Consider the following 111,854-nt stretch of genomic DNA (forward strand, 5'->3'; position numbering starts at 1 on the left):
AGGTTGACGATGCCAGAGCGCCCCACCATCGACGCGATGCCCGACACCAGCCAGGGCGCGGCGAAGGTCGGGAAGTCGTCGAGGATCACGGCCTTGAAGCGGTTCATGGTCGACTTCGACGAGGTCGACGACGCGTTGATCGCCTTCAGCCGCTGCACCGGGTCGGTGATGTCGGTGGCCAGGCTCACGAGGATCATGCTGGCCTGGTTGTTGGCTGTCTGGTCGCCCGCTTCGCGCAGGCTCACCGGTACGCCCGCCACCAGCGGCTTGGCCGGCAGCTCGTTGTTATCGGCCAGGTAGTGGCGCAGCGCGCCGGCCACCGTGGCCATGACCACGTCGTTGAGCGACACGCCGAAGTGCTTGGCGATGTACTTGGTCTCGGCCAGCGAGATGGTGCGGCCGGCGAAGGTGCGCTGGTTGGTGATCGACACATTGAGCGAGGTACGCGGCGCGAAGAGGTTGAACTTCTTCGGCGCGGCGGCCGTGTCCTTCTCGGCCGCCTTCTCGTCGGGCTTGGCCAGGCCGCCGATGGCGCGCGCGATGGCGGGCGCCATCTTGAAGAGCTTCACGTACTGCTGCGCGGTGTTGCGCAGCGCAGCGGTGGCGAGTTCGGCCATGCCCAGCTGGTAGCCGCTGCTGCGCGGACGCGAACGCGGCGGCTTCACCACGCGGCCGGTGGCCTCGAGATCGAAGATGGCCTTGCCCACTTCCACGCCGGCCTGTCCGTCGATGCCCGCATGGTGCACCTTGGTGTAGAGCGCCGCCTGGCCGCTCTTGAGGCCGTCGATGATGTAGAACTCCCACATCGGCCGGCTGCGGTCGATCAGCGAGGAATGCAGCCGGGCCACGTATTGCTGCAACTGCCGGTTGGTTCCGGGCTTGGGCAGCGTGATGTGGCGCACGTGATAGTCGAGGTCGATGTCGTCGTCCTCGACCCACACCGGGTTGGTCATGTCGAAGGGCATCAGCGCGAGCTTGCGCGTGAACACGTCGGCCAGGTGGATGCGGCTGGCCATGAAGTTCTTGGCGTCTTCGTAGAAGTCGCCCTTGTAGCCCTTGGGCAGGTCGAGCACGTTCAGGGAGCCCACGTGCATCGGCATTTCCGGCGTTTCCAGGTGCAGGAAGGTGGCATCAAGACCGCTCAGGTGTTTCATGTGTTGTGTCTCCTTGGTGGGGCATGCGCCGCTAGGCAGGATAGCGCGGGCATCGCGTTCGTGGGCCTCTGGTTCTTCAGTGTTTCCACCGGGGGAAGGCACCAGCGCGACAGGGGTTTGCCCGAAGTAGCGAAAAAGTGCCAGGTGCCCGGCGGGCAGGGCAACAACTGCTCACATCGCCCGTTTCACACAGGCTCCGTACACTGCGGCCATGACATCCAGCCCCTCCCCGCAGCAGCATCAGGACGACAACCTCTGGCTCGAAGACATCGACGGCGAGAAGCAGCTCGACTGGGCGCGCGCGCAGAACGCGCTCACCGTGCAGGCCTATGCGCAGTCGCCCGCGTTCGAGGCGCTCCAGCAGGGCATCCTCGAGGTGCTCGACTCGGACGACCGCATTCCGATGGTCCGCAAGATCGGCCCGCGCTTCTATTACAACTTCTGGCGCGACAAGGATCACACCAAGGGCCTGTGGCGCCGCACCACGCTCGATGAATACCGCAAGCCGCAGCCCGTGTGGGAGACGGTGATCGATCTCGACGCGCTGGCCGCGGCCGACAAGGAGAACTGGGTCTGGCACGGCGCCGACTGCCTGGAGCCCGACTACAGGCGCTGCCTGATCTCGCTGTCGCGCGGCGGCGCCGATGCCGACGTGGTGCGCGAGTTCGACCTCGAAACCAAGCAGTTCGTCGAAGGCGGCTTCTCGCTGCCCGAGGCCAAGAACCACGTGGGCTGGAAAGACATCGACCACCTCTACGTGGCCACCGACTTCGGCCCCGGCTCGATGACCAGCTCCAGCTACCCGCGCATCGTGAAGGAATGGAAGCGCGGCACGCCGCTGGCCAGCGCGGTGACGGTGTACGAAGGCGCGCACGAGGACATGTCCGTCAGCGCCTACCGCGACAACACGCCGGGCTTTGAGCGCGACTTCGTCTCGCGCCAGATCGACTTCTACGAAAGCGAAACCTGGCTGCGCGGCGCCGACGGCAAGCTCGCCAAGATCGACGTGCCCGACGATTCGCTGGCCGAGATCACGCGCGAGTGGATGCTGATCGAGCCGCGCACCGACTGGGCCGTGGGCGGCACCACCTTCAAGTCGGGCTCGCTGCTGGCCGCGAAGTTCGACGACTACATGGCGGGCCGGCGCGAGCTCACCGTGCTGTTCGAGCCCGACGACACGACCGCGCTCGACAGCCACTCGTGGACGCGCCACCACCTGATCGTCAACGTGATGCACGACGTGGTGAACCGGCTCGAAGTGCTCACGCCGCCATCGAACGGCAAAGGTGCGTGGACGCGTGAAAGCCTCGGCGGCGCGCCCGCGCTCTCCACCATCGCGGCGGGCGGCATCGACGAGGACGAGAACGACGACTACTTCCTCACCGTGAGCGGCTTCCTGCAGCCGACCACGCTCTACATTGGCACCATCGGCCAGGGCGAGCCCGAGGTGCTGAAGGACAGCCCCGCCTTCTTCGACGCCTCGCGCTATCGCGTGAGCCAGCATTTCACCACCTCGAAAGACGGCACGCGCGTGCCCTACTTCGAGATCGCCGCCAAAGACCTGCAGGCCAACGGCAAGAACCCCACGCTGCAGTACGCGTATGGCGGCTTCGAGATTTCATTGCAGCCGAGCTACAGCGGCAGCATCGGCCGTGCCTGGCTCGACAAGGGCGGCGTGTACGTCATCGCCAACATCCGCGGCGGCGGCGAGTACGGCCCGCGCTGGCACCAGGCCGCACTGCAAGAGAACCGGCTGCGTACCTGCGAAGACTTCGCGGCCGTGTCCGAAGACCTGTTCGCCCGAAAGATCACTTCGCCCGGGCACCTGGGCGCGATGGGCGGCAGCAACGGCGGCCTGCTGATGGGCAACATGCTCACGCTGTACCCGAAGCTCTACGGCGCCGTCGTGAGCGAGGTGGCGCTGCTCGACATGCGGCGCTACACGCACCTGTCGGCGGGCGCCTCGTGGATCGCGGAATACGGCGACCCCGACCAGCCCGACGAGTGGGAATTCATCCAGACCTTCTCGCCCTACGAGAACGCGAAGCCGGGCCAGGCATACCCGCCCGCCCTCTTCACCACCTCCACGCGCGACGACCGCGTGGGCCCGGTGCATGCGCGCAAGATGCACGCAAAGATGGTGGCGCTGGGGTACGACAGCAGCTTCTACGAGAACCTGGAAGGCGGCCACAGCGCTGCAACGGACAACAAGGAATCCGCTTTCATGGACGCACTGGGCTACGCGTACCTGTGGCAACACCTGGAGAAGCCGTGATGAGCAACGTCAGCAGCACCCCCGTCACCCTCGAACTGATCGGCGCGCCGACCGACATCGGCGCCAGCGTGCGCGGCGCCGGCATGGGGCCCGACGCGCTGCGCGTTGCGGGCCTGCCCGAGGCACTGGCGCGGCAGGGCTACACAGTCATCGACCGCGGCAACCTCGCGGGCCCGGCCACGCCCTGGGCGCCGCCGACCAACGGGTTGCGCCACCTCGACGAAGTGATCGCCTGGAACCGCTCGGTCTACGCGGCCGTCGACACCGCGCTGGGTGCCAGCAACGTGCCGGTGATGCTGGGCGGCGACCACTGCCTGGCCATCGGTTCGATCAGCGCGGTGGCGTGGCATGCGCGCAAGCGCGGCAAGAAGCTGCGCGTGCTGTGGCTCGACGCGCACTCCGACGTCAACACCGAGACCACGAGTCCCAGCGGCAACCTGCACGGCATGCCGGTGTCATGCCTGCTGGGCCACGGGCCGGCCGTGCTCACGGGCTGGAGCGGCGAGCGCGCGGCGCTGCAGCACGACGCCATCCGCTTCATCGGCATCCGCAGCGTGGACGGCGACGAGAAGGAAGCCATTCGCACGCTGGGCCTGAGCGTGTTCGACATGCGCCACATCGACGAGCACGGCATGCGCACGACCATGACAGAGGCACTGCAGGACGTGGACGAAGACACGCACCTGCACGTGAGCTTCGACCTCGACTGCCTCGACCCGGCGGACGCGCCCGGCGTGGGCACCGGCGTGCGCGGCGGGCCGACCTATCGCGAGATGCAGCTGTGCATGGAAATGATCGCGGACACCGGGCGGCTGGGCTCGCTCGACGTGGTGGAGCTGAACCCGGCGCTCGATGTGCGCAACCAGACGGCGGAAGTGGCCGTCGAACTCATCGAGAGCCTCTTCGGCAAGTCGACGCTGGTGCGCTAGGAGTTCTTCAGGTCAGGGGCGCTCGACCTGCGCGGCCTTGGCCCGCGTCACGTAGCCCTGGTAGGCCGGCAGCGCGATGGCCGCGACGATGCCGAGTCCCACGATGACGGGCAGCAGCCAGGCACCGATCAGCACGCCAGTGGTGTTGGGCGGCGGCGGCGCGCCGAAGCGATTGCTGCCCTTGGTGCCCGACTTGAAGATCCAGATCAGCGCGACCAGCGGGATCAGCGCCAGGAACAGCATCCAGCCCGACCAGTCCATGTCGTGCGAGCGCTGGATGCCCGTAAGCACGTAGAAGACGAAATACGGAATCGCGAGCAGGAAGGTCAGCGCCACGATCAGCCCCTCGGAACGCCCGAGGCCGGCGATGCCGAGAATGAAACCCAGCAAGGTGGCCGCGACGATGAAGATGATGTACGAAAACATCGTGTACGCCAGGAAGCGCGCCCGCCCGATGCGGCCCTTGGCGGACCACAGCTTCACGGGCTGGACGCCCGCATCGCCTTCGTACACATCGGCTACCGTGGCGCGGGGCGCGGCATAGGGATTGGTCATCTCGGTCATGTGCTTTTCTCTCTCCTCTGCTGTGAAGTTCACATTTTGGGCAAAGACCTTTACAAAAGACCAGCCCTTTTGACGGCGTGATAGCGGTTCACCAACGCCACCGCGAGGTCGGCCGGCTCCACGTCTACCGAGAGCGGATCGTTGCCGACCACCCGCGCAAAAGCATCGCGGCGCGACTGCTCGAACAGATGCGCCGCCGCAACATCGACGGCGTCGCGCGCATGCACCAGCGGCTGGCTGGCGATGCGCCCGAGCACCCGCTCGCGCAGGCTCGCGACCAGCACGAGGTGCTTGCGGCGCAGCAGCTTGATCGCGGGGCGCAGCTCGGCCGCGTCCTCGTCGCGGAAGTTGGTCAGCACGATGACCAGCGCGCGCCGTTTCTGCACGCGCAGCATTTCCTGCGCGGCCAGCAGGTAGTCCGAATGGGTGGCGCCGGGCTGGATGTCGTGCAGCCGGTTCATCAGCGCGTTGAGGGTGGCGGTGCCCTTGCGCGGGGCGAAGTCGCGCCGCTCTTCGGCAGGGCAGCCGAAAGTCATGGCGCCGACCTCGTCGCCTTCCTTCAGCGCCACGTAGCTCAACAGCATCAGCGCATTGAGCGCCTCATCGAAGTGGCTGTTGGCCTTCAGCGCCAGCGCGCCCTCGTCGGCGCGCATGCGGCGGCCGCAGTCGAGCAGGAACAGCACGCACTGGTCGCGGTCGTCCTGGAACTCGCGCACGATCGGCCGGCGCTGGCGCTGCGTGGCTTTCCAGTCGATGTGGCGCAGCGAGTCGCCGGTCTTGTAGTCAGAAAGTTGACGAAAGTCGGTGCCGAGCCCGCGCTGCGCATAGGTCTTGATGCCGATCTGCGCCAGCCGCCGGTCGCCCGACAGCCACGCGTAGCGCGCCAGCGCGGCGAAGTTGGGGTACACGCGCAGCCGACGCGGCTCGCCCAGCGTCTGCCGCATGTCGAAGCAGCCGAAGCGGGTGCGCCAGCGCAGCTGGGTGGCGCCGAATTGCGCCACGCCGCGCTGCGTTGCGGTAGCGGTGTAGCGCAGCGCGACCTGTGAGAGTGCCGGCACGGCGACGGTCTGCGGCAGGCCCTCGAAGGTGAAGTGGGCGTCGAGCTCGTCGAACACCGACACCTGCCAGGCCTGCGCGCCTTCGTTCACCAGCGTGAGCGTGAGCACCGTGGGCACGCCGAGCGAGAAGGCGCCGGGCAGGTTGCGCTCGATGCGCAGCGGCGCGGCGCGCCACAGGCGCAGGCTCTGCCAGAGATCGACGCCCGCCAGCACGAGCCCCAGCGCAAGCAGCACGCCCGCCGCGATGGCGACGTAGCCCACCGGCATGCCCAGCAGCAGCGCCACGGACGCGGCCACGGTCAGGCCGGCCAGCGCCAGCACGGCCGCACGCGCGGGGATCGGAACAGCAGCGCGCATCCGCGGGCCTAGAGCCTTGGTGCCTCTACGCTGTCGCGGGCGGCGCGCAGCAGGGTGTCGACGCCCAGGCCTTCGAGCTGCGCGTCGGGCGAGATCATCACGCGGTGCCGCAGTGCGGGCAGCGCCTGGCGCGCCACGTCGTCGGGCGTGATGAAGTCGCGCCCGGCCATCAGCGCGGCGGCGCGGGCGGCGCGCACCAAGGCCATGGTGCCGCGCGGCCCGGCGCCGGACGAGAGGCCCGGCCAGTCGCGCGTGGCGCGCGCGATGCGCACCGCGTAGTCGATCACGCGTTCGTCGGCCTGCACCAGGCAGGCCAGCCGCTGCAGTTCGAGCACCTGCGCCTCGTCGAGGCAGGGGCGCACGGCCTCGAGCGGAAACTGGTTGCCGGCACGCTGGCGCGTGGTCAGCTGCACGATGGCGTTCTCTTCGCTGTGGCTCGGAAAGCCGATGTCGATCTTCAGCAGGAAGCGGTCGAGCTGTGCCTCCGGAAGCGGGTAGGTGCCTTCGGTGTCGATCGGGTTCTGCGTGGCCATCACCATGAACGGGCGCGGCAGCGGCATGGCCGTGCCTTCGAGCGTGACCTGGTACTCCTGCATGACTTCGAGCAGCGCGCTCTGGGTCTTGGCCGGCGCGCGGTTGATTTCGTCGGCCAACAGGAGGTTGGTGAACACCGGGCCCTGGTGCACGCGTAGCGTGCCGAGGCTGCTCTCGCCGCGCGCGGCGAGGTCGAGCACCGCGTGGCCCGTGATGTCCGAGGGCATCAGGTCGGGGGTGAACTGCACGCGCGCATAGCGCAGCGTCATGGCCTGCGCCAGCGCCCGGGCAAGCAGGGTCTTGCCGAGCCCCGGCACGCCTTCGATCAGCACGTGGCCCGAAGCAACCAGCGCAATCAGCGTCTGGTCGACCGCCTCGAGCTGGCCGACCACGGCCTGGCCGACCTCGGCGCGCAGCGTCTGCAGCCACTGGGCCGCACGCGTCAGTTCTTCGGGTTGGATGGCTTGCATGAGCGTCTCTCGGTTCAGGATGTGGTTGAAGAAGAAGGTGAAGGCATGAACGGCCCGTGGGCGTCGAGCCGCCGGCGCGCGGTTTCCAGCACCTCCAGGTCGACCGACATGGCGCCGGCATGGCGAGCCCGCTCGCCCATCGCCCGAACGAGCATGGCCGCCTCCAGCCCGGTGGCCTGCGCGATGGCGGCGGCGCGCGCGGCGGCATCGCGGCGCGCATAGCCGCGCAGCTGGCGGCCGGCGGATTCGTTCAGCGCGCGCAGCTGCGCGGCGTGCAGCGCGTCGGCGCCGTGCATGTGCAGGAAGCCGGCGGTGCCGCGCACCTGCTCGGCCATGGAACGCCGATGCGTGCCGGCCGAGGGCGCCAGCGGCCCGAAGCGCACGGCCGCTCGCCAAAGCGCAACAGCCAGCGCCAGCAGGCCCACGAGCAGGGCCGCCCAGCCCTTGTTCCAGATCCAGCGCAGGAAGGGTTCGCGCGTTTCCTCGGCAACGAACCAGACTTCGGCGCCGCTGCGCGCCTGCACCGCGGCAACGGCGAACAGCGCGTTGTCGCCGCGCGTCAGGCTCGCGTTGTGCCACAGGCCCCAGGGCATCACGGTGACGGTGCCGCGGCCGACCTGCACGCGGATCGCTTCGGTGCCTTTCGCGCCGAGCACGGTCCACAGGGGCGGCGGCTGCTTGTCGGCGGGCCGGTAGCGCGCTGGCGACCACCAGGTACAGATGCGGAAGCTGCGGCCACCTGTGAAGCTCGCGGGCACGGTTTCGGGCTCGGTCACCGCATGGCAATCCGCGTCCTTGGCGGGTTCGGCAAATTGCGACTTGGGCAGTCGCTTCCTGGGTCCGGATGACTCTTTCGACTCTTTCTTCTCGTCCCCGGCGGGCGGCTTTTCGCGGACCAGCGGGATCCAGCCTTCAAGCAGGTCGCTGTTGACGAGGTGGCTGGGCATCACGAGGTGCCCGCCCTGCTCGACCCATTGGCGCAGGCGCTGTTCGCGCTCGGGGAACATGTCCCAGTGGCTGGAGGCGAGCACCAGCCGTGCTTGCGCGGGGGGCATGGTGTCGAGGCTGTCGTGCTTGACCACCTGGACGCCGAGCTCGCGCAGCATCACCTGCGCGCCGTAGAACGAATTCTTCTTGGCCTCGCCGCTCGCGGGCGTTGGTATTTCGGTGTCGGCCCATTCGGTGGCGGAGACCAGCCAGAAGCCGATTGCCGCCAGCACGAGCACCGAGCCGATGCGAATCAGCCAGGCGTTCATGCGACGGCGCCCTTCAGATCGGTGACGGCTGGCGCGGCGGCGGAAAGATGCCGATCGAACTCGCCGCAGACCGCCAGCACCTGCGCGGTGGAAGGCAGCCGACCGCCGTACGCCCCCAGCTGCCAGACACCGACCAGTCGCACGAAGAAGGCCTGCGCATCGGGCGTCAGCCGGGTCGCGGAGAGCAGCATGCATTCGCCCTCGGTGCTCGCGGCTCGCACCGGCACCCCGTGCGCGTGCACGAGGCGCGACAGTGCACCGCGGTACAGCAGCGACAGTGCGGGCCGGTGCTGGCCGCGCTGCCAGAGTGCGGCCGCGGCATTGCCGATGTCGTCGGGCAGGCTTTCGGGCCGGATGTCGAGGCTGCCGACATGGCTGGGCAGCAGCCCCTTGCCGGGCCGGGCACCGCCGGCACGCACCTGCATCCAGCGGCGCAGGCGAACCACCAGCCAGGCCAGCGCCAGCGCGCCCAGCCCCCAGATGAGCCAGCGCGCGCCCTCGGCCACCGACCTGATGAAATCGCGCAGCCAGTCGAGGCTGTCGGTCTTCTTCTCGGGTTCGTCTTCCTCTTCGTCGTCGCGTTCCTTGAAGCGCAGCTTTCTTTCGGTCTTGGTGCCGGGCATGTTCGGATCGGCGCGCACCTTGTCGACTGCGGTCTTCACCTGTTCGCGGGTCGGGGCCTCGGCGGCGACTGCCGGCGGCGTCATCGCGACGATGGCGCACACGGCCAACACAGCCGCCGCGATACGAAGTGCGCGAAGCCTGGAGGTGTCAGCGGAACCCACGGCGGAACTCCTGCTCGATGTCCCACGCTTCAAGCTCTACCCGGCGGTTGAGGTACATCGCAAAACCGGCCGCCACGTAGAACGGCTCCAGCACGCCGACGACGAGCGCATAGGCCCCCGCCGTCAGCAGGCTCTGCAGCGGAACGTCCGACTGCGTGAGCCAACCGAACAGATCCTTCGCGCTGCCCTCCGGCGCAAACCAGAACAGCAGCGACAGCAGGCAGATGTCGAGCGCCATCTCCACGTTGGCGAACACCATCTGCATGCCCGTAGCCGCGCCGCGCCGTCCGCGCAGCAACTGCGTGCGCCGCTTGCGCCGTGCGCTGCCGCGCTGGCCTTCGAGCTGGTCGATTGCCTGGGTGAACGAACGCCAGGGCGAAAACCGCCGCCACAGCAGCGTGCGCAGCAATTGCCCGCCCCACACCGCGCGGCGGTTTTGCCAGAGGTCGGCCCAGCGCGTCTCCTGCCCGAACACCGCGCGCGAATGAACGAACAGCAGGCTGCGGTCGAACCAGGGCTTGAGCCAGAAGATCAGCAGGCTGGGCAGCCAGCCGGCGATCTCGACCGTGCAGAGCACCAGCAGCACGGTCACGATGTACACCGGCAGGAAGGTGCGCCACACCGAGCGAGCATGGCTGCGCACCAGCTGGGCGCCCAGATCCGCGGCCTCGGCCATGGGCCGTGGCCGCAGCGCGATGGCGAGGCCGTCAACCTGCACGGTCTTCAGCCTTTGCAGTAGCAGCAGCGGCGCGCGGCCGGCCCTGCCAGCCCAGGTACGCCAGCACCAGCACCCAGCAGGCGCCGCCCACGCCGTACTTCACGGCCGGCGCGATCCAGCGCGCCGACGACCAGAAGGCCTCGATCGCGGCGGCGATCAGCAGCAGCCCGATGACGCCGTAGACGATCACCACGGCATGCCGCGCGGCCAGCCGCAGCGATTCGAGCCGCGTGTAGCGGCCGGGCGCAACCCACGCATAGCCGAGCCGCAGGCCGGCCGCGCCAGCCAGCACGATGGCCGTGAGCTCGAATGCCGAGTGCGTGATGACGAAGGAACAGAAGTTCTCCGCATGCCCCGCCGCGATCAGGTAGCCGCCGACCGCGCCGATCTGCACGCCGTTGAACACCACCACCGCGGCACTGCCCACGCCGGCGAATATGCCGGCCGCGAAGCAGCGAAAGCCGATGCCGATGTTGTGCATGATGTAGAAGCCGAACATCTGCCAGTCGTCGCCCGCGCTGCGCGTGCGGCCCAGCGACTCGGCACTGTCGCTGTACATGGAATCGAACTGCTGCACGGCGCTGGCGTCGAGCAGGTGCAGGATGAAGCCCGGGTCGCGGTAGGCCGCCCAGCCCGCCGCCAACAGGGGCAGCAAGAACATCAGCGCGGACACCAGCAGGTAGACGCGATGCGCCCGCACCGCCTCGGGAAAGTCGACCAGCGCCAGCCGGGCGAAGCGCGCCAGGCCGTAGTCGTGCTGCCGGTAGATCAGCCGGTGCGCGCTCTGGGTCAGGCTTTCGAGCCGCTGCGTGAGGTGAATGGGGTAGGCGCGTGCCTGCGCCAGCGCCAGGTGCTCGCACACGCGGCGGTACAGCGTGGCGAGCCGCGCGCCGTCGAACTTGCGCTTGGTCTCGGCCACGCGGATGACGGCTTCGAGTTCGGTCCACAGCGGCGCGTAGGCTGCTTCGAAATCGAGTGGCGTCATCGCCCGCCTCCTCGCGCATCGGCGCCGGCGCGGCGGCCCAGCACCCACTGCGCCACGCCCAGCAGGCGTTGCGACGCGGAGGCGCCGGAAGTGTCGGGGCCCAGCACCGGTTCGGCGACGCGGGCGAGTTCGTCGAAGCGCTCGGGGGTCAGGCGCGTCGCGCGACCGGCCCACGAGACGATGGCCATCTGCTCGCGCGCCGACAGCGGCCGTGCGGGGGCCTGCGGTTCGGCCGCGGGCACCTCGCCGTGCAGGCTCACGTGGTCGCTGAACACCACCAGCGTGCCGGCGGCCAGGTCACCCAGCCGCTTGCTGTCGCGCCGCCACAGCATCGACACGATGCCCGCGCCGTAGAAGGCCGGCACGAAGTCGGCCGCGCGCAGCAGGTTGCGGGTGAGCGCGGCGGCAGGCGTCACGGGCAGGCCCGAGTCCATCACCACGCGCAGCCCCATCACGCGCTTGCCGGGCGTGGCCGCCGCGCGCGTGAGTTCGAAGATCACGGGGTAGAGCCACTCGAGGCAGAAGTAGCTGATGAGCAGGATGCCGAAGCCCATCTTGCCCATCATGCCGACGGCAATGGAGATCGCAGTGAAGATGCCGAGCCGGATCGCGAAGTCGATGAGATACGCCAGCCCGCGCGCGACCAGGCCGGCCGGGCGCAGCGAGAGCGCGATGCCTTCCGGGGTCTCGGCGGTGTAGAGCGTGTCGAGGCGCACTGGCGAAGCGCTCGCTCAGGCCTGCAACACGACGGTGTCGGCGATCTGGTCGTGCAGGCAGCGGCGCGACGCACGGAAGATGAAGAGGCTGTCGATCAGCACGTAGATCGGCCCGAGCAGCGGCCAGATGGTCGTGAAGAACGCCGGGCCGTCGCGCAGGGCCAGGATGCGTCCGATCTGCGCCCGCGAACCGTCGGGCCGGGCAATGCGGATCTTGAACAGCGCCTTGCCGATGGTCTGGCCGCGAGTGGCCAGCAGGTAGCCGTGCAGAACGAGGTAGAGAACGATGCCGGAGGCCGCGCTGGAGATGCGTGGCTCCCAGAGTCCGAGGCCGTCGTCCTCCCAGAGGTTGATGGGCGTGAACTTCGCCAGGAGCCATATCACGGCGATGGAGATGCCGGCGTCGAGCATCGCGGCGAGGAAGCGCGTGCCGCGCGTTGCGAGCTCGCCGGGCTGCGTCTGGCCCGGCTGCAGCACGTCCTCCACATGGGATTGCGGAGGCGCGTAGCGCGCGTCCTGCGACTGATCTTCCATGCCCGTCCCTCTCCGAAACGATTGATTTTCGGAAGATTCTAGTGGGTGGGCTGCTCCGGCAGTGGGCGAACAAGAGCACTCTGCAGGTTGCGCAGGTCGTCCAGGAGCAGGCTCAGGGGTGCGGCCAGGAGTGCATTCGACAGGGGGCCTTGCGACGCCTGCGCGCAGCGGTCGAGCCCGTCGAGGTCCGGTGGCGCGCCCTTGCCCGCGAGCGCATCGGCCATGCCGGCGACTGCGGCACCGGCAGCCTGCGCCGCTTCGCGCCATGCGGCGTCGGCCTGCGCGCCCTGCATCTGCCGGAACACGCGATCCAGCACCACGGCGTCCTGGAAGATGCGCGCCGCCAGCCGGGCCTTGTCGCGATAGGCGCTGTGCCCCCCGGCGGTGCCGCGGCGCCACCACCGCGCCTCCAGGTCAGCGCCGCCGGCCAGCACGGCCAGCCGGCCCAGCGACGCGCGCGTGCCCGCGTGAATGCGCTCCGCCTCGGCACCGGCAGGCCTTCGCGCAGCGGCCATGCGTTTCGCGATGCCGTGCAGCAACGCGGCGCAGCCCTCGTCGAAACGCGCGCCCGCGTGGTATTCGGACACGAGCGTCGAAACCGCCAGCGCCACTCCCACGCCGATGCCGATCTGCGCCATGCGCAGCAGCGCAACCTGCAGCGCCGAATGGCCGGGAATACCGCCGGCCGACAGGATGATCAACGCGGCCACCGGTGCGCTGCGCAAGCCCGGCGCGGCCGCGCTGGCAAACGCCAGCAACATGACGACGGCAAGCGTGGTCGCCAGCATCGGCGCGCCATGGTGCTGCAGATAGACGCCGGCCAGGCCGCACAGCGCGCCGGCGGCCGTGCCGCACACACGGTTCCATCCGGCATCGAGCGTGGAGCCGGCGCTCGGGCGCATGACGATCAGCACGCTCATCACCGCCCAGAAACTTTCGGGCAGGTGCAACGCGGTGGCGACGCCCCAGGCGATGGCCACCGCCGCTGCCAGTTGTACGCCGGGGCGCCAGCGGCCGTGGCGCCAGGGGCCAGTCAGGCGTTGCAGTGCCGGGGCGCCGTTCATGCCCCTGGCGCCGGTGGATCGCTGCTTTCCAGCGCGGCGGCGATGCCGTCGATCAGCCCGCAGGCCTGCAGCAGCAAGGCGCGCTGATCGGCATCGAGCGTGGCGCTGATCGCTTCGGCCAATGCCGCCTCGCGCGAACGCATGAGCGCCTTCAGACGGCGTATGCCCTCGGCCGTGAGAGACAGCAGCCATTGGCGCCCATCTGTCGGGTGCGGCGTGCGGCCGATCCAGCCTTCGGCCTCCAGCTCGGCCAGCAGCCGGGTCAGCGACTGGAGCTTGACGCGTTCGAGCCCTGCCAGCGTGGTGGGCGTGCACGGCCCATGCCGATGCAGTTGGCCGAGCACGCTGAGCTTGGCCACGCTGGGGCCATCAGGCGCGGCGCTGCCGCTGCGCAACTGGCGCGTCAGCTGCGACACCGAGGTGCGAAGGCGCGAGGCGCATTGCGCCGAATCCGGGATGGTGGAAGCCATGCCCAGATTGTAAGACGAATCTTGGTACTTTGGAGCCCGGCGTCAGCCCCGGTTCGGCGACGAGTTCACCGGATAGGTGACGGCGGGCTGGGCAGCGGCGGGAGCAGGCGGCGAGGCGACCGGTGTTGTTTCCGCGGGCGTCCCGGCTTCTCCCTCCCCTTCGGGGCCTTCGAGGAAACGGTCGAGCAGCGCGAAGAAGCGGTCGTAGAAGCGCTCGTCGGTCAGCGTTTCGCTCGCGACCTTCACCATCGCGTCGTCGCTGCCCGAGAACGGCAGCGAGAGCGAGCCGATCGCGCCCACCCCGAGGCTGGCCGAGTTGTTCACCTTCTTGATGCCGTAGCGGTCCTGCAGCGCGGTCGCAAAAGCCACGGTGCTCTTGCTGGCCTTGCCGCTTCTTGTGCTCTCGCGCGCGCAGACCACGCGGAACTCGACCTCGACATGCACCTCGGCCGCCGGCTGGAAGCTCTTGCGCCCGGTCACGAGATCGGCGTTGGCCGCCGTGATCATGTAGCCCTGGCTCAGCAGCGCGCGACGCGCGGCCTCGCAGGTCTGGGCCTCGGTGGCCTCGTAATCTCGGGTATGGGTGGTGGTCGAGCCGAAGGCTTCGGGCTCGTAATTCACGCGGCGCGATGTGCTGCCGCAGCCGGCAAGTACAAGGGCGGACAGCAGGCCGAGTACGAGAACCCGGGCGCGAACAACTGGGAAAGAAGTGAGGTGCATGGACGGCATGGAGCGGCGAATGCTAACCGGCGCCTTGCCGGCAAGGCTTCGAGCGCGCCCGCGCGCCAGCGTTCCCTGCCGCGCGAGATTTTCAGGACCAGGGCAGCACGTGATGCGCGCGCACCCGCGTCGCCGCGATCAGCCGTGCATTGGGCGCGTCGGTGCTCGCCACCCAGGCGCGCGCCTCCTCGGCGCTGCGGCCGAACTGCTGGTGGCGCCGCACCAGGCGCTCCTCACGCACCGCATCGTCGATGTCCACGTACCAGACCTCGTCGAACATCGCCGCCGCTCCAGCCCACGGGCCGACGTCGTGCAGCAGGTAGTTGCCTTCGCTGATGACGAGTTGAGTCGTCGGCAGCACCGCAATGGCGCCGGCAATCGGCTCCTCGATCTCGCGGCGGAATTCGGGGGCGTAGACGATGTCGCCATCGGGCCGCTGCTCGCGCAGGCGCTGCAGCAGCACGACATAGCCGGCGCTGTCGAAGGTGTCGGGCGCGCCCTTGCGGCCGGAGCGGCCGAGCCGTTGCAGCTCGACGTTGGCGAGGTGGAAGCCGTCCATGGGGACGACCTGGGCGCGATCTGCACCCACCGACTGGAGCAGCGCCGCCGCGAGCGTGGACTTGCCCGCACCGGGTGCGCCGACCAGCCCCAGCAGCTTGCGCTGCCCGCCGGCCATCAGGGCCTGCAGGCGGGCGACGCTGTCCGCTGGGAGAGGAGGAAGTTTCTGCGCGGGGATGGTGCTCATCCCCCGAGCGTACCGTCCCCGAGCGTCAAGAAATCATCAGGGGTACAGGCCGCGTTCTTGACGAGCCATCAGGATGCGCTCGCAAGCCACTGCATACGTCGCCGTGCGCAGCGTGATCTTGTGCTTGTCCGCCGTGTCCCAGATCTGGTTGAGCGCGTTCATCATGATGCGGTCGAGGCGCACGTTGATCTCGTCTTCGTCCCAGAAGAAGGACGAGAAGTCCTGCACCCATTCGAAGTAGCTCACGGTCACGCCGCCGGCGTTGCAGATCACGTCGGGCACGACCAGCACGCCGCGCTCGGCGAGGATGTCGTCGGCGGTCGGCACCGTGGGGCCGTTGGCGCCTTCGAGCACCAGCTTGGCGGTGGTCTTCTGTGCGCGCTCGGCGGTGATCTGGCCTTCGAGTGCGGCCGGGATCAGGATGTCGCAGGCGACGTTCCAGAAGTCTTCGTTCGGCACGATGTCGCCGCCGGCCTTGAAGGCGACCACGCCGTCTTTGTTGGCCACCGGGATCAGCTTGGCCAGGTCGAGGCCGTTGGTGTTGACGATGGTGCCGGTGTGGTCCTGCACCGCGACGATCTTGGCGCCGGCTTCCGCGAACAGTTCAGCCGCGACCGAGCCCACGTTGCCGAAGCCCTGCACGGCGATGCGCGCACCGCGCAGGTCCATGCCCAGGCGGCGAGCGGCTTCACGGCCGGTGACGAACACGCCGCGGCCCGTAGCCTTGACGCGGCCCAGCGAGCCGCCCAGGTGCAGCGGCTTGCCGGTAACGACGCCGGTGGCGGTGCCGCCGACGTTCATCGAGTAGGTGTCCATCATCCACGCCATGATCTGGCCGTTGGTGTTGACGTCGGGCGCGGGGATGTCGGTGTGCGGGCCGATGATGATGCCGATCTCGCTGGTGTAACGGCGGGTGATCTTTTCCAGCTCCTGCAGCGACAGCTTCTTCGGGTCGACGCGGATGCCGCCCTTGGCGCCGCCGTACGGCAGGTTGACTGCCGCGGTCTTGATGGTCATCCAGGCCGACAGGGCCATCACTTCTTCGAGCGTGACGTCGGGGTGGAAGCGCACGCCGCCCTTGCCCGGGCCGCGGCTCATGTTGTGCTGCACGCGGTAGCCCTCGAAGTGGGCGATGGTGCCGTCGTCCATCTCGATCGGCACGTCGACGATCAGCGCGCGCTTGGGGCGCTTCAAGGTTTCGACCCAGCGGGCCAGCGGGCCGAGGTACGGCACGACGCGGTCGACCTGCGAGAGATAGGTGCCCCACGGGCTGTTCGCGGTCGGATTGACGAAGGAGAGTTTTTCGCTCATGAGAGATCCCTTGGTTTAAACGGGTGGCCGCAACGATAGACCTCTCCCGCGCGTCGCGCCATGGCTTATGCGCGCCGCGCTGGCGGTTATGCAAGAGAGGTTTGGTTTCGCAGCCCCGGGCGGCACATCGCACCGATGTACCTGACAGAAACGTCATCTACGGGTTATCGACCCCGCGGATGCGCTTCGTAGAGTTGGCTTCACCAACCAAGGCAACCCAACCACCCTCAAGGAGTCCCGAATGAACAAGCAAGCTTCCGCCACCCGACTGCTCGGCACCGCCACCCTCGCCGCCCTGCTGGGCGTGATCGCAGCGCCGAGCTTCGCCGGCAACTACGCCGAGGGCGATCCGCGTCCCGTGCCGCTGACCTCGTCGACGACGCGCTCAGCGGTGACCGCCGACGCAGTGCAGTGGCTGAAGACCGCCCCCACGCAGGGCTACACCAGCGGCTATCAGCAAGAGGCGGTCGCAGTCTCGGCCAACACCCGCGCCGCGGTGGCGGCCGACACGCGGCTGTGGATCCAGTCGGGCCTGGCGGCCCAGCAGAGCGGAGAAGCCGGTGCCGATATGACGAAGCCCGGCTACCGCCAGGCGGCAGCCGAATACACCAAGCTGCGCGCGAGCCCCGCCTACGGCGCACTGGTCGACCAGCTCAAGAATCGGCAAGCGGCGGCACAGTCGCAGACCCAGGTTCGCTGAGAGCGCGCGAAAGAGCTGACGGCGCACGGCGGCGCCCTGGGTAGGCCAGGGTAGACCACCGCCAGCGCCTTGGTTCTATCTCCTATGGTCAGCGGTCATAGGCCGCATCTTCCGCCAGCAATCAGCGTTCGGGCCGGATAATCTTCTGATGCTCGACCTGGACCGCATCGATCTCCGGCTGCTGAAGATCCTTCAGGAGGACGGCCGCATCACCAACCTCAAGCTGGCCGAGGCAGTGGCGCTCTCACCCACCGCGGTGCTGGCGCGGGTGCAGCGGCTCACGCGCGACGGCTTCATCCTGGGCTACGAGGCTCGCCTCGATCCGCACAAGCTGGGCCGCGGCTTCACCGTCTTCGTCGAGGTGCTGCTCGACCGCACCACACCCAATGTGTTCGACCAGTTCAAGGCGGCCGTGCAGGTGCGCGACGAGATCATGGAATGCCACATGGTGGCGGGCGGCTTCGACTATTTGCTCAAGACCCGCATGGCCGACATGGCCGCCTATCGTGAGTTCGCGGGCACCGTGCTGTGGCAATTGCCCGGCGTGCGCGAGACGCGGACTTATGCGGTGATGGAAGAAGTGAAGAGCAGCGCGCGCCTCCCGCTGGGGGTGTGAGCGCGCCAGCTGACCTCAGGCGGGCTTGCGTGCCCGCCCACCGAAGATCGCCGTGCCGACGCGCACCATCGTGCTGCCTGCGCTGATCGCCGCTTCAAGATCAGCGCTCATGCCGAGCGACAGCGTGTCGAGTTCGATGCCCGCGTCGCGAATCGACTGGTACACCGCATGCGCGCGCAGGCACAACGCGCGCTGCGCCTCGAAGTCCGCCGCCGGTTCGGGGATCGCCATGAGCCCGCGCAGCCGCAGCTGTGGCAAAGCCGCCACAGCGCGTGCCAGCGCCAGTGCCTCTTCAGGCGGCACGCCGGACTTGTTGGCGCCGCCGTCCACATTAACCTGAAGGCATACATTGAGCGGCGGCAGGTGAGTCGGCCGCTGGGCCGACAGGCGCTCGGCAATCTTCAGCCGGTCGATGCTGTGGACCCAGTCGAAGTGCTCGGCCACGGGCCGCGTCTTGTTGCTTTGCAGAGGGCCGATGCAGTGCCATTCGAGGGTGGCGCGCAGATCGGCGAGGGCTTCGATCTTGTCCAGACCCTCCTGCACGTAGTTCTCGCCGAAGGCCGACTGGCCCGCCGCATGCGCCTCGCGCACCGCCTCCGGCCCGAAGGTCTTTGACACCGCCAGCAGCCGCACCTCACCCGGGTCGCGGCCGGCCGTTACACATGCCTTTGCGATCCGGCTGTTTACTTGCTGGAGGTCGTCGCCAATCATCGTCATAATCGTCCAAAATCGTATCAAAACGTCACCGAACTCGAGCCGAGGAGCCCCGTGGACATCACCCAATTGCTGGCGTTCAGCGTCAAGAACAAAGCCTCCGACCTGCACCTTTCCGCAGGCCTGCCGCCCATGATCCGCGTGAACGGCGACGTGCGCCGCATCAACGTCGACGCGCTCGATCACAAGGGCGTGCATGCCATGGTGTACGACATCATGAGCGACACGCACCGCAAGCACTACGAAGAGTTCCTGGAGGTCGACTTCTCGTTCGAGATCGACGGCCTTGCGCGCTTCCGTGTGAATGCCTTCAACCAGGCGCGCGGCGCGGCCGCGGTGTTCCGGACCATTCCCTCGAAGATCCTGACGCTGGAGCAGCTGAACGCGCCAAAGATTTTCGGCGAACTCGCGCTCAAGCCGCGCGGACTGGTGCTGGTGACGGGCCCCACGGGCTCGGGCAAGTCGACCACGCTGGCTGCGATGGTCAACTACCTCAACGAAAACGAGTACGGCCACATCCTCACGGTGGAAGACCCGATCGAGTTCGTGCACGAGTCGAAGAAGTGCCTGATCAACCAGCGCGAAGTGGGCCCGATGACGCTGTCGTTCTCGAACGCGCTGCGCTCCGCCCTGCGCGAAGACCCGGACGCCATCCTGGTGGGCGAGTTGCGCGACCTCGAAACCATCCGCCTCGCAATGACCGCGGCCGAAACGGGCCACCTGGTGTTCGGCACGCTGCACACCTCGTCGGCCGCCAAGACCATCGACCGGATCATCGACGTGTTCCCGGGCGAGGAAAAGGAAATGATCCGCGCGATGCTGTCGGAGTCGCTGCAGGCCGTGATCTCGCAGACGCTGTGCAAGACCAAGGACGGCCAGGGCCGCGTGGCGGCGCACGAGATCATGCTGGGCACGCCCGCCATCCGCAACCTGATCCGCGAGGCCAAGGTTGCGCAGATGTACTCCACCATCCAGACCGGCCAGGGCTCGGGCATGCAGACGCTCGACCAGAACCTGACAGAGCTGGTGCGCCGCAATACCATCTCGGCAGCCGAAGCCCGCGGCAAGGCGAAGATCCCCGAAAACTTCCCGGGCTGATTCAAGAAGAGCAGCCCCCAGGAGCACAGACATCATGGAACGCGATCAAGCCAGCCAGTTCATCAACGACCTGCTCAAGCTCATGGTGAGCCGCAACGGCAGCGACTTGTTCATCACCGCCGACTTTCCGCCGGCCATCAAGGTCGACGGCAAGGTCACCAAGGTGTCGCAGCAGGCACTGGGCGCGTCGCACACGCTGGCGCTCACGCGCTCGATCATGAACGACCGCCAGACGGCGGAGTTCGAGCGCACCAAGGAATGCAACTTCGCGATCTCGCCGACCGGCATCGGCCGCTTCCGCGTGAACGCCTTCGTGCAGCAGGGCAAGGTCGGCATGGTGCTGCGGACCATTCCCGCCAAGCTGCCGACCATCGACGGCCTGGGCATGCCGCAGATTCTGAAAGACGTGTCGATGACCAAGCGCGGCCTCACCATCATGGTGGGCGCCACGGGCTCGGGCAAGTCGACCACGCTGGCCGCGATGATCGACTGGCGCAACGAAAATTCGTACGGCCACATCGTGACGGTGGAAGACCCGGTCGAGTTCGTGCACCCGCACAAGAACTGCGTGGTGACGCAGCGCGAAGTGGGCATCGACACCGACAGCTGGGAAGCCGCGCTGAAGAACACGCTGCGCCAGGCGCCAGACGTGATCCTGATGGGCGAAATCCGCGACCGCGAGACCATGGAGCATGCGGTGGCCTTCGCCGAAACCGGCCACCTGTGCATGGCCACGCTGCACGCCAACAGCGCCAACCAGGCGCTGGACCGGATCATCAACTTCTTCCCCGAAGAGCGCCGCGCGCAACTGCTGATGGACCTGTCGCTGAACCTGCGTTCGCTGGTCTCGCAGCGGCTGGTGCCAACCGAAGACGGCCAGGGCCGTGTGGCCGCGGTTGAAGTGCTGCTGAACACGCCGCTGATTTCCGACCTGATCTTCAAGGGCGAGGTCGGTGAAATCAAGGAGATCATGCGCAAGAGCCGCAACCTGGGCATGCAGACCTTCGACCAGGCGCTGTTCGACCTGTTCGAAAGCCACTCGATCACCTTCGAAGATGCCATCCGCAACGCGGACTCGGCAAACGACCTGCGGCTGCAGATCAAGCTGAACAGCCAGCGTGCGCGCAGCACTGACCTGGCCGCCGGCACCGAGCACTTCGCTATCGTTTAGGCGGCAGTCAATCGATCGTTCGCTGCCACGCAGCGAAGATTCCCGCCGCCAGCGCAACCACCGCCATCGCGGTGAACCCGTCCAGCGAGGCCATGAACGTGGCCTGCTGTTCGAGCGTGCGGTACAGCGTGCCCAGCGCCATCGCATGCGCCTCGCCGGCAGCATGGCCCGCCGCCGCGAACCCACGGGTCAACGAATCCAGCGCCTGCATGAAGCTCGCGTTCGCGGGATTGGCCGATTCGCCGAGCCGCACCTCGTGCAGCGCCAGCCGGTGCTGCTGCAGCGCGATCACGCTCGAGGTCGCGAATGAAATCGCCAGCTGGCGCACGAGGTTCTTCAGCCGGTAGCCGTGCGCGAACTCCTCTGCCGCGAATGGCTTGAAAGTGAGGTTCGCCACCGGCAGCACGACGAACAGCATCAGCAGCCCGCGCAACAGCAGCGGCACCAGCAAGGCCTCGCGCCCCGCCTGCGGCGTGACCCGCGACAGCCACCACGCCGCCAGCGCCGCAATACCGAAGCCCGTGACGATGAGCCATTTCTTGCGGGCCAGCCGCGCCGAGTACTTCAGGTAGACGAACACCAGCAGCCCGGTCGCGAGCGAGGCCGCGCCCGTGAAATAGCCGGTGTTTCCCACGGTGAAGCCGAGCCCGCCTTCCATCATCCGCGGCAGCAGGTAGCTGAAGCCCGTCGAGAGGTAGTAGTAGACGACGTACAGCGCCAGCCCCACGCGAAACGATGCATTGCGCAGCGCATGCAGCCGCACCAGCGGCGCGGGGTGTTGCCATTGCTGCCAGCCGAACCACGCGAGCCCCGCCACGCCGGCGATGGTGAGGCCGATCAGTGCTGGCGATCCGGTGAACAGCTCGAAGTGCGAGCGCGTCAGCACCACCTGCAGCGCAGCCTGCGCGAGTGCGAACACCACGTAGGCGACGTAGTGCGGCTCGGTGCGCTCGTGCGGCTCGACGTCGCCGATGTCGGGCAGCGTCCAGAGCACGAGCAGCCCGATCAGCGCCGCAACCGGCGCGGTGCTCGCGAACAGCCAGCGCCAATCGAAGTTGGTCACGAGAAAGGCGCCCGCGATGGGCGCCAGAGCGCCGCCGAAGACGATCAGCACCATGAACGCCTTCAGCGCCTTGGCGCGACGCGCGGGCGGAATACCGATCTGGATCAGGATGCGGCAGGCGCCGAGCATCGGGCCGACGAAGTAGCCCTGCACGGCGCGCGCGAGCGTGAGCTGCATCGAGCTGTCGCACAGCGCCGCGCCCACGCCGCCCAGGGCAAAGGCGAACATGCAGACGGCCAGGTAGCGCCGGTAACCCAGCCGCTCGATCCACGCATGCTGATGCAGGATGCCGAGCACCGCGCCCAGCGCATAGGCGCTCGAAGCCCACACCAGTTCGTCGGGCGAGGCGTTGACGCCGCCGGCGATGTAGCTGGCGAAGAAGGCGAACAGCGCGTTGTCGAAATAGTCGATGGCCGTGACGAGGCCGATGGCCCAGGGCAGCAGCGCGGCCGCGGCATTGCCGCGCGAAGGCCACGCCAGAGCCGAAGTGTTCATGACGCCGGCCGTTCCTTGCGGCGCTGTTCGAGCGCCTCTTCCACCGGCTCGCCGGCCAGGCGACGCTCCACATAGTCGAGGTCGCGCCGCAGTTGCACCTGCAGCGAAGCCGCCTCCTTGAGTTCGCGGCGGACCTGCGCCACGCGCGCATCGAGCGTGCCCAGCTGCTCGGTGAGCGTTTCGCGCAGCGTCTTTAGTGACGCATTCGACAGCCGCGGGCGCCCGCCTTCGGCCGGCGCCTCCATCGGCTGCTGCAGCATCGTGGTGATGGCCGTGAGCGAAAAACCCAGCGAGCGCATGCGAAGCACGCGCGCCAGCTTGTCGAGGTCTGCCTGCTCGTACAGGCGGTAGCCACCCTCGCTGCGCACCGGCACCACGATGCCCAGCTCCTCGTAGTACTTGAGCGTGCGCGGCGTCACGTCGAGCCGGGCCGCGGCATCGCGCACGGTGATGGTCTTGGCGGGGCTCGGGTCGGTCATGGTGGAGGCATTCTACTCAAACCTGTACGTTCACGTACATGTTAAGGCCATCGCGCCTGTCGCGGAATGGCTTTAAGCTGTCGCCCCATGAGCAGCATCAACACCCGCACCTACGAATCCGTCCCCGCGCAGACAGTGGCTTTCCTCGGCCTCGGCGTCATGGGCGGCCCCATGGCAGGCCACCTGGCCAAGGCCGCCCACAGCGTCACGGTCTACAACCGCACACCAGCCAAAGCACAGGCCTGGGCCGCCGAGTTCGGCCCGCCCGGGCGCCATGCCGCCACCCCGCGCGAAGCGGCCGCCGGCGCCGACATCGTGTTCTGCTGCGTCGGCAACGACGACGACCTGCGCTCAGTGGTACTGGGCGACGACGGAGCTTTCGCCGGCATGAAGAAGGGCGCGGTGCTGGTCGACCACACGACCGCCTCGGCCGACGTGGCGCGCGAACTCTCCAAGGCCGCGCAGGCGCTGGGCCTGTACTTCATCGACGCGCCGGTCTCGGGCGGCCAGGCCGGCGCGCAGAACGGTGCGCTCACCGTGATGTGCGGCGGCGACGCGGCGGCGTTCGAACGCATCAAGCCCGTGGCCATGGCGTTCTCGCGCGCAGTCACGCTGCTGGGCGAAAGCGGTGCCGGCCAGCTCGCGAAGATGGTGAACCAGATCGCCATCGCGGGCCTGGTGCAGGGCCTGTCTGAAGCCATCGCCTTCGGCCAGCGCGCCGGGCTCGACATGGAGGCGGTGCTGGGCGTCATCAGCAAGGGCGCGGCCCAGAGCTGGCAGATGGAGAACCGCGGCAAGACCATGATCGAGGGCAAGTTCGACTACGGCTTCGCGGTCGACTGGATGCGCAAGGACCTGGGCCTGGTGCTCGACGAGGCCAAGCGCAACGGCGCGCGCGTGCCGGTGACGGCGCTGGTCGACCAGTTCTATGCCGACGTTCAGCAGGCCGGCGGGCGACGCTGGGACACGTCGAGCCTCATCATTCGACTCAAATGAAAAAAGCCCGCTGATGCGGGCTTTTTTCATTGCGACGCTGCTGCCTGTTTGTCAGCGCACCGGCGAGGTCGTCGCGTTGCCCGAAGGCTGCGTGGGCGTAGAGCCCGACGCAGGCAGCGGCTCCATCGGCGGCAGCGGCACGCGCGAGGTGGAAGAAGAAGACGACGACGAAGGCGTGGACGGCGAGGCCGACGTCACCGGCGCCGGGCCCGTACCGCCACGCTGCGCCGCAGCCTGGTTCGCCGCCTGGCTGGCTGCCAGGTCCGCTTCGCTCACGATCTCGACCACCCGCACCACCTTCACCACGCCCGAGATGCCGCGCGTGATTTCGGTAGCACGGTCGGTTTCGCGCCGCGTGGCGATGCCCATCAGGTAGACCGTGCCGCGCTCGGCCACCACCTTGAAGGAATTGGCGAAGATGTCCTTGGCATCGAGCAGCGAGGCCTTCACCTTGCCGGTGATGTAGAGGTCGTTCGAGCGGTCCTGGAAGGTGCTCGAGGCGCCGATGGTCAGTTCGTTCACCACCGAGCGCACGTTCACGATGCGGCTCACCTCGTCCTCGACGCGGCGGCGGTCGGCATCGCTGCCCACGGCGCCGGTCAGCAGCACCTGGCGGTTGAAGCTGGTGACGCTCACGTACATCTGGTCGTTGGCGATGTCGCGCACGCGGGCCGCGGCACGCAGTTCGATGCCCTGGTCATCCAGTTGCGCGCCCGAGCTGCGGCGGTCGGTGGCCACCATGCCCACGCCCACCACGGCCGCGCCGCCCACGACGAGCGGCACGCAGGCGGAAAGGCCTGCAACCAGTGCGGCGCCCAAGGTGAGGGCAAGGGCGAAACGCTGGGTCGATGTCGTCTTCATGGTCGTCATGGTCATGAGGAAGCTTCCTGTTCTCCGAGTAACTGGGCATCCACGCCGTCGCACAGGCAATGCAGCGCGATCTGGTGGATTTCGTGGATGCGCGCCGCACGCTCGTGCGGCACGCTGATCTGGACGTCGGTTTCGCGCAGCGCGCGGCCAATGGCGCCGCCCGAGCCGCTGCTGCCCGCGCCCGGAGCCGAAGGCACGCCCGAAACGGCGTTGCCCAGCAACGCGACCACGGTCATGTCGCGCTCGTGCGCGGCCGCCACCGCAGCCAGCACCGACGCAGACTGCCCGCTGGCGCTCAGTGCGAGCAGCACGTCGCCGGCCTGGCCGAGCGCACGCACCTGTCGGGCAAAGCGGTCGGAGTCCGCAGCACTGGCGCTGTCGGCCTCGGGGTCGGTGGTGTCGCCGGGCAGCGCGATGGCACCGAGCTCGGGCCGCTCGCGTTCGAAGCGGCCCACGAACTGCGCGGCGAACTGGGCCGCCAGCAGACCAGACACGCCAGCGCCGCAAGCCAGCACCTTGCCGCCGCTGGTCACGCAGGCCAGGATGGCCTGCATCGCTTGAGAGATGGGTTTGCTGAGGACCGGTCCGGTCTGGTATTTGAGGTCGGCACTATCGATGAAGTGCTGCTGAATACGTTGCTCAAGCATGAGGCGGGATGATAACTGGGGGTTGTGAAACAAGACGTGTGAGTTGTGGAGCCCTCGGCAGGGCTTCAGTTCCCCATGCGGGGCACTTCAGCCGGCATCGAAGGCGCCTTGAAGCCAGGTGATTTTCTCCTCGACCAGCACCACGTCGAAACGGCATGGCGGCACCACGCGCAGCCGGCTCAGGTAGTGCTGCGCGGCGAACACGATGCGCCGCTGCTTCATCCCTGTGATGCTGCCGCCCGCGCCGCCGTGCGTGCCGGCGCTGCGCTGACGGACCTCGACGAACACCAGCGTGCCGCCTGAGGAGCCGCGCGGATCGCGCATGATCAGGTCGATCTCGCCGCCGCCGCGCCCGGGCGTCCGATAATTGCGCGCGAGCAGCAACAGGCCGGCGTCCCGCAGGTAGTCGAGCGCGGCGTCTTCCGCCGCATCGCCCCGATGCTTCGTTGTGGTGGTCTTCATGGCTCCCTGCCTGCAATCTTCTTTTTTGTTCGTTCATTCCGACGGAGAAACCTCTTGGCTTCACTCGCCCCTGCTTCTTTCGGCGCCGCCCTCGCGGCCGCGCACGACGCCGCGGGTGCGCAGCATTATCCGCAGGGCACGCTCTACGTGGTCGCCACGCCCATCGGCAACCTGGCCGACATCACGCTGCGCGCGCTCCATGTGCTCCAGCTGATGGACGCCATCGCCTGCGAGGACACGCGCCACACGCAGAGCATGCTGCGCGCCTACGGCATCGACCGCCCCGGCGCGCGGCTGCTGGCGGTGCACCAGCACAACGAAGCCGAGGCCGCGCAGACCGTGGTCGCGCGGCTCGCGCAGGGCGAGCGCATCGCCTATGTCAGCGACGCCGGCACACCCGGCGTAAGCGACCCCGGCGCGCGACTGGCCGCAGCCGTGCGCGCGGCCGGGCAGCGCGTGCTGCCGCTGCCGGGCGCCAGCAGCGTGACCACGCTGATCGGCGCGGCGGGCCTCGTGGCCGATGGCGGCAGCGACGGCAATGCCAGTAGCAGCGCCTTCGTCTTCGCCGGCTTTCTGCCGAGCAAGGCTGGCGAGCGCGACACCGCCGTGCAGGCGCTGTTGCAAGAGCCGCGCGCCGTGGTGCTGCTCGAAGCGCCCCACCGCATCGAGAGCCTGGCGCGTGCACTGGCCATGCTGGGCGAGCGCCGCATCACCGTCGGCCGCGAGCTCACCAAGCAGTTCGAGGAAATCGCCACCGTCGCGGCCAGCGCCCTGCCCGAGTGGTTCAGCGCCGACCGCGACCGCACGCGCGGCGAGTTCGCGCTGGTGCTGCACCCCGTGGCGGTGAGCGGCGACGGCGGCGCGGAAGGCGAACGCGTGCTGCGCCTGCTGCTGGCCGAGCTGCCCGTGAAGACCGCGGTGAAGCTGGCTGCCGAGATCAGCGGCGCGGCGCGCAATACGCTGTACGAGACCGCGCTGCGCATTCGCAATGGCGCGGAAGAAGCCTAGGCGTCCAGCTCGGCGTAGCGCCTGAAGATGCCGTCTTCGTTGAACGCAATGCGGCGCGGGCTCTGCAGGTAGTCATGCACGCGCTGGCGGCGCCTGACGTTGGCATGCAGCTTCTCGACCGCGGGCGTTACGGCCAGCGCTCTCGCCGTGGCCTTCGGAAATGCGTAGTGCAGGCCGTCCACCAGCTGGAACAGCGACAGGTCCGCATAGGTCAGTACATCACTCACCAGGTGCAGGCTGCCCGCGGGGTTGCGCTGGAGCACCCGCTCGAACCAGTTCAGGAACTTCGGGATGCGCTCGTCACGAAAGGCCCGTGCACGCTGTACGGCTGCGTCGCGCTGGTCTTCGTAGTAAGCGCCAACCGAGATCGGATGGTGCGTGTCGTGCGCCTCGGCCACTACGTCGGCGATGGTGAGCTGCAGCTGGTGCGTCCACAGCCCGTCGGACTCGCCCACGCCAGACAGGCCGAGCCGAGGCCCCAGGTACAGCAGGATCGCGGCGGTCTGCCCAACCACGATGTCGCCATCGACGAGAAAAGGCGGTGCGAATGCGGGGCGCGCACTGTTGGGGTCGTCCAGCCGCTCGCCGAGGGCTGACTCGCCTCCGCCCTTGGCTTCAGGTAGCCGCGCCACGTCGACATAGTCGGCGCCAGCCGCCTCGAGCGCGAGCCGCACGAATTCGCCGCGGCCCTGGATGGTGGGCCAGTAATGGAGTTGGTAGGGCATGCGGCCATGGTGTCACGAGTGCGGGGACCATGGCAACCGTGCGTGCGCTGCGCAGCATCATGCGAAGAACGCCCCGTCACACCGCGCTGTTGAGGATCGTGTCCTCGAACTGCAAGTGCTCGAAGTTGCTGCCCGTGAAGTCGATGCCCTCGCCTCGCAATCCAAGGGCCTTGACCTGCGTGCCGGTGCATTCGAGCAGCTTGACTTCGGACCACCGGCCCTGATCGAAGTTGACTCCGTTCAACCGGCACTGCATCAAGCAACTACCGCTGAGTGTGCTTCGCCTGAATTCGGCGCGATCGAAGACACAGTTGACGAAAGTGCAGCCGGTGATGGAGATGCCGCTGAAATCGCAGGCATCGAAGACACAGTCGGTGAACCGGCAGGCCGTCCATTGCGCTTGGCGAAAAGTCGTGGCTACGAACCTGCTGCCAACAAACACGGAATCGGTGAACCGGGCCAGATCGAGGTCGAGACCGACATAGGCAGAGGCGTCCGTTTGCCCAGCCAAGGCGGCCGGAGCGCCACCCGCGCCTTTGCGCCAGAGGTCGTGGTTGAGGATGATTTCTTGCGAACTCATTACGGTCTGTTCATTCGTGGCTTTGCTGGCGAGGAGGCCACTCGATGCGCGAGAGCTGAACTGTGGGAGGGCGAGCATTCCAGGCTTCCAGGCAAGCCTCGCTGCAGCACGGCCACCAGCCGAGCGGCCCATCCGCAATCAACTTGCCACAGCCCACTCGACACCAGCGGGATTTTTGAAGTGTCGAGCGTGCCCGCAGGTGAGCGGATTTGGCGTGGTGCGGTTTTTGGGTAGGCGGATCTAGCTCCGCCTCGGGCTGGTGCGATTCCTCCGAATATTTCATTTTTTGCAAAACAGTTGCCTGGGATTGCTCCATTCACTCCAAATAGAGCGCATTGCCACTTCTTTCAATGAAGCGGCTAAATTTATGGGAGTCCAAATAATTCATGGAGACCTCTATGGTGCGCGAGTTATGGGAGGGAGGAGTTTACAAAATGCGTCTTCAATATTTTCGGCACTCGAAGACGTCTTCAGTGCAATTGGATAGGTCTTAACCCCTCTTGCTCCGGCAGTAAAACTCATCATGCGAAAGGTTTTTTCGCCGTCATAAAAAATGACTCCATCAAGCCCGTCGTGCACATTGGCCTTAGGGTCTCTGAATGAACGCAGCGCGCGACTCAATTTCAAAAATGATGGCGCATCTCGCATAAAAAATACCTTCCTAATTAGCTCATTTGTCACACCAGGAATACGGGCATTTAGATACAAGATCGAATCATTGCCTGTCCAGTTAATTCTACAAACCGAGTTCATGCGATCACTATTTGCAAACTCGTCAATTTTTCTTGAAACCTCCTGATCATCAGCGCCCCCTCCAAGACTGACCCAAGCAACAAAATGATCATCTCTAAATCCCGCGAAAGAGCTCGCAGAAAGAAAAAATAGAACAGCAACAAAGCACCTTCCAAAAACACGACCTCTAATAGTTTTCATTTTCCTCAGACCCTCAGTTGGTTTTAGTTTTGGTTTTTCTTTTTTTCGACTCAGGAGGGACGCCAATCACCTTATTCAGCGCATCAACATTCATCGCATCCAACCCGGGGCTTTCAAGATCTTTTCTGGCCTTCTCATAATAAATAGCGGGAACAAAGTATCGCAAATAATCAGAATTCTTCACAACCACCTCCTTTTCCCGCCCATCCTTACTAGCCACTTTCATCGTTTGCACCAAACTCATATTGAAGGGCGAAAATTTAATTCGATCATCTTGATTTCCGCCCAATAAAATCAAATCTCCCTCTCCTGCCTTTCCATACGCAAATCCAACGTGATATCCATGCCCACCCCTATACGTAGCAACCGAAATAGCACCATATATTGGCCTATCCAACTCAACAAACAAAGGATTTCGAATCTTTCCCTTTTCATCCATTTCATAAAATCCGTGTGCCCGCCCCATTGTCGCTCGACGATCTCGAAAACCCACGTTTTCTATTGGATACCCTGCCTTCAACAGGCACCAATTGACAAAGGCAGCGCACCAAGCCATTTTGGTCAGAAACTTTGAACCATCCCCGATCTCGACGTGATAGTCAATTTCGCCTTCCAATACTTCTTCATGCTTGCCATATCTAAGTTTCGCTTCTGCGATAGCAATGGCCATCCAAGGAGCACGCCCAGAAACTGGATTGATCAACGCCAGCACCTTGCCTGCTCCCTCTTTGGACCGCTCTGAATCCGATGGCTCTATGCTGGACAGAATTGGAGCTTCCGGTGGCGGAGGAAGACGTGGGCGCTTTGGCGGGATTGCCGGGGCTATTGGTGTCTCCACCGTTGTTACTAGTGGAGTCGCCAACTTATCGCTTGGTTTTACCTTGCCACTTCCATTGATCAGCAATACCTCGCCTGGATAAATCCTGTCACTGCTCAAGCCATTACCATCCTTGATTGCATCAACGCTGGTGCGATATAGCTTTGCAATTTTCCAGAGGCTGTCTCCAGGCTGAACCACATAGCTCATCGGCTTCTTCTTCCCTGCCGTGGAGCTGTTGATCTTCTCCGAACCCGCAACACCCTTCCACTTTCTGAATTTCGCCAAAAGATTGAAATCCTTGCCGGCGCTTCCTTGAATCGATCCAACTATCACTGGCTCCTTGGTCTTCGGGTCCATGACCTTGACATGCACGGCTGAGTTGTCTGCAGGATGAATCACGGGCGGGAAGCGCCCTGTTTCATCAGATTTAGCCTTTTCTTCCTTGCCTCCTTTTTGCAAAATTATTTCCGTATCAGGCAGAGGTTGACTGCCATTGGTAGCGTTGATTCTGCTTACGACAACCCAGGTTTCTTTTCGAGTCTCGGTATTGGCGTGATATCCCTCGATCTCCGAAATGCCGTTCGTTATTTTTTCGAGCTCTGCATCGGTGCATTCGCCTATTTTTCTGTGGGCTGGAATGCCGCTCGTCTTGAGTAAATCGCTCGTATATTTTTCTGTATTGTTTTCATTTTTCGGGGCATAGATGGGGATAGCCTCTGAGATGGTTCGCTCGCCGTGCAGCCGCTTCAGGTTTGCTTTCAACTCCTCTCGCCCTGAGTCTTCGTCGGGAAAGATCAGAAATGTTCTGTTCGATCGAGTTGTGGCAAACCCGATGTAGCCCTTTGCCTTCTTTGGGGCTGGCACACCATTTACCATTCGGGCTGTCAAATCTCCAGGATTGTTGATTCGCCATGGCAAGGTTCCGCCAGAGCGCAGCAAATGGCGGCCGTCTTCACAGATGAATTCGGCGACTTCGATATTGGGGTGGTAAGTTGCAGATATCAGCTTTGGCATGATCAGATTTAGCGCTTACGCCTGCCCTTTCAAATGGGCCTCCACCGCAGACTCAGAAAGAAAATGATTGAGACCGAAATTGCCCGTCGATTTGGCGAATCTTGAGTTTTCGATATCTGACGAGCTATCGCTCGAGCCATCGCTTTCGCCTTCGTCGTTTTCAGGCTCGAAAGCATCTGCATTGCTCCGTGCCGCACGAATCGTCGGAATGGGGCTCCAGCCCCAGACTTCTTCACCCACGATCAGCGTTGCCTCGTCTGGCGTCTCGAAGCTGATTCGCGGTAGCCGCCCATCGTCGGGAATGACTCCCTCAGCCTTGATCTGCTTTCGCTCGTCCAGAATCTTGTAGGGCAGCCCCGCCATTTCCATGTGCTTGAAGACTTCGTCGCTGCCAAGAGGTGCGAAGCGAACGCTGTACTTATCGTCGTGGCCGACACCCTCCATTCGCAGGAGCTTTTCCATGTCCATCGGCCCCGCGTAGCTATGGGTGCTCGCGTGCTCACGCCAAAGGCCTTTCGTCCCATGCACGATCCCCGAGGCGCTCCACTTGGTGAAGCTGCTGCCTCCATTGATCAGGATCTCTTCCTTGGCGGTGATGCTGATCTTGTTGGCCTCCAGCTTGATGTCGAGCTTGGCCAGCAGGTTGATGCTGTTCTGCAGGGCGACGATGTCTATGCCGGCGGTAGCGGCTGTCAGGCGGATGGCCTTGTAGGCGAAGAGGCGTGCGGCCTCCTTCACGCTGACCAGGAAGCCCTTGCCTGCGCTGATGCTGGTATGGCCACCGCTGCTCAACGCGTTGTGGGTGATGCTGGCGATGTGGGTGGCGCCCGCCGCGGTGCTCTGGATGCCGGCCGCGCTGGCGAGCACGAGGTGAGGTTCGCTGAGTTCCGGAAACGCGCCTTGCTGCGAGCCACCATCGCCACCCTTGCCCTTGATGGCGTCGTTCTGCTCCTTGAGAACCGTCGTGACCGCATCCTGGTCGCCCGCTTCGTGCGCCTTGGCTTCTTGGGCAGTTTGGCTCTGGCGTTCGTGCAGATCGCGTGCGGCTGTCAGGCGCGCCACGGTCTCCCCCAGGTCTGTGATGTGCGCCTGCGCATCGGGTCGTGTCTCGGTGGAAAGCAACAGGCCCCTGGCGGCGCGCACTGCGGCATGGCCATCGGTACGCAGTTCGGCGCCCTCGCCGCGGTCGTCCTTGCGGCCTGCCGTGTCATCGATGCGACCGATGTGGCCAAGGCTCAGGCTGCTGCTGAGGTGGTCGCTCTTGAGTTGCGCCTGGATCTTTCCGGGGTGGTCGTCCAGCGCCAGATGATTGCCGCGTGCTCCGCCCGTACCGCCCGAACCATCGTTTGCGCTCAGCTCGCGGCTGCGAATGCCTGAGAGATTCGTCTGTTCGGGCAAACGCCACGCCGGCATGTTCTCTGCGTTGAACACGCGTCCGGTGATGATGGGGTAGTCCGGATCGCCACTCAGAAAATCGACGATGACTTCATGGCCGATGCGTGGCAAGGCCGCTGTGCCGAAGGTGTCGCCGGCCCAGGACGTGGACACGCGCACCCAGCAGCTGGAGTTCTCGTTGCGCTGGCCGAGGCGATCCCAGTAGAACTGGACTTTGACGCGGCCGTACTGGTCGGCCCATATTTCTTCATTCTTCGGGCCGACCACGATGGCCGTCTGCGGACCACGCGTGCGAGGCTTTGGCGTGGTGCGCACCGGTCGCCATGCGTAGCTGACTGGCTGCGCTTCGAAGGCAAAGCGCTGGACGGAGCCCTCGCCGGCATTGGCACCTTCGCTGGCCTGGAGGTTTTCTTGCAGCTCGTATTCGACGCTGGTCAGAAGGTACTTCTGGTTCTGGTCGTCCCTTGGGTGGCTGGCGAGCTCGAATGTGTAGCCTGGCGCGAGCTCGCGCCGGTTGGAGCGCCCACCCGCAACACAGCGCGCGCTCAACTGCTCTTCGGTTCGAATGCGCGTATAGGTCTCTCCGTCGTCGTGCTGCTTGTAGCCGCCGGGCCATGCGTACAACTCGAAGTCGTCGAATGCATGACCCGAGTGCGTTTGCAGCTGACTCGAGAGGTCCGCCCTGGGTTTGAGGGGGTCGTATTCATTGGTGAAGTGAAAGCCGGAGCGGACTTCTTCGCCGGTCTTCCATTCGTAGATGCGCTCGTTCGGCCTCGGGCCTCCGCCGGTCATGCCCGCCTTCTCCAGGGGATGGAAGCGCACCGTCTCGCCACCGGGCAGCGGATCGTGCGATGTGGCGATGTCGTCCGCGAACACGAGCACCTGTTGCGAGGCCTCGTGCCTGAAGTAGTAATAGATACCTTCGTGTTCGCACAGGCGCGAGATGAAGGCGAAATCGGTCTCGTCGTATTGAGTGCAGTAATCCCACGTGCGGTAGCTGCGGCTGAGCTTCTGTTCGGAGGGAAAGCCGTAGCGCTCCAGCACTTCCATCACGATTTCGGGAACGCTCCTTGATTGGAATACGCGGAAATCACTGCGCCTCGTCGCGAGCCACAGCCAAGGCCGCAGCTGAAGGCGATAGAAGGAATGCCGGGCGTCTTCCTGCTGGAACCCGAATGCCGCGGCGATGCCGCCCAGGTAGCGCGTGCCGCCGCTTTCCGTTTGCACCGCCACGGTGGCGGGCTTTCCGAGCAGCAGTTTCGGATCGATGCCGTTGCTGCTGCCCAGCAGGTCGACTTCGAAATCGTAGAGCCGGCTCAGCGCCTCACGACCGGCAAGCCGATGGAATTGCAGCGCCGCTCCCAGCGGCGTTTGAATGGTGACGCGGCGGGTCATTGCACCGCCGAAGACGCAAAGACGCACGCCGGGCGAACATGCCAGCGCGTGCCATCGAAGATGGACATGGATCCTCCCTGAAATCGCTCCGCTCTAACGGCGGTAAGCTTTGTCAGAGTATGTAAGTGCCTGGAGCTTTCCAGCAGGCAGCAATGAGAAGTGCCTGCGAATCCGTGAACGAATACACGCGCCCAAAGTGGCTTGCGCGCCTCGGCAAGAACGTTGGTTCCGAGTGTTTACTAGTCGGTAGTCGGATCGCCCTCGGGCGCATCCGAAAAAAGAGCGTCTCTCAACAAACCCCAAGAGCTCTGATCGGGCGCGCAGATCAACCCGCCAGTGAGATGGTCCGGCTTGTACGGCGACCCGTCGAAATGGGCGCTGTAGCCGCCTGCCTCTTCATGAATGAGCCAGCCCGCGGCGTGGTCCCAGGGCATCAGCTTGTAATAGAGCAGCGCGTGGCAATGGCCCGCGGCCGCCATCCTGTATTCATGTGCAGCACAACGCATCCAGAAGTTCATGGCGACCTTCGGCAAACTCCGGATCACCGTCGAGCGCATAGGCTGCGGAAGGAAGTTGGTGCCAGCCACCACGTGCATCTGGTTGACCGGCACAGGGAGAGCGACCTTTATCTCCTTGTCGATCATGTCGGCCCCTTGCCGCCAGGCACCGCCCCCGCGCACTGCGAATGACGTGTCGTCGCAGACAGGGTCATGGATGACGCCCATGACAACCTCGCCTCGCACCGTGGCCGCGAGCATGACGCCAAAGAGAGGAACGCCGGAAGAGAAGTTCTTCGTTCCGTCGATGGGGTCGATGATGAACGCGAGGTCGGCCGTTGCGATCCGCGACAGCACGCCGGGGTCGCGACCCGCCGCCTCCTCGCCAATGACGAGCGCGCCTGGATAGAGCTGAAGCAGTCGCTGCGCAATCTCGCGTTCCGCAGCCTCGTCTGCATCCGTGACCACGTCGAAGGTAGAGGATTTTTCTCTCGTGCTGCTGGCCAGCGAGCCATTGAAGCGCGGCATGATCTCGGCGCGCGCGACTTCGGCCAGGATCTTCCCCGCGATCACCGCGTCATGGCGAGTGAATGTTTTCATGCAGAGGCATTTCTCCGGGGAAAAATGAAAAAGGCCGGAAGCTTCTGAAAGCTTCCGGCCTTGTATCTGGTCCGCCGCCAGGAACCCAAGCTCCCTCTGAAGACGGCCAAAATTTGGCACTTGTGCCCCCATTTGTGCCCCCAGCCTGCTTAGATTGCTCTATGAAACTGACTGACGCGAAGCTCCGGACGCTAGAACGCCAAGGCAAACACTCGGATGGCGGAGGCCTGTACCTCGAACTAACAGCTGCCGGGGGAAGGTATTGGCGCATGAAATATCGCTTCGGGGGCAAAGAGAATCGCTTGGCATTTGGAGTCTATCCCGACGTGAGCCTCAAGAAGGCCCGTGAGCGCCGCGACGCGGCACGGAAGGCACTTGAACGCGGCGAAGATCCGGCGGCGCTACGCAAAGCCGCCAAAGCAAGGATCAAGCATGAGGTGACCAACACGTTTGAAGCCGTCGCCCGTGACTGGTTGGCACACCAGGCGGGACGCTGGGAAGCCATCACGCTGCAGCGCACGCAAGCCTCCCTCGAAGCGGATATCTTCCCTGCCTTCGGCGACCGCCCAATGGCGTCTATCACCGCTCGCGACGTGATGCAGGCTGTAAAGAAGATTGAAGAGCGCGGCGCAAGCGAGATGGCCACTCGAGTCCTTCAGCGAATTAAGGCAGCCTTCCGCTACGGAATGACCCACGAGCGCATTGACAGCAACCCGATGTTGGACCTTGTTCCTGGTGAGATTCTGAAGCCTCGAAGGGTAACGCACCGCCCCGCCCTCGCAGAGCGCGAGCTACCCGAATTCATGGCTAAGCTGACCAACTACCAGGGCGACCCGCACACGCTACATGCTCTGCGACTCCTGATGCTCACCGCAGTTCGACCAGGCGAAGTACGAGGTGCTCGCTGGGAAGAGTTCGACCTCAGGGCCGGGCTGTGGCGGATCCCAGCTGAGCGCATGAAGATGCGCGCCGAACACGTGGTGCCATTATCTAAACAGGCCGTCCAAATTTTGAAGTCAATGCACGCGCTCAGCGGCCATCGTGAACTGACTTTCCCGAGTCCGTTCTACCCGAGCAAGCCCCTTAGCGAGAACACCATCAACAGCGCATTGGCGCGCATGGGTTACAAGGGTGAAGCCACTGCGCATGGCTTCCGGGCCCTTTTCTCAACCATCGCCAACGAAGCCGGCTGGAGCCCGGAGGTGATCGAGCGCCAACTCGCGCATGTGGAGCGCAATCAGGTAAGAGCGGCCTATAACCGTTCAACGTATCTGCAGGACAGAGTGAAACTGATGCAGTGGTGGGCCAATCGTCTGGACCCAGCCTAATCGAAACGGGTCTGCCCGCGCGACGACGTCAACCGATTCAGGGAGGATGAGGTCGCGCGCTTTGTCGAGAGCGAGATCAATGTAAGTGGGTGCCGCTGGTACGCCGCCGCATTCAGAGATACATCAGCGATCACGCCTTCAGTAACTTGACGCCAAGCCGCTCTTCTATGCGATTAAGGTCTGCATACATGCGAGTAGCTGCAAGTTGAGCGTCATCAAAGGCGAGCGCCAGCATGCGGGTGATATCGGCTTCCGTGCTCTGTCGTCTCGCCAAGACGTTTTTCATGCCCTGCGTCAAGATTCTGACGCAATCATGTCCCTGCACCAGAACCCATTTTCCATACTTTTGCAATCCTGCAAGATGCAAATCAAGGTCTTCCTGGGTCAATCCCGACAGTTGCAAGAATTGCCGGTGCAATTCATTTAGATTGAATTCCCAATTATCGGCCCGAACAAATCTGTAGGGGGATAAAAAATCAAAATTGACACCAAGGTGATTTTGATAATTTAAAAATCTCAGCTCCCCAAATTTTCTCGCTATTGATTCAATGTAATCGCTTACAGTTGCACGGATTGAGTCTTCAAATACAACCACTCTATCCATTTCGGCAAAGTGATCTAAAAAGCGACTTAGGCAAGGACTTCTAAGCAATGTGACCTCAAGGTCATTCTCGTCAGTTATTGCAAGAAAGTCGGCGTAGTGGCGAACTCCACTCAAATGATCAAAGTCTGCGTCATAAACGCCGACCACATAATTTTTCCCTGCTTCAGAAGCGTGTCGAGCAACCTCAATAAGGTTTTGTTTGCCTTCACAATCGACGATTGTGACCTTCCTTGGTACAGTTCGTGCCTTCCAGAATCGTGAATCGTCGTGGCCTTCGACGATGAACCCAGTAGTTTGCTCCACAGCTCGAAGCATTTCAATCTCCGCAACTACTACGCCAGGAGTTTTATTCGTGAACATTGTGTTCAATCGAAAGTCGACTCAAGCTGGCTGGAAGAAAGCACAGCCATCAAATCTGCTCGATCTCCGACAATATATGGAGAATGGGTGGCAAGCAGTACGTCAAATCTCGCAAGTTTAATGACTTCCAGCAAATCATCGAGGAAGCTTCTCTGCCAGCTAACATGAAGAGATAATTCGGGCTCGTCAATAAGAACCAATGTATTCGGCGATGTTTTGAAAAGCAAATCATACAGGAGCACAATTTCATGCTGCTCTCCCGACGACAACGCATTAATTGCGATCTTTTGATTGTCCGCACCCTTGACAATCAAGCCAGATTCACGTGAAATTCCAACAGTCTTGTTGGTAAATTTCTTATTCAAAATATTAAGCAGAAGCTCGACGCGAGATGCAAGGCTTTCAAGAACCTCCAACTTCATTACCGTGTCCCTCGCATACACGGACATAACTGAGATTTGCGTCGAATCCAAGCTATCTAATTGCGCGATTTGCAGCGGATAAGGATTCTGCGCTTCTTCCCCACGGTCGAGCAATCCAATTGTGCGAAGGCGGCCGCGCGAAACCTCAACGCGTTGCATTTCTCGCTTCAAAATGTCCAAAGGAAATGGCTGAACGCTACCTTCAATCAATCTCTGAGGAAAACTCTGATCAAGTTTTTGTGATTGCTTCGCATAATTGGCAAGAGTGGCGTCGACTTGCTTTTTCAAGTCTTCAGAATACGCTCGAACTGTTTCCGTCATGCGCGATGATGTAGGCCGATACCGCCATTCAGGACCACCCCCATGAGAGACCCGAATTAGTCGCTGCGCCTCAATGAAATGAGATTTGATTCGATTTCGAAGGGTACGCAATCCCTTGGGCTCTTTTGATGTAAATTTTGCGCGAGTCCGTGGGTGAGCATCACCATACCGCTCTATTAACACCTCGGCCGTCAATAATTCTTCTGAAGTGCGGTCAATAAACTCTTCTGGACCAACTTGACTAATGAAAGGCAATTGCTCCGCGAGATTAGCCGCATGCTTGTTGATATTGAGCGCATCGCCATGTAAATCCGCCTGCGCCGACTCTCCTTTGGAGTCCGTGAATTTCACGGTGATGGAGTCGGAAATATTCTTTTCTTTTGATCGCACCGATATCAATTCAGCCACGCTACCGTCGCTGAACATGACTTCGAAGGTATCAAATTGCACTTTTGCGAACTCGGCATATCGACCCGAGATAAAGGCGTGAGTGAGCTTTAAGAAAACTGTCTTTCCAACCCCATTTGGCCCATGAATTATTGTGACTCGATCATCTGTCAGAGTAACGTTGTGAATATAAAGGCCAAAAAGTCCTGAGACTTTTATCGATTTAACTCGAACTAATTCTTCTACTTCGCTCATACGCCTCCCAATTTATGAACTGGCCGAGCCTCGCAGATTTCGGCCCCACAAGAAAGTAAGCTTTTGTATCACACACTACAGCTGACTGCTTCAGTTGTTTGGTCGACGATGTCCGCTTCAGTGTTCAAGCATTGACTTGGGGCGTCGGGAGTAGGCCCGCAGACACGAACTCCAGAAGTCATTTTTGTGCGATCTAGAAGCTCGTCGAGACAGCGACGCTTGCGCGCCTCTCAGACCATTGAGTTGCCCGCTTGAGCTGCGCGTGACCCTCCTGTAAGCGCTTCGGCGTCTCTTGGTCCTGAGGGAGCATCGACAGGACCACGCACCGTAGCGCGCAGTCTTGACCCCGCCACGCCTGCGCTCTAAATGCCCCTGTTTCGACGGCACCGTCGAGCGACGGTACAGCACTCACATCCCCAGCGTGGAACCTTCCGAGCGGGATGTTCTATCTTGTCGAAATTTGACGCTTTTTTGGGCCTACCCGTGCGCTAGGGTGAAGCGCCCGTGACGTCACGTGCAGGGGGAGCCACAGGACCCGGCTTAGAGCTTATCGATGACTTCGATGCTTGCACCATCAGTGGAGACACGCCGGACTGCCCCTGTCGCTGGGTCGTAAAGCACAACCGCATTGAAGGTCGCAAAAACTACCCTACCGCGATGCTCCTGCCCCTCGGATTTCTTGACAGAAACGCAAGTTGTCGCTTTGATCTTTGTGCCCCCTCTTTGCGCGGACACCGGCTTCGATTGCAAGCGCGCGTCACGTCCTATCAGGGGTGTGCAGACTGTTGGGCCGACCACCCAATCATCTATGTGCGTAGATCCTGCCTGGAGGCCTGCGATTGGAATGATGCTCAGGAAGCAAGCGAGCAGTACGAGCCCGACCAGGACCACAAGCGAGGCCAGAGGCATGACCACGAGAGGGGTTCCCAAAATGAACAAGGGAACGCCGACGATGACCGCAACTCGCCTGTGCGCCGACGCGAAGCCACGTGCCTGCTTCACTGCGCCACTCAGGCCCGTCCAACGGCGCAGGAGGGCAGGAACGGCGAGCGCTAGTGCACCGACGAGGAGGATCGCAACCGCGACGATCAACGCGATCTTCGTGGCGGGCCAACTCATCTCCCATATCTCTGCGTAGAAGCCCCATTCCGACAGTTTGCTGAGGTACCCCAGCATCTGCATCACCGCCCAGCTACCGAGCGTCAGAAGGTCGGAGGTGGAATTGAAGACGACCGCATGGGGGATTCCGAACTTCGTTTCGACGGACAGTGCGACTCCGTAACCAAGTAGGGCGAGCACGATGGCCGCAGCCGACGAAACCGAGAGAAAGACGGTCAGCAACTGCGTACCGGAAAACTTGCGGGCGCTGGTGGTATCTGTCATGTACGGCCTGGAGGTGTTTGGCACGAAGATAACCGCCCGCCAAAAGGAAAAGGGCACTCACGCGCGGTGTGTGCCCTTTATTCGTCTTCAACTGTGTGAGGTCAAACCACTGACCCTAGTCGATCGTCGCCGTTGTGGACGTCGGCATGTCGGGGCATTCGGGCTGTCCATGAGCGCTTCCTTCGCGCAACACACGCATCTTGCGCATCTGGCCCGCCGCCGCGACCGAGATGAACGCGCGGCTTCACGGCCTTGCCGTTGTCGTCGAAGTCCCAGTAGTCGAGCGCGGGGTGCAGGCGCAGCACTTCGGGCACATTGGCGAGGATCAGGCCACGCCCGCGTAGGTACGTATGCACCGGGTCGCCTTCGGTCACGGGTACTGACGTACTCCAAAGCGCATCGATGCGCTCGCGGCGGTCTTGTCGCGCTTGGACTGCGAGCGGTGCGCGGCCATGCGTTGCTCGTGCATGCGGCGCTCTGCCGACGTCATCGCATCGGCGCTGCGGCTGCACCACGTGGCATACAGGCCCGTGCGCCAGTCCCAGAAGGCGCCGGCCGCGACCTGGTCGAGATGCAGCACGTAGCCGCCTGCGGTGTCGCTGCGCTTGCCGTTGGTGCTGAAGCGGTGGATGCGGCCGTCGGCCACAAGGGACTCGGGCGGCGTAAGGCCATGCGCGGCCATGCTGGCGGCGAACTGTTCGAGGGGGTGCAACACGCTATTCATGCGGCACCGCCCGTCTTCTGGAGTGCGGCGATGCGCAGCTGCGCAGGGATGCGCGCGACGGCCTCCAGCCATTGCCCCGCAGGGTGCATGCCGAACATGAGGTTCAGCGCCGCGCTGGAGCGGTCCTCAGTTTTGTTGCACCAGAAGCTGCTGCCGTCGCGCATCTCGCAGTAGGCGAACACGAAGGTGCTGTGCGTGTCGGTGAAGACGTGCGCAATGGAGGCGATACCGCCGCCCTCGATGGCGGGATGAATCTCGGAGTTGCGGTAGCTCAGATGCATGCCGACCTCCGCACGGTGGTGGCTTGCACGGCCAGCACGCTCAGCAAGCGCACGCCACCAGCGCCGATGACCTTGGCGTTGAACGCTTTCATTGCACACCGCCTTCGGTCAAGGCCATGCGTACCGATTCAATCGTGGTATCGGCGGTATCGATGCGGCGCTGCAGTTCGGCGTTCAGCAATTGCAAGAGCGCGCTGAGTTCACTGCGGGTCGCATAGACCTCTTCCGAATCGTTCACGCGCTGCGGCGCGATGAGTTTTTCGAGACACGCATACGCGCGCTGCACGTCGTGAATGTTGTCGATGTCGTCGGATGCCCGCAGCGCGAGCGATTCGGCGCTGTCCTGCAGGGGGCATGAGCTCATGGCTGCTGCGGTATCAGGCCTTGGCACTGCGTCGGGCGCAGCGGTGGCAGTTTCAGAAGATGCGGGGAGCGAGGGGGCGTGCGCGGACGCGCGAGCGGATCTAGCCATGAATGGCCTCCAAGAGCTTCGGTTTGCTAAAACCGCCGCTCCCGAGACCAATCGAGGGCGGCGACTCGACGGGTTGGTCTACCGGGAAGCTCTTGCGAGAACCGGCCGGGCTCGCGCCCGCCCATCGAGCCGCCAAAACTGGAGGCACGAACGGCAAAGCCGCAGACCCTGCGGGGAAACTGCGGCTTTCGTCGCAGAGCTTCAACGGGAGACCAATCCCGATCACACCTTTTTTTGACGTGACGGGCGCAGTATAGCGATGGGGGCATCCCATGCTAGGCGGATGGCAACGATGCAGGCGGCGGGCTTCATGGCGAGTCCCCGCGCGTTGCGTTGGGCACTTCGTCGTCCGGGCCGCCGATGATTTCGCCCGCGGGAGGCAAGTCCGCCGTGCGCAACCTGTCGAGCGCATCGCGAAGCCGGTTGCGATGCACGACCAGCGACAGCGGCACGTTCAGGCCCGTCATGATCTGCGTGGGCAGGCGCAACCAGCGATGCACCTCGCCCAGCAGCACGAACGCAGCGCCGCACGCCGAATTGCCGCAGCTGTAGCTGATCTCTGTCACGAGGGTGGACGGTTGCCGTGTGCGCGTTGAGGTCGCGGGATGGCCGCAGTTCGGACACTTGATGTGCAGCCTCATGCATGGGCCTTGCGCTTGGCAGTGGGTCGATGCGAAGCCGCCTTGCGGGACGCGGGTGCGGCGCTCTTCTTGACCGGCGCTTTCTTTGTCGGCGCCGCCTTCGTCGATGCCGCATGCTTGGGGCGCGGCTTCGCAGACTCGACCTGCGCAGTTGGCTCCGTGACCGAAGGCCGGGCGGCGATCCAGCGGTCAATCTCCGACTTGCGCCACGCCACCGCGTAGTCGGTCACCCGCACGGCCTGCGGGAAGGTACCGGCTTTCACCGCTTCGTAGATGCTGCTCTTGCCCAGGCCTGTGAGAAACCGGACCTCGGGCAGGCGCACCAGGCGGTCGGCATTCACGATATCGGCGGCATGTGAAGCAGCGGCGGCGCGCGCGGCTCTGTCGCTCTTGCCCGACCCATCCGGCGCGTGGTGGCTTGTACGCATGTTCACTCCTTTTCCTCGTTCGCTTTGCTTCGGTGTCGTCCATAGTCGGCCGCCGCGTTCAGGCGGCCAAGCTCGTCCGTAGTTGCACAGCCTGTGCAAACACGGGTCTCAAAAATCTGTGGGGTCCGCGAGTCAGTTGCGGGCGATGCGCAGCGCGGCGGCGCTAGTCCACCGGTGGCGGCGAACCAGCTACCGGAAGGCTCTGCAGCTGCTCGATCAGCACGCGGCGGCGCAGGTGAGCGCTCAGCGGAAGCCGAACGCCGTGATTCGGGATAGCCGAGGGCGACACCGTGCGATTGATCTCGGTGACCGCTGCAAAGACATGCCCCCACGCCGTGTTGCTGCAGGCGTAGTAACTCTCGCGGGTGAGGCTGGAGATTTCGCGGCTGGTGCGGACGTGCGCCGGGCTCTCGCAGTGAGGGCAGCGCATCTTCATACGCTTCGTGCCTTCATCGACGGGGCTGCAACGGGCTGGTTTCTTTGCATGCGCCAATGGTCCGTCGCCGTGCGCAGTTGACCAAGGACTTCCGGTTGTATAAGCCGGTTCTACAACTCAAAGTCTGCAATTCGAATCGGCAATGGCTTCTTGGTGGATCTTGGACTCAAGACTCCTTACCTAATCTGGACATCGCTCACGCAGCTTGGCTGAAAGGCACGCGTGCGGATACGATCCGTCGGCGATACGTCGGCACGGCTGGAGCAGTTCTCGGCATCGAAGATTGCGGTGTGTCGCGCGGGGCGATGTAGATCCAAGACCAAACAGAATCGAGGACGCGCATGCAAGACAACATCGATCAAGCCTTCGACGCATTCGAGAGACTGCTGGTTGAACTGCCCGCATTCGAGGCAACGTTAGACAACGAAGCCGACATTCGGCTCAAGGTCATTGACACCGTATTGATGGATGTTCTCGGTTGGACAAAAGCCGAAATCTCTCCCGAAGAGCCATCCGGTCCCGGGTTCCTCGACTACAAGCTCTCCGTGGAAGGCGTCGGCCGAGTCGTGGTCGAAGCGAAGAAAGCAAGCCGTGAATTTGGCCTAGCAGGACGAGAGGCTGGCGCAACTTACAAGCTGTCAGGCCCCGTATTCAAGAACGACGACTTGCAGGAGGGCATTAGGCAAGCGATCCAGTACTCGGCGTACAAGAACACTGAGCTTGCCTGCGTCACCAATGGCTTCGAGTGGGTCATTTTTCGTAGCAACCGCATCGGTGACGGTACCAACACGCTGGATGGAAAAGCATTTCAGTTCGACTCACTACAAAGCATTCGAAGCAACTTTCGCATCTTTTTCGATTTGTTGGATCGAAGCAAAGTGGCGAACCTGGTGTTTCGAGCTCTCTTCCAAGAAGCAGAGGGAAAGATCATTCGGCATGGCGGCTTCAGGAAAGTCCTACGCCCAGCAACCTCGGCGGTTTTCCTGAGTCAACCAGAAATCATCCCCGAGCTAGACCGGCTGATGACATCTTTTTTCCAGCGGCTATCTGACGAACGAGACCGGGAGATGCTCGAATACTGCTTTGTTGAGACCAAAGAGAGTCAAGCCGCAGAGAAACGACTGATGCGCCTTGCGGAAGATCTTGTAGGTCACATCAGAGCGTTAGATACGCAGTCCGGCATACAGCTATCAGATTTGTTAAGCAGGGCGACCGCAGCGAGTCTGAATCAGTTCATTCTGTTGGTAGGAACCAAGGGGGCCGGCAAAAGCACTTTCATTCATCGATTTTTTAATAGCAAGCTTTCGGCATCGCTTAGAGAGTCAGTCGTGCCGATCACCGTCAACTTAGCGGATAGCGACGGGGATGAGAGCTCTGTGCTCGATTGGTTGCGCAGGCAACTGCTTGCCAAGGCGGAGCTGGCCCTTGCCGACGATGCTCCGACATGGGAAGAACTCATTGGTCACATGTTCTTCGGCGAGTACCAGCGCTGGAGCACGAGCACCATGGCGCCGCTGTACAAAGCCGACAAGGAGCAATTCAAAGTCGAATTTGGCAAGCATGTGGAGGCAATCCGGAGAGAGAACCCTGTTGACTACATACACGGTCTTCTACGCAACTTTGTCAAAGGCCGAAAGCGACTACCCTGCTTGATCTTCGACAACGCGGACCATTTCAGCATCGATTTTCAGGAGCGAGTCTTTCAATTCGCGAGATCGCTCTTTGAGCGAGAAGTCTGTGTCGTACTTATGCCAATAACCGACAAGACCAGTTGGCAGCTTTCACGACAAGGGGCCCTTCAGTCCTTCGAAAATGAAGCCCTTCTTCTGCCAACTCCATCGGCCAAACAAGTGCTTGAAAAGCGCATCAACTTCGTCCTCAAGAAGATGGACGAGGACGCGCATAAAGATCGCGGAAGCTACTTTGTCGGCAAAGGAATACGCGTGGGTGTCCCTGATCTGATGAAATTTGTGCGAGGTCTTGAAGAGGTTTTTCTGAATACAGACAAGGCTGTCTATGTGATTGGTCAGCTCGCAAACCACAGCATCAGAGAAGTGCTGGAGCTGGCACGCGACATAGTTAACTCACCGCACATCGGTTTAGATGAAGTCTTCAAAGCATATGTCTTAGGTAGCGCCGTACACATTCAAGACTATAAGACCCGCAAGGCCCTCATCCGCGGCCGATACGACATATATGTCCCCAGCAGTTCCAAGTACACACACAACGTGTTCGACCTGAACACCGAACTCGATACATCCCCGCTCTTGGGACTACGGATTCTTCAGGCGTTGAAAGACGGGGTGGTGATGTCCGGAGACACGAAGAGCAGGTACACATCAAAAGCAGACCTACAGAGCTACATGCTTGCCATGGGGTTCGAACACAGAGCGGTGTCGTTATGGTTGGACGCACTGCTCAAGAAGGCGCTGGTATTGAACTACGACCCCACACGCATAGATGCGGAGACGGCAACACAGTTGGAGATCTCACCTTCCGGTGAACTTCATCTCTATTGGGGACGGGGAAACTACGACTACTTGCTTGCTATGGCGGAGACGACTGCTTTACTTGATCCTGGATCGTTTGCTGCGATGGAGAACGCGAGCAGAGGGCAAGGAAGCAGACGTGTACAAGAAGTGATCGGTGTGTTTGTTTCGTATCTCAAGGGGGAAGATCACCTGTTCTGCAGAGCGCCCGATCATGAAAGTTACTCGGGTCAACACGAACTGGCCTTCAGACTTGGCAGCTAGCGCCTCATCCAAGCGCGAGCCGGCGGACGAAGACGTCTTACTGAAGATCACAGCATTCCCACTCACCAAGAGTTCAAAGCTCGCGGGGGAAAGTGCCCCCAGTTCAGGGAGATGTGCCCCCTATTGCCCCCGGATGACAGCGGTCGCAGATGGACCACTACGGACAGGCGTATGATCGTTTTCAGAGGGGAAATAAAAAAATCCGGAAGAGTTTGAACTCATCCGGATTTGTAACTGGTCCCGCCGCCAGGAATCGAACCTGGATCTCAGCCTTCGGAGGGCCGAATTCTATCCGTTGAAATACAGCGAGGAATTGGGGTCCGGCATGCACCGGAGCCACGCATTATCGCCTATCAGGCGGCGACCGTTTCGGCTTCAGCCGCAACAGCGGTGCCCGGCAGCGGCCGGGCGAACCCAAGCCCCGCCAGATAGACCCGGAAAGTGCGCCTTCCAGTCTGCACCAGGTCGAAGGCCTCGGGGTCGAGCAGCCAGTTCTGGATGAGCCCGCTGATGAGTGCGTGCAACCCCTGCGCCGCCGCGTTGCCCGGCAGCGGCAGCTTGATATGGCCGCGGCGCGCGGCCAGGCGCAGGGCCTTCTCGAAGTCGCCCACGCAGGCGTTGCGGGCGTCGAGGTGGCGCTGTTGCACCGAGGCCATGTCGTGGGTGTATTCGACCTTGTGGGTCGCCACATCGAATACGCGGCGCACCTGGGGGTCGGTGGCCATGAGGGTGAGCGCGTGGATCATGCCTTCCTCGATCTCGGCCAGGGGGTCGTCGGTGACGCCTGCGGTGGCGGGCTTCGGCGCGGCTTCCAGCGGCAGGATGACCCGCTCCATCATCGCGTTGAAGAGGTCGGCCTTGTCCTTGAAATGCCAATAGATGGCGCCGCGCGTCGCGCCGGCCTGCTGCGCGATCTGCTGCAGCGTGGTCTGCGAAACGCCCTGCGCCTGAAACAGCAGCTCCGCGGCATCGAGCAACCGATGCCGCGTGGCCAATGCTTCTTCTTTCGTCCGACGTGCCACCAAGTCTCCTGATTTGTAAAGACAACGCCCTCTATGTATCGTGGGGCCATTCGCGGTTGTCACTATACATCCATGAATGTATGTAAACTCGCCGGTTTCCTCGATGGCCCACCTGGCTACACAGGTTTCCGGTTTGTTCCGCGAACGCGCCATCTCCCGTCTTCGCTTCAAAGGAATCGCATGCCTCTCCTGCATGTTTCGCGTCATTCGTCCTTTTCGCCGCGTCTCGCGACCGTGGCCGCCGTCGTCCTGCTGGTCCTTGCGGGCTGTGGCAAGAGCGATGCGCCCGCCGGTCCGGGCGGCGCCGGCGGTGGTGGTGGCCATCCCCCTGCACCCGAGGTGGGCGTGGTGGTGGCTGCGCCGACCGATGTCGGCCTCGTCACCGAACTGCCCGGCCGCCTCGAGGCCTCCCGCGTCGCCCAGGTCCGCGCCCGTGCCTCGGGCATCCTGTTGAAGCGCGAATTCCGCGAAGGCAGCGACGTGAAGGCCGGCCAGCTGCTGTTCCGCATCGACCCCGCCCCGCTGGTGGCCGCCACGCAGAACGCCCAGGCCACGCTGGCCCGCGCCGAAGCCAATGCAGTGCAGGCCAAGGCCCTCGCCGACCGCTACAAGCCGCTGGTCGAAGCCAATGCGGTCAGCAAGCAGGAATACGCGACCGCCGTGGCCTCTGCCAAGCAGGCCGAAGCCGATGTGGCCTCGGGCCGCGCGGCGCTGCAGACCGCCAAGATCAACCAGGGCTACGCCGACGTGACCTCGCCCATCGCGGGCCGCATCGGCCGCGCCCTCGTCACCGAAGGCGCACTGGTGGGCCAGGGCGACGCCACCGAGCTCGCCGTGGTGCAGCAGATCAACCCGCTGTACGTGAACTTCACGCAGTCGGCCTCCGACGCGATGAAGCTGCGCCGCGCCGTGGCCGCCGGCCAGTACAAGCGCGCGAGCGGCGAGGAAGCCGCAACCATCCGCGTGGTGCTGGAGGACGGCACCGACTACCCGCTGGAAGGCAAGCTGCTGTTCTCCGACCTCACGGTCGACTCCACCACCGGCCAGGTCACGCTGCGCGCCGAAGTGCCCAACCCCAAGGGCGAGCTGCTGCCCGGCCTGTACGTTCGCGTGAAGCTCGAACAGGCACAGGCCACCAACGCGATCACGCTGCCGCAGCAGGCCGTCACGCGCACCCAGCAGGGTGACACCGTGTCGGTGGTCGACAAGGACGGCAAGATCAGCAAGCGCACCGTGAAGATCAGCGCCGCCAAGGACAACCAGTGGGTGGTGCTCGATGGCCTGAAGGCCGGCGAGCAGGTGATGGTCGACGGCTTCCAGAAGCTGCAGATGATGCCGCCCGGCACGCCGGTGAAGGCCGTCCCCTGGACCAAGCCGAACCCGAACGCTGCGGCCACGCCGGCCGCAGCGGGGTCCGCACCGGCGGCGCCTGCCGCGGCCGAGAAGAAGTAATCAGGAGCGCGCCCGCAAATGGCCAAATTTTTTATCGACCGACCGATCTTCGCCTGGGTGATCGCACTGTTCATCCTGGTGGTGGGCGGCGTGTCAATCACCCAGCTGCCGATCTCGCAGTACCCGCCGGTGGCGCCCCCCGCCATCGTCATCAACGTCGCCTACCCCGGCGCCTCGGCCCAGACGCTCGAGGACAGCGTGCTGTCCGTCATCGAGCGTGAAATGAATGGCTCGCCAGGCCTGATCTACATGGAATCGGTGGCTCAGGCCGACGGCACCGGCTCCATCACGATCAGCTTCGAGGCCGGCACCAACGACGACCTCGCACAGGTGGACGTGCAGAACCGGCTGTCGCGCGCAACGCCGCGCCTGCCGGCTGCCGTGACGCAGCAGGGCGTGCGCGTGGACAAGTCGCGCAACAACTTCCTGATGTTCGTGATGCTGTCCTCGGACAACCCGAACATCGACCCGGTGGCGCTCGGCGACTACACCGCGCGCAACGTCGTGCCCGAGCTGCAGCGCGTGGTCGGCGTGGGCCAGGCCCAGCTGTTCGGCTCCGAGAACGCGATGCGCGTGTGGATCGATCCGGCCAAGCTGCAGGGTTTCAACCTGTCGGCGACCGACGTCAACAACGCCATCCGTGCACAGAACGCCCAGGTGTCTTCGGGCACGCTCGGCGACCTGCCCAACATCCCCGGCCAGGCCATCGCGGCCACAGTGACCGTGAACGGCCAGCTCGTCAACGTTGAGCAGTTCAAGAACATCGTGCTGCGCGCCAACACCGATGGCTCGACCGTGCGGCTGAAGGACGTGGCACGCGTCGAACTCGGCGGCCAGTCGTATGCCACCTCGGCCCGCCTGAACGGCGTGCCCGCGGTCGGTATCGGCGTCCAGCCCACGCCCAACGGCAACGCGCTGCAATCGGCCAAGGCGGTTCGCGCCAAGATGGCCGAACTCGAGCGCTACTTCCCGCAGGGCGTGAAGTGGAACATTCCGTACGACAGCTCGCGCTTCGTGCAGATCTCGATCACCGAAGTGGTCAAGACGCTGCTGGAAGCCGTGGCGCTGGTGTTCGTGGTGATGTTCCTGTTCCTGCAGAACTGGCGCTACACGATCATCCCGACCATCGTGGTGCCGATCGCGCTGCTGGGCACCTTTGCCTCGCTGCTGGCGCTCGGCTTCTCGATCAACGTGCTGACCATGTTCGGCATGGTGCTGGTGATCGGTATCGTGGTGGACGACGCCATCGTGGTGGTGGAGAACGTCGAGCGCATCATGAGCGAGGAGGGGCTGCCGCCTCTCGAAGCCACGCGCAAGGCCATGAAGCAGATCTCCGGCGCCATCATCGGCGTGACGGTGGTGCTGATCTCGGTGTTCGTTCCGCTCGCGTTCTTCGCGGGTTCGACCGGCAACATCTACCGCCAGTTCTCGGCGGTGATGGTGGCTTCGATCGCCTTCTCGGCATTCATGGCTCTGTCGCTCACGCCGGCGCTGTGCGCCACGCTGCTCAAGCCGGTGGAAGCCGGCCACCATCACGAGAAGACCGGCTTCTTCGGCTGGTTCAATCGCGGTTTCGCGCGCACGGCCAAGGGCTATGAGAGCGTGGTCGCCCGCATCCTGCGCCGCGCTGCCCGCTACCTCGTGATCTACCTGGCCATCATCGGCGCGGTGGTGTTCACCTACACCCGCCTGCCGAGCTCGTTCCTGCCGCAGGAAGACCAGGGCAACATCATCGTGAACGTGCAGTTGCCGCCTGGTGCGACACAGGAGCGCGCGCTGTCGGTCATGCAGCAGGTCGAGGGCTTCATCCTGAAGCAGCCCGAAGTGCAGAGCATGGTGGGCGTGATGGGCTTCAGCTTCTCGGGCCAGGGCCAGAACGCGGGCCTCGCCTTCGTGACGCTGAAGGACTGGGATGAGCGCAAGGACCCGGCCCACTCGGCCAGCGCGCTGGCCGGCCGTGCCTTCGGTGCGCTGTCGGGCATCCGCGACGCCTTCATCTACCCGCTGAGCCCGCCGCCCATTCCTGAACTGGGCAATGCCAGCGGCTTCAGCTTCCGTCTGCAGGACCGCTCGGGCGCGGGCCACGAGGCGCTGATCAACGCACGCAACCAGCTGCTGGGCATGGCCTCGCAGAGCAAGGTCCTGGCGCAGGTTCGCCCCGACGGCCTGGAAGACGCGCCGCAGCTGCAGATCGACATCGACCGCGACAAGGCGAATGCGCTTGGCGTGAGCTTCGACGCGATCAACGCGACGCTGTCGACCGGCCTGGGTTCGAGCTACATCAACGACTTCCCGAACCGCGGCCGCCTGCAGCGCGTGGTGGTGCAAGCCGACGCTCCGGCGCGGATGCAGCCCGACGACCTGCTCAAGCTGAACGCCAGCAACACGCAGGGCCAGCCGGTGCCGCTGTCGGCCTTCGCGACCACCAAGTGGGTCACGGGCGCCACGCAGACGGTGCGCTACAACGGCTACCCGGCGATCCGCATCAGCGGCGACGCCGCCGCCGGCTATAGCACGGGCGCCGCAATGGCCGAGATGGAAAAGCTCGCCGCGCAGCTGCCGCAAGGCTTCGGCTTCGAGTGGACCGGCCAGTCGCGCGAAGAAAAGCTCGCGGGCTCGCAGGCCATCGTGCTGTACGGCTTCGCGATCCTGGCGGTGTTCCTCTGCCTGGCCGCGCTGTACGAAAGCTGGTCGATCCCGCTGTCGGTGATTCTGGTGGTGCCGCTGGGCGTGCTGGGCGTGCTGGTGGCGACGATGCTGCGCGCCTATTCGAACGACGTGTACTTCCAGGTGGGGCTGATCACCATCATCGGCCTGTCCGCGAAGAACGCGATTCTGATCATCGAGTTCGCCAAGGACCTGCAGGCGCAGGGCAAGGGCGTCATCGAATCGGCGCTGGCCGCCGCCCACCTGCGGTTCCGACCGATCATCATGACCTCGCTGGCCTTCGGCCTCGGGGTGGTGCCGCTCGCAATCGCCTCGGGCGCCGGCTCTGCCAGCCAGCGCGCCATCGGCACCGGCGTGCTCGGCGGCATGGTGACGGGCACTGCACTGGCCGTGATCTTCGTGCCGGTGTTCTTCGTGGTGGTGCGCACCCTGTTCAAGGGCAGCGCGCGCCAGCATGAAGCCGACAAGCGACACGCCGAAGCCGCCGGCATCGCGGAGGAAAAACATGACTAAGAAACTGATTCCCACAGCCCTGGCTGCCGCGATGCTGCTGGCCGGCTGCTCGCTGATTCCGACCTACGAGCGCCCGGCGGCGCCTGTGCCCACCACCTACCCGGGCGACCCGGCGCAGCCGCCCGGCCAGGCCGCAGCCAACCTGCCCTGGCAGGACTTCTTCACCGACGCGCGGCTCGCGGGCCTGATCCAGACCGCGCTCGTGAACAACCGCGACCTGCGGGTGTCGGTGCTCAACATCGAGCAGGCGCGCGCGCAGTTCCAGATCCAGCGCTCGGCGCTGTTCCCGGCTGTGGGCCTCACTGGTTCGGGCTCGCGCTCGAGCCCGAACCCCTACCAGGCCTTCGACTCCAGCGTGGGCAGCGTGTCGTCGTCGTACAGCGTCAACCTGGGCTTCAACGCCTGGGAGCTGGACTTCTTCGGCCGCATCCGCGCGCTGAAGGACCAGGCGCTGGCGCAGTACCTCGCCACGGACGAGACGCGCAAGGCAGTGCAGATCAGCCTGATCGCGTCGGTCGCCAACGGCTGGCTCACGCTGCTGGCCGACGATGAGCTGCTCGAGATCACGCGCCAGACGATGGTCACGCGCGAAGAGTCGGTGCGCCTCACGAAGATGCGCTTCGACAACGGCGTGTCGTCGGAGCTCGACTTCCAGGCCGCCAACTCGCTGCTGGAAACGGCGCGCGCATCCTATGCGGAGCAGCAGCGCGCGCGCATGCAGGACGAGAACGCCCTCGCCCTGTTGCTGGGCGCGCCGGTACCGCCCGACGCCACGGCGGGCGGCATCAAGGGCCTGGACGGCATCAAGCCGATGCCCGACGTGCCGGCCGGCCTGCCTTCCGACCTGCTGGCCGAACGGCCCGACATCCGCTCGGCCGAGCAGCAGCTGATTGCGGCCAACGCCAACATCGGCGCGGCGCGCGCGAACTTCTTCCCGCGCGTGTCGCTGACGAGTTCCATCGGCACCGCGAGCAGCGAGTTCTCGGGCCTGTTCGATCGCGGTTCGAAGGCCTGGTCCTTCGCGCCGACGGTGACGCTGCCGATCTTCGACGCCGGCAGCAACATCGCCACGCTCGACTCGGCCAAGGCCGGGCGCGAAATCGCGGTGGCGCAGTACGAGAAGTCGATCCAGACCGCGTTCCGCGAAGTGGCCGATGCCCTCGCGGGCCGCGCCACGCTGGGCGAGCAGGTGCGCGCACAACGTGCGCAGGCCGATGCGGAGGCGGTGCGCTTCAAGCTCTCCGACCTGCGCTATCGCAACGGCATCGCCAGCGCGCTCGACCTGCTCGACGCACAACGCTCGCTGTTCACGGCGCAGCAATCGGCCGTGACCACGCGCCTGCTGCAGCTGCAGAACCAGGTCACGCTGTACCGGACGCTGGGTGGCGGCTGGGCCACACGCGACAAGGGCTGAGACGCCAAGGCGTCCGATAAGGGTGGTCCCTTGTCCGTTCGGGCAAGGGGCCTCTCTATAATCGCCGGTTGGTTAGGACAAGCCCCCCGACGAGCCCCCGATAATTGAGGACGCCAATGAGCGCAGACCCGCATTACCAGGCCACAGAAGAAGCCCACACCGGGCCGATCAAGAACCCGAAGCAACTGCTGCTCGCGGTATTTTTCTCCTTCATAGCCCCGATCCTGATCATCGTGGGTCTTGTCTCCTACGTGGTCTCGGGCACCAAGCCCGCAGGCATCGCGGAGGGCGACAGCATGTCGCTCTATGGCGTGACCAAGGAAGCGCGCGACCGCGAAGTGGCCGAACGCCTCAAGAAGGTTGGCGCCATCGAGATCCGCGACGCCAACCGCCCGCTCGCTGCAGGCGAGGTCGTGTTCAAGGCCCAGTGCGTCGCCTGCCACGGAGCGCCCGGCATTCCCGGCGCCCCGCACTTCCAGGACGCAGCCGCTTGGGGTCCCCGTATCGGCCAAGGCTATGCAACGCTCCTCGAGCATGCCCTGAAGGGCAAGGGCGCCATGCCCCCGCAGGGCGGCGGCGACTTCGAAGACCTCGAAGTGGGTCGTGCAGTGGTCTACATGGCCAACGCCGGCGGAGCCAAGTTCCCGGTGCCGGACCGTCCGGCCGCTGCTGCACCCGCTGAAGGTGCCTCGGGTGCGGCCCCTGCGGCCAGCGCTCCTGCGAAGTAAGCGTTTTCCCTAGTCACGCAAGAAAGCCGGCTCAGCGCCGGCTTTTTTCATGGCTGTGCGACAGGGGCTGGTGTGGCCGAGTCGGCGTGGCGCTCAGCCGGGCTCAGCACGTGTCCGAAGCGGCCGGGCAGCTCGCTGGCCTGCACCGCCTCCGGTATCCACAGCCCGCGTTCGACGGCCTCCGCAGCGATGCCCACGTCCTGCGTGTGCACCAGCCCGAGCCCGAAAGGCGAAACCAGATACAGCCGGCCGTCCTCGTCGAGCAGGCAGCCCGACACCTCGGTCGCCTTGCCCGTATGGGCCGTGACGGTGAAACCACTCCCCTCGTCTTCGGCGACCCGCCATACCAGCGGCGAAGCCTCCAGCTCCACATACACGCGCTGCGGCCCGTTCTGGAAGAACCACTGGCCCTCGTCGTCGTGCTCGTAGTTGCGATGGATGAAGTCGATCAGCTTGTCGTGCCGCAGCATCGAGCCCTTGGCCGCGCGGAACGGGCCCATGGCCTGTGTGCGGTCGTCGCGCATGTACCAGTTGCCGCGCGCGTCGAGGCCGAGCCAGCCGTAGCAGTGCGGCACGTTGGGCCACTTGGCCAATGCTTGTTTGACGATGTCGTCCATCGTGTCATTCTCGTCCTGGCGACAAGCCCCTACCGTCAGCCGAAGCGCCGCCATGCAGCTGCAGCCAGCCGCCCACCTGCTCCGGCATGCCGCGCACGTGCCCCGGCGGCAGCCCCATCGGAAAGCCGACATGCCCACCGTGCGCGGGCTGCCACAGCGTGACGTGCGCCCCCACCTCGCCGGGCTTCGGAAGGCTGCGCGCCGGAATGAACGGATCGTTGCGCGCATTCACCACCAGCGCAGGCACGCGGATCGAAGCCAGGTGCGGCTTGGCCGAGCCCCGCGACCAGTAGTCATCGACGTCGCGAAAGCCGTGCAACGGCGCGGTGAAGACGTTGTCGAAGTCGTAGAGGTTGCGCGACGACATCAGCCGCTCGCGGTCGAACAGGCCCGGAAACTGCGCCAGCTTGGCCAGCGCCTTGGGCTTCATGGTCGCGAGGAACATGCGCGTGTAGACCAGCTTGTTGAAGCCCTGGCCAATGGCCTCGCCGCCCGCCGCAAGGTCGAGCGGCGCGCAGACCGAGGCCACCGCGCCCACCACGCCCGAAGCGGTCTCGCCCGCTTCCGAGGCCCATCGCATCAGCGCATTGCCGCCGAGCGACACACCCGCAGCCAGCACCGGCCCGCCGCCCTTTTGCGCATGCTGGTCGCGCATGCGCGCCAGGATCCAGCCGATCTCCTCGAAGTCGCCCGAGTGGTATGCGCGCGGCGCCAGGTTCAGCTCGCCGCTGCAGCCGCGGAAATGCGGCACCGCGAAGGCCATGCCGCGGGACGCTGCAAAGGCAGCGAAGGCTTCGGCGTAGTGGCTGCGCGACGAGCCTTCGAGCCCATGGAACAGCACCAGCAGCGGCTTCGGGCCTGGCGCTGGCGCATCCACGAAGTCGACGTCGATGAAGTCGCCGTCTGGCGTAGGCCAGCGTTCGCGCCGGTAGACCGGGGCCGGCCCGTCGAAGCGCCGGGCGTAGAGCGCAGCCCAGATGGTCTGCAGGTTGCCGCCGGGCAGCCAGCGCGGCGCCGCGTAGTCCATCGTCTGGAGAACAGCAGGAGAAATAGCGGAAGAAGAAGCAGCGAAGGAAGGCATCAATGCAGGGTCTGGGGCGGATCGTTCGCGTCGTCCGGCTCGCGCGCGCTGCCCGGGCTCGCATGGTGCGCCACCATGCGCCAGCCCTGGGCGGTCTTGTGATAGACGTTGGTGGCAAGCACGAAGGCATGGCGCGGGCCTTCGGCCGTGAGCACCTCGATGCGCTCGAGCACGTTGTGCACGGCGCTGCCGAGCGACTCGATCTTGCGCACCCGCGCCGGCATGGCGTGGATCGCGCCGTTGCCGAACATCTGCTCGAAGGCCGCGCGGATCGCCACGGTCCCCACCAGCCGTGGGCCGCCGGGGTGCACGCAGAACACTTCGTCCTCGTCGGCCCAGCAGGCCATCAGCGCATCGATGTCGCCGCGTTGCAGCGCTTCATAGAAGGCCGCTTCGACGTCGTCGGCAGTGCCGCCGATGGCCGCGGCGGCGCGGAGTGGGGTCTTGGGCATTGCGCGATTTTGCCGCGCTGTCCGTGACGGCGGCACTGCACCGCTTTGGTCCGGGCTGCACCGTGCTGCCGCAATCCGGCCAGAACATCTGCTCCGTTTTGGACCAAATGGTCAAAACGCGGACGCCGATTTTCCATAAGTCATTGATTTCAAATGGCTTATCCAACTGGCACGGCGCATGCAAGGAGCTTCACGACCTCGCAACAGGAGCCCCTCCATGAACGTCGGCATCTTCATTCCCATCGGCAACAACGGCTGGCTGCTTTCCGAAAACGCACCGCAGTACAAGCCCAGCTTCGAACTCAACAAGCAGATCACGCTGAAGGCCGAGCGCTACGGCGTCGACTTCGCGCTGTCCATGATCAAGCTGCGCGGCTTCGGCGGCAAGACGGAGTTCTGGGACCACAACCTCGAGTCCTTCACGCTCATGGCGGGCCTCGCGGCGGTCACCAGCAAGATCAAGCTCTTTGCCACCGCTGCCTCGCTGGTCATGCCGCCGGCCATCGTGGCGCGCATGACGTCCACCATCGATTCGATCTCCAACGGCCGCTTCGGCCTGAACCTCGTCACCGGCTGGCAGCGGCCCGAGTATTCGCAGATGGGCATGTGGCCCGGCGACCAGTTCTTCGGCACGCGCTACCAGTACCTGAGCGAATACATCCAGGTGCTGCGCGACCTCTGGGGCACCGGCCAGTCAGACTTCAAGGGCGACCATTTCAAGATGGACGACTGCCGCCTGAGCCCGCAGCCGCAGGCCGACATGAAGGTGATCTGCGCCGGCCAGAGCGACGCGGGCATGGAGTTCTCGGCCAAATACGCCGACTACAACTTCTGCTTCGGCAAGGGCGTGAACACGCCCAAGGCCTTCGCGCCCGCGGCCGAGAAGCTCATCGAAGCCACCACGAAGACAGGTCGCCACGTCACCACCTACGTGCTGATGATGGTGATCGCCGACGAGACCGACGAGGCCGCGCGCGCCAAGTGGGAGCACTACAAGGCCGGCGCCGACCACGAAGCCATCGCATGGCTGGGCCAGCAGGGCGCGGCCGACACCAAGTCGGGCGCCGACACCAACGTGCGCCAGATGGCCGACCCAACCTCGGCCGTGAACATCAACATGGGCACGCTCGTGGGCTCGTATGAAAACGTCGCGCGCATGCTCGACGAAATGGCCGAGGTGCCCGGCACCGAAGGCGTGCTGCTGACCTTCGACGATTTCCTGCAGGGCGTCGAGGCCTTCGGCGAACGCATCCAGCCGCACATGAAGAGCCGCGCGCATGTGCAGAGCCCCGTGCCGTCGCGGGTCGAACCCGAACGCCTCGCGGCCTGAGCAGGAGCGTCACATGAGCACTCCCGCACGCAACACCACCCTCACATCGAACACCCCCGTTGGCGCACCGCGCCTGCCGGGCGCCCCGGCACCGCTGGTGCTGCCCGCACGCCCCGAGCCGCTGGCACTGCACGCGAGCGACTCCGCGCTGATCGTCGTCGACATGCAGAACGCCTATGCATCCATCGGCGGATACGTCGACTCGGCCGGCTTCGACATCTCCGGCGCGCAAGGCACCATCGCCAACATCGCGCGCACCATAGCGGCTGCACGCGCGGCCGGCATGCTGGTCGTGTTCCTGCAGAACGGCTGGGACGCGGCATACGTGGAGGCCGGCGGCCCCGGCTCGCCGAACTGGCACAAGTCGAACGCGCTCAAGACCATGCGTGCAAAGCCCGAGCTGCAGGGCAAGTTCCTCGCCAAGGGCGGCTGGGACTACGAACTCATCGAAGAGATGAAGCCGCAGCCCGGCGACATCGTCGTGCCGAAGACGCGCTACAGCGGCTTCTTCAACAGCACGCTCGACAGCACGCTGCGCGCGCGCGGCATCCGCCACCTGGTGTTCACCGGCATCGCCACCAACGTGTGCGTCGAATCGACGCTGCGCGACGCCTTTCACCTCGAATACTTCGCCGTGATGCTCGAAGACGCGACGCACGAACTCGGCGGGCCCGCGATCCAGAAGGCATCTGTCTACAACGTCGAGACCTTCTTCGGATGGGTCTCCACGGTGGAGCACTTCTGCCGCACCTTCGCACCCGCATCCATCACCCAACCCGCACCGGCCGAAGCGGCCACTGTCTGATTCTTTTCAAGGAGCTCTCTTCATGCCCAAGCAAGCCATCATCCCGCCCGGCACCGGCGTGCCACTCGCCCCTTACGTTCCCGGCACGCTCGCCGACGGCGTGCTCTACGTGTCGGGCACGCTGCCCTTCGACAAGGACAACAACGTGGTCCACGTGGGCGACGCGGCCGCGCAGGCTCGTCACGTGCTCACCATCATCCAGGGCGTGGTCGAGGCAGCGGGCGGCACCATGGACGACGTGACCTTCAACCAGATCATGATCAAGGACTGGGCCGACTACGGGAAGATCAACACGGTGTATGCCGAGTTCTTTCCCGGCACCAAGCCCGCGCGCTACTGCATCCAGTGCGGCCTGGTGAAGCCCGATGCCCTGGTCGAGATCGCCTCGATCGCGCACGTCGGCAAGAAGGGCTGAAGCACATGCCGTCGCTGCACTACGAAGTGCACGGGCCGTCCGATGCCGCAGCCACCGTGCTGCTGTCGTCGGGCCTCGGTGGCTCGGCCGGGTTCTGGCAGCCGCAGCTCGGCGCGCTGATTGCCGCCGGGCACCGCGTCATTGCGTACGACCAGCGCGGCACCGGCCGCAGCCCTGCCGCATTGCCAGAGATGTATGCCATCGAAGACATGGCGAAGGACGTGCTCGAAATCCTCGACGCCACGAACACTTCGCAATGCCACTTCGCGGGCCATGCACTCGGCGGCCTCGTGGGTTTGCAGCTAGCGCTCGACGCGCCTTCGCGCATTGCGAGCCTCGTGCTCATCAACGCGTGGTCGAAGCCCAACCCGCATTCGGCGCGCTGCTTCGATGCGCGGCTCGCACTGCTCGGCGCATGCGGCCCGCGCGCGTACGTGGAAGCGCAGCCGATCTTCCTGTACCCCGCAGCCTGGGCCGCCGAACACGCACAGCGCGTGACCGACGAAGTCGACCACGCCTTCGCGCACTTTCCGGGCGAGGCCAACATGCGTGCGCGCATCGCTGCCCTGCGCGCCTTCGACATCGACGCTCGCCTCGCCGACATCACCGCGCCCACGCTCATCGCCGCGGCGAAAGACGACACGCTCGTGCCCTGGACCTGCTCGCAGCGCCTGGCCGATGGCCTGAGCGACGTCACGCTCGACTTCATGCCGCACGGCGGCCATGCCCACAGCGTGACCGAAGCCGAAGCCTTCAACCGCAGCCTGCTCGACTTTCTCTCGCGGGTCAGCGCATCCGCCGTTCCAGCATGACCACAACTCTTGCATCCACACTCGACGACGCCGCGCTGTCGCTTCTCTTCACCGGCGCGCGCACCCACAACGGCTGGACCGACGAACCCGTCACCGACGCACAGCTGCAGCAGATCTATGCGCTGGCGAGCCTCGGCCCCACATCGGCCAACTGCTCGCCCGCGCGCTTCGTCTTCGTGCGCACGCCCGAAGGCAAGCAGCGCCTCGCACCGGCTCTCTCCAAGGGCAACCTCGACAAGACCATGGCCGCACCGGTCACGGTCATCGCCGCGTGGGACCGCAAGTTCTACGACAAGCTGCCCACGCTGTTCCCGCATGCCGATGCGCGCAGCTGGTTCACCGGCAGCCCCGAGGCCACGCACGAAACCGCCTTTCGCAATGCCAGCCTGCAGGCGGGCTACCTGCTGCTCGCAGCGCGTGCAGTGGGCCTCGATGCAGGCCCGATGTCGGGCTTCGACATGGCGAAAGTTGACGCGGCATTCTTCGAAGGCACCGACTGGACCGTCAACTTCCTCATCAACCTGGGCCACGGCGATGCGTCGAAGGTGTTCGGCCGCCTGCCGCGGCTGCCCTTCGACGAGGCCTGCGTGCTGGCCTGAAGGACTCACCACATGCTGCTGAATGCCATGGCCTCCCACGCTGCTTCATCGTCATCGAACCCCGCCGGCCTGCTGCCGAGCCTGGAGAAGGCCGACTACCGCAACGCGATGGCGCGGCTGGGCGCGGCGGTGAACATCATCACCACCGACGGCCCCGCGGGCCGCTCCGGCTTTACGGCATCAGCCGTGTGCAGCGTGACGGACGAGCCGCCGACGCTGCTGGTGTGCCTGAACCGTTCGGCCTCGGTGTACCCGGCGTTCAAGACCAACGGCGTGCTGTGCGTGAACGTGCTGGCCGCGGGGCACCAGTCGCTGTCCGCATTGTTCGGCGGCAAGACGCCGATGGACGAGCGCTTCGCCGCCGGCCAGTGGAGCCGCAAGACCACCGGTTCGCCGATGCTCGACGACGCGGCCGTGTCCTTCGACTGCCGCGTGGTGCATGCGACGAGCGCGGGCACGCACGACGTGCTGTTCTGCGAAGCGGTGGCCATTGTCATCGGTGGTGCGACGCAGGGCTTGATCTACTTCGACCGGCGCTATCACGAGATCGCGGCGCCGCCGCACTGACCTCCTCCCGAATCAGCGCGGCGTGATGCCTTGAAGAAAGATGCGCTGCACGTTCTCGACGGTCTTCTCGAAGAACGCCTCATCGTCCAGCGTATGCCCCGACAGCGCCTGCACCTGCACCCCGAAATCCGCGTAGTGCTGCGTCACCGCCCACAGCGCGAAGATCAGGTGATGCGGATCGACGGGCGCCAGCTTTCCCGCTTCGACCCAGGCGCGAATCACCTCAGATTTTTTCTCCACCAGCGTGCGCAGTTCGCGGTCGAGCTCGTCGCGCAGTAGCGGCGCGCCCTGGATCATTTCCAGGCAGAAGAGCCGTGATGCATCGGGCCTGTCTCGCGAAACCACGAGCTTGCGGCGGATGTAGTCGCCGATGGCCTCGCCAGGGTCCTGCTCGGCACTGAAGCCGCGCAGTGGCTCGAGCCACAGCGCGAGCAGATCGCGCAGCACGTTGACGTAGAGCTCTTCCTTGTTCGCGAAGTAATAGAGCAGGTTGCTCTTCGATACATCGGCGCGTGCCGCCACCTGGTCGATCGACGTGCCATGCAGGCCGAAGCGAGAGAACAGCCCCAGCGCCGCACCGAGGATCGCGCTGCGCTTGTCCTCGATCTGGCGCAGCCGGCGGCTCACCGCGGACGCACTGCGCACCGCAGGTTTTGCGCGCTTGCGCGCCGGGCTCTTCTCTTTGCTGGCACTGGCAGCCAGCGCTTTGGTCTTCGGCATCTTCCCTCGCTCTTGTTCGTTCGTTGGTGAATCGGCAGACAGCACAGCGCACCACTGTAAGGCCGTGGTGCATCGCCTTGCGCCGCAGCCGCCTTCGCAGCGCGTCGTTGCGCACCATGCTGACGCGACGAATGCGTTTTGTCCATTTGGTCCAACTGGCACAGACGTTGCATGGCGAAAGGCATGCCAAGCATGAGGAACCTGCCATGACCCTGCTGTCCGTCCCCATCATCGATCTAGCGCCCTACTTCGCGGGCACCGCCGAAGGCAAGGCCGAGGTCGCGAAGAAGGTCGACGAGGCCTGCCGCAGCATCGGCTTTCTCGTCATCACGAACCACGGCATTGCGCCCGAGCTGATCTCGCGCGTGTCGTCGCTCTCGCGCAAGTTCTTCGACATGCCATTGGGCGAAAAGCGCAAGGTCGACCGCCCGCGCGAAGACGCGGTGCGCGGCTACAGCGCGGTGGGCGAGGAAGGGCTCTCGTACAGCCTCGAAGAAGCGGCCCCCGGCGACCTGAAGGAATCTTTCTCTATCGGCCCGTCGAACGTGCCGCAAGACGACTACCACCGCGGCCCCGCCGCCGGTCCGCACTTCGAGCCCAACAGCTGGCCGCCCATCGAAGGCTTCCGCGAAGCCTACGAAGGCTACTTCGAGGCGATGAGCGATCTCTCGCGCTCGCTGATGCGTGTCTTTGCGCTCGGCCTGTCGCTGCCCGAGACCTTCTTCGACGACAAGATCGACAAGCACATCAGCATGTTCCGCGTGCTGAGCTATCCGCCGCAGCGCGAACAGCCGCTGCCCGGCCAGCTGCGTGCGGGCGCGCACAGCGACTACGGCAGCCTCACCATCGTGCTGCCCGACGACAAGGGCCTGCAGGTGTTCAACAAGGCCGGCCAGTGGGTGGACGTGCCGCAGGTCGAGGGTGGCCTGGTGGTCAACATCGCCGACCTCATGATGCAGTGGACCAACGACCAGTGGGTGTCCACGCTGCACCGCGTGATCAACCCGCCTTTCGAGATCGCGAGCACCAACCGCCGGCAATCGCTGGTGTTCTTCCATCAGCCGAACTACGACGCGATGGTCGAGTGCCTGCCTAGCTGCCTCGCGCCAGGGGAGTCGGCGAAGTACGCGCCGATTTCTTCTGGGGACCACCTGACCTCGAAGTTCGTCAAACAGACGACCTTTGGTGGCACGAAGGCGATGGCTTGAGATGACTGCCTGCTGTTCTTCGGGGTGCGATCACGCCGACGGCGTGCTCGCACCCCGAACAAGAACAACAGCAAACGCCCAATGAGCAACTGAACATGGCCCACCTCTCCTACGTCAACGTCTTCGCAAAAGACGTGGTCGCACTCAGCGGCTTCTACCAGCGCGTATTCGGCTTCCCCGAAATCGAAGCGATCCGCTCCCCCATCTTCCGAGGCCTGGACACCGGCAAGTCGAGCCTTGGCTTCAACGCACTCGATGCCTACGAACTGCTGCACCTGAGCGAGTTTTCAGACACACGCGGCGTCAAGTTCCTGCTGAACATCGACGTCGACAGCCAGGCCGACGTCGACCGCATGGTGCCGGTCGCACTCGAAGCCGGCGCCACGCTCGTCAAGCCGCCGTACGTCACTTACTACAACTGGTACCAGTCGGTGCTGCTCGATCCCGAGGGCAATGTGTTTCGCATCAACTTCATGATGTGACGTGCGCTGCGCTCGTTCTCTTTTTTCCGTCCTCCCTTTCTTCAAAGCCTCTCACCAAAGGTAGTCCCATGCAGTTGCGCACCCTCACTCCCGGCCTGGGCCTCGCGATGACCATCGCGGCCAGCGGCGCGTTCTTCACCACACTGCCCGCCGCGGCCGCCGACGGCTTCACGCTGAAGGACAAGCCGAAGATCGCGATGCTCTACTTCGGCCCGAAGAACGATGGCGGCTGGACGCAGGCCTTTGACGAGGCCCGCGTGAAGATCGAAAAGGAAATCGGCCAGAAGATCCAGTTCGTCGAGAACGTGCCCGAAGACGCATCGGCCATCAAGCCCGCTGCGGAGAAGTTCATCCAGCGCGGCGCCAACATCGTGATCGGCACGGCCTTCGGTTATTCCGACAGCTTCAAGGACCTGGCTGCCAAGTACCCCGATGTCGCCTTCCTCAACGGCTCGGGTACCACCAACGGCAGCAACCTCGAATCGTTCTACGGCCGCACCTACGAAAGCCAGTACCTCTGCGGCATGGCCGCAGGCGCCGCATCGAAGACGGGCAAGCTCGGCTTCGTCGCGGCCAACCCCTTCGGCGTTGTGAACTGGACCATCAACGCCTTCGCGCTCGGCGCGCAGAAGATGAACCCGAACGCCACGGTCAACGTGATCTACACCGGCGCCTGGAACGACCCGGTGAAGGAACGCGCCGCCGCCGCCGCGCTCATCGACCAGGGCGCCGACGTGATCGGCCAGCACGTCGACAGCCCCACGCCGCAGATCGTCGCGCAGGAGCGCGGCGTGTACGGCACCGGCCACCACCGCGACCTGCGCCAGTTCGCGCCCAAGGCCACGCTTTGCTCTTCGGTGTGGGTGTGGGACCGCTTCCTGACGCCTGAGCTGAAGAAGGTGATGGCCGGCAACTGGAAGCCCGCGCAGTACGGCGCCTTCATCGAGATGAAGGACGGCGGCACCGACATCGCGGGCTTCGGCCCCGCCGTGCCCAAGGACAAGGCCGCGGTCATCACCGCCGAGCGCGACGCGATCATGAAGGGCAAGCAGGTCTACGCCGGCCCGCTCGCCGACCGCGACGGCAAGGAGCGCGTTGCCAAGGGCGCGGTGCTGTCCGATGCGGACCTGTGGAAGATGGACTGGTTCGTCAAGGGCGTGGTCACGCAGAAGTAATTTCATGCCCAACAACGCGCTAGAACTCACTGGCATCCGCAAGTCCTTCGACGGCTTCGCGGCGCTGACCGACGCTCACTTTGCCGCGCGCTGGGGCGAGGTGCATGCGTTGCTGGGCGAGAACGGCGCGGGCAAGTCTTCGCTGATGAACATCGCGGCCGGGCTCTATGCGCCCGAGGCCGGGCAGCTGCTGGTGAACGACAACGCGGTGCGCTTCGCCGGTCCGCGTGACGCGGCAAAACACCGCATCGGCATGGTCCACCAGCATTTCAAGCTGGTGCGGCCTTTCACGGTGGCGCAGAACATCTTGCTCACCGCGCCGCCGCCGGCCGAGTTCCAAAGCCATGGCGAGCGGCTGCGCGAGATCGAGCGCGACATCCGCAACAAGGCCTCGGAGCTGGGTTTCGACATCGATCCGTCGAAACGCATCGATGCACTGTCGATTGCCGAACAGCAACGCGTCGAGATCCTCAAGGTGCTGCTCGCGGGTGCGCGCATCCTGATCCTCGACGAGCCCACGGCCGTGCTGACCGATCAGGAGGCCGCGCGCCTGCTGCAGACGGTGCAGGGCTTGGCGCGCGCCGGTTCCGCCGTGGTGCTGGTCACGCACAAGATGGCCGATGTGAAGACCTATGCCGACCGCGTGACGGTGATGCGCGGCGGGCGCACGGTGGCCACGCTGAAGCCGGGCGAAGCATCGGTCGCCGAGCTGGTGAAGCTCACGGTGGGTGAATCGATTGCCACGCAAGGATTCCAGGCTTCGACCGCATCGCGCGGCCCCGTGCGCCTTTCGGTGCGCGGGTTGCGCACACCCGCCTCGCCCGAAGGCCGGCGCGTGCTCGACGGCGTGAATCTCGAACTGCACGCGGGCGAAATCTACGGCCTGGCCGGTGTAGGCGGCAACGGCCAGGGCGAGCTGGCGGGCGCGATCATGGGCCTGCCGGGTGAAGCCACGGAAGGCGAGATACGACTCGAAGGCCACGGCGACCTGAAAACCATGGCCGCATCGGCACGCCGCGGCATCGGCATTGCAGCCATTCCGGCCGACCGCTACGGGCTCGCGCTCGCGGGTGGCCTTTCTGTCGCCGAGAACTACGCCATCGGCCGCGTGCACACCGGCCGCTACGGCCCCGTGTGGCGCCTGCGCCGCGGCCGCATCCAGAGCGACACGCAGGAGGCGGTGCGCGCCTTCGACGTGCAGGGCGTGCGCTCGGTCGCGCAGAAGGCCGCGCTGCTCTCGGGCGGCAATGCGCAGAAGCTGGTGCTCGCGCGCGAATTCGGCAAGTCGCCTACGCTGGTGCTTGCGCACAGCCCGAGCCGCGGGCTCGATGTGCGCGCCAGCGCCGAGGTGCACGCGCGGCTGCGCGCCGCGCGCGACAGCGGCGCGGCAGTACTGTTGATCAGCGAGGACCTCGACGAAGTGCTGCAGCTGGCCGACCGCGTGGGCGTGATGACGCGCGGACGCATCGCCGGCGAGTTCGCGCAGCCCGCCGACCGGCAGGCCATCGGACAGGCGATGGTGGACCATGGCTGATGCCTCGCTCTCCGTCGACATGGCACAAGCGCCCAGGACCCAGGTGAACTCGCAGCAGCACACACAACCGCTCGCGCGCCGCCGCTACGCGCTCGAAATCCGCCAGCACATGGCCTGGCGCTGGCAGGCGCTGATCCTCGCGGCCGCATTGCTCGTGGGCTTCGCCATCTCCGCGGCGATCCTCGTAGCCGCGGGCGTGCCCGCCGACGAACTCGCCAACGAGTTCGTGATGCAGACCTTCTTCGACGGCCAGAACTTCCGCGCCGTGCTGTTCCAGGCCGCGCCAATGATCCTCGTCGGCCTCGCGGGCTCCATCGCATTCCGCGCGCGCTTCTGGAACCTCGGCCTCGAGGGCCAGATGATCTGGGGCGCCATCGGCGCGACCACCGTCTCGATTTGGCAGATCGGCCCCGAGAACCTGCGCCTGCCGCTGATGTTTGCGGCAGCCGTCGGCTGCGGCCTGCTGTGGGTGCTGGGCCCCGCGTGGCTCAAGCTGAAGCTCGGCGTGAACGAGATCATCTCGACGCTGATGCTCAACTACATGGCGGCCAACTTCCTGCTGCACCTGGTCTACGGCAGCTGGAAGGACCCGAAGGACAACTTTCCGTACTCGCCGCAGTTCCGCGTGTTCGAGCGGCTGCCCGAGCTGGGTGCGGGCATCGGCAGTTCGATCCTGCTTGCGGGCATCGTCGCGCTGCTGGCGTGGTGGCTGGTGAGCGTGAGCCGCGTGGGGCTCTACCTGCGCTTCGTCGATGCGAACCCGCGCGTCGCGCATGCCAACGGCGTGCCGGTGCGGCGCACCATCTACGGCGCGGTGCTGCTGTCGGGCGCGATGGCCGGACTCGCGGGCTTCGCGGTGGTCGCGGGGCAGGAGGGCCGGCTCACTCAGGCCTTCTATCAGGGCTATGGCTTCTCGGGCATCCTCATCGCCTTTCTCGCGCGCAACAACCCGCTCGCGGCCACGGTGGTGGCGCTGCTGGTGGCGGCGCTGTTCGTCACCGGACGCAGCCTGCAGGTGTTCTACCAGGTGCCGTTCTCGATGGTGCAGCTCATCCAGGCGGTGATCGTGGTGTGCGTGGCGTCGAGCGACTTCTTCATTCGCCACCGGCTGCGCCGCGTGGGCGGGGAGGCTGCGCAATGAGCGGCAGCATCATGCTCAACTGGCTCGCGAGCACGCCTGACTTCGCGGTGCCGTATGCGCTCGCGGCACTCGGCCTCATCATCTGCGAGCGCGCGGGCGTGCTCGCGCTCGGCGCCGAGGGGCTGATGCTGGTCGGCGCACTCGCCGGCATCGGCGCGCAGATCGCCATCGGGCAGCCGGCCGTGTCGCTGGTGCTCGCGATGCTCGCGGCCAGCGTGGTGTCGGTGCTGTTCGCGGCAATGGTGATCTGGCTGCGCGTGAACCAGGTGATTGCCGGTCTCGCGCTGGTGTTCTTCTGCCAGGGGCTCACGGCGCTGGTCGGCTCGATGGCCGACTGGACCAACCATGCCACCGAAGGCATCGGCGCGATGGCGCTGTGGCCGTTGTCGCTGCTGCCGGTCGTGGGCAGGCTCTTCGAGCAGAACGCGATGGTGTGGCTCACGCTGCCGATCTTCGGCGCGGTGGCGTGGTTCTTCGCACGCACCTCCACCGGCCTGCGGCTGCGCGCGGTGGGCGAGAACCCGCAGGCGGCCGACGCGGCCGGCATCCGCGTGACGGCATGGCGCTTCGCGGCGGTGCTCGCGGGCTCGGCGCTGGTGGGGCTGGCGGGCGCCTACATCTCGGTTGTCAGCACCAAGCTGTGGATCGCGGGCATGACCGGCGGACGCGGCTGGATCGCGGTGGGCCTGGTGATCTTCGCGCGCTGGTCGCCGTGGAAGGCGCTGGTCGGCGCGCTGCTGTTCGGCTGCATCGAGGCGCTGATTCCGCAGCTGGCCGCAGCCGGCGTGCAGCTGCCGCAGTACTTCGTGATGATGACGCCGTATGCGGTGACGCTCGGCGTGATGGTGTGGGTCGCGCTCTCGCGGCGCGGCGCCGATGAAGAGCCCGGCGCGCTGGGCCAACCCTACGTGAGAGAAGAACGCCGATGAAGGCCTGGGTCTACAACGAAGAGCGCGAGCTCGACGCGGCGCAATTCGCCGACTACCTGAACCCCGCCACCACCGCGGTCGTCTCCATCGACATGCATCGGGGCCACCTCGACGACAGCCCCGACTGCCCCTGCCCCGCGCCGCGCGCACGCGACGTGGTGGCGCCCATCGACAGCTTCCATGACGAAGTGCGCGCGCTGAGCGTGCGCATCGTGCACATCAAGTCGGTGCTGCGGCCCGATGGCGTGGACGACATTCGCGGCATTCCTTCTGCATGGCGGCGCACCTTTCCGCTGCATGTCGGCGAAATTCCGAATGCCGACGCGCACGCCATCGAAGGCTCGAAGTGGACCGAGTGGGTCACGCGCGTCGAGCCCGGCGACATGCGCGTGGACAGCAAGCGCCGACTGTCGGCCTTCTACCCGACCGATCTCGACTTTCTGCTGCGCAACCAGCGCATCGAGACGGTGGTGCTCAACGGCGGCTTTACCGACTGCTGCGTGCTCAACACGGCCTTCGACGCCAACAACCACAACTACCGCGTGATCGTGCTGCGCGACCTGGTGCGCGGCACCGACCCGCACCTGGAGGGCGCGGCGCTGGCAATGGTGTCGCTGCACCTCGGGCTGGTGGTCGATTCGGCGGAGCTGCTGCGCCAGTGGCGCGGGTGAATTAACCCGATACGCCAAGCCAGCGTGCGGCCACGCCGGGCATGTCGCCCTGGGCGGCCTGCCACACCATTTCGGGTGCGGCCACGTGCACGCCCGGCGGCGCGATGCGCAGCGCCACGTCGACCAGCTCGGCCACCTTCGATGCGCGCACCGGCTGTTCGCTGCTCGGCACCATGAAGCGCACGACGGACAGCATCCACGCGGCCAGCCGCTCGAGCGGGTTGGCGAACTTCGCATTCACCGGCTTGCGCGCCGAGCGCACGAGGATCACGCGCTCGAAGCCGCAGGCCACCACCGCCTGCTCGTCGAGGCTCGCGAGCCCCCGCTTGAGCGCCTCAGGCAGCCGGCCCTGGTCGTGCGGCTGCACGATGGCCAGCGTCTGCACGCCGCAAGCGCGCAGCCATCGGGCCAGTTCGGGCAAATCTGAAGGCTCGGGCACCCACAGCGCGCGTTCGCGGTCGTGGTACAGCCGCGGCGGGTCGAAGGCGACGATGGCCGTGTGGGCCGAAGTCAGCGGCCATTGCGCGATCGGCGGGGCCGGGCTCAGGTAGGTTTCCACGCCGCGCAACCCGTCGCGAATGGGCTCGCGCGCCAGCACGCGGGTATGGGCGTGCCGGTGGCTGCCGGCCAGTCGCCGCAGCAGCTCCGCTCCCAGCGCACCGGTCGCGCCCGCGATCAGCAGCGTGCCGAAAGCGTCGGAAGCAACGGGCAGTACCGCACGGTTGGCGGCCTGCAGGGCTTGTAGAGGGTCGAGGGACATGGAGCCATCTATGCTACCTTCCGGCAATTCTGCGGAGGTAATGCAAATGATGATGAAGCGCTGGCTCTTGATTCTCGCGGCGGTCTTGTCCCTGAGCGGATGCGGCTACAACCAGTTCCAGTCCCTCGACGAGGCCAGCAAATCGGCCTGGAGCGAGGTGCTCAACCAGTACCAGCGGCGCGCCGACCTCGTGCCCAACATCGTGGCCACCGTGAAGGGCGAGGCCAGCTTCGAGCAGGACACGCTCACCAAGGTGATCGAGGCGCGCGCCAAGGCCACCTCGATCCAGGTGACGCCCGAGACGCTGAACAACCCCGAAGCCTTCAACAAGTTCCAGCAGGCGCAAGGCGAGCTCTCGTCGGCGCTGTCGCGGCTGATGGTGGTGTCGGAGCGCTATCCCGAGCTCAAGGCCAACCAGGCCTTCCGCGACCTGCGCGTGACGCTGGAAGGCACCGAGAACCGCATCACCGTGGCGCGCAACCGCTACATCGAAAGCGTGCAGGAGTACAACGTGCTCGCGCGCAGCTTCCCGACCAACATCACGGCCAAGATCTTCAGCTACGCGCCGAAGCCCAACTTCTCGGTGCAGAACGAGGCGCAGATTTCCACGCCGCCTACTGTCGACTTCAGCGCTCCGAAGAAGTAAGCCAGCACCAATGGCCATTGCCGCACTGCTCCGTCGCGCACTGGCCGCGCTCGTTCTCGCGACCCTGGCCGGGGTCGCGCTGGCCCAGGGCCTGCTGCCGGTGCCCGCGCTCACCGCGCGGGTGATCGACCAGACCGGCACGCTGGACAGCGCGCAGCGCAACGGCCTGGACACCAAGCTCGCAGCCTTCGAGCAGCGCAAGGGTTCGCAGATCGTGGTGCTGATGGTGCCGACCACCGCGCCCGAGGACATCGCCAGCTACACGCAGCGCGTGGGCGACGCCTGGAAGATCGGCCGCAAGGACGTCGGCGACGGCCTGCTGGTGGTCGTGGCCAAGGACGATCGCAAGATGCGCATCGCCACCGCCAAGGCGCTCGAAGGTGCGGTGCCCGACCTCGCGGCCGTGCGCATCATCGACGAGGAGATGAAGCCGCGCTTTCGCAACAACGACTTCGCGGGCGGACTGAACGCGGCGGTGGATCGGCTCATCGGGCTGGTCGACGGCGAGCCGCTGCCGGAGCCTTCGCGCGACACGGGCAGCGGAGGCGGCGGTGGTGGCTTCGACTGGGAGAACCTCGCGATCTTCCTGTTCGTCGGCGTCTTCATCGGTGCGCCGGTCGCGCGCGCCGTCCTCGGCAAGAAGCTGGGCACGATGGTCGTGAGCGGCGGTGTGGGCGTGGTCGTTTTCTTCATCACCACCAGCATCGCCATCGCGGTGATCGCGGCGCTTGTCGCGCTCATCGTCTCGCTGGTCGCAGGCGCCGGGCGTCCGGGCGGCGGTGGGGGTGGCGGCTGGAGCTCCGGTGGAGGCGGAGGCTGGAGCGGCGGTGGTGGGGGCGGCGGCGGAGGAGGTTTCAGCTCCGGCGGCGGCGGCAATTTCGGCGGCGGCGGCGCGTCGGGGGACTGGTGAACACGATGACGACGACCAATCCAACCGACGCCAGCTTCTTCTCGAAGCTCGGCCGCATCTGGCGCCATCGCTGGATCGACGAGTCCGAGGTTCGCCGTGCGCTACCCGCGGCCGCGCTGGAACGCCTTGCAGGCCGCGTGGCCGCGAGCGAGCGACGCCACAGCGGCGAGATCCGCATCTGCGTCGAGGCCGGCCTGCCGATGTCGTACCTGTGGCGCCATGCGCCGCCGCGCGAACGTGCTGTCACGCTGTTCGGCAAGCTGCGCGTGTGGGACACCGCGCACAACAACGGCGTGCTCATCTACCTGCTGCTGGCCGAACACGCCATCGAGATCGTGGCGGACCGCGGCATCAATGCTCGCGTAGACGATGCCGAATGGGCCGCAATGGCGCAGCGCATGGGCGCGGCCTTTCGCGAAGGCCGTTTCGAGGATGGGCTCACGCAGGCGCTGGAAGAAATCTCGGCCCTGCTGGTGGAACACTTTCCGCTGGGCGAGGGCGAAGTGGACGTGAACGAGCTGCCGGACGAGCCGGTGGTGCTCTAGCCTTCCTGCGGCGGCAAGGCCCACACGGCATCGCCACCCACCGCATGAAAGCGCCGCCCCGGCGCCGATTCCATCAACCACCCGCCCGTGAACTCGCCAAAAGCCGGCAGCACGGCCTGCTGCGCATCACTCACGAAACACGGCAGCCGCACGCTGTCGCGCCCCGGTCCGTGGAGCCTGCAAACGGGATGCAGGTGCCCCGCCAGCACGAAGTGCGTCGCATGGGTCTGCGGATGGTGGCAGCAGGCGAACGGCCCGAGCAGAAATGGCTCGTCGACCACCTCGATGCCGAGCGTGTCCGGTGGATCCCCCGCGCGGCCGTCGTGGTTGCCGCGCACCAGCGTCATCGCGACGCCCGCATGGCGCGTGCGCCAAGCCTCCACCGTGGCGAGCACGGTGCGCGCCTGCGCCGCGTGCAGGAAGTCGCCGAGAAACACGATGCGCTGCGGTGCATGCCGTTCGATCAGCACATCGAGCCGCGCCAGGTTTTCCCGCGTGGTGCCGCCCGGCACCGGCTGGCCGAGCGCGCGGTAGGTCGCGGCCTTGCCCAGATGCAGGTCGGCCACGAACAGCACGCGCGCATCGGGCCACCACAACGCCTGCTCGGGCAGCAGGTGCAGCAGTTCGCCCGCCCAATGGACAGGGAACGACGATGCGGAGGAGTCTGGAAAGGTCACGGGCTGCCAGTGTCGCAAAAGACGCTCTGGCAGGCGACCGTCTTGCAATGGGCTCTAGCAGCCCCCAGTTTCTACAGATGACCGAATCGCCCCCGCTGCACATCGTCTGCCCGCATTGCCACACGACCAACCGCGTGCGCGCGGCACAGCTGGGCAGTGCGCCCGACTGCGGCAGCTGCCACCGCCCGCTGTTCGCCGGCCATTCGACCGCGCTGCCGGACGAAGCCACCTTCGACCGCCACATCTCGCGCAACGAGATCCCGGTGCTGGTCGACTTCTGGGCGCCTTGGTGCGGCCCGTGCCGCCAGATGGCGCCGGGCTACGAGCAGGCCGCGGCCCAGCTCGAACCGCAAGTGCGGCTGGCCAAGGTCGACACCGAGGCCGTGCCTGCCCTGGGCACGCGCTTCAACATCCGCAGCATCCCGACGCTGGCATTGTTCCGCGGTGGCCGCGAAGTGGCTCGGCAGGCTGGTGCGATGAGCGCGGCGGACATCGTGCGGTGGGTGAAGGCGCACGGCGCCGGCTGACCCGCTCAAAGCGGCGGCAACGGACGCGAAGGCCGCCTGCGCTCGCGCCGAGCGCCTGATGACGACTTCGCCGGCTTGCCCGGCCCCTCCTGACCGAAGGCCAGCGTGCCTTTCACGCGCTCCACGCCACCAGCCGTGACAGCGCCACCTGCAGCCTTCTCCAGCTGCTCGACCATGCGCGCAATGCGGTCGGCCACGTTCTCGTTCGACAGCTTCTCGCGGAACAGTTCGACCATCAGCGGAAACGAGAACGGCGTCGGCCGCGCCAGCGGCTTCAGCACGAGCTGCTGCGTGGCCATGCGCTCGAGGCTGGCGCGCAGGCGGCCGATTTCGAGCTCCTGCGAGAGGAGTTCCTGCTCGGCCTGCTGCAGCAGCCTGTTGCCGGGGTCGTACTTGCGGAACACCTCCCAGAACAGCGAGGACGATGCCTGCAACTGCTTGCTGCTGCGCTTCTCGCCCGGATAGCCTTGGTAGATGAGCCCCGACACGCGCGCGATCTCGCGGAAGCGCCGCTGCGCGAGTTCACTCGCGTTGAGCGACGCCAGCACCTCGTGCAGCAACACCGCATGCGCGTCATCGCCTTCCGGCAGCCTCAGCACCTGCGGCAGCAGCGCGGCCCAATCGACCTCGGTCGCGCTCAGCAGCTCGAAACCATAGTCGTTGACCGCAATCGAGAAGGTGCGCGCCTCGTGCTGCGCGACGCGCCAGGCCAGTAGGCTCGCGAGCCCAAGGTGCACATGCCGGCCCGCGAACGGATAGAGGAACAGGTGCGAGCCTTCGCGCGTGCTCAGCGTTTCGGCCAGCAGTGTCTGCGGCGTCGGCAGTGCCGACCACTGCTGCTGTATTTCGAGCAACGGGCGCACGCATTGCAGCTCGGGCGAGTCGTAGTGCCCCTCGCCGGCCAGCGCCAGCTGCTGCACCACCGCATCGGCCAGCGTGTTCGACAGCGGCATGCGCCCGCCGCTCCAGCGCGGCACCGCAGGGCGCTTGCCACTGGCGCGCCGCACCCAGGCCGTCATGTCGTGGATGCGCACGAGTTCGAGCAACCGGCCGCCGAACAGGAAGCAGTCGCCGGCCTTCATGCGCGCAACGAAGCTCTCTTCGACGTTGCCTATCTTCGAGCCGCCGAGGTACTGCACCGACATGCTCGCGTCGCTCACGATGGTGCCGATGTTCATGCGATGCCGCCGCGCGAGCCGCGCATCTGGCACGCGCCAGACGCCTTCTGCATCGGGCACGGCGCGCTTGTAGTCCGGATAGGCCGCGAGCGAGGGGCCGCCTTGCGAGACGAAGTCGAGGCACCACTGCCAACTCTCGCGCGAAAGGCCTTCGTACGCGGCCGTGCCTCGCACCTCTTCGTACAGGTCGCCGGGCACGAAGCCACCGCCCAGCGCCACCGTCACCAGGTGCTGCACCAGCACGTCGAGCGGCTGGTCGGGCGAGCGCCGCGCCTCGATGTGGCCCGCCGCAATGGCCGTGCGCGCTGCCGAGCCTTCCACCATCTCGACGCTGTGCGTGGGCACGAGCGTGATGCGCGACGGCCGCCCCGGCGCATGGCCCGAACGGCCCGCGCGCTGCAGCAGCCGCGCCACGCCCTTGGGCGAGCCGATCTGCAGCACGCGCTCGACCGGCAAAAAGTCCACGCCCAGGTCGAGGCTCGATGTGCAGACCACTGCCTTCAGCTCGCCGCTCTTCAGGCCCAGCTCGACCCACTCGCGCACTTCGCGGTCGAGCGAGCCGTGATGCAGCGCGATGAGGCCGGCCCATTCGGGCTTGGCTTCGAGCATCGCCTGGTACCAGATCTCGGCCTGCGAGCGTGTGTTGGTGAAGACCAGCGCGGTCTTGCTCGCGGCAATCTCGCTGATCACCTGCGGCAGCATCGTGAGGCCCAGGTGTCCGCCCCATGGAAAGCGCTCGGCGGTGCCGGGCAGCAGCGAATCGATGACGAGCTTCTTCGGCACCTGCCCCTGCACGAGCACGCCTTCTTCATGCCCCAGCAGCGCATGCATCGCCTCATGCAGATTGCCCAGCGTGGCCGACATGCCCCAAATCGCAAGACCGGGGTTCCAGCGCTTGAGCCGCGCGAGCGCAAGCTGCACCTGTACGCCGCGCTTGTTGCCGAGCAGCTCGTGCCATTCGTCGACCACCGCCATCTGCACGTGGCCGAGCACCTCGCGGGCATCGGCACGCGCGAGCAGCAGCGAAAGGCTTTCGGGCGTGGTGACGAGCACCGTGGGCAGGCGCTGGTTCTGCGCGCTGTGTTCGGCAGACGTGGTGTCGCCGCTGCGCGCGCCCGCGCTCCACGGATGCACCTCGGCGCCTAGGGCTTCGAGCGGTTGCTGCAGGGCGCGCAGCGTGTCGGCCGCAAGCGCGCGCATGGGTGTGAGCCACAGCACGGTGAGCGGCGGGGCCACAGGCCGCGCGCTTGCCTTGAGAGCCTGCGAGAAGGCTTGCAGTGCGCCGAGCCACACCGCGTAGGTCTTGCCTGCACCGGTAGTGGCATGCAGCAGGCCGGACTTGCCTTCGCCGATGGCCTTCCAGACCTCGCGCTGGAACTTGAAGGGCTTCCAGCCGCGCGCAGCGAACCACACGTCGAGCGCCTGCTTGACGGCCCTTTTCATAGGGGCAACAACGCCGCCAGCGTCTGCAGGGTGTCCGCTTCTTCCACCGGCTTGTCTTCCCGCCACCGCAGCATCCGCGGAAACCGCACCGCGATGCCGCTCTTGTGCCGCGTACTGCGCGCGATGCCCTCGAAGCCCAACTCGAACACCAGTGTCGGCTTCACGCTCTTCACCGGCCCGAAGCTTTCCACCGTGGTCTTGCGGATGATTGCGTCCACGCGCGCCATCTCTGCGTCCGTGAGGCCCGAGTAGGCCTTGGCGAAAGGCACGAGCTTGCGGTCTTCCTGCCCGGGCGGGCCGTCCCACACGGCGAAGGTGTAGTCGCTGAAGAGGCTCGCGCGCCGGCCGTGGCCGCGCTGCGCGTAGATCAGCACCGCATCGATGCTGAGCGGGTCGATCTTCCACTTCCACCATACGCCGACGTCCTTGGTGCGGCCCACGCCGTACTGCGCATCGCGGCGCTTGAGCATCATCCCTTCGACGCCCATGGTGCGTGCCGCTTCGCGCTGGCGTGCGAGCTCGGGCCAGTCGGTGCCCGTGAGCATCGGGCTCGGCAGCAGCGAGGGATGCTGCATGCGCGTGACCAGGTCGTCGAGCAGCGCGCGGCGCTGCGACTGCGGCAGCACGCGCAGGTCGCGGCCTTCCCATTCGAGGAGGTCGTAGGCCAGCAGCACCACGGGAATGTCGCGAAGCAGCTTCGCGCCCAACGTCTTGCGGCCGATGCGCTTCTGCAGTTCGGCGAAGGGCTGCACGCGGTCGTCGCGCCACACGGCGATCTCGCCGTCGAGCACGGTGCCGTCGGGCAGGGCTTCACCGAGAGCGGCAAGCTCGGGGAAGCGCTCCGTCACCAGTTCTTCGCCACGCGACCACAGCCACACGACGCCCGCGCGCTTGATGAGCTGTGCGCGGATGCCGTCCCATTTCCATTCCACGATCCAGTCGGACGGGGGGCCCAGTACGGCGTCGAACTGCTCGAGCGGCAGGTTGAACGGATGCGCGAGGAAGAAGGGGTACGGCTGGCCGCTGGTCTTCTGCACCTGCTCGGCGCTTGACTCGGGGGCGATGAGCGTGCGGTAGTCGTCGGCCCTTGGCCGCGCGCCGATGTGCGTGTAGCCCATGAGCCGCTGCGCGACGCGCTTGGCATCGATGCCGCCGACCGCGGCGAGCGCCTGCGTGACCTGCAGTTTCGACACGCCGACACGGAACGCACCGGTGATGAGCTTGAAGTACACCAGCCGCTCTTCGGCAGCAAGCTGCCGCCATTGCGCGCGCAGGCGGTCTGCAAGCTGCTCGGGCGAGGTCTTTGCGGCTTCGCGCAGCGGCAGCAGATGCTGCTCGACCCAGTCCGCGAGGCCGAGCTCATGCGCCTCGCTCGGTGGCGGCAACAGCAGCGCAATGGTTTCGGCGAGGTCGCCCACCGCGTCGTAGCTTTCGTCGAACAGCCATTCGGGCAGGCCCGCCGCTTCCTGTGCAAGCAGGCGCAGCAGCTTGGTGGGCACGAGCTGGCGCGGCTTGCCGCCGGCGAGGAAGTAGACGGCCCATGCGGCATCGGCAGCATCTGCGTCGCGCAGGTAGCGCTGCAGTGCCGCCTGCTTGGCGAGGCTCGACGTGCTGGCGTCGAGGTCGCGGTAGAGGGCGGCGAAGGCTTTCATGCCTCTGCCTCCTGATCGTCCTCGTCGCCGTACTCGGTCTTGAAGCCCTTCGCGTCGAGGCCGATCTCGGTGAGCCATCGCACCATCACCTGCACGCTGCCATGCGTGACGAACACGCGCTCCGCGCCGGTGCCTGCAATTGCCTGCTGCAGTCCGGGCCAGTCGGCATGGTCGGACATCACGAAGCCGCGGTCCACGCCGCGCCGCCGCCGGGTGCCGCGCAGCTGCATCCACCCGCTCGCAAAGGCATCGGCGTAGTTGCCGAAGCGCTTCATCCACGGCGAGCCCTGCGCAGAGGGCGGCGCGAGCACGAGCGCGCGCTTCAGCAATGCGGCATCGACGCCTTCATCGCTCACGCGCAAGGTAGGCGGCAATGCCACGCCTGCCGCCCGGTACACGGCGTTGAGCGGCTCCACCGCCCCGTGCACGACGATCGGCCCGATGCTCGCGTCCACCCCATGCAGGATGCGCTGCGCCTTGCCGAAGGCGTAGCAGAACAGCACCGACGCGCGCCCTGCTTCCGCGTTGGCGCGCCACCACGCATCGATCTCCGCGAACAGCACGGCCTGCGTGGGCCAGCGGTAGATCGGCAGGCCGAAGGTCGACTCGGTGATGAAGGTGTCGCAAGGCACGGGCTCGAAGGGCGTGCAGGTGCCGTCGGGCTCGGTCTTGTAGTCGCCCGAGGCCACCCACACGCGCCCACCGTGTTCGAGCCGCACCTGCGCCGAGCCCAGCACATGGCCGGCCGGATGCAGCGAGACGCGCACGCCGTGGTGCTCGATGGCCTCGCCGTAGGCCAGCGTCTGCAGGTCGATGTCAGGGCCGAGCCGCGTGCGCAGCGTGCCGGCGCTGTCGGTGTGGGCCAGGTAGTGCGCGTGACCGGGGCGCGCGTGGTCAGAGTGCGCGTGCGTGATGACGGCGCGCGCCACCGGCCGCCACGGGTCGATGTAGAAATCGCCGGGCGGGCAGTACAGGCCCTCGGGCCGGGCGACAACGAGAAGGTCTTCTTCCTGCTTTGCGGGCATGGCACGCCATGGTAGGCGCAGCCGGGTTTTCGCGACAGGCTACGGCTTCTTGGGCCGGTTGTTCATCATGTCGAGCACATTCATCTTCATGCCGTTGGACATGACCATGTCGCCCGGCTTCTGGTCGGCCTTGCAGGGTCCGATCCACTTCGCTTCCATGACGCTCGCGCCTTCGGCGCGGCCCATCAGCGGCGGGTTGTAGGTCGACTTGCTTTCCATGCGATAGGCGGTGCTGAAGTCGCCGCTCATCACTGCATGCGAGGTGGCGACGGTGTTGCCGATCTTGCAGACCGAGTCCATCACCAGCTTGCCGCCGTCGGCGCGCAGCTCCTGCTTGGAGCACATGTCCTTGCCCATGCCCTGGCCCATGTCGCGCAAGGCCTTGTCGCTGGCCGCGTCGATGCACTGCTGCATGGTGTGGCCGGCGCCCTTGCCCGTGGGGTCCCCGGACTGGATTTCCCACAGGCCGGGCTTGCGCGAAGGGAAATCGAGCGCGAACGCGGGACACGCGATGGCGCTGGCCGCCATGCAGGCAGCGACGGCGGACAAACGGATCTTCATGACGGGCTCCCGCAGCGGTGGACGACGATCCCCGGGGTTGTACCGCGTGCACCGCGGCGGCGGAATAGCGCAATCGGCCTAAGCCGGACGCGCCTGCTGCGCCGGCGCGAGCACCGGGCCGCGCTGCCGCGTGACGACACCGAGCGCCACACCCAGCGCGAGGCCACCCAGCACGTCGATCAGCACATGCTGGCGCACCGCCATCGTCGAATAGACGATGCCCGCGGCCCAGGCCACGTTCACGACGCGAAGCCAAACCGGCGCACCCACATCGCGCAGTTGCCGCGCCAGCATGACGCAGGCGAACACCGAGAACGAGACGTGCAGCGAGGGAAAGGCGTTGCCGGCCGAATCGACCATCTTGAGGAATTGCAGCGAGGTGCCCGGGGCCGCCTCGACCGCGAAGTTGGGAATCGCCGTGGGCATGAACCAGAACACGAGCAGCGCCAGCGCCGTCATGGCCGCGCAGCCGAAGGAGAAGCCCAGCAGCTCGCGCTTGTCTTTGGCCAGCAGCACCGGCAGCGCGATGTAGCCCCAGAGCGAGAGGTACACCGGCAGCAGCGCCGGCCAGAAGGCGATCAGCCGGTCGATGGGCGTGAGCGGCAGCACCCAGGCCTGGCCGGCGTTCTTCATGATCCAGAAGTACAGCGGGAAGAAGCCGAGGGTGGCGACCGTGTTGCCGACCAGCTTCAGGGGGAACAGCGTGATGCAGCGGCGCCAGAGGCCGGCGAGCCAGGGCTGCGTTGCCGATGAAGTGGAAGAAGCTTCGGATGCGGAAGGTGTCATGGAGGCCTGTGCAGCGCGTCGCGCGCTACCAGGGCGTCCACTTTAATTCGCTTTTCGACGAAGCCACCGTGCGTTCGATGAAGCGCACCCCACGCGCGCCGTCTTCCACGCGCGGGTAGTCGGCATCCAGCGGATCGGCCGGCTGGCCCGCGAGCCGGGCGCGGATGTCCGCCGCCACGCCCGCATAAACATTCGCAAAAGCCTCGATGAAGCCTTCGGGATGCCCCGCCGGCAGCCGGCTTGCGCGCCGCGCCGATTCGCAAAGCCACGCCGCGCCACGCGTCAACACGCGCAAAGGTCCGTCATGCGGCAGGTGCACCAGCCGGCTCGGCTGCTCCTGGCGCCATTCGAGCGTGCCCAGCGTGCCCGACACGCGCAGGCGCAGGTCGTTCTCCAGCCCGGTGTTGATCTGCGAAGCGATGAGCACGCCGCGCGCACCGCCCTCGAAGCGCAGCAGCAGGCTGCCGTCGTCGTCGAGCATGCGGCCCGGCACCAGCGCGCCGAGGTCGGCGCAAAGGCTTTCGATCTGCAGTCCGGTGACTGTGGCCACGAGGTTCTCGGCGTGCGAGCCGATGTCGCCGATGGCGCCGGCCGCGCCGCTGCGTGCGGGGTCGGTGCGCCAGTCGGCCTGCTTGTTGGTGCCGCCTTCGACATGGCTTGCGAGCCAGCCCTGGTTGTATTCGACGACGACCTTGCGCACCTCGCCGATCTGGCCCGAGCGCACCATCTCGCGCGCCTGCCGCACCATCGGATAGCCGGTGTAGTTGTAGGTGACGCCGAACACCGTGCCCTGCTTCGCCACGGTCGTGACCAGCGCGTCGGCCTGCTCGCGCGTGTGCACCAGCGGCTTGTCGCAGACCACGTGGAATCCCGCTTCGGCAAAGGCCTGCGCCACCGGAAAGTGCACGTGGTTGGGCGTGACGATCGACACGAAGTCGATGCGCTCGCCCTCCGGACGCTTCAGCTCGTCGGCCAGCAGCGCCTGCCAGTCGCCGTGGTTGCGGTCATCGGCCAGGCCGAGGTCGCGGCCCGAGGCGCGCGCCTTGTCCGGGCTCGACGACAGCGCGCCGGCCACGAGTTCGATCTGGCCGTCGAGCGCCATGGCCTTGCGGTGCACGCCGCCGATGAAGGCGTCGCGACCGCCGCCGACCATGGCGTAGCGGAGCTTGCGTGAAGCGATCTCGGTCACCTTAGAAAGGCGAGTTGGGGTGGTAGAAGTCTTTCGCGTTTTCCTTGGTAATGAGCACCGAAGGAATGATCGTCGTCGCCGGCAGCTTCTCGCCCTTCAGGCGTGCCTCGGCCGTCAGCTTGATCGCGTCGTAGATGAACTTCGGCGAGTAGCTCACGTCGGCGGTAATGCGCTTGTCCTTGCCGTCCATGATGGTCTTGACCATGCCCTTGGCGCCCGCGCCGCCGAAGATGATCTTGATGTCGTCGCGCTTGGCCTGCTCGATGGCCTTCAGCACGCCAACGGCCATGTCGTCGTCGGCGGCCCAGATGGCATCGATGCTCTTGAAGCGCGTCAGGTAGTCCTGCGTGACCTTGAATGCGTCGTCGCGGTTCCAGTTGGCGTACTTGGCGTCGAGCAGCTTGATGTCGGGGCTGCCCTTGAGCACTGCGTTGAAGGCGTCCATGCGTTCGTTGTCGAGCGTGGTCGCAATGCCGCGCAGCGCCACCACGTTGCCCTTGCCGCCCAGCTGCTTCACGATGTACTCGGCCGGGATCTTGCCGAAGGCCGTGTTGTCGCCGGCCACATAGGCATCCTGTGCGCTGGTGTCGGTGAGGCCGCGGTCCACCACGGTCACGTAGGCGCCCTTGGCCTTGACCTGCGCAACCGGCTTGGTCAGCGCGGCGGATTCGAAAGGGAACACGACCAGCGCGTTGATCTTGGTGACGGTCGACAGGTCTTGCAGCTGGTTGGCCTGCTCGGGCGCGTTGGCCGCCGTCTTGATCGTGATCTTCAGGTCTTTGTGTTCCTTCTCCAGGTCTTTCTTCGCCTGGTTGGCCCAGTAGTTGATGCCGCCCATGAAGCTGTGCGTGGCCGCGGGAATCGAAACGCCGAGGTTGACCTTTTCCGCGGCAAGCGCGGGCAGGCTGGCGAACGCTGCGGCGGCAACCGCCGTGAGTGCGAGGCGTCGGGTGAAAGTCGTCATGCTGGGTGTCTCCTTGTGGTTGATGGAACGAACGGGAAAGGGATTAGCGGCGACCTCGCTGGAGGAACGCGACGATGATGATCACGAAGCCCTGCACCGCAGCGTTCAGGTACACGCTGATGATGCTGGTGAGGTTCAGGATGTTGCTGATGACCGAGAGCAGGATCGCGCCCACCACGGTGCCGGTGATGCTGCCCGCGCCACCTTTGAGCGCGGTGCCGCCGACGATCACCGCGGCGATGGCTTCGAGCTCCCACAGCAGGCCGGTGGTCGGCGAGGCCGAGCCGAGGCGCGGCACGTACAGCAGCGTGGCAATGCCTACGCACACGCCGAGCAGCACGTAGGTGAGGATCTTCACGCGGTCGACGTCGACTGCCGCGTAGCGCGCCACCTGTTCGTTCGAGCCGATGGCCTGCACGTAGCGCCCATACGCTGTGCGATTGAGGATGATGCCGCCGATGACCGCGACGATCACGAAAACCCACACCGGCACCGGAATGCCCGCGAGGCTCGCGTAGTACACCGGCGCGTAGAGGTCCGACAGGTCGTTGTCGAGCGTGAGCGCGCCGCCGTCGGCAAAGTACGTGAGGTATGCGCGGAAGATGCCGAGCGTGCCCAGCGTCACGATGAAGGGCTCGATGCGCCCCTTGGTGATGAGCAGGCCATGCGCGAGCCCGAACACCGCACCGAGCACCACCGCCAGTACAGCGCCCATCACGACCGCGAGCAGCGGCGAGCCCGAGGCCGGGCCGGCCCAGTTGATGAACATGATCACGCTGCCCGCGATGAGTGCGGCCATCGAGCCCACCGACAGGTCGATGCCGCCGGAGATGATCACGAAGCACATGCCCACCGCGATGATGCCGATGAAGGCCGTGCGCGTGAGCACGTTCATCGCGTTGTCGAGGGTCGCGAAGTCGCCGTTCAGCAGCGTGCCGGCAATGCACAGCAGCACGAGGCCGATGACCGGGCCGAGCCCGTGCAGGCGCTGCACCCAGCCCGGCTTGGCCTCGCTGCGGTGCTGCTGCTGCGCGGCTTCAAGCGTCTGCGGTGGTGTTGGCTGTTCCGGTGGCATGAGCGATGAGCTCCTCTTCAGTCAGATGGTCCGCGTCGAGCGTGGCAACGAGACGGCCCGCGCGCATCACCGCGACGCGGTGGCACAGGCCGATCAGCTCCATCAGCTCCGACGAGACGACGATCACCGCGAGCCCTTCGCGGGCGAGTCGCTGGATCAGGAAATAGATGTCGCGCTTGGCGCCCACGTCGACGCCGCGCGTGGGCTCGTCGAGCACCACCACCTTGGGCTGCGGTTGAAGCACCTTGGCGAGCGCGAGCTTCTGCTGGTTGCCGCCCGAGAGCGACGATGCCTTGACGTCGAGCGAACCGGTGCGAATGCCGTAGTCCTTCACCGCCTCGGCCAAGGCGCCGCGTTCGGCCTCGGGCTTGAGCCAGGGCTGGGCATAGCGTTCGAGCGCCATCAGCGTGAGGTTCTGGCGCAGGCCGAAGTTGACGTGCAGGCCCTTGCCCTTGCGGTCTTCGCTGAGGTAGGTGAGGCCGTGCTTGGCGGCATCGCGCGGGTTGCGCCAGCCCTTGTCGTGGGGCACGGGCTTGCCGAGCATCTCGACGCTGCCGCTCGCGGGACGCAGGCCTAGCAGGCCTTCGAAGAGTTCGGTGCGGCCCGCGCCGACGAGGCCCGCGAAGCCGAGGATCTCGCCGGGGCGCACTTCGAAGCTCGCGTCCTGCGCCCAGCCGGGCACGCTGAAGTTCCGTATGCGCATGGCGGGCGCGTCGGCGGCGACGACCACGTCGCGCGGCGGGTAGAGGTCGGCCAGTTCGCGGCCCACCATGAGGTTGGCCATCTGCTGGCGCGTGACCTCGGACGTCGGCGCACGCGCGACGAAGCGGCCGTCGCGCATGACGATGACTTCGTCCGTCACCTGCTCCACTTCGTCGAGCTTGTGCGAGATGTAGACGATGGTGACGCCATCGGCGCGCAGCTGGGCGATGAGCTTGAACAGGCGCTCGGTCTCGCCCGGCGTCAGCGTTGCCGTGGGCTCGTCCATGATGAGCAGACGCGCGCGGCGGGCGATGGCTTTCGCGATCTCGACGAGCTGCTTCTCGGCGACGATGAGCTTTCGCACCTTGGTGCGGGGGTCGATGTTCAGGCCCACTGCTGCAAGTGCGGTGGCGGCGTCGCGTTCCATCGAGGCGTCGTCGAGCAGCCAGCCCTTTTTCTTCTCGTGGCCGAGGAAGATGTTCTGCGCCACGCTCAGGTCTTCGGCGAGATTGAACTCCTGGTGGATCAGCACGATGCCCAGTGCTTCGGCATCGCGCGAGCTCGCGAACTGCTGCGGCTGTCCGTTGACGCGCAGCGTGCCTCCGCTCAGCGGCTCGTAGCCAGCCAGGATCTTCATCAGCGTGGACTTGCCTGCGCCGTTCTCGCCGAGCAGGCCGTAGACGTGGCCGGGCGCGAGCGCAAAGCTCACGCCGTGCAGCACCTGCACGGGGCCGAATGCCTTGACCACGCCATCGAACTCGACAGCGACGCTGCCCTTGATGTTCTCAGCCGCGTTCATGGCGCCACTCCGCGGGCCTTCAGGGTCTCTTGCATCGCGAGCACGCCGGCGCCGATCAGGCCGCCCTGCATGCCCAGCGGCGTGTACTGGATTTCCAGATGCCGCGTGGAGAGCGCCAACGAGCGCTGGTACACGCTCTGCCGCACGGCCGCAAGAAACAGCGGGCCGATGCGCGTAATGCCGCCGCCGATGAACACATGCGACGGATTGAAGAAGTTGACGACCGACGCGAGCATCTGCCCGATCAGGCTGCCCGCACGCTGGATGATGGCGTTGGCGGCCGTGTCGCCGCCGCGGCTGGCCTGACCGACGTCGATGGCGTCGATGCGCCCATGCACGCGCAGGCACTCGGCCAGCGTCGCACTCTCGCCGGCCTCGGCCGCCTGCATCGCCATGCGCGTGATCGCGGGGCCGGCGGCCATGGCCTCGACACAGCCGAGGTTGCCGCAGTGGCAGCGGGGGCCTTCCTGGTCGACGCAGATGTGGCCCACGTCACCGGCCGAGCCTGCGGCGCCGCGGTATACCTCGCCGTGGCAGACGATGCCGCAGCCGATTCCGGTGCCGATCTTGATGACGAGGAAGTTGGTCAGCGAGCGCTTGAGGCGCCACAGTTCGCCGAGCGCCATGAGGTTCACGTCGTTGTCGACGAAGACGGGCGCCGCGTAGTCCTCGCGCAGGTAGTCGCGGATGGAGAAGCTGTCCCACGCGGGCATCAGCGGCGGGTTCACGAGCTGGCCGATCTCGAAGTTGACGGGGCCGGGCACGCCGATGCCGATGCCGAGCACGTCCTTGGCGCTCGCGTTGCAGCGGGCCAGCAGTTCGCGCATGAGCGCGCGCACGCGGGCCAGCACCACGGCCGGGCCTTCGCGCACGTCGGCCGGTTCGTCGTGCTGCGCGAGCACAGTGAGGTCAGGCCGAAGCACGGCCACGTCGAGGCTGGTGGCGCCGATGTCGATGCCGACGAGCACGCCAAGGCCGGCATGCAGTTGGAGGTTTTCCGCGCGGCGACCGCCTGAGGAACGTTGCAGGCCGGCTTCGGCGAGCAGGCCCTGGTCGACGAGGCCGGCGATCAGCCCGTTGGCTTTGCTCTTGGAAAAGCCGAGTTGCTCGGCCATGGCGTGGCGCGAGCCGCCGGCCGACCAGAAGGTCGTTTCCAGCAGCCGCATCTCGTCCGCAGTGATGCCACTCCAGGGTGCCACGCGCTTTGTCTCCGGTGTTCTTTTGCTTTGCGCCCGCAGCCCCGGCTGCTGGACGAAGGCGAATACTAGGCGGCACCCTTCAGCCAGACAAGGCCGAACTTCGACCATGTTTCAGCCAAAGATGATCGAGCGAAAGCGTACAGACGCAAAAAAGCCGCCCGAAGGCGGCTTCTTGTCGGAGCAATCGGGAAGACCGATTACTTCTTCTGGCGGTACTTGCGCAGGGCGGCGATCTGGGCGGCCATCACGGCCAGCTCTGACTGAGCCATCGCGATGTCGATGTCGCTCTTCGCGTTCTTCAGCGCTTCCTCGGCGGCGGCCTTGGCTTGGTTGGCCTTCTCGTCATCGAGGTCCTTGCCGCGGATCGCGGTGTCGGACAGCACGGTGACGGCGTTGGGCTGCACTTCGAGAATGCCGCCGGCCACGAAGACGAACTCTTCCTTGCCGTCGGCCGTTTCAATGCGCACGGCGCCGGGGCGGATGCGCGTGATCAGCGGAGTGTGGCGCGGATAGATGCCGAGCTCACCGGCTTCACCGGGCAGCGCGACGAACCTGGCTTCACCCGAGAAGATCGACTCTTCCGCGCTGACCACGTCGACGTGAATGGTGTTTGCCATCTGAGTTCCTATGCCGCCTTAAGCGACCTTCTTGGCTTTTTCGAACGCTTCGTCGATGGTGCCCACCATGTAGAACGCTTGTTCCGGCAGGTGGTCGGCTTCGCCGTTCACGATCATCTTGAAACCACGGATGGTTTCGGCCAGCGGCACGTACTTGCCGGGCGAGCCCGTGAACACTTCGGCCACGTGGAACGGCTGCGACAGGAAACGCTGGATCTTCCGGGCACGGGCCACGGCCAGCTTGTCGTCGGGAGCCAGTTCGTCCATGCCCAGAATGGCGATGATGTCGCGCAGTTCCTTGTAGCGCTGCAGCGTGCCTTGCACGGCGCGGGCCACGTTGTAGTGCTCTTCGCCGACCACGTTCGGGTCGAGCTGGCGCGAGGTCGAGTCCAGCGGGTCCACGGCGGGGTAGATACCGAGCGAGGCGATGTCGCGCGACAGCACCACGGTCGAGTCCAAGTGAGCGAAGGTGGTGGCGGGCGACGGGTCGGTCAAGTCGTCGGCGGGGACGTACACGGCCTGGATCGAGGTGATCGAGCCGACCTTGGTCGACGTGATCCGCTCTTGCAGGCGGCCCATTTCTTCTGCCAGCGTCGGCTGGTAGCCCACGGCGGAAGGCATGCGGCCCAGCAGAGCCGACACTTCGGTACCGGCCAGCGTGTAGCGGTAGATGTTGTCCACGAAGAACAGAACGTCACGGCCTTCGTCGCGGAACGACTCGGCGATGGTCAGGCCGGTCAGCGCCACGCGCAGACGATTGCCCGGGGGTTCGTTCATCTGGCCGTAGACCATGGCCACCTTCGAGTCCTCGAGCTTCTCGAGGTTCACGACGCCGGAGTCGGCCATCTCGTGATAGAAGTCGTTGCCTTCGCGGGTACGTTCACCCACACCGGCGAACACCGACAGACCCGAGTGAGCCTTGGCGATGTTGTTGATGAGTTCCATCATGTTCACGGTCTTGCCCACGCCGGCGCCGCCGAACAGGCCCACCTTGCCGCCCTTGGCGAACGGGCACACCAGGTCGATCACCTTGATGCCGGTTTCCAGCAGGTCTTGCGAGGGCGACAGTTCGTCGTACGCGGGAGCCTTGCGGTGGATGGAAGCGGTGAGCTCCTGGCCCACTTCGCCGCGCTCGTCGATCGGACGGCCGAGCACGTCCATGATGCGGCCGAGCGTGGCCTTGCCGACCGGCACGGTGATGGGTGCACCGGTGTTGGTCACGATCAGGCCGCGGCGCAGGCCGTCGGACGAGCCCAGTGCAATGGTGCGCACCACGCCGTCGCCGAGCAGCTGCTGAACTTCGAGGGTCAGCCCGCCGCCTTCGAATTTCAAGGCGTCGTACACCTTGGGCATCTGGTCACGCGGGAACTCCACGTCGACCACGGCGCCGATACATTGGACAATTTTTCCTTCAGCCATGGCGTTTCCTTCTGGATGGATCTCAATAAATTTGCGACAGGTTCTTGCAGAAGCGTCCTGGTGCCAAAACGGGCCGCTTTTGCAAGAATGCCGGACGGGCCGGCACCCTTGAATCTCTACTTCTTCTCGTCAGTTCATCAGCACTTCATGGCCGTCGCTTGCGCAGCGAAAGCGTCCGAAGCAGCCTTGCAGGCCTGACCCAACGCGGCCTTGTCGGCGCCCATCGAAGCCCAGGTGGCTTTCGTCTGGTCGAGACTGGCCTTCATCGCGTCAGCAGCGGCGCCGCTTTGCGAACCCACGCAGGTCTGCACCTTGGCCAGGTAGTCGTTGCACTCCTGCGGCAGGTCGGCGGCCGATGCCGTCGGGGCTGCAGCGGGAGCAGCCGGCGCTGCTGCGGGAGCGGGGGCAGGAGCCGGAGCGGCGGGTGCAGCAGCGGGAGCCGGTGCAGGCGCCTCTTCCTTCTTGGAGCAAGCAGTCAGAGCGGCAGCAATAGCCACCAGAGCAAGAATCTTCTTCATTTTGCGCAGAGTCCCCTTAAATAAAGGCCTTGGGTTACCGGGCGCGCAGAGCGCATCCGATCAGCAACGCGGCCTGTTGCATTGCCTCAATCAAACGCCTGCGGCCGCGGCCGCGCCGGACACGATTTCGGACAGCTCTTTGGTGATGCCTGCCTGACGGGTCTTGTTGTAGACCAGCTTCAGTTCGCTGATCACGTTACCCGCGTTGTCGGTCGCAGCCTTCATGGCCACCATGCGCGCCGAGTGCTCGGACGCCATGTTTTCGGCCACGGCCTGGTACACCAGCGATTCCACGTAGCGCACCAGCAGCTCGTCGATCACGCTTTGCGCGTCGGGTTCGTAGATGTAGTCCCACGAATGATGGCCCGACTCGGTTTGCAGCGTCTCGGCCTTCAGCGGCAGCAGTTGCTCCACCATCGGCTCTTGCTTGATGGTGTTGATGAACTTCGTGTAGCACAGGTACACCGCCGACAGCTTGCCTTCGGCATAGGCGTCCAGCAGCGTCTTGACCGGCCCGATGAGCTTGTCCAGATGCGGCGTGTCGCCCAGCTGCGTCACATGGGCCACCACGCGGGCGCCGATGCGGTTCAGGAAACCCAGACCCTTGTTGCCGATGGCGACCGACTCGACCACGTTGCCCGCTGCCTGCGCTTCGCGCAGCTTGCCGGTGACGGCGCGCAGCAGGTTGGTGTTCAAGCCGCCGCACAGGCCCTTGTCGCTGGTCACGATGATGAAGCCGACGCCCTTGGCATCGGTCGTCTTCATGAACGCGTGGGTGTACTCCGGGTTCGCCTTGCCGAGGTTGGCTGCGATGTTGCGGATCTTTTCGCTGTAGGGGCGAGCGGCGCGCATGCGTTCCTGCGCCTTGCGCATCTTGGAAACCGAGACCATTTCCATGGCCTTGGTGATCTTCTTGGTGTTTTCCACCGATTTGATCTTGCCGCGGATTTCCTTACCAGCTGCCATGAGAGCTCCTTCTTGCGTCGATCAAGGGGTCGATCAGGCGAACGACTTCTTGAACGCGGTGACGGCTGCCAGCAATTCGGCTTCCGCTTCCTTGTCGAGCGCCTTGGCCTTCTCGATCTTGTCGAGCAGCGGGGCGTGGCTGGACTTCAGGAACTGGTGCAGGCCATGTTCGAACGGCAGCACCTTCTTGATTTCGAGGTCGTCCATGAAGCCCTTGTTCACGGCGAACAGCGACGCGCCCATCAGCGAGATCGGCAGCGGGCTGTACTGTGCCTGCTTCAGCAGTTCGGTCACGCGGGCACCGCGGTCGAGCTGCTTGCGGGTGGCTTCGTCCAGGTCGGAAGCAAACTGCGCGAACGCAGCCAGTTCACGGTACTGCGCCAGGTCGGTACGGATACCGCCGGACAGGCCCTTGATGATCTTCGTCTGAGCCGACGAACCCACGCGCGACACCGAGATACCGGCGTTGATGGCGGGGCGGATACCTGCGTTGAACAGGTTGGTTTCCAGGAAGATCTGGCCGTCGGTGATCGAGATCACGTTGGTCGGCACGAAAGCGGACACGTCGCCGGCTTGCGTTTCGATGATCGGCAGTGCGGTCAGCGAACCGGTCTTGCCCTTGACTTCACCCTTGGTGAAGGCTTCGACGTAGTCGGCGTTCACGCGGGCTGCGCGCTCGAGCAGACGGCTGTGGAGATAGAACACGTCGCCGGGGTAGGCTTCGCGGCCCGGCGGGCGGCGCAGCAGCAGCGAGACCTGGCGGTAGGCAACGGCCTGCTTGGACAGGTCGTCATAGACGATCAGGGCGTCTTCGCCGCGGTCGCGGAAGTACTCGCCCATCGTGCAGCCCGAGTAGGCCGACACGTACTGCATGGCAGCCGATTCCGAAGCGGAAGCCGCAACCACGATCGTGTAGTCCATGGCACCGGCTTGTTCCAGTGCGCGCACCACGTTCTTGATCGACGAAGCCTTCTGGCCGATCGCAACGTAGACGCAGGTCATGTTCTGACCCTTCTGGTTGATGATCGCGTCGATGGCCACTGCCGTCTTGCCGGTCTGGCGGTCGCCGATGATCAGCTCACGCTGGCCACGGCCGACGGGCACCATCGAGTCGATGGACTTCAGGCCGGTCTGCATCGGCTGGTCGACCGACTTGCGGGCGATCACGCCCGGTGCGACCTTTTCGATCACGTCGGTCATCTTGGCGTTGATCGGACCCTTGCCGTCGATCGGCTGGCCCAGTGCGTTCACCACGCGGCCGATGAGCTCGGGGCCCACGGGCACTTCCAGGATGCGGCCCGTGCACTTGACGGTGTCGCCTTCGGAGATGTGCTCGTACTCGCCCAGAATCACGGCGCCGACCGAGTCGCGCTCGAGGTTCAGCGCCAGGCCGAACGACGGCGTGCCGTCTGCCGTGGGCGGGAATTCGAGCATTTCGCCCTGCATCGCGTCGGACAGGCCATGCACGCGCACGATGCCGTCCGTCACCGACACCACGGTGCCTTCGTTACGGATGTTGGCGCTGACCCCGAGGCCCTCGATGCGGCTCTTGATCAGTTCGGAAATTTCTGCGGGATTGAGTTGCATGACTCTTTCCTTCTTTCTTTGAGGCTACAAGTAGAGGGCTGGAAACCGTCAGGCTGCCAGCGCAACTTTCATTTGTTCAAGGCGCGCTTTGACGGAGGTGTCGAGCACCTCGTCGCCGACCACCACACGAATGCCGCCGATCAGTTCCGGCTCTTGCTGGACCGTGACCTGGAGCTTGCGACCGAAACGCTTTTCGAGCGCGGCCGACACATTGGCCAGCGCAGCGCCGTCGATCGGGAAGGCGCTGTAGACCACGGCGTCGGACGAACCGCTCTTCGCGTTGGCCAGTGCCCGGAACTGCTTCGCAATTTCCGGCAGCACCGAAAAGCGCCCGTTCTCGAGGAGCGCACCCAGGAAGTTCTGGGCATGAGCGGCCAACGGTGCACCGAATGCACCGGCGACCACGCCGATCACCTGTTCGGCCGTGGCCTTCGGGTTGTCGGCGAACTGCTGGAGCTCCGGATTGGCCGCGATGGCGGCAATCTTTTCGAGCCAGGCGCTGGTTCCGGCGACGTCGGACGACGACGCCTTGAAGAGCGCCTCGGCGTAGGGGCGTGCAATGGTGGCGAGTTCTGCCATGGCTTCTATCAGAGTTCGGTCTGCAGACGGGCGAGCAAATCGGCGTGAACGCCTGCATTCACTTCCTTGCGCAGAATCTGCTCTGCGCCCTTGACGGCCAGTGCGGCAACCTGCTCGCGCAGTGCTTCACGGGCCTTCAGTGCCTGCTGGTCGGCTTCGACGCGTGCGGCTGCAACGATCTTGTTGCCTTCCTCGGTCGCGCGGGCCTTGGCCTCTTCAACGATGGCCTGGGCGCGACGTTCGGCGTCGGCAAGACGTTGTGCGGACTCGTTGCGTGCCTGACCCAGCTCGGCTTCCACGCGCTTGTTGGCGGCGGACAGCTCGGACTTGGCCTTGTCGGCAGCAGCGAGGCCTTCGGCGATCTTCGCAGCGCGGTCGTCCAGCGCTTTCGCGATCGGCGGCCACACGTACTTCATCGTGAACCCGACCAGGATCAGGAACACGATCATCTGAACGATCAGGGTACCGGTAATGCTCACTTTTCACCCTCTCTTTGGGATTGAATCGAAGCCATTCGCTAGACGCCAGAGGACTAGGGAACGACGACGCAGGTCCGACGAGAAAGACTTACTTCGGCAGGTTGGCGATCTGAGCCAGGAACGGGTTGGCCGTTGCGAACCACAGAGCGATACCGGTGCCGATAATGAAAGCGGCGTCGATCAGACCAGCCAGCAGGAACATCTTGGTTTGAAGTTCACCCATGAGTTCAGGCTGACGTGCGGCCGACTCGAGGTACTTGCTGCCCATGATGCCGATGCCGATACATGCGCCCACAGCGCCCAGACCGATGATCAGGCCGGCGGCCAGTGCAACAAAGCTAATAACTTCCATGATGACTCCTAGAGGACTTTGGTTGAAGAGAAAACAAAAAACAGAAACGAAAACTGATGATCAGTGGTGATCGTGGGCCTGGCCGATGTAGACCAGCGTCAGCATCATGAACACGAAGGCTTGCAGCGTGATGATCAGGATGTGGAAGATGGCCCAGGCCGTGCCCGCGATGATGTGGCCGATGGCCAGGCCGATGCCGGTGGCCGACATGGACCAGGCACCGCCCATCAGGGCGATCAGCAGGAAGATCAGTTCACCGGCGTACATGTTGCCGAACAACCGCATGCCGTGCGAGACCGTCTTGGCGACGAACTCGATCATCTGCATGGCGAAGTTGAAGGGGTACAGCGCCCAGTGGTTGCCGAAGGGTGCGGTGAACAGCTCGTGGATCCAGCCGCCGGCGCCCTTGATCTTGATGTTGTAGTAGATACAGATCAGCAGCACTGCCACCGACATGCCCATGGTCACCGAGAGGTCGGCGGTGGGCACGACGCGCAGGTAGGCGTGGTGCGGGTCTTCGCCGGCGATGTGGAAGATCTTGGCCCAGATTGCCGGGAACAAATCGACCGGAAACAGGTCCATTGCGTTCAGCAGGAAGATCCACACGAAGATCGTGAGGGCCAGCGGTGCGACGAACTTGCGGCTCGTGGCGTTGTGGACGATGCCCTTGGCCTGCTGGTCGACCATTTCGACGAGCAGTTCGACAGCCGCTTGAAAACGGCCGGGAACACCCGAAGTGGCCTTGCGGGCAGCCAGCCAGAGCAGCCAGCAACCCAGGATGCCGAGCGTGATCGAGAAGAAGAGCGAGTCGAAATTGAAAACCGAGAAGTCAGCAACACCTCCGGGCTTGGAGCTTTGCAGGTGCGTCAAGTGGTGAACGATGTATTCACCCGCGGTCTGACCATGTTCCGCAGCGTTTTCAGCAGCCATTCCGTTACTCGTCTCTCTGTTGCCGGCGCCGGGGCGAGAACATCACCGCCAACCAGGCCGCCTTCATTGTCACCACCAGGCCGATCAGCATTGCTGGCCAGCTCAGCGCCGTTATCAGCCTTGGCGCGGCGATCAGCATCGCCACGGACAAGGCCATCTTGACCATTTCCCACAGGAAGAATCCGAACACCGCAGTGCCCGGATTCAAGGAAGAAAACCGACCGGTCAGCCCGCGTGCGAAAACCGCCGATGGAACAACCACCGCGATCGCACCGTAAGCGGCGGACCAACCCAGATTTTGCCTCCCCGTCAGTCCCCAGGCGGCCAGAGCCACCACCAGACCGACAACCAACTGACCCGCGATCACCCGCCATGGGGAGACCGAAGGGTTCTTTGCTCGCAGTTCACGCGCCTCATCGGCGGTCAACGGCTTGAATTCTGCATCGAGGTCTTCAGCGACCTCCGAGTCTTGACGGGCGATTGTTTTCATTTCGAATGAAGCCCGGATGACGACCCAGAATTTCTACAAAGCCATTGATTATAAGTAAAAACCCAGCCGGTCCCGCCACCCCGCGCTGTCGCGCATGCAAATCGACGCTGCATTCCCTGACGCGAACCCGACGCGGCGCACACAACCATAATTCCTTCATGCACCCTATCACCGACGCCCTGCCTGCCACGCTTTGTTACCTCGACGGCGAGTACACCGCCCTGCGCGACGCGAAGATCAGCGTCCTCGACCGTGGCTTCATTTTCGGCGACGGCATCTACGAATACGTCCCCGTCTACTTCGGCCAGCCCTTCTGCTTCGAGGAGCACATGGCCCGCCTCGACCGCTCGCTCGCCGAGCTGCAAATAGAGAACCCGCTTTCGCTCGAGCAATGGCGCGAGATCGTGATGCGGCTGGTCGAGCCCGGCGGCGACGAACCCCAGTCAGTGTACTTTCAGGTGACGCGCGGCGTGGCACCACGCGACCACGCGATGGTGCGCGGCCTGCGCCCGACGGTGTTCGTGATGGTGAACCCGCTGCCACCCATCTCCGACGCCATCCGCGCCAAGGGCGTGGCCTGCGTCACCGCGGCCGACTTCCGCTGGCAGAAGGCCCACATCAAGAGCACCAGCCTGCTGGGCGCCGTGCTCGCGCGGCAGATCAGCGTGGAAGCCGGTGCGGCCGAGACCATCATGTTTCGCGACGAATGGCTCAGCGAAGCCTCGTCGAGCAATGTGTGGATCGTGAAGGACGGCAAGCTGATGGGCCCGCCCAAGAACAACCTCGTGCTGACCGGCATCCGCTACAGCCTGTTCGAACGCCTGTGCAAGGCGCACGGCATTCCCTTTGCGCTGCGCCCCATCTCGCGCGAAGAGGTGTTCGCCGCCGACGAGCTGCTGATCTCCTCGGCCAGCAAGGAGCTGCTGCCCGTCGTCACGCTCGACGGCCAACCTATTGGCAACGGCCGCCCCGGCCCCATCTACAAGAGCTTGTACGCGGCCTACCAGCAGGCCAAGCAACACAACGCACAGAAGCACGGAGCCCTGGCATGACCGACAACGCGACCACCACCGACACCAACGCGATCCCCGACCCGCGCAAGGAGTCGCTGATCGAGTACCCCTCGCAGTTTCCGATCAAGGTGATGGGCGCCAAGGTCGACGGCTTCGTGCATGCCGTCACGCAGATCGCCGAGCAATTCGACCCGACCTTCGACGCCACCACCGTCGAGCTGCGCGACAGCAAGGCCGGCAACTACCTCGGCGTGACCATCACCGTCACGGCCACCAGCCGCGAACAGCTCGACGACCTGTATCGCGCGCTGTCCGCGCACCCGATGGTCAAGGTCGTGCTTTGACCCACAAGCGGCCCGCGCGGCGGACCATGCCATGACAGACACCGCCACCGTCCCCGCCATCGAGCTGCACCCTCTGGGCCGCGTCGACTACGCCGATACCTTCGCAGCAATGAAGCAGTTCACGCTGGAACGCACGCCCGACACACCCGATGCGCTATGGATTTGCGAGCACGCTCCGGTGTTCACGCAAGGCATCGCGGGCAAGCAGGACCACATCCTGAACCCTGGCGCGATCCCCATCGTGCAGACCGACCGCGGTGGCCAGGTCACCTTCCATGGCCCCGGCCAGGTCGTGGCCTACCCGCTGATCGACCTGCGCCGGGCGGGCTACTTCGTCAAGGAATACGTCTACCGCATCGAGGAATCGGTGCTGCGCACGCTCGCCCATTTCGGCGTGACCGGCCACCGCGTGTCCGGCGCGCCGGGCATCTACGTGCGCCTGGACGACCCGTTCTCGCACGCCGCGCTGACCGGCCCGATGCCCGCCGCCGACCCGTTCCGCGGCCTCGGAAAGATCGCCGCGCTGGGCATCAAGGTGAGCCGCCACGCCACCTACCACGGCGTGGCGCTCAACGTACAGATGGACCTCGAACCCTTCTCCCGCATCAACCCTTGCGGCTATGCAGGGCTGCAAACGGTCGACCTTTCTACAATCGGCATCCAAACCACATGGGAAGAAGCCGCCACGGTGCTGAGCCAGAAGCTCTCCACTTTCCTGGCGCCTTGACACACCAATGAGCACCACAGAAGTCGTCCGCGACGCCCAGAGCGCCGAAAACTACAACCCCCTGGCCAAGCAGAAAGCGGCGGCCAAGCTCTCGCGCATTCCCGTCAAGGTGGTGCAGACCGGCGAAGTGCTCAAGAAGCCCGAGTGGATCCGCGTCAAGGCCGGCAGCCCCACCACGCGCTTCTACGAAATCAAGCAGATCCTGCGCGAGAGCAACCTGCACACCGTCTGCGAAGAGGCTTCGTGCCCGAACATCGGCGAATGCTTCGGCAACGGCACCGCCACCTTCATGATCATGGGCGACAAGTGCACGCGCCGCTGCCCGTTCTGCGACGTGGGCCACGGCCGCCCCGACCCGCTCGACAAGGACGAGCCGCTCAACCTCGCCAAGACCATCGCCAAGCTGCGCCTGAAGTACGTGGTGATCACCAGTGTCGACCGCGACGACCTGCGCGACGGCGGCAGCCAGCACTTCGTCGACTGCATCAAGAACATCCGCGAGCTCTCGCCGATGACGCAGATCGAGATCCTGGTGCCCGACTTCCGCGGCCGCGACGACCGCGCCCTCGAGATCCTCAAGGCCGCCCCGCCGGACGTGATGAACCACAACCTCGAAACCGCGCCGCGCCTCTACAAGGAAGCGCGCCCCGGCAGCGACTACCAGTTCAGCCTGAACCTGCTGAAGAAGTTCAAGGCGCTCCACCCCAACGTGCCGACCAAGAGCGGCATCATGGTCGGCCTGGGCGAGACCGACGAAGAAATCCTGCAGGTCATGCGCGACATGCGCGCCCACGACATCGACATGCTGACCATCGGCCAGTACCTGTCGCCGTCGGGCTCGCACCTGCCGGTGCGCCGCTACGTGCACCCCGACACCTTCAAGATGTTCGAGGAAGAGGCCTACAAGATGGGCTTCAGCCATGCGGCGGTGGGCGCGATGGTGCGGTCCAGCTATCACGCAGACCAGCAGGCAGGACACGTTCTGGCCGGCGCCCCGTCGCTCGATTGAACAACGACACGGCGACGGCCCCCACACCGGACGCGCCGCAGTCCGGCAAGCCCCTGCACATCCTGCTGGCGATGTGCTACCTGCTGCATCGCACAGGCGCCGAAATGTTCACCCGCGACCTGGCGATGTGGCTGCGCCGTCGCGGACACGCCGTCACCATCTTCGCGACGGCCTTCGGCGACATGGCGAACGAATTGCGCTTCGCCTCCATCGCCTGCGTCACCGATCTGGCCGACATGGCTGCGCGGCCGGACGTGATCGTCGGCAACACGCACCACGAGACGGTTCGCGCGCTGCTGCATTTCCACGACGTGCCGGTCCTCACGATATGCCATGACCGCAGCGACGATCACGGGCGCCCGGCGCAGTTCGCACAGGTCGTGTGCCATGTGGCCGTCGACGAGAACTGCGCGCAGCGCCTGGTGCACGAGTTCGGCATCGCGCGCGAGCGCATCGAGCTGATCCAGAACGGTGTCGACCTTTCGCGCTTTCCCCGGCGCGGCGACCTGCCGGCGCAGCCCCGCACGGCGCTGGTCTTCAGCAACTACGCCTCGCACAACGCGCAGCTGGAGGAAATCCGCGCCGCCTGCGTGCAGCGCGGACTGTCGCTGGACGTGATCGGCAGCGGCACCGGCAACCACCTGCCCGACCCGGCGGAGGCGCTCGGCCGCTACGACATCGTCTTCGGCAAGGGCCGCTGCGCCACCGAGGCGCTGTGTACCGGCAACGCGGTGGTGGTGCTCGACCCGGTGTGGGGCATGGCCGAGATGGTGACGGCTGCAACCGTGGCCCATGCACGGCACTGGAATTTCGGCCGGGCGCTGCTGATCCGGCCGATCACGCGGGAGAGCGTGGGCGCCGAACTCGACCGCTATGACGCCGGGGATGCGGGCAAGGCCGGCGAATGGATGCGCGCGCATGGCAGCCTCGACGCCACGCTCGGCGCGCTCGAGAGCTGCGTGCAGCGCATGGTCCGGCAACATCCGGTGATCGAGGTTCCAGCGAACCAGCGCGCGGACGAGATGTCCCGCTACATGCAGGACTGGATCCGGCGCGGCAGCCCTTCGGCGGCACACTTGACCATTGCGTCTCTGCATCAGCACGTCGCAGGCCTTCAGCAGTCCTTCAACGACCATCAGCGCATGTATCAGGACCGGATCGACGCGCTGCATGCAGAGGCACTGCGCCAGTCGGAGCATGCGACACAGTCGAACGCCGATTGCAATGCACGGCTGGCCGGAGCCGAGCAGCAGGTCCGGCAGGCGCGCGCCGAACTCGCCCTGCTCCAGGCGCAGTTGCGCGAGGTCTATGCCAGTCACTCATGGCGTGTGACCGGTCCGCTGCGCCGTATCTCGACCCTTGTCCGCCCGGGCGGCCCAAGCGCATGAAGCCGCTGGTGATCGCCGCCCATTCGGGCCACGAACTGCTGCTGTGGAAGTGGCTGCGCAACGAGCGGCCGGACTTCGTGGTGCTGACCAACGGCGCCGGGTCAACCGGTGTGCCGCGGCTCGAGCCGACGATCGACAACCTGGCGCAAGCTGGTGCCAACTGGATTCCAGCCGTTGTGCAGCCGGTCGCCGATGCCGACATCTACCGGGCGCTGCTCGAAGGCGACACGCGCTTGTTCACACAGTGGGTCGGTGCCTTGACGACGCACGTCGTCGAACAAGGCATTGACTGCATAGTCGCCGACGAAGCGGAGGACTACAACCCGTCGCACGACCTGTGTCGCCTGCTGGCCAACCAGGTCGCCGCGCACGCCGCAGCGCGCGGCTGCGAGGTCGTCTCGCTCGGCTATCCCACCGTGGGCCATCCCAGCCCGTCGGCGCGGCTGGCTTCCGAGCGCCATGTCATGGTGGAACTCGACGAGCACGAGCTGCAGGCCAAGCTGGACGACATGCACGGCTATGCGCGCAGCTTCGGCGGCCAGCTGGAGCGGGAGCTGGCGGGCTTCATCGCCGAGTTCGGCGTCCAGGCCTATGGGCGGGAATGCCTCTTCGTCGCACAGCCCACGCGCTACGAACTGGCGGAAGCGCCTGCAACCAAGCCCTCTTTCGAAATCATCGGCGAAGAACGCGTTGCCGCCGGTGTCTACAAGCACGTCATCCGCGGCGCTCACCTGCAGACCGTGGCCGACCGGCTGCGCGACGCAATGAGCTGACACAGCCATCGACGCCGCGATGTCCTTCACGACGCCTGCCATCGACGACGACAGCGCGGCCATCGTCGCCGACCCCATCGCCACCTTCGCGGTTCCGCTCCCGCTCGACGCTCCGCTGGCCCATGCAGTCGTGGGCCTCGGCCGCTTCGGCTGCGTCCATGCCCGAAAGCTCCTCGCCCTGAGCGGCTTCCACCTGCGTGCCCTGGTGGATTGCTCGTCGTCGGCCCGCGCTGCCAGCGAACTCGCAGCGCTGCCGCTATTGCAAAGCCTGGACGATCTGCCGTCGGGCATCGCGTCGGTCACAGTCGCCACCAGCGACGACGCGCACGCCGAAGTCGCGATGGCATTGATGCGGCGCGGCTGCCACGTGCTGGTCGAGAAGCCGCTTTGCATCGACCGGCACGAAGGCGCCCTGATGATCCACACCGCCCGGCAATGCGGCGTCACCCTGAGCACCGGGCACATCGAGCGCTTCAACCCGGTGTTCGACGAAGCCGTGCTAATCCGGCTTCGGAACGCGGCGGCAAGCCACAGCAGGGGCCAGCAGGGCCGGCGTCCCTTCATGCGGTTTCGCCGCTATTCGACCCGCGTCGCCACGGCCAGGGACAGCGTACTGGACCTGATGGTGCACGACATCGACCTGTTCGCCTGGCTGTGCGCAATTCCCGTGGAAGCACCGCTGGAAGTGCTCGCGCGGCACATCGGCGAACAAAGCATCCGCGCCCGAGTGCGGCTGGGTGCCCTGATCGCCGAATTCGAGAGCGGCTACGGCAGCATGCCGGCCAGCGCCCGGTTGCATGTGTGCGACGGCCACCGTGAGCAGTTGCTGGATCTGCGCCGTTCGACAGCGACGACGACCGGCGACGATGCCCTGGCACGGCAGTACCAGGGCTTCCGGCGCGCCATCCTGGGTCAGGCCAGCCGCGTCGCGTCGGGTGCCGACGGCCTTGTGGCTGTCACCCGGGCCTGCCAGATACTGCACGCATGAAAATCCCGCTGTTCCGGCCGGCGGCTTCCGCCGAACCGATGGCGACGCGCCTGGCCCAGGCCCTCGCCGCCGTGCTGCGCAGCGGCACGTACATCCTCGGGCCGCAGGTCCAGGCTCTGGAGGCGCGGCTGTCGGCGCTGCTGCATGGCCGCGAGACCGTGGCCGTGGGGTCGGGTTCCGAAGCGCTTTTGCTGGCCTTCAAGAGCCTCGGCATCGGAAGCGCGGGCGGAGGGGACGCGCTGGACGAGGTCCTGATGCCCACCTACACCTTCGTCGCGTGCGCGGAAGCAGTGCTCGGCGCCGGCGCGCGGCCGGTCTTCGTCGACAGTGCGCCAGGCAACTTCCTGCCAACGCTTGCGCATTTCCGCAATGCCCGAACGCCCCGGACCCGCGCGATCCTCGCGGTCGGCCTCTTCGGCGACCCGAGCGGCCTGCCCGAGCTGGCCGCCTACTGCCGCGACGAAAAACTGCTGCTGGTCGAGGACGTGGCCCAGTGCCTCGGTGCCCGGGCCAGTGACGGCATCGCGGCGGGCAACGCCGGCACCTGGGGCGATGCCGCGGCAATGAGCTTCTATCCGACCAAGACTCTCGGTGCCGCCGGCGACGCCGGTGCACTGGCCTTCAGGGACCCGCTCCACGCCAGCAAGGCCCGCCTGTTGCGCAACCACGGCTACCACGACGGCCAGCACCACTGCCTCGGGCACAACAGCCGCATGGACGAACTGCAGGCCTGCCTGCTCAATGCCGCCCTGGACGATTTCCCGGACCACATCGCGCGACGGCGTGCCATCGCCGCACGCTACCTGGCGGCCTGGGCGGACTTGCCGATTCGCTTGCCGCCAGACTCGCCCGGCCACGCGTGGAACTACTTCGTCGTCCGGCTGCCTGGCCCGCGCGAACGCGAAACCTTTGCGGCCCGGCTGGCCGCATCCGGCATCGCCACCCGCATCTACTACGAGCAGCCGCTGCACCGGCACGAGGCACTCCAGCCCTGGCACGGCAACGGCGCCCTGCCGCACAGCGAGACGCTGGCCGGCTGTTCGCTCGCGTTGCCGCTCTACCCGATGCTCGACGACGAGGAAATCGAGTACATCATCGGTGCCGTGCGGCGAGCTGCTGCGACTGGCGCGTGATACGGGCGAACGCGGCGATCAAGGCAAGTCGAGCCGGTACCCCACTCCATAGATCGACCGTATCAACTCCTGCCCCCGGCTCGCCGCGTCGAGCTTGCGGCGCAGGTTCTTTACATGGCTGTCCACCGCCCGATCGGTCACCGCGCGCTGGTCTGCATGCACATGGTCGAGCAGCTTGTCGCGCGACAGCACGCGGCCCCGAGCATCGGCCAGCGCCTTCAGCAGGCGGAACTCGATCGGCGTGAGCCCCAGCGGGGTGCCGTGCAGCGTCGCCTTGTACGTCTGCTCGTCGATCTGCAGGGGCGATGCCTCGCGCGACGCATAGCCGCTGCGGCGCAGCAGCGCCTTCACGCGCGCCACCACCTCGCGCGGACTGAATGGCGTCTTGCAGATGTAGTCGTCAGCGCCGATCTCGAGGCCCATCAGGCGGTCGGCCTCCTCGACGCGCGCCGTGAGCATGATGACGGGCACCTCGCTGAACAACCGCAGCTCGCGGCACACGCTCATGCCGTCCTGTCCGGGCAGCATCAGGTCGAGCAGCACAAGGTCCGGCCGGCGAGCCTTCACGGAGGGCACAACCTCCAGCCCGTTGGCGATCCATTGCGAGGTGTAGCCCGAGGCCTGGAGGTAGTCGGCGAGCAGCGCCGCCATGCGCGGCTCGTCCTCGACGATCAGGATGTGCGCGGACGAAGAAGAAGCAGTTGCCATGATCGTGTCGTTCATTGCGGTAGCCGCACCGCAATCCACAGCCCGCCCAGCGGTGAAGCCTTGGCCTCGATGGTGCCGCCATGCGCTTCGACGATGCTGCGGCAGATGGCAAGGCCGAGCCCCGCGCCGCCACTGGCCCGGTTGCGCGAACCCTCGCCGCGGAAAAAGCGCTCGAACAGGCGCGGCAGCAGCGCCGCGTCGACGCCCGGCGCCGAATCCATGAGATCGATCGCGATCTGGTTGTCGGCCTCGCGCGCCTCGATGCGCAGCACGCCGCCCGCGTCGGTATAGCGGCAGGCGTTGAGCACGAGGTTGCTGAAGAGCTGCTGCATGCGCCGCTCGTCGGCGAACATCATCAGCGGCTGCGCGGGCAGCACCAGCTCCAGTCGCAGGCCAGCCGAAGCCAGCCTCTCGCGGAACGAATCCACGCTCAGCTCCAGCAGCTCGCGCAGGTTGATGTCGGCCTTGCGGTACGCGAGTGCGCCCACGTCCGCCATCGACAGGTCGTACAGGTCGGTCACCAGCTTGTTGAGCATGCCCACTTCGTGCTGCAGCGAGCGCACGGCCTGCGCGTCGAGGCGGCGCACGCCGTCTTCCATCGCCTCCAGCTCGCCGTGCAGCACGCCCAGCGGCGTGCGCAGTTCGTGCGACACGTCGGCCATGAACTCGCGGCGCATCCGCTCGTTGCGCTGCAGGGTGAAGGCCAGCGAATTGAAGTCGCGCGCCAGTTGCCCCACCTCATCGTGCGATGCCACCGCCACGCGGCTCGCGTAGTCGCCCGATGTCAGTCGGTGCGTGGCCACCGCCACGCGCTTGACGGGCGCGAGCAGCACCCGAGCGATCCACCATGCGATGCCCGCGGCCAGCAGCACGCACAGGCTGCCGATGACCCAGCTCGCGCGCAGCTGGTTTTTCTGGAAGCGCTGGTCGCCGGCCTCACTCACGCTCTGGAACGGCATCATCGCGACCCAGCCCACGGTCTTGCCGTCGACCACCACGGCGCGTTCAATGGCACCCTTGCGAATCTCCCTGAAGCCCACGATCACCTTCCTGTCCGTATCGAGCAGCGCGATGCGCAGCACGGCGCCCGTCAGGTCGGACACCAGCGCCGGGGTGCGCCCCGGCTCGAAGCGCTCGCCCGAGGCTGTAGGCGCGGGCCGCATGATCTCGAACCAGGGGCGGGGGTCGTCTCGCAGGAAGTCCCAGCTGCCGTTCTGCCGGTAGGCCGCAACGGCGTTCGGCAGCACGGAGTCGAGCCGCTCCACGCCCTGCTCGTTGAGGTAGCCGACAAAGCCGCGCTCGAAGTTCCAGCGCGAGGCGGCGCCCATCGCGACCACGGCCAGCACGGCGGTGGCCAGCACGGCGAGAAAGAGCTTGGTGGTGATGCTGATCTTCATGAAGGGCCACAAGATAAGCCAGATGAGGCCCGCGCGGTGCATTCAGCGCCCATGGCCGTGCATGCCGCAGGGACCTCCACATTCGCTCCACATTCACTGAAGACCATGGATTCCAAACCCAATTGGAATCTTCTGAACATGTCTTCCCGCTTCATCCGCACCGGCCTCGCGTGCGCCCTGGCCTTCGGCCTGCTGGGCGCGATCGCGGGATGCTCCGGCTCCTCTTCCGCACCGCCCCAGCTCCCCGCCGCGCAAGTCGGCGTGGTCACCATCCAGCCCGAGAACCAGCCGATCACCACCGAGCTGTCGGGCCGCACCCGCGCCCGCCTGAGCGCCGAGATCCGCCCGCAGGTCGGCGGCATCGTGCAGCAGCGCCTGTTCGAAGAAGGTGCGCTGGTCAAGGCCGGGCAGGTGCTCTACCAGCTCGACCCCGCCAGCTACAAGGCGTCCTACGCCAGCGCGCAGGCCAGCGTCGCCAAGGCCGAGGCCACGGTCAACTCTGCGAAGGTCACCGCGCGCCGCAATGCCGAACTCGCGAAGATCGACGCCGTCAGCCAGCAGACCAACGACGACAGCCAGGCCACGCTGCAGCAGGCCGAGGCCGAACTCGGCGTGGCCCGCGCCTCGCTCGACACGGCGCGCATCAACCTCGGCTTCACACGTATCACCGCGCCGATCGCTGGGCGCATCGAGGCCTCGACGGTCACGCCGGGCGCGCTGGTCACGGCCAGCCAGACCACCGCGCTCACCACCGTGCAGCAGCTCGACCCGATCCATGTCGACGTGACGCAATCGACCACCGATCTGCTGCGGCTGCAGCGCGAACTGGCGGCCGGCACGCTCAAGAGCAGCAGCGACAAGAGCGAAGCCTCCGTGAAGCTGCTGCTGGAAGACGGCACGGTCTACGCCCACGCCGGGCGCCTGCAGTTCGCGAGCGTCACCGTCAGCGAAGGCACGGGCGCGGTCACGCTACGCATCCTGGTGCCGAACCCCGAACGCACGCTGCTGCCCGGCATGTACGTGCGCGCAGTGCTCGAAGAGGGCGTGGCCGAACGGGCGCTGCTGGTGCAGCAGCAGGGGGTGACGCGCACGGCCAGCGGCGATGCATCGGCACTGGTGGTCACTGCCGACAACAAGGTCGAGAAGCGCGCGCTGAAGGTGTCGCGCGCTGTCGGCAACCGCTGGCAGGTGACCGACGGGCTGAAGGCGGGCGAGCGCGTGATCGTCGAGGGCTCGCTCAAAGTCAAAGTGGGCGACACAGTGAAACCCGTGACCGCCGACACCACCGCAACGGTGGCCAGCGCGGCAAGCGCCGGCACCAGCCGCTGAGGAAGCAACGCACATGGCACGCTTCTTCATCGACCGGCCCATCTTCGCGTGGGTCATCGCCATCGTCATCATGCTTGCCGGCGGGCTGTCCATTGCCACGCTTTCGCTGGAGCAGTATCCCAACATCGCACCCACCAAGGTCTCCATCAACGCGACCTACCCCGGTGCCTCGGCCAAGACCATCGAGGACTCGGTCACGCAGGTGATCGAGCAGAAGATGAAGGGCCTCGACCGGCTCGTCTCGATGTCGTCGAGCAGCACCTCGTCGGGCACCGCGCGCATCGAGCTCACCTTCGAGGCCGGCACCAACGCCGACGTGGCGCAGATGCAGGTGCAGAACAAGCTGCAGCAGGCCGAGTCGCAGTTGCCGCAATCGGTGCAGAGCCAGGGCGTGACGGTCACCAAATCGGGCACCGACTTCCTGATGATCGTCTCGCTGGTCTCGCAGGACGGCAGCGCTTCGGCCACCGACATCGGCGACTACATCTCCAGCAGCCTGCTCGACGTGCTCAGCCGCATCGACGGCGTGGGCGACGTGCAGACGCTGGGTTCGGGCTATGCCATGCGCATCTGGCTCGACCCCGCCAGGCTGCAGAAGTATTCGCTGATGCCCTCGGACGTGACCACCGCGCTCACCAGCCAGAACACCGAAGTCTCGGCCGGGCAGCTCGGCGCGCTGCCGGCGGCCGCGGGCCAGCGGCTCACCGCGACCATCACCGCGCGCAGCAAGCTGCGCACCGCCGACCAGTTCCGCGAGGTGATCGTCAAGTCGGACAGCAGCAGCGGCGCGATCGTGCGGCTGGGCGACGTCGCGCGCATCGAGCTCGGCAGCGAGAGCTACACCGTCAGCTCGCGCTTCGACGGCAAGCCGTCGTCCGGCATGGGCGTGAAGCTGGCCACCGGCGCCAACGCGCTCACGGTGTCGAACGCGGTGAAGGCCAAGCTCGCGGAGCTGGCGCCCTTCTTCCCCAACCAGATGAAGGCCGTGGTCGGCTACGACACCACGCCCTTCGTGCGCATCTCCATCGAGGAAGTGGCCAAGACGCTGGGCGAGGCGATGGTGCTGGTCGTGCTGATCATGTACCTCTTTTTGCAGAATCTGCGCGCCACGCTGGTGCCCGCAATCGCGGTGCCCGTGGTGCTGCTGGGCACCTTCGGCGTGCTGGCGCTGCTGGGCTACTCGATCAACACGCTGACCATGTTCGGCATGGTGCTGGCCATCGGCCTCCTGGTGGACGACGCCATCGTGGTGGTGGAGAACGTCGAGCGGCTCATGACCGAGGAAGGGCTCTCGCCGAAGGAAGCCACGCGCAAGTCGATGCGCGAGATCACCGGCGCGCTGGTGGGCATTGCACTGGTGCTGTCGGCGGTGTTCATTCCCATGGCTTTCTTCGGCGGCTCGACGGGCGTGATCTACCGCCAGTTCTCGGTGACCATCGTCGCGGCCATGCTGCTATCGGTGCTGGTGGCGCTCACGCTGTCGCCGGCGCTGTGCGCCACTCTGCTCAAGCCCGTGGAGGCCGGCCACCATCAGGAGAAGCGCGGCTTCTTCGGCTGGTTCAACCGCAACTTCGAGCGCAATGCAGACCGCTACCGCTCGGGCGTCGGCGGCCTGCTGCGGCGCGGCAAGCGCAGCCTGCTGGTGTACGCGCTGCTGGTGGGCGTGCTGGCCGTGACCTTCATGCGCCTGCCCACCTCGTTCCTGCCCGACGAAGACCAGGGCACGCTGATGGCCCAGGTGAAGCTGCCCGCCAGCGCCACCGACGAGCAGCTGCAGCAGACCATGAAGAGCTTCGAGCAATACCTGTCCTCGCAGAAGGAAGTCAGCCACTACATCACGCTGACCGGCCTGAGCGGCGACCAGGCCACGGGCAATGCCTTCATCACGCTGAAGGACTGGAGCGAGCGCGGCGGCGACGGGCAAGACGCCGCATCGCTGTCGCGCCGCTTCACGATGGAAATGGCCGCGCGCACCAGCAACGCCAACGTGTTCGTGATGCTGCCGCCGGCCGTGCGCGGCCTGGGCTCCAACGCGGGCTTCGACGTGCAGCTGCAGGACCTGGGCGGCATCGGCCACGATGCGCTGGCACAGGCGCGCGAGCAGTTCCTGGCCCTGGCCAAGAAAGACCCCGCGCTGAGCCAGGTGCGCAGCAACAACCTGGACGACACACCGCAGTTCGCCATCGACATCGACGACCGCAAGGCTTCGGCGCTGGGCCTTTCGACTTCTGACATCAACGACACGCTGTCCAGCGCCATGGGCGGCAGCTACGTGAACGACTTCATCAACAACGGCCGCGTGAAGAAGGTCTACGTGCAGGCCGACGCGCCCTTCCGCATGCAGCCTGACAGCGTGAACAGCTGGTACGTGCGCAACGCCAGCAGCGAGATGGTGCCGTTCTCGGCCTTCGCCAGCAGCCGCTGGACGTACGGCTCGCCGCAGCTGTCGCGCTACAACGGCATGTCGTCGTTCGAGCTGATCGGCGACCCCGCCGCGGGCGTGAGCTCGGGCGCGGCGATGGACGCGGTGGAAAACATCATGAAGCAGCTGCCGCAGGGCATCGGCTATGAATGGACCGGCAGCTCGTATCAGGAACGCCTGTCGGGCTCGCAGGCGCCGCTGCTCTACGCGGTGTCGATTTTGTTCGTGTTCCTGTGCCTGGCCGCGCTGTACGAGAGCTGGTCTGTGCCGTTCTCGGTGATGCTGGTGGTGCCGCTGGGCGTGCTGGGCGCGGTGCTGGCCACGAAGCTGGCGGGGCTGTCGAACGACGTGTACTTCCAGGTGGGGCTGCTGGCCACGGTGGGGCTGTCGGCGAAGAACGCGATCCTGATCGTGGAATTCGCCAAGCAGCTGCAGGACGAAGGCGTTGCGCTGGTCGAGGCCACGCTGCAGGCCGTGCGCCTGCGGCTGCGGCCCATCCTCATGACCTCGCTGGCCTTCATGTTCGGCGTGCTGCCGCTGGCACTCAGCACCGGCGCGGGCTCGGGCAGCCGCCGCGCCATCGGCGTGGGCGTGCTCGGCGGCATCGCGACCGCCACGGCGCTGGGCATCTTCTTCGTGCCGCTGTTCTTCGTCGTGATCCGGCGCTTCTTCGCGCAAAAGAAAAAACCCGCGGCGGCATCCACGCTGACCGCGCTGCCTGAGGCATGAATGCCATGACCCGAATTCATTTCAGACTCTCCGCTCTCATCACGGCCGCGCTGCTGGCCGGCTGCGTCAACCTCGCGCCCGTGTACTCGCGGCCCGAAGCGCCGGTGCCCGCTACCTGGCCGGCCTCCACGGGTGCGAAGGAGGCCAAGGACGCAACCGTCTCCGCCACCACCGGCTGGCAGAGCTTCATCACCGACGACCGGCTGCGCCGCACCATCGCGCTCGCGCTGACCAACAACCGCGACCTGCGCGTGGCGGTGCAGAACATCGAGAAGGCGCGCGCGCAGTACGGCGTGCAGCGCGCCGAGCTGTTCCCCAGCGTCTCGGCCACGGCGGGTGCCACCCGCGCGCGCACCTCGGCGGCAACAAGCAGCAGCGGCGAATCGTCCATCGGCTCGACGTACAGCGCGTCGCTGGGCTTCAGCAGCTACGAGCTCGACCTGTTCGGCCGCGTGCGCAACCTCAACGAGGCGGCGTTGCAGAGCTACCTGTCGACCGAGGCCACGACCCGCAGCACGCAGATCAGCCTGGTGGCGGAAGTCGCCTCGGCCTGGCTCACGCTGGCCGCGGACAACGAACGACTGAAGCTCGCGCAGGACACGCTGGCCAGCCAGCAGCGCACGTATGCGCTGACCGCCCGCATGCATGAACTGGGCGCCAGCTCGGCGCTGTCGCTGGCCCAGGCGCAGACGACCGTTGATTCGGCGCGCGTGGACGTGGCCAGCTACACCGCGCAGGTGGCGCTCGACCGCAACGCGCTGGACCTGCTGGCCGGCGCCACCGTGCCCGGCGACCTGCTGCCGGCCGCAGACATGGCCACGGCCAGCGCGCTGGTCGACGTGCCCGCGGGGCTGCCTTCGACGCTGCTGCAGCAGCGGCCCGACGTACTGGCCGCCGAGCACACGCTGCAGGGCTCGAACGCCGACATCGGCGCGGCGCGCGCGGCCTTCTTCCCGACGATCTCGCTGACCGCGAGCTCGGGCTCGTCGAGCACGGCGCTGTCAGGCCTGTTCAAGGGCGGCAACAGCACCTGGAGCTTCGCGCCATCGGTCAGCCTGCCGATCTTCAACGCCGGCAGCAACCGCGCCAGCCTCGACTCGGCGAAGGCGCAGCGCGAGATCGACCTCGCCACCTACGAGAAGACGGTGCAGACCGCGTTCAAGGAAGTGGCCGATGCGCTGGCCACGCGCGGCTCGATCGGCGAGCAGATTGCGGCGCAGCAATCGCTGGTCGATGCCACGCAGAAGAGCTACACGCTGTCGAACGCGCTCTACCGCAGCGGCAGCTACAGCTTTCTCGAAGTGCTGGACGCGCAGCGCTCGCTTTACACGGCGCAGCAGACGCTGATCGGCCTGCGGCTGTCGGAGCAGAGCAACCGCATCACGCTCTACAAGGTGATGGGCGGCGGGGACACGGTGCGGGCCGAGACCACGGCGTCGGCACGCTGATCGACCCGGAGTCTTTCAGCCGCGCGTGGCGTTCTCTTTCATCTTCGCCAGCGCGATGGCAATGGCCGCGCCGCCCAGCGTCTTGATCAACCCCGAGTGCTGCGCGTAGAACTGGCTCACCTCGTCGATGACGCCGGCATGCTGCTGCTCGGCGTGCGTGGCGATCTCGGTCACCTGCGCGGGCGACAGCTGCGAGGCCTGGTCGGGCGTGACCTGCGTCTGCCCCGGCTGCAGCACGCGCCCGAGCACGCCGCCGGCCAGCGCCGAGGCGGCGGCCGGGCCCAGCGTGGCCAGGATCTGGTTGAGTACGCCAGCCTGCTGCGTGGGCGACGACTGGCCGAACAGCTTGCCGACCGTGTCGCCGAAAGGCGGCGTCTGGTCCGAGCGCATGGCCGCGGCGAGCCCCGCGCCAAGTTCGCCGGGCGAGGCGTGCTGCGCGACCTGGTCGATGTGGGCCTCGGGGTTGTTGCTGTTGTTGCCGATGGCCTGCTGGAGGATGTCGAGTAAACCCATGGTGAGCTCCTTGGTGGTCGGGCATCGTGGCCCCGCCTTCCTGATCGGCAACTGACGGCGCTGTGTCCTGCACCGGCAGGCGTCGCCCAGGCGCTGGCCACGCGCGACAGGTCCGCTATCCTGCCGGCTGGCCAAGATGAAGGACTGACTCTCCCATGCACCCCGCTGTTCAAGCCTCTATGGAACGCAGTTTCGGCGCCATTGCCGATCTGGTTCGCCTCCACGCACAACACACCCCCGATCACGCCGCGCTGGCGGATGCCACGCGCACGCTGGACTACCGCGCGCTCGACGCGCTGATGGACCGCGTCGCGGCCAGCCTGCAGCGCGACGGGCTCAAGGCGGGCGACGCCATTGCCATCTGCGCCTCGTCGTCGGTGAACTACGCAGCCGTGTTCCTGGGCGCGCTGCGCGCGGGCGTCGCGGTGGCCCCGCTGGCGCCCGGCTCCACGCCCGCCAGCCTGGCCCGCATGATCGAGGACGCCGACGCGCGCATCCTGTTCAGCGATGCCTCGGCCGCCGAAGTGATCGGCCCCGCGAAGGAAGGCGGCATTCCGCGCGTCGCGTTCGACGGCTCGCAGGTCGGCCGCGACATCGAAGGCTGGCTGGCGCCGGCCGGTTCGCAGCCCGAGGCCGTCGAGGTGCAGCCCGCGTGGGCATTCAACATCATCTATTCGTCGGGCACCACCGGCGAGCCCAAGGGCATCGTGCAGGGCCACGGCATGCGCTGGTCCCACGTGCAGCGCGGCGCCAGGTACGAATACAGCACCGACACCGTCACGCTGCTGTCGACGCCGCTCTACTCCAACACCACGCTGGTGGTGTTCTTCCCCACGCTGGCTTTCGGCGGCTGCGTGGTGCTGATGCCCAAGTTCGACGCGCTCGGCTATCTGCAGCTGGCCGAGAAGCGCCGCGTGACGCACACCATGCTCGTGCCGGTGCAGTACCAGCGGCTGATGGCGCACCCGCGCTTCGACGAGCACGACCTGTCCTCCTACAAGTTCAAGTTCAGCACCAGCGCGCCCTTCAACGCCGCGCTCAAGGCCGACGTGCTCAAGCGCTGGCCCGGCGGGCTGATCGAGTTCTACGGGATGACCGAGGGCGGCGGCACCTGCATCCTGGAAGCGCACCTGCACCCGACCAAGCTGCACACGGTGGGCCAGCCCGCCGAGGGCAGCGACATCCGCCTGATCGACGAGGAAGGCAACGAGCTGCCGCGCGGCAACACCGAGGTGGCCGGCGAGGTGGTGGGCCACTCGGGCGGCATGATGACCGGCTACCACCGCCAGCCGGAGAAGACACGCGAGGCCGAGTGGTTCGACGCCAGCGGCAAGCGCTTCATCCGCACCGGCGACGTGGGCCGCTTCGACGCCGACGGCTTCCTCACGCTGTTCGACCGCAAGAAGGACATGATCATCAGCGGCGGCTTCAACATCTACCCGAGCGACCTCGAGGCCGTGCTGCGCGGCCATGCGGCGGTGGCCGATGTGGCCGTGGTCGGCGTACCGTCGGAGCAATGGGGCGAGACGCCGGTGGCCTTCGTGGTGCGCCGCGAGGGCGACGCCACGAGCGAAGACGCGCTGCTGCAATGGACCAACGCCCAGCTCGGCAAGACGCAGCGCCTGGCGCGGCTGAGCTTCATCGACGAGCTGCCTCGCAGCGCCATCGGCAAGGTGCTCAAGCGCGAACTGCGTGAACGTGACCACGGCTGATGCGCAGCAGCCCGAAGGCGGAGCAGGATCGCGCCAGATGAAATCCCTGCGCGGTCAGTTGCTGTTCTTCTGGGTGCTGTTGTTCGGCATGTGTGCCGCGCTGGCCGTGGTGATGCTGACGCTGTACCGCAGCAGTGCGGGGGCGCAGGTGGCGGCGGGGCGCACGGCCACCGAGCAGTCGTGCCGGGCCATTGCCGCGCGCTATGCCAGGTCGGCCACCGCGCCCGCCCCCGCACAACCCCAGGTCGACCTGCTGCAAGTGCTGCTGCAGCTGGTGCTGGTCGAGGCGCCGCACGTCGAAGGCGGCGTGTGGCAGGCCAGCGGCGGCCAACTGGCCTACGCCTACCCCACCTACGAAGGCAGCGGCGTGAAGCGCGACGTGCCTGCCGCCGAGCAGCCGCTGATCGCCGAAATGGCGCAGCTTGCGGCCCGCACGCAACAGCCGCAGACCGACGTGGTGCGCGGCAGCCGCGAGGCGCTGATCGTCGCGGCCTGTCCGCTGGCGGCGCCGGGCAACGACCTGGCGGCCTGGACCATGACCCGCACCAACGGCGGTGCGCTGGCTGCGCAGGACAGCCTGCGCACCGGGCTGGGCGTGTTGCTGCTGCTGGTGCTGGCTTCGGGCCTGTGGCTGGGCTTCATCCTGCTGCGCGGACTGCGCCACGTGCAACGCCTGGAAAACCGGCTGGCGCAGGCCGATGCCGACGGCGGCGCCATGCCGGAGCTGCCTCGCACCGGCGTGCGCGAGCTCGACCGCATCGTCGACGGCTTCAACCACTACCGCCAGCGCTTCGAGGAGGCTCGCGCCCACCTGCGCGCGGCCGCCCAGCAGCGCAGCCGCGACCAGCGCCTGGCCGCGCTGGGCCGCATGACGGGCGGCATCGCACACGAGATCCGCAACCCCATCGCCACCATGCGGCTGAAGGCCGAGAACGCGCTGGCCGCCACGCCCGAGAAGCAGGGCGAGGCACTGCGCGTGATCGTCGGGCAGATCGACCGGCTCGATGGGCTGGTGCAGAGCCTTCTTGCGCTCGTGCAGCCGGTGACGCTGGCTCCGGTAAAAGTGGAGCTGCACCGCTGGCTCGACGAGCGTGTGGCCGCCGTGGCGCCCAAGGCCGATGCCGCCGGCGTGCAGGTCACGCTGCAGCACGACAGGCCCGCCAGCGCCGTGTTCGACCCGGTGCACCTGGCGCGCGCGGTCGACAACCTGCTCGACAACGCGGTGCGCCATGCGCCGCGCAGCGGCCACGTCGTGCTCTCGGCCCTGCAGCCCGAAGCGCACACGCTGGCCATCCGCGTGGACGACGACGGCCCCGGCGTGCCCGAATCGCTGCAGGCCAGCCTGTTCGAGCCCTTCGCCACCGGCCGCGCCGACGGCACCGGGCTGGGCCTGGCGCTGGCGCGCGAGGTGGCGCTGGCGCACGGCGGTGACTTGCATCACGTGCCGCTGACACCGGGCACCCGCTTCGAACTGGAACTTCCATGGCGCACCTCCTGATCGTCGACGACGACGACGCCTTCCGCGACACGCTGGCCGAAACGCTTCAGGGCCTGGGCCACGAGACGGTCGCCGTCGCCAGCGGCAACGAGGCCA

General features: G+C 65.7%; 112 protein-coding genes and 1 tRNA gene (2 of these 113 only partly in view). 45 read left to right on the forward strand and 68 right to left on the reverse strand.

Annotated elements, in window-relative coordinates; translation table 11 throughout:
• A protein-coding gene (locus BLW48_RS26570) for a WS/DGAT/MGAT family O-acyltransferase (protein WP_093057667.1) crosses the window boundary here: on the reverse strand, positions 1–1,154 show its 5' portion. It extends 535 nt beyond the left edge of the window; only the first 1,154 of its 1,689 coding nucleotides appear in the window; its start codon is at positions 1,152–1,154; the stop codon falls past the left edge of the window.
• A gap of 211 nt (positions 1,155–1,365) precedes the next feature.
• Here BLW48_RS26570 and BLW48_RS26575 point away from each other — a divergent pair, with 211 nt between their 5' ends.
• Positions 1,366–3,429 (forward strand): prolyl oligopeptidase family serine peptidase, encoded by a 2,064-nt coding sequence (locus BLW48_RS26575; RefSeq protein WP_093178438.1) that lies wholly within the window; start codon positions 1,366–1,368, stop codon positions 3,427–3,429.
• Positions 3,429–4,358, forward strand: coding sequence for an arginase (rocF, locus tag BLW48_RS26580; protein ID WP_093178439.1), 930 nt, complete (start codon positions 3,429–3,431; stop codon positions 4,356–4,358). Before BLW48_RS26575 ends, rocF begins: the two co-directional genes overlap by 1 nt.
• A 12-nt stretch (positions 4,359–4,370) precedes the next feature.
• Here the strand turns inward: rocF and BLW48_RS26585 are convergent, their stop codons facing one another.
• The 14 genes from BLW48_RS26585 to BLW48_RS26650 all read right to left on the reverse strand — a co-directional run bounded on the left by BLW48_RS26585 (position 4,371) and on the right by BLW48_RS26650 (position 16,645).
• On the reverse strand, positions 4,371–4,922 hold the full coding sequence (locus BLW48_RS26585; protein ID WP_093057670.1) for a DUF805 domain-containing protein: 552 nt from the start codon (positions 4,920–4,922) through the stop codon (positions 4,371–4,373).
• Positions 4,923–4,972: 50 nt separating this feature from the next.
• Positions 4,973–6,337: a DUF58 domain-containing protein gene (locus BLW48_RS26590; protein WP_093178441.1), complete on the reverse strand. Its 1,365-nt coding sequence runs from the start codon at positions 6,335–6,337 to the stop codon at positions 4,973–4,975.
• An 8-nt stretch (positions 6,338–6,345) separates the two neighbouring features.
• Positions 6,346–7,341: an AAA family ATPase gene (locus BLW48_RS26595; protein ID WP_093078969.1), complete on the reverse strand. Its 996-nt coding sequence runs from the start codon at positions 7,339–7,341 to the stop codon at positions 6,346–6,348.
• A gap of 14 nt (positions 7,342–7,355) precedes the next feature.
• Positions 7,356–8,597 (reverse strand): DUF4350 domain-containing protein, encoded by a 1,242-nt coding sequence (locus BLW48_RS26600; protein WP_093178442.1) that lies wholly within the window; start codon positions 8,595–8,597, stop codon positions 7,356–7,358.
• Complete coding sequence (locus BLW48_RS26605) at positions 8,594–9,382, reverse strand: DUF4129 domain-containing protein (RefSeq protein WP_256330938.1); 789 nt, start codon at positions 9,380–9,382, stop codon at positions 8,594–8,596. The genes BLW48_RS26600 and BLW48_RS26605 overlap by 4 nt, the downstream gene beginning before the upstream one ends.
• Positions 9,369–10,100 (reverse strand): hypothetical protein, encoded by a 732-nt coding sequence (locus tag BLW48_RS26610; RefSeq protein WP_093178444.1) that lies wholly within the window; start codon positions 10,098–10,100, stop codon positions 9,369–9,371. Before BLW48_RS26610 ends, BLW48_RS26605 begins: the two co-directional genes overlap by 14 nt.
• Entirely contained in the window at positions 10,090–11,085 is a 996-nt protein-coding gene (locus tag BLW48_RS26615; RefSeq protein ID WP_093178445.1) for a stage II sporulation protein M, read from the reverse strand. The genes BLW48_RS26610 and BLW48_RS26615 overlap by 11 nt, the downstream gene beginning before the upstream one ends.
• Positions 11,082–11,801, reverse strand: coding sequence for an RDD family protein (locus BLW48_RS26620; protein ID WP_093178447.1), 720 nt, complete (start codon positions 11,799–11,801; stop codon positions 11,082–11,084). Before BLW48_RS26620 ends, BLW48_RS26615 begins: the two co-directional genes overlap by 4 nt.
• A gap of 15 nt (positions 11,802–11,816) precedes the next feature.
• Positions 11,817–12,335 carry an RDD family protein gene (locus BLW48_RS26625; protein WP_093057677.1) on the reverse strand — a complete coding sequence of 173 codons (519 nt, stop codon included), beginning with the start codon at positions 12,333–12,335 and terminating at the stop codon, positions 11,817–11,819.
• A 38-nt stretch (positions 12,336–12,373) separates the two neighbouring features.
• On the reverse strand, positions 12,374–13,399 hold the full coding sequence (locus BLW48_RS26630) for an FUSC family protein (protein WP_093178448.1): 1,026 nt from the start codon (positions 13,397–13,399) through the stop codon (positions 12,374–12,376).
• A complete protein-coding gene (locus BLW48_RS26635; RefSeq protein WP_093178450.1) occupies positions 13,396–13,869 on the reverse strand; it encodes a MarR family winged helix-turn-helix transcriptional regulator in 474 nt (157 codons plus the stop codon). Before BLW48_RS26635 ends, BLW48_RS26630 begins: the two co-directional genes overlap by 4 nt.
• Positions 13,870–13,911: 42 nt before the next feature.
• Positions 13,912–14,490: a DUF2242 domain-containing protein gene (locus tag BLW48_RS26640; protein ID WP_371127572.1), complete on the reverse strand. Its 579-nt coding sequence runs from the start codon at positions 14,488–14,490 to the stop codon at positions 13,912–13,914.
• Positions 14,491–14,680: 190 nt separating this feature from the next.
• Complete coding sequence (locus BLW48_RS26645) at positions 14,681–15,334, reverse strand: nucleoside/nucleotide kinase family protein (RefSeq protein ID WP_093178453.1); 654 nt, start codon at positions 15,332–15,334, stop codon at positions 14,681–14,683.
• Between the two features lie 36 nt (positions 15,335–15,370).
• A complete protein-coding gene (locus BLW48_RS26650; protein WP_093057682.1) occupies positions 15,371–16,645 on the reverse strand; it encodes a Glu/Leu/Phe/Val family dehydrogenase in 1,275 nt (424 codons plus the stop codon).
• 241 nt (positions 16,646–16,886) lie between these two features.
• Here BLW48_RS26650 and BLW48_RS26655 point away from each other — a divergent pair, with 241 nt between their 5' ends.
• A complete protein-coding gene (locus BLW48_RS26655) occupies positions 16,887–17,345 on the forward strand; it encodes a hypothetical protein (protein WP_093178455.1) in 459 nt (152 codons plus the stop codon).
• Positions 17,346–17,493: 148 nt separating this feature from the next.
• On the forward strand, positions 17,494–17,961 hold the full coding sequence (locus BLW48_RS26660) for an Lrp/AsnC ligand binding domain-containing protein (RefSeq protein ID WP_093057684.1): 468 nt from the start codon (positions 17,494–17,496) through the stop codon (positions 17,959–17,961).
• Positions 17,962–17,976: 15 nt separating this feature from the next.
• Here the strand turns inward: BLW48_RS26660 and BLW48_RS26665 are convergent, their stop codons facing one another.
• Positions 17,977–18,678, reverse strand: a complete 702-nt coding sequence (locus BLW48_RS26665) for a YggS family pyridoxal phosphate-dependent enzyme (RefSeq protein ID WP_093178457.1) — start codon at positions 18,676–18,678, stop codon at positions 17,977–17,979.
• Positions 18,679–18,729: 51 nt separating this feature from the next.
• On the opposite strand from BLW48_RS26665, the gene BLW48_RS26670 reads away from it, so the two are divergent.
• Together BLW48_RS26670 and BLW48_RS26675 are read left to right on the forward strand one after the other, a co-directional pair.
• The gene (locus tag BLW48_RS26670) at positions 18,730–19,773 is read left to right on the forward strand and encodes a type IV pilus twitching motility protein PilT (protein WP_007833310.1); all 1,044 of its coding nucleotides are present in this window, start codon (positions 18,730–18,732) and stop codon (positions 19,771–19,773) included.
• Positions 19,774–19,807: 34 nt separating this feature from the next.
• Positions 19,808–20,944, forward strand: coding sequence for a PilT/PilU family type 4a pilus ATPase (locus BLW48_RS26675; protein WP_093057686.1), 1,137 nt, complete (start codon positions 19,808–19,810; stop codon positions 20,942–20,944).
• A 7-nt stretch (positions 20,945–20,951) separates the two neighbouring features.
• On the opposite strand, the gene BLW48_RS26680 is transcribed toward BLW48_RS26675, so the two are convergent.
• On the reverse strand, positions 20,952–22,502 hold the full coding sequence (locus tag BLW48_RS26680; RefSeq protein WP_093178458.1) for an MFS transporter: 1,551 nt from the start codon (positions 22,500–22,502) through the stop codon (positions 20,952–20,954).
• Positions 22,499–22,981 carry a MerR family transcriptional regulator gene (locus BLW48_RS26685; protein ID WP_093057688.1) on the reverse strand — a complete coding sequence of 161 codons (483 nt, stop codon included), beginning with the start codon at positions 22,979–22,981 and terminating at the stop codon, positions 22,499–22,501. Before BLW48_RS26685 ends, BLW48_RS26680 begins: the two co-directional genes overlap by 4 nt.
• A gap of 87 nt (positions 22,982–23,068) precedes the next feature.
• On the opposite strand from BLW48_RS26685, the gene BLW48_RS26690 reads away from it, so the two are divergent.
• The gene (locus BLW48_RS26690) at positions 23,069–23,977 is read left to right on the forward strand and encodes an NAD(P)-dependent oxidoreductase (protein WP_093178460.1); all 909 of its coding nucleotides are present in this window, start codon (positions 23,069–23,071) and stop codon (positions 23,975–23,977) included.
• A 51-nt stretch (positions 23,978–24,028) separates the two neighbouring features.
• Here BLW48_RS26690 and BLW48_RS26695 read toward each other — a convergent pair whose 3' ends face one another.
• The 3 genes from BLW48_RS26695 to BLW48_RS26705 all read right to left on the reverse strand — a co-directional run bounded on the left by BLW48_RS26695 (position 24,029) and on the right by BLW48_RS26705 (position 25,956).
• A complete protein-coding gene (locus BLW48_RS26695) occupies positions 24,029–24,853 on the reverse strand; it encodes a BON domain-containing protein (RefSeq protein ID WP_177142417.1) in 825 nt (274 codons plus the stop codon).
• Positions 24,850–25,494, reverse strand: a complete 645-nt coding sequence (locus BLW48_RS26700) for an SIS domain-containing protein (RefSeq protein ID WP_093057690.1) — start codon at positions 25,492–25,494, stop codon at positions 24,850–24,852. Before BLW48_RS26700 ends, BLW48_RS26695 begins: the two co-directional genes overlap by 4 nt.
• Before the next feature lie 87 nt (positions 25,495–25,581).
• Entirely contained in the window at positions 25,582–25,956 is a 375-nt protein-coding gene (locus BLW48_RS26705) for a YraN family protein (protein WP_093178462.1), read from the reverse strand.
• A gap of 54 nt (positions 25,957–26,010) precedes the next feature.
• On the opposite strand from BLW48_RS26705, the gene rsmI reads away from it, so the two are divergent.
• Complete coding sequence (gene rsmI, locus BLW48_RS26710) at positions 26,011–26,964, forward strand: 16S rRNA (cytidine(1402)-2'-O)-methyltransferase (protein ID WP_093178463.1); 954 nt, start codon at positions 26,011–26,013, stop codon at positions 26,962–26,964.
• On the opposite strand, the gene BLW48_RS26715 is transcribed toward rsmI, so the two are convergent.
• From BLW48_RS26715 to BLW48_RS26735, 6 genes are all read right to left on the reverse strand, one after another.
• Positions 26,961–27,689, reverse strand: coding sequence for a glutathione S-transferase (locus BLW48_RS26715; protein WP_093178465.1), 729 nt, complete (start codon positions 27,687–27,689; stop codon positions 26,961–26,963). The two genes, rsmI and BLW48_RS26715, sit on opposite strands and share 4 nt — an antisense overlap.
• Before the next feature lie 76 nt (positions 27,690–27,765).
• A complete protein-coding gene (locus BLW48_RS26720) occupies positions 27,766–28,269 on the reverse strand; it encodes a pentapeptide repeat-containing protein (protein WP_093178566.1) in 504 nt (167 codons plus the stop codon).
• 396 nt (positions 28,270–28,665) lie between these two features.
• Positions 28,666–29,202 (reverse strand): hypothetical protein, encoded by a 537-nt coding sequence (locus BLW48_RS35090; protein WP_177142418.1) that lies wholly within the window; start codon positions 29,200–29,202, stop codon positions 28,666–28,668.
• 13 nt (positions 29,203–29,215) lie between these two features.
• Positions 29,216–31,036: a LysM peptidoglycan-binding domain-containing protein gene (locus BLW48_RS26725; protein ID WP_093178467.1), complete on the reverse strand. Its 1,821-nt coding sequence runs from the start codon at positions 31,034–31,036 to the stop codon at positions 29,216–29,218.
• 15 nt (positions 31,037–31,051) lie between these two features.
• Positions 31,052–33,826 (reverse strand): type VI secretion system Vgr family protein, encoded by a 2,775-nt coding sequence (locus tag BLW48_RS26730; protein WP_093178469.1) that lies wholly within the window; start codon positions 33,824–33,826, stop codon positions 31,052–31,054.
• Between the two features lie 239 nt (positions 33,827–34,065).
• Positions 34,066–34,923 carry an inositol monophosphatase family protein gene (locus BLW48_RS26735; protein ID WP_093178567.1) on the reverse strand — a complete coding sequence of 286 codons (858 nt, stop codon included), beginning with the start codon at positions 34,921–34,923 and terminating at the stop codon, positions 34,066–34,068.
• Between the two features lie 161 nt (positions 34,924–35,084).
• Here BLW48_RS26735 and BLW48_RS26740 point away from each other — a divergent pair, with 161 nt between their 5' ends.
• Positions 35,085–36,251 carry a tyrosine-type recombinase/integrase gene (locus BLW48_RS26740; RefSeq protein WP_093178470.1) on the forward strand — a complete coding sequence of 389 codons (1,167 nt, stop codon included), beginning with the start codon at positions 35,085–35,087 and terminating at the stop codon, positions 36,249–36,251.
• A 130-nt stretch (positions 36,252–36,381) separates the two neighbouring features.
• On the opposite strand, the gene BLW48_RS26745 is transcribed toward BLW48_RS26740, so the two are convergent.
• From BLW48_RS26745 to BLW48_RS26785, 10 genes are all read right to left on the reverse strand, one after another.
• Positions 36,382–37,215 (reverse strand): DUF4435 domain-containing protein, encoded by an 834-nt coding sequence (locus BLW48_RS26745; RefSeq protein ID WP_093178472.1) that lies wholly within the window; start codon positions 37,213–37,215, stop codon positions 36,382–36,384.
• A 5-nt stretch (positions 37,216–37,220) separates the two neighbouring features.
• Positions 37,221–38,600 (reverse strand): AAA family ATPase, encoded by a 1,380-nt coding sequence (locus BLW48_RS26750; RefSeq protein WP_093178473.1) that lies wholly within the window; start codon positions 38,598–38,600, stop codon positions 37,221–37,223.
• Positions 38,601–39,140: 540 nt separating this feature from the next.
• Positions 39,141–39,983 (reverse strand): hypothetical protein, encoded by an 843-nt coding sequence (locus tag BLW48_RS26755; protein WP_143047788.1) that lies wholly within the window; start codon positions 39,981–39,983, stop codon positions 39,141–39,143.
• A gap of 101 nt (positions 39,984–40,084) precedes the next feature.
• Positions 40,085–40,357, reverse strand: a complete 273-nt coding sequence (locus tag BLW48_RS35095) for a hypothetical protein (protein WP_143047789.1) — start codon at positions 40,355–40,357, stop codon at positions 40,085–40,087.
• A complete protein-coding gene (locus BLW48_RS26760) occupies positions 40,354–40,707 on the reverse strand; it encodes a primase/helicase family protein (RefSeq protein ID WP_143047790.1) in 354 nt (117 codons plus the stop codon). Before BLW48_RS26760 ends, BLW48_RS35095 begins: the two co-directional genes overlap by 4 nt.
• Entirely contained in the window at positions 40,704–40,988 is a 285-nt protein-coding gene (locus tag BLW48_RS26765; RefSeq protein ID WP_093178478.1) for a hypothetical protein, read from the reverse strand. The genes BLW48_RS26760 and BLW48_RS26765 overlap by 4 nt, the downstream gene beginning before the upstream one ends.
• An 88-nt stretch (positions 40,989–41,076) precedes the next feature.
• Positions 41,077–41,352, reverse strand: a complete 276-nt coding sequence (locus tag BLW48_RS26770; protein ID WP_256330939.1) for a hypothetical protein — start codon at positions 41,350–41,352, stop codon at positions 41,077–41,079.
• Positions 41,353–41,768: 416 nt separating this feature from the next.
• On the reverse strand, positions 41,769–42,101 hold the full coding sequence (locus BLW48_RS26775) for an Ogr/Delta-like zinc finger protein (protein ID WP_093178480.1): 333 nt from the start codon (positions 42,099–42,101) through the stop codon (positions 41,769–41,771).
• A complete protein-coding gene (locus BLW48_RS26780) occupies positions 42,098–42,529 on the reverse strand; it encodes a helix-turn-helix transcriptional regulator (RefSeq protein ID WP_093178481.1) in 432 nt (143 codons plus the stop codon). The genes BLW48_RS26775 and BLW48_RS26780 overlap by 4 nt, the downstream gene beginning before the upstream one ends.
• Before the next feature lie 163 nt (positions 42,530–42,692).
• A complete protein-coding gene (locus BLW48_RS26785; RefSeq protein ID WP_093178483.1) occupies positions 42,693–42,965 on the reverse strand; it encodes an Ogr/Delta-like zinc finger protein in 273 nt (90 codons plus the stop codon).
• A 341-nt stretch (positions 42,966–43,306) separates the two neighbouring features.
• Between BLW48_RS26785 and BLW48_RS26790 the strand changes: the two genes are divergently transcribed.
• Complete coding sequence (locus BLW48_RS26790) at positions 43,307–45,718, forward strand: AAA family ATPase (protein ID WP_093178484.1); 2,412 nt, start codon at positions 43,307–43,309, stop codon at positions 45,716–45,718.
• A 235-nt stretch (positions 45,719–45,953) separates the two neighbouring features.
• Here the strand turns inward: BLW48_RS26790 and BLW48_RS26795 are convergent.
• Positions 45,954–46,028 (reverse strand) — tRNA-Arg (locus BLW48_RS26795).
• A gap of 43 nt (positions 46,029–46,071) precedes the next feature.
• Positions 46,072–46,743 carry a TetR family transcriptional regulator gene (locus BLW48_RS26800; protein ID WP_093057697.1) on the reverse strand — a complete coding sequence of 224 codons (672 nt, stop codon included), beginning with the start codon at positions 46,741–46,743 and terminating at the stop codon, positions 46,072–46,074.
• 177 nt (positions 46,744–46,920) lie between these two features.
• Here BLW48_RS26800 and BLW48_RS26805 point away from each other — a divergent pair, with 177 nt between their 5' ends.
• The 4 genes from BLW48_RS26805 (at position 46,921) to BLW48_RS26820 (ending at position 53,514) form a co-directional block, all read left to right on the forward strand.
• The gene (locus BLW48_RS26805) at positions 46,921–48,192 is read left to right on the forward strand and encodes an efflux RND transporter periplasmic adaptor subunit (RefSeq protein WP_093178486.1); all 1,272 of its coding nucleotides are present in this window, start codon (positions 46,921–46,923) and stop codon (positions 48,190–48,192) included.
• An 18-nt stretch (positions 48,193–48,210) separates the two neighbouring features.
• Positions 48,211–51,372, forward strand: a complete 3,162-nt coding sequence (locus tag BLW48_RS26810) for an efflux RND transporter permease subunit (RefSeq protein ID WP_093079004.1) — start codon at positions 48,211–48,213, stop codon at positions 51,370–51,372.
• The gene (locus tag BLW48_RS26815) at positions 51,365–52,786 is read left to right on the forward strand and encodes an efflux transporter outer membrane subunit (protein WP_093057700.1); all 1,422 of its coding nucleotides are present in this window, start codon (positions 51,365–51,367) and stop codon (positions 52,784–52,786) included. The genes BLW48_RS26810 and BLW48_RS26815 overlap by 8 nt, the downstream gene beginning before the upstream one ends.
• Before the next feature lie 116 nt (positions 52,787–52,902).
• A complete protein-coding gene (locus tag BLW48_RS26820; protein WP_093057701.1) occupies positions 52,903–53,514 on the forward strand; it encodes a c-type cytochrome in 612 nt (203 codons plus the stop codon).
• A gap of 47 nt (positions 53,515–53,561) precedes the next feature.
• Here BLW48_RS26820 and BLW48_RS26825 read toward each other — a convergent pair whose 3' ends face one another.
• From BLW48_RS26825 to BLW48_RS26835, 3 genes are read right to left on the reverse strand one after another with little or no spacing between them, the layout of a single operon-like run.
• Positions 53,562–54,131, reverse strand: a complete 570-nt coding sequence (locus BLW48_RS26825) for a DUF2946 family protein (protein WP_093178487.1) — start codon at positions 54,129–54,131, stop codon at positions 53,562–53,564.
• 4 nt (positions 54,132–54,135) lie between these two features.
• Positions 54,136–55,158, reverse strand: a complete 1,023-nt coding sequence (locus BLW48_RS26830) for a YheT family hydrolase (protein ID WP_093178489.1) — start codon at positions 55,156–55,158, stop codon at positions 54,136–54,138.
• A 53-nt stretch (positions 55,159–55,211) separates the two neighbouring features.
• Positions 55,212–55,664, reverse strand: a complete 453-nt coding sequence (locus BLW48_RS26835) for a YybH family protein (RefSeq protein ID WP_093057704.1) — start codon at positions 55,662–55,664, stop codon at positions 55,212–55,214.
• Between the two features lie 217 nt (positions 55,665–55,881).
• On the opposite strand from BLW48_RS26835, the gene rutA reads away from it, so the two are divergent.
• The 6 genes from rutA to rutF are packed head-to-tail and all read left to right on the forward strand — an operon-like array spanning position 55,882 to position 60,192.
• Positions 55,882–56,994 carry a pyrimidine utilization protein A gene (gene rutA / locus BLW48_RS26840; RefSeq protein WP_093057705.1) on the forward strand — a complete coding sequence of 371 codons (1,113 nt, stop codon included), beginning with the start codon at positions 55,882–55,884 and terminating at the stop codon, positions 56,992–56,994.
• 13 nt (positions 56,995–57,007) lie between these two features.
• Positions 57,008–57,799 (forward strand): pyrimidine utilization protein B, encoded by a 792-nt coding sequence (gene rutB / locus BLW48_RS26845; RefSeq protein ID WP_256330941.1) that lies wholly within the window; start codon positions 57,008–57,010, stop codon positions 57,797–57,799.
• Between the two features lie 22 nt (positions 57,800–57,821).
• Positions 57,822–58,214 carry a pyrimidine utilization protein C gene (gene rutC, locus BLW48_RS26850; protein ID WP_093057706.1) on the forward strand — a complete coding sequence of 131 codons (393 nt, stop codon included), beginning with the start codon at positions 57,822–57,824 and terminating at the stop codon, positions 58,212–58,214.
• A gap of 5 nt (positions 58,215–58,219) precedes the next feature.
• On the forward strand, positions 58,220–59,026 hold the full coding sequence (rutD, locus tag BLW48_RS26855; protein WP_093178490.1) for a pyrimidine utilization protein D: 807 nt from the start codon (positions 58,220–58,222) through the stop codon (positions 59,024–59,026).
• Positions 59,023–59,625: a malonic semialdehyde reductase gene (locus BLW48_RS26860; protein ID WP_093178492.1), complete on the forward strand. Its 603-nt coding sequence runs from the start codon at positions 59,023–59,025 to the stop codon at positions 59,623–59,625. The genes rutD and BLW48_RS26860 overlap by 4 nt, the downstream gene beginning before the upstream one ends.
• Positions 59,626–59,637: 12 nt before the next feature.
• A complete protein-coding gene (gene rutF / locus BLW48_RS26865; RefSeq protein WP_093178493.1) occupies positions 59,638–60,192 on the forward strand; it encodes an NADH-dependent FMN reductase RutF in 555 nt (184 codons plus the stop codon).
• 12 nt (positions 60,193–60,204) lie between these two features.
• On the opposite strand, the gene rutR is transcribed toward rutF, so the two are convergent.
• Positions 60,205–60,912, reverse strand: coding sequence for an HTH-type transcriptional regulator RutR (gene rutR, locus BLW48_RS26870; RefSeq protein WP_093057710.1), 708 nt, complete (start codon positions 60,910–60,912; stop codon positions 60,205–60,207).
• Between the two features lie 206 nt (positions 60,913–61,118).
• Here rutR and BLW48_RS26875 point away from each other — a divergent pair, with 206 nt between their 5' ends.
• The 7 genes from BLW48_RS26875 to BLW48_RS26905 all read left to right on the forward strand — a co-directional run bounded on the left by BLW48_RS26875 (position 61,119) and on the right by BLW48_RS26905 (position 68,052).
• Positions 61,119–62,120, forward strand: a complete 1,002-nt coding sequence (locus BLW48_RS26875; protein ID WP_093057784.1) for an isopenicillin N synthase family dioxygenase — start codon at positions 61,119–61,121, stop codon at positions 62,118–62,120.
• A 95-nt stretch (positions 62,121–62,215) separates the two neighbouring features.
• Positions 62,216–62,602, forward strand: coding sequence for a VOC family protein (locus tag BLW48_RS26880; RefSeq protein ID WP_093178495.1), 387 nt, complete (start codon positions 62,216–62,218; stop codon positions 62,600–62,602).
• Positions 62,603–62,670: 68 nt separating this feature from the next.
• Entirely contained in the window at positions 62,671–63,777 is a 1,107-nt protein-coding gene (locus BLW48_RS26885) for a BMP family ABC transporter substrate-binding protein (RefSeq protein WP_093057712.1), read from the forward strand.
• A 4-nt stretch (positions 63,778–63,781) separates the two neighbouring features.
• Positions 63,782–65,311: an ABC transporter ATP-binding protein gene (locus BLW48_RS26890; protein WP_093178496.1), complete on the forward strand. Its 1,530-nt coding sequence runs from the start codon at positions 63,782–63,784 to the stop codon at positions 65,309–65,311.
• A gap of 19 nt (positions 65,312–65,330) precedes the next feature.
• Positions 65,331–66,452 carry an ABC transporter permease gene (locus BLW48_RS26895; protein WP_177142421.1) on the forward strand — a complete coding sequence of 374 codons (1,122 nt, stop codon included), beginning with the start codon at positions 65,331–65,333 and terminating at the stop codon, positions 66,450–66,452.
• Positions 66,449–67,381, forward strand: coding sequence for an ABC transporter permease (locus BLW48_RS26900; protein ID WP_093178499.1), 933 nt, complete (start codon positions 66,449–66,451; stop codon positions 67,379–67,381). The genes BLW48_RS26895 and BLW48_RS26900 overlap by 4 nt, the downstream gene beginning before the upstream one ends.
• Positions 67,378–68,052, forward strand: coding sequence for a cysteine hydrolase family protein (locus BLW48_RS26905; RefSeq protein ID WP_093178501.1), 675 nt, complete (start codon positions 67,378–67,380; stop codon positions 68,050–68,052). Before BLW48_RS26900 ends, BLW48_RS26905 begins: the two co-directional genes overlap by 4 nt.
• Position 68,053: 1 nt before the next feature.
• Here the strand turns inward: BLW48_RS26905 and BLW48_RS26910 are convergent, their stop codons facing one another.
• Positions 68,054–68,812, reverse strand: coding sequence for a hypothetical protein (locus BLW48_RS26910; protein ID WP_093057717.1), 759 nt, complete (start codon positions 68,810–68,812; stop codon positions 68,054–68,056).
• Positions 68,813–68,858: 46 nt separating this feature from the next.
• On the opposite strand from BLW48_RS26910, the gene BLW48_RS26915 reads away from it, so the two are divergent.
• The 3 genes from BLW48_RS26915 to BLW48_RS26925 are packed head-to-tail and all read left to right on the forward strand — an operon-like array spanning position 68,859 to position 70,913.
• The gene (locus BLW48_RS26915) at positions 68,859–69,458 is read left to right on the forward strand and encodes a LemA family protein (protein ID WP_371127398.1); all 600 of its coding nucleotides are present in this window, start codon (positions 68,859–68,861) and stop codon (positions 69,456–69,458) included.
• Positions 69,459–69,468: 10 nt separating this feature from the next.
• Positions 69,469–70,368, forward strand: coding sequence for a TPM domain-containing protein (locus BLW48_RS26920; protein WP_093178502.1), 900 nt, complete (start codon positions 69,469–69,471; stop codon positions 70,366–70,368).
• Positions 70,369–70,373: 5 nt separating this feature from the next.
• Positions 70,374–70,913 carry a TPM domain-containing protein gene (locus BLW48_RS26925; protein ID WP_093178572.1) on the forward strand — a complete coding sequence of 180 codons (540 nt, stop codon included), beginning with the start codon at positions 70,374–70,376 and terminating at the stop codon, positions 70,911–70,913.
• Here the strand turns inward: BLW48_RS26925 and pdeM are convergent.
• Entirely contained in the window at positions 70,910–71,590 is a 681-nt protein-coding gene (gene pdeM, locus BLW48_RS26930; RefSeq protein WP_093178504.1) for a ligase-associated DNA damage response endonuclease PdeM, read from the reverse strand. The genes BLW48_RS26925 and pdeM overlap by 4 nt on opposite strands.
• Positions 71,591–71,667: 77 nt before the next feature.
• On the opposite strand from pdeM, the gene trxC reads away from it, so the two are divergent.
• Entirely contained in the window at positions 71,668–72,117 is a 450-nt protein-coding gene (gene trxC, locus BLW48_RS26935; protein ID WP_093057720.1) for a thioredoxin TrxC, read from the forward strand.
• Positions 72,118–72,122: 5 nt separating this feature from the next.
• On the opposite strand, the gene BLW48_RS26940 is transcribed toward trxC, so the two are convergent.
• The 20 genes from BLW48_RS26940 to BLW48_RS27035 form a co-directional block, all read right to left on the reverse strand.
• On the reverse strand, positions 72,123–74,738 hold the full coding sequence (locus BLW48_RS26940) for a ligase-associated DNA damage response DEXH box helicase (protein ID WP_093178505.1): 2,616 nt from the start codon (positions 74,736–74,738) through the stop codon (positions 72,123–72,125).
• The gene (locus BLW48_RS26945; RefSeq protein WP_093178507.1) at positions 74,735–76,390 is read right to left on the reverse strand and encodes an ATP-dependent DNA ligase; all 1,656 of its coding nucleotides are present in this window, start codon (positions 76,388–76,390) and stop codon (positions 74,735–74,737) included. Before BLW48_RS26945 ends, BLW48_RS26940 begins: the two co-directional genes overlap by 4 nt.
• Complete coding sequence (locus tag BLW48_RS26950) at positions 76,387–77,415, reverse strand: ligase-associated DNA damage response exonuclease (RefSeq protein ID WP_093057722.1); 1,029 nt, start codon at positions 77,413–77,415, stop codon at positions 76,387–76,389. The genes BLW48_RS26945 and BLW48_RS26950 overlap by 4 nt, the downstream gene beginning before the upstream one ends.
• A 39-nt stretch (positions 77,416–77,454) precedes the next feature.
• Positions 77,455–77,976, reverse strand: coding sequence for a DUF3617 domain-containing protein (locus tag BLW48_RS26955; RefSeq protein WP_093178508.1), 522 nt, complete (start codon positions 77,974–77,976; stop codon positions 77,455–77,457).
• 78 nt (positions 77,977–78,054) lie between these two features.
• Positions 78,055–78,762, reverse strand: coding sequence for a phosphatase PAP2 family protein (locus BLW48_RS26960; RefSeq protein ID WP_093178510.1), 708 nt, complete (start codon positions 78,760–78,762; stop codon positions 78,055–78,057).
• 25 nt (positions 78,763–78,787) lie between these two features.
• Positions 78,788–79,915 carry a Gfo/Idh/MocA family protein gene (locus BLW48_RS26965; protein WP_177142422.1) on the reverse strand — a complete coding sequence of 376 codons (1,128 nt, stop codon included), beginning with the start codon at positions 79,913–79,915 and terminating at the stop codon, positions 78,788–78,790.
• Positions 79,916–79,952: 37 nt separating this feature from the next.
• Positions 79,953–80,915, reverse strand: a complete 963-nt coding sequence (locus BLW48_RS26970; RefSeq protein ID WP_093057726.1) for a substrate-binding domain-containing protein — start codon at positions 80,913–80,915, stop codon at positions 79,953–79,955.
• Between the two features lie 43 nt (positions 80,916–80,958).
• Positions 80,959–81,990: an ABC transporter permease gene (locus BLW48_RS26975; protein ID WP_093057727.1), complete on the reverse strand. Its 1,032-nt coding sequence runs from the start codon at positions 81,988–81,990 to the stop codon at positions 80,959–80,961.
• The gene (locus BLW48_RS26980; RefSeq protein ID WP_093178513.1) at positions 81,953–83,491 is read right to left on the reverse strand and encodes a sugar ABC transporter ATP-binding protein; all 1,539 of its coding nucleotides are present in this window, start codon (positions 83,489–83,491) and stop codon (positions 81,953–81,955) included. Before BLW48_RS26980 ends, BLW48_RS26975 begins: the two co-directional genes overlap by 38 nt.
• Entirely contained in the window at positions 83,488–84,657 is a 1,170-nt protein-coding gene (locus BLW48_RS26985) for an ROK family protein (protein WP_093178515.1), read from the reverse strand. The genes BLW48_RS26980 and BLW48_RS26985 overlap by 4 nt, the downstream gene beginning before the upstream one ends.
• Positions 84,658–84,887: 230 nt before the next feature.
• Entirely contained in the window at positions 84,888–85,307 is a 420-nt protein-coding gene (locus tag BLW48_RS26990; RefSeq protein WP_093057730.1) for a F0F1 ATP synthase subunit epsilon, read from the reverse strand.
• 18 nt (positions 85,308–85,325) lie between these two features.
• Positions 85,326–86,726 carry a F0F1 ATP synthase subunit beta gene (gene atpD, locus BLW48_RS26995; RefSeq protein ID WP_093057731.1) on the reverse strand — a complete coding sequence of 467 codons (1,401 nt, stop codon included), beginning with the start codon at positions 86,724–86,726 and terminating at the stop codon, positions 85,326–85,328.
• Between the two features lie 137 nt (positions 86,727–86,863).
• Complete coding sequence (locus tag BLW48_RS27000; protein WP_093178517.1) at positions 86,864–87,244, reverse strand: hypothetical protein; 381 nt, start codon at positions 87,242–87,244, stop codon at positions 86,864–86,866.
• A 90-nt stretch (positions 87,245–87,334) separates the two neighbouring features.
• A complete protein-coding gene (atpG, locus tag BLW48_RS27005; RefSeq protein ID WP_093057733.1) occupies positions 87,335–88,210 on the reverse strand; it encodes a F0F1 ATP synthase subunit gamma in 876 nt (291 codons plus the stop codon).
• 33 nt (positions 88,211–88,243) lie between these two features.
• Positions 88,244–89,797 (reverse strand): F0F1 ATP synthase subunit alpha, encoded by a 1,554-nt coding sequence (atpA, locus tag BLW48_RS27010; protein WP_093057734.1) that lies wholly within the window; start codon positions 89,795–89,797, stop codon positions 88,244–88,246.
• A gap of 48 nt (positions 89,798–89,845) precedes the next feature.
• Positions 89,846–90,376, reverse strand: a complete 531-nt coding sequence (locus BLW48_RS27015; protein ID WP_093079045.1) for a F0F1 ATP synthase subunit delta — start codon at positions 90,374–90,376, stop codon at positions 89,846–89,848.
• 8 nt (positions 90,377–90,384) lie between these two features.
• Positions 90,385–90,855 (reverse strand): F0F1 ATP synthase subunit B, encoded by a 471-nt coding sequence (locus BLW48_RS27020; protein WP_093057736.1) that lies wholly within the window; start codon positions 90,853–90,855, stop codon positions 90,385–90,387.
• Positions 90,856–90,943: 88 nt separating this feature from the next.
• Positions 90,944–91,207 (reverse strand): F0F1 ATP synthase subunit C, encoded by a 264-nt coding sequence (gene atpE, locus BLW48_RS27025; RefSeq protein WP_007830191.1) that lies wholly within the window; start codon positions 91,205–91,207, stop codon positions 90,944–90,946.
• Between the two features lie 60 nt (positions 91,208–91,267).
• Positions 91,268–92,137: a F0F1 ATP synthase subunit A gene (atpB, locus tag BLW48_RS27030; RefSeq protein WP_093057737.1), complete on the reverse strand. Its 870-nt coding sequence runs from the start codon at positions 92,135–92,137 to the stop codon at positions 91,268–91,270.
• Positions 92,138–92,141: 4 nt separating this feature from the next.
• A complete protein-coding gene (locus tag BLW48_RS27035) occupies positions 92,142–92,627 on the reverse strand; it encodes an ATP synthase subunit I (protein ID WP_093057738.1) in 486 nt (161 codons plus the stop codon).
• Between the two features lie 158 nt (positions 92,628–92,785).
• On the opposite strand from BLW48_RS27035, the gene BLW48_RS27040 reads away from it, so the two are divergent.
• Genes BLW48_RS27040 through BLW48_RS27075 form a run of 8 tightly spaced genes read left to right on the forward strand, consistent with a single transcriptional unit; the run spans position 92,786 to position 100,002 of the window.
• Positions 92,786–93,679 carry a D-amino acid aminotransferase gene (locus tag BLW48_RS27040; protein ID WP_093079047.1) on the forward strand — a complete coding sequence of 298 codons (894 nt, stop codon included), beginning with the start codon at positions 92,786–92,788 and terminating at the stop codon, positions 93,677–93,679.
• Positions 93,676–93,984 carry a YbeD family protein gene (locus tag BLW48_RS27045; protein WP_093178518.1) on the forward strand — a complete coding sequence of 103 codons (309 nt, stop codon included), beginning with the start codon at positions 93,676–93,678 and terminating at the stop codon, positions 93,982–93,984. The genes BLW48_RS27040 and BLW48_RS27045 overlap by 4 nt, the downstream gene beginning before the upstream one ends.
• Positions 93,985–94,015: 31 nt before the next feature.
• Positions 94,016–94,711 (forward strand): lipoyl(octanoyl) transferase LipB, encoded by a 696-nt coding sequence (gene lipB / locus BLW48_RS27050; protein ID WP_093178520.1) that lies wholly within the window; start codon positions 94,016–94,018, stop codon positions 94,709–94,711.
• A 7-nt stretch (positions 94,712–94,718) separates the two neighbouring features.
• On the forward strand, positions 94,719–95,720 hold the full coding sequence (gene lipA / locus BLW48_RS27055) for a lipoyl synthase (RefSeq protein WP_093178521.1): 1,002 nt from the start codon (positions 94,719–94,721) through the stop codon (positions 95,718–95,720).
• The gene (locus tag BLW48_RS27060; RefSeq protein ID WP_256330944.1) at positions 95,717–97,108 is read left to right on the forward strand and encodes a glycosyltransferase family 4 protein; all 1,392 of its coding nucleotides are present in this window, start codon (positions 95,717–95,719) and stop codon (positions 97,106–97,108) included. Before lipA ends, BLW48_RS27060 begins: the two co-directional genes overlap by 4 nt.
• Positions 97,105–97,881, forward strand: coding sequence for a hypothetical protein (locus BLW48_RS27065; protein WP_093178523.1), 777 nt, complete (start codon positions 97,105–97,107; stop codon positions 97,879–97,881). The genes BLW48_RS27060 and BLW48_RS27065 overlap by 4 nt, the downstream gene beginning before the upstream one ends.
• Before the next feature lie 19 nt (positions 97,882–97,900).
• Entirely contained in the window at positions 97,901–98,869 is a 969-nt protein-coding gene (locus BLW48_RS27070) for a Gfo/Idh/MocA family protein (RefSeq protein WP_093178524.1), read from the forward strand.
• Positions 98,866–100,002, forward strand: a complete 1,137-nt coding sequence (locus BLW48_RS27075; RefSeq protein WP_093178526.1) for a DegT/DnrJ/EryC1/StrS family aminotransferase — start codon at positions 98,866–98,868, stop codon at positions 100,000–100,002. Before BLW48_RS27070 ends, BLW48_RS27075 begins: the two co-directional genes overlap by 4 nt.
• Before the next feature lie 18 nt (positions 100,003–100,020).
• Here the strand turns inward: BLW48_RS27075 and BLW48_RS27080 are convergent, their stop codons facing one another.
• Together BLW48_RS27080 and baeS are read right to left on the reverse strand one after the other, a co-directional pair.
• A complete protein-coding gene (locus tag BLW48_RS27080) occupies positions 100,021–100,725 on the reverse strand; it encodes a response regulator (protein WP_256329533.1) in 705 nt (234 codons plus the stop codon).
• The gene (gene baeS, locus BLW48_RS27085; RefSeq protein WP_093178574.1) at positions 100,722–102,107 is read right to left on the reverse strand and encodes a sensor histidine kinase efflux regulator BaeS; all 1,386 of its coding nucleotides are present in this window, start codon (positions 102,105–102,107) and stop codon (positions 100,722–100,724) included. Before baeS ends, BLW48_RS27080 begins: the two co-directional genes overlap by 4 nt.
• Before the next feature lie 138 nt (positions 102,108–102,245).
• Here baeS and BLW48_RS27090 point away from each other — a divergent pair, with 138 nt between their 5' ends.
• From BLW48_RS27090 to BLW48_RS27100, 3 genes are read left to right on the forward strand one after another with little or no spacing between them, the layout of a single operon-like run.
• Positions 102,246–103,436, forward strand: coding sequence for an efflux RND transporter periplasmic adaptor subunit (locus BLW48_RS27090; RefSeq protein ID WP_093178575.1), 1,191 nt, complete (start codon positions 102,246–102,248; stop codon positions 103,434–103,436).
• A 13-nt stretch (positions 103,437–103,449) separates the two neighbouring features.
• Positions 103,450–106,587, forward strand: a complete 3,138-nt coding sequence (locus BLW48_RS27095) for an efflux RND transporter permease subunit (protein WP_093178527.1) — start codon at positions 103,450–103,452, stop codon at positions 106,585–106,587.
• A 5-nt stretch (positions 106,588–106,592) separates the two neighbouring features.
• Positions 106,593–108,035 (forward strand): efflux transporter outer membrane subunit, encoded by a 1,443-nt coding sequence (locus BLW48_RS27100; RefSeq protein ID WP_093178528.1) that lies wholly within the window; start codon positions 106,593–106,595, stop codon positions 108,033–108,035.
• A 15-nt stretch (positions 108,036–108,050) separates the two neighbouring features.
• Here the strand turns inward: BLW48_RS27100 and BLW48_RS27105 are convergent, their stop codons facing one another.
• Positions 108,051–108,548 carry a hypothetical protein gene (locus BLW48_RS27105; protein ID WP_093079057.1) on the reverse strand — a complete coding sequence of 166 codons (498 nt, stop codon included), beginning with the start codon at positions 108,546–108,548 and terminating at the stop codon, positions 108,051–108,053.
• Positions 108,549–108,727: 179 nt separating this feature from the next.
• Here BLW48_RS27105 and BLW48_RS27110 point away from each other — a divergent pair, with 179 nt between their 5' ends.
• The 3 genes in view from BLW48_RS27110 to BLW48_RS27120 are tightly spaced (at most 37 nt apart) and all read left to right on the forward strand, a layout consistent with a single transcriptional unit that may run on beyond the window.
• Positions 108,728–110,260 carry a class I adenylate-forming enzyme family protein gene (locus BLW48_RS27110; RefSeq protein WP_093178530.1) on the forward strand — a complete coding sequence of 511 codons (1,533 nt, stop codon included), beginning with the start codon at positions 108,728–108,730 and terminating at the stop codon, positions 110,258–110,260.
• Between the two features lie 37 nt (positions 110,261–110,297).
• Positions 110,298–111,758: a sensor histidine kinase gene (locus BLW48_RS27115; protein ID WP_093178577.1), complete on the forward strand. Its 1,461-nt coding sequence runs from the start codon at positions 110,298–110,300 to the stop codon at positions 111,756–111,758.
• On the forward strand, positions 111,743–111,854 hold the beginning of the coding sequence (locus BLW48_RS27120) for a sigma-54-dependent transcriptional regulator (RefSeq protein ID WP_093178531.1). 1,250 nt of this gene lie beyond the right edge of the window; the window shows 112 of its 1,362 coding nt (coding positions 1–112); its start codon is at positions 111,743–111,745; its stop codon lies off the right edge, out of view. The genes BLW48_RS27115 and BLW48_RS27120 overlap by 16 nt, the downstream gene beginning before the upstream one ends.

It is taken from the genome of Variovorax sp. YR266 (genome assembly GCF_900107295.1).
GTDB lineage: Bacteria > Pseudomonadota > Gammaproteobacteria > Burkholderiales > Burkholderiaceae_C > Variovorax.

Bases quoted from the DNA above. Each gene is read 5' to 3' on its own strand.
- BLW48_RS26575 (WP_093178438.1), top strand. From the start codon at position 1,366: ATGACATCCAGCCCCTCCCCGCAGCAGCATCAGGACGACAACCTCTGG.
- rocF (WP_093178439.1), top strand. From the start codon at position 3,429: ATGAGCAACGTCAGCAGCACCCCCGTCACCCTCGAACTGATCGGCGCG.
- BLW48_RS26585 (WP_093057670.1), bottom strand. From the start codon at position 4,922: ATGACCGAGATGACCAATCCCTATGCCGCGCCCCGCGCCACGGTAGCC.
- BLW48_RS26590 (WP_093178441.1), bottom strand. From the start codon at position 6,337: ATGCGCGCTGCTGTTCCGATCCCCGCGCGTGCGGCCGTGCTGGCGCTG.
- BLW48_RS26595 (WP_093078969.1), bottom strand. From the start codon at position 7,341: ATGCAAGCCATCCAACCCGAAGAACTGACGCGTGCGGCCCAGTGGCTG.
- BLW48_RS26600 (WP_093178442.1), bottom strand. From the start codon at position 8,597: ATGAACGCCTGGCTGATTCGCATCGGCTCGGTGCTCGTGCTGGCGGCA.
- BLW48_RS26615 (WP_093178445.1), bottom strand. From the start codon at position 11,085: ATGACGCCACTCGATTTCGAAGCAGCCTACGCGCCGCTGTGGACCGAA.
- BLW48_RS26625 (WP_093057677.1), bottom strand. From the start codon at position 12,335: ATGGAAGATCAGTCGCAGGACGCGCGCTACGCGCCTCCGCAATCCCAT.
- BLW48_RS26630 (WP_093178448.1), bottom strand. From the start codon at position 13,399: ATGAACGGCGCCCCGGCACTGCAACGCCTGACTGGCCCCTGGCGCCAC.
- BLW48_RS26635 (WP_093178450.1), bottom strand. From the start codon at position 13,869: ATGGCTTCCACCATCCCGGATTCGGCGCAATGCGCCTCGCGCCTTCGC.
- BLW48_RS26645 (WP_093178453.1), bottom strand. From the start codon at position 15,334: ATGAGCACCATCCCCGCGCAGAAACTTCCTCCTCTCCCAGCGGACAGC.
- BLW48_RS26650 (WP_093057682.1), bottom strand. From the start codon at position 16,645: ATGAGCGAAAAACTCTCCTTCGTCAATCCGACCGCGAACAGCCCGTGG.
- BLW48_RS26655 (WP_093178455.1), top strand. From the start codon at position 16,887: ATGAACAAGCAAGCTTCCGCCACCCGACTGCTCGGCACCGCCACCCTC.
- BLW48_RS26660 (WP_093057684.1), top strand. From the start codon at position 17,494: ATGCTCGACCTGGACCGCATCGATCTCCGGCTGCTGAAGATCCTTCAG.
- BLW48_RS26665 (WP_093178457.1), bottom strand. From the start codon at position 18,678: ATGACGATGATTGGCGACGACCTCCAGCAAGTAAACAGCCGGATCGCA.
- BLW48_RS26675 (WP_093057686.1), top strand. From the start codon at position 19,808: ATGGAACGCGATCAAGCCAGCCAGTTCATCAACGACCTGCTCAAGCTC.
- BLW48_RS26680 (WP_093178458.1), bottom strand. From the start codon at position 22,502: ATGAACACTTCGGCTCTGGCGTGGCCTTCGCGCGGCAATGCCGCGGCC.
- BLW48_RS26685 (WP_093057688.1), bottom strand. From the start codon at position 22,981: ATGACCGACCCGAGCCCCGCCAAGACCATCACCGTGCGCGATGCCGCG.
- BLW48_RS26690 (WP_093178460.1), top strand. From the start codon at position 23,069: ATGAGCAGCATCAACACCCGCACCTACGAATCCGTCCCCGCGCAGACA.
- BLW48_RS26695 (WP_177142417.1), bottom strand. From the start codon at position 24,853: ATGACCATGACGACCATGAAGACGACATCGACCCAGCGTTTCGCCCTT.
- BLW48_RS26700 (WP_093057690.1), bottom strand. From the start codon at position 25,494: ATGCTTGAGCAACGTATTCAGCAGCACTTCATCGATAGTGCCGACCTC.
- BLW48_RS26705 (WP_093178462.1), bottom strand. From the start codon at position 25,956: ATGAAGACCACCACAACGAAGCATCGGGGCGATGCGGCGGAAGACGCC.
- BLW48_RS26715 (WP_093178465.1), bottom strand. From the start codon at position 27,689: ATGCCCTACCAACTCCATTACTGGCCCACCATCCAGGGCCGCGGCGAA.
- BLW48_RS26720 (WP_093178566.1), bottom strand. From the start codon at position 28,269: ATGAGTTCGCAAGAAATCATCCTCAACCACGACCTCTGGCGCAAAGGC.
- BLW48_RS35090 (WP_177142418.1), bottom strand. From the start codon at position 29,202: ATGAAAACTATTAGAGGTCGTGTTTTTGGAAGGTGCTTTGTTGCTGTT.
- BLW48_RS26725 (WP_093178467.1), bottom strand. From the start codon at position 31,036: ATGCCAAAGCTGATATCTGCAACTTACCACCCCAATATCGAAGTCGCC.
- BLW48_RS26730 (WP_093178469.1), bottom strand. From the start codon at position 33,826: ATGACCCGCCGCGTCACCATTCAAACGCCGCTGGGAGCGGCGCTGCAA.
- BLW48_RS26735 (WP_093178567.1), bottom strand. From the start codon at position 34,923: ATGAAAACATTCACTCGCCATGACGCGGTGATCGCGGGGAAGATCCTG.
- BLW48_RS26740 (WP_093178470.1), top strand. From the start codon at position 35,085: ATGAAACTGACTGACGCGAAGCTCCGGACGCTAGAACGCCAAGGCAAA.
- BLW48_RS26745 (WP_093178472.1), bottom strand. From the start codon at position 37,215: ATGTTCACGAATAAAACTCCTGGCGTAGTAGTTGCGGAGATTGAAATG.
- BLW48_RS26750 (WP_093178473.1), bottom strand. From the start codon at position 38,600: ATGAGCGAAGTAGAAGAATTAGTTCGAGTTAAATCGATAAAAGTCTCA.
- BLW48_RS26755 (WP_143047788.1), bottom strand. From the start codon at position 39,983: ATGACAGATACCACCAGCGCCCGCAAGTTTTCCGGTACGCAGTTGCTG.
- BLW48_RS26760 (WP_143047790.1), bottom strand. From the start codon at position 40,707: ATGAATAGCGTGTTGCACCCCCTCGAACAGTTCGCCGCCAGCATGGCC.
- BLW48_RS26765 (WP_093178478.1), bottom strand. From the start codon at position 40,988: ATGCATCTGAGCTACCGCAACTCCGAGATTCATCCCGCCATCGAGGGC.
- BLW48_RS26770 (WP_256330939.1), bottom strand. From the start codon at position 41,352: ATGAGCTCATGCCCCCTGCAGGACAGCGCCGAATCGCTCGCGCTGCGG.
- BLW48_RS26775 (WP_093178480.1), bottom strand. From the start codon at position 42,101: ATGAGGCTGCACATCAAGTGTCCGAACTGCGGCCATCCCGCGACCTCA.
- BLW48_RS26780 (WP_093178481.1), bottom strand. From the start codon at position 42,529: ATGCGTACAAGCCACCACGCGCCGGATGGGTCGGGCAAGAGCGACAGA.
- BLW48_RS26785 (WP_093178483.1), bottom strand. From the start codon at position 42,965: ATGAAGATGCGCTGCCCTCACTGCGAGAGCCCGGCGCACGTCCGCACC.
- BLW48_RS26790 (WP_093178484.1), top strand. From the start codon at position 43,307: ATGCAAGACAACATCGATCAAGCCTTCGACGCATTCGAGAGACTGCTG.
- BLW48_RS26805 (WP_093178486.1), top strand. From the start codon at position 46,921: ATGCCTCTCCTGCATGTTTCGCGTCATTCGTCCTTTTCGCCGCGTCTC.
- BLW48_RS26810 (WP_093079004.1), top strand. From the start codon at position 48,211: ATGGCCAAATTTTTTATCGACCGACCGATCTTCGCCTGGGTGATCGCA.
- BLW48_RS26815 (WP_093057700.1), top strand. From the start codon at position 51,365: ATGACTAAGAAACTGATTCCCACAGCCCTGGCTGCCGCGATGCTGCTG.
- BLW48_RS26820 (WP_093057701.1), top strand. From the start codon at position 52,903: ATGAGCGCAGACCCGCATTACCAGGCCACAGAAGAAGCCCACACCGGG.
- BLW48_RS26825 (WP_093178487.1), bottom strand. From the start codon at position 54,131: ATGGACGACATCGTCAAACAAGCATTGGCCAAGTGGCCCAACGTGCCG.
- BLW48_RS26830 (WP_093178489.1), bottom strand. From the start codon at position 55,158: ATGGACTACGCGGCGCCGCGCTGGCTGCCCGGCGGCAACCTGCAGACC.
- BLW48_RS26835 (WP_093057704.1), bottom strand. From the start codon at position 55,664: ATGCCCAAGACCCCACTCCGCGCCGCCGCGGCCATCGGCGGCACTGCC.
- rutA (WP_093057705.1), top strand. From the start codon at position 55,882: ATGAACGTCGGCATCTTCATTCCCATCGGCAACAACGGCTGGCTGCTT.
- rutB (WP_256330941.1), top strand. From the start codon at position 57,008: ATGAGCACTCCCGCACGCAACACCACCCTCACATCGAACACCCCCGTT.
- rutC (WP_093057706.1), top strand. From the start codon at position 57,822: ATGCCCAAGCAAGCCATCATCCCGCCCGGCACCGGCGTGCCACTCGCC.
- rutD (WP_093178490.1), top strand. From the start codon at position 58,220: ATGCCGTCGCTGCACTACGAAGTGCACGGGCCGTCCGATGCCGCAGCC.
- BLW48_RS26860 (WP_093178492.1), top strand. From the start codon at position 59,023: ATGACCACAACTCTTGCATCCACACTCGACGACGCCGCGCTGTCGCTT.
- rutF (WP_093178493.1), top strand. From the start codon at position 59,638: ATGCTGCTGAATGCCATGGCCTCCCACGCTGCTTCATCGTCATCGAAC.
- rutR (WP_093057710.1), bottom strand. From the start codon at position 60,912: ATGCCGAAGACCAAAGCGCTGGCTGCCAGTGCCAGCAAAGAGAAGAGC.
- BLW48_RS26875 (WP_093057784.1), top strand. From the start codon at position 61,119: ATGACCCTGCTGTCCGTCCCCATCATCGATCTAGCGCCCTACTTCGCG.
- BLW48_RS26880 (WP_093178495.1), top strand. From the start codon at position 62,216: ATGGCCCACCTCTCCTACGTCAACGTCTTCGCAAAAGACGTGGTCGCA.
- BLW48_RS26885 (WP_093057712.1), top strand. From the start codon at position 62,671: ATGCAGTTGCGCACCCTCACTCCCGGCCTGGGCCTCGCGATGACCATC.
- BLW48_RS26890 (WP_093178496.1), top strand. From the start codon at position 63,782: ATGCCCAACAACGCGCTAGAACTCACTGGCATCCGCAAGTCCTTCGAC.
- BLW48_RS26895 (WP_177142421.1), top strand. From the start codon at position 65,331: ATGGCACAAGCGCCCAGGACCCAGGTGAACTCGCAGCAGCACACACAA.
- BLW48_RS26900 (WP_093178499.1), top strand. From the start codon at position 66,449: ATGAGCGGCAGCATCATGCTCAACTGGCTCGCGAGCACGCCTGACTTC.
- BLW48_RS26905 (WP_093178501.1), top strand. From the start codon at position 67,378: ATGAAGGCCTGGGTCTACAACGAAGAGCGCGAGCTCGACGCGGCGCAA.
- BLW48_RS26910 (WP_093057717.1), bottom strand. From the start codon at position 68,812: ATGTCCCTCGACCCTCTACAAGCCCTGCAGGCCGCCAACCGTGCGGTA.
- BLW48_RS26915 (WP_371127398.1), top strand. From the start codon at position 68,859: ATGATGATGAAGCGCTGGCTCTTGATTCTCGCGGCGGTCTTGTCCCTG.
- BLW48_RS26920 (WP_093178502.1), top strand. From the start codon at position 69,469: ATGGCCATTGCCGCACTGCTCCGTCGCGCACTGGCCGCGCTCGTTCTC.
- BLW48_RS26925 (WP_093178572.1), top strand. From the start codon at position 70,374: ATGACGACGACCAATCCAACCGACGCCAGCTTCTTCTCGAAGCTCGGC.
- trxC (WP_093057720.1), top strand. From the start codon at position 71,668: ATGACCGAATCGCCCCCGCTGCACATCGTCTGCCCGCATTGCCACACG.
- BLW48_RS26940 (WP_093178505.1), bottom strand. From the start codon at position 74,738: ATGAAAAGGGCCGTCAAGCAGGCGCTCGACGTGTGGTTCGCTGCGCGC.
- BLW48_RS26945 (WP_093178507.1), bottom strand. From the start codon at position 76,390: ATGAAAGCCTTCGCCGCCCTCTACCGCGACCTCGACGCCAGCACGTCG.
- BLW48_RS26950 (WP_093057722.1), bottom strand. From the start codon at position 77,415: ATGCCCGCAAAGCAGGAAGAAGACCTTCTCGTTGTCGCCCGGCCCGAG.
- BLW48_RS26955 (WP_093178508.1), bottom strand. From the start codon at position 77,976: ATGAAGATCCGTTTGTCCGCCGTCGCTGCCTGCATGGCGGCCAGCGCC.
- BLW48_RS26960 (WP_093178510.1), bottom strand. From the start codon at position 78,762: ATGACACCTTCCGCATCCGAAGCTTCTTCCACTTCATCGGCAACGCAG.
- BLW48_RS26965 (WP_177142422.1), bottom strand. From the start codon at position 79,915: ATGGTCGGCGGCGGTCGCGACGCCTTCATCGGCGGCGTGCACCGCAAG.
- BLW48_RS26970 (WP_093057726.1), bottom strand. From the start codon at position 80,915: ATGACGACTTTCACCCGACGCCTCGCACTCACGGCGGTTGCCGCCGCA.
- BLW48_RS26975 (WP_093057727.1), bottom strand. From the start codon at position 81,990: ATGCCACCGGAACAGCCAACACCACCGCAGACGCTTGAAGCCGCGCAG.
- BLW48_RS26980 (WP_093178513.1), bottom strand. From the start codon at position 83,491: ATGAACGCGGCTGAGAACATCAAGGGCAGCGTCGCTGTCGAGTTCGAT.
- BLW48_RS26985 (WP_093178515.1), bottom strand. From the start codon at position 84,657: ATGCGGCTGCTGGAAACGACCTTCTGGTCGGCCGGCGGCTCGCGCCAC.
- BLW48_RS26990 (WP_093057730.1), bottom strand. From the start codon at position 85,307: ATGGCAAACACCATTCACGTCGACGTGGTCAGCGCGGAAGAGTCGATC.
- atpD (WP_093057731.1), bottom strand. From the start codon at position 86,726: ATGGCTGAAGGAAAAATTGTCCAATGTATCGGCGCCGTGGTCGACGTG.
- BLW48_RS27000 (WP_093178517.1), bottom strand. From the start codon at position 87,244: ATGAAGAAGATTCTTGCTCTGGTGGCTATTGCTGCCGCTCTGACTGCT.
- atpG (WP_093057733.1), bottom strand. From the start codon at position 88,210: ATGGCAGCTGGTAAGGAAATCCGCGGCAAGATCAAATCGGTGGAAAAC.
- atpA (WP_093057734.1), bottom strand. From the start codon at position 89,797: ATGCAACTCAATCCCGCAGAAATTTCCGAACTGATCAAGAGCCGCATC.
- BLW48_RS27015 (WP_093079045.1), bottom strand. From the start codon at position 90,376: ATGGCAGAACTCGCCACCATTGCACGCCCCTACGCCGAGGCGCTCTTC.
- atpE (WP_007830191.1), bottom strand. From the start codon at position 91,207: ATGGAAGTTATTAGCTTTGTTGCACTGGCCGCCGGCCTGATCATCGGT.
- atpB (WP_093057737.1), bottom strand. From the start codon at position 92,137: ATGGCTGCTGAAAACGCTGCGGAACATGGTCAGACCGCGGGTGAATAC.
- BLW48_RS27035 (WP_093057738.1), bottom strand. From the start codon at position 92,627: ATGAAAACAATCGCCCGTCAAGACTCGGAGGTCGCTGAAGACCTCGAT.
- BLW48_RS27040 (WP_093079047.1), top strand. From the start codon at position 92,786: ATGCACCCTATCACCGACGCCCTGCCTGCCACGCTTTGTTACCTCGAC.
- BLW48_RS27045 (WP_093178518.1), top strand. From the start codon at position 93,676: ATGACCGACAACGCGACCACCACCGACACCAACGCGATCCCCGACCCG.
- lipB (WP_093178520.1), top strand. From the start codon at position 94,016: ATGACAGACACCGCCACCGTCCCCGCCATCGAGCTGCACCCTCTGGGC.
- lipA (WP_093178521.1), top strand. From the start codon at position 94,719: ATGAGCACCACAGAAGTCGTCCGCGACGCCCAGAGCGCCGAAAACTAC.
- BLW48_RS27065 (WP_093178523.1), top strand. From the start codon at position 97,105: ATGAAGCCGCTGGTGATCGCCGCCCATTCGGGCCACGAACTGCTGCTG.
- BLW48_RS27070 (WP_093178524.1), top strand. From the start codon at position 97,901: ATGTCCTTCACGACGCCTGCCATCGACGACGACAGCGCGGCCATCGTC.
- BLW48_RS27075 (WP_093178526.1), top strand. From the start codon at position 98,866: ATGAAAATCCCGCTGTTCCGGCCGGCGGCTTCCGCCGAACCGATGGCG.
- BLW48_RS27080 (WP_256329533.1), bottom strand. From the start codon at position 100,725: ATGAACGACACGATCATGGCAACTGCTTCTTCTTCGTCCGCGCACATC.
- baeS (WP_093178574.1), bottom strand. From the start codon at position 102,107: ATGAAGATCAGCATCACCACCAAGCTCTTTCTCGCCGTGCTGGCCACC.
- BLW48_RS27090 (WP_093178575.1), top strand. From the start codon at position 102,246: ATGTCTTCCCGCTTCATCCGCACCGGCCTCGCGTGCGCCCTGGCCTTC.
- BLW48_RS27095 (WP_093178527.1), top strand. From the start codon at position 103,450: ATGGCACGCTTCTTCATCGACCGGCCCATCTTCGCGTGGGTCATCGCC.
- BLW48_RS27100 (WP_093178528.1), top strand. From the start codon at position 106,593: ATGACCCGAATTCATTTCAGACTCTCCGCTCTCATCACGGCCGCGCTG.
- BLW48_RS27105 (WP_093079057.1), bottom strand. From the start codon at position 108,548: ATGGGTTTACTCGACATCCTCCAGCAGGCCATCGGCAACAACAGCAAC.
- BLW48_RS27110 (WP_093178530.1), top strand. From the start codon at position 108,728: ATGGAACGCAGTTTCGGCGCCATTGCCGATCTGGTTCGCCTCCACGCA.
- BLW48_RS27115 (WP_093178577.1), top strand. From the start codon at position 110,298: ATGAAATCCCTGCGCGGTCAGTTGCTGTTCTTCTGGGTGCTGTTGTTC.